Consider the following 111,408-nt stretch of genomic DNA (forward strand, 5'->3'; position numbering starts at 1 on the left):
AGCCACCCAAGCAATCATCGACGCCGAACCTAGCGGCAACCAGCCGAACCGATCACCACGTACATAGAAGCGTCTTGCAGTTTTGGTCCCCGGAATGTGGGATTCTGCGGGTTCTGTCGCGACAGAAACTGCAAGATCGCCGGGCCGGGCCCCGGTCGGCCGTGACGTGCCCTGGCCCACACTTCCCCAAATTCTGACCAAACGGAGGATGGTCTGCCGTATGGTTGGACCCGGCAGTGCTGGCCGCTCGGTTCGAGCGAGCCTCCACCGCCTGGTGACCGCGACCGGTTCGGATGCGGTTCACCGCCTGGGCAGGCTTGCGTGGCGCCCTGGGTCGCGGTTCGTGACCAGGGGCGCCCGCCTGTCCCGGGCTCTTCGGTCGGCCCCGCCCCGTGTCGCGCTCCGGGGGACTGCGTGGCCTGAAGCGTAGATAGCCTTCACCGGGCCAGACCCGCCAGCAGGTTCACGGTCACGGCGATGATGAACGCGCCGAACAGGTACGACACCATCGAGTGGCGCAGCACCGTACGACGCATCTCGTTGCTGGTCAGGTTGGTGTCGGAGACCTGGAACGTCGTCCCGATAGTGAACGCGACGTACGCGAAGTCGGAGTAGCGCGGCGGTTCGGGCTGATTGAAGTTCACCCCGCCGTCCGGGCCGGTGTAGTAGATCCGGGCGTACCGGGCGGCGAACACGGTGTGCACCACGAACCAGGAGAGCACCACGCTGAGCACGCCCACGCCGCTGTGCAGTTCCCGGGCAACCCCGGGGGGCGCACTCTGCGCGCTGGCCACGACCAACCCGACAGCCAGCAGGCTGGCCAGGCAGGCGACGAGCAGCAGGGCGTCCCGGATCGCCCGGTTCGGGTCCTCGTGGACGGCCAGCTGGGCGGTCCGCAGGGCGTCCATCGGCCAAATTTTGTGCCAGACCAGCACGAGCCAGCTCAGCGCGCCCACGTCCCAGCCAGCCAGTGCGGCGAGCGGCAGGGGAAGCAGCAGCGCGAAGACGCAGCCGGCGACGACGCCGACCACCGCCACGACGGCGAGCTGCTTCGCAGCCGGGAAACGCACGTCCGCTGGCCGGTCGGGGCCGGTCTGGGTCATTCGGGACGCTCCCGGGTCGGGGTGGTGGGCGTCACTGCCGGGTCAGATGCCGCGCAGGTGCTGCGAGACCCGGTTGTGCTTCTTGTCCCGGGCCTGCTCGGCCCGCTGGGCGGGGCCGACCTCGGGCGCAGCCTCGATCCCGGCCGACCGGGCCACCTCGGTCCCGTTGGCGTAGTCGACCGGCGGCAGGGCGCGCAGCGCCTTCAGCACGTCCGGCGGGGCACCCTCCCGTTCGGCCTCGCGGACCACGTCGTTCTTCTCGGCCGGGTAGTCCAGGCTCGACAGGTACTGCAGGACGTCGGCGTAGCTCGCCATGGCGTGGGCTCCCTCTGGCATCGATGTGGTGACGACCGGCGGCGGTTACCCGCCCGCTGGCCGGTCACGCCCGCCCGACGCAGGAAACCCGGTGCCGTTTCTCCTCGGCCGCCGCGGGTACCCGCAGGCGTCGACGCGAGCCAAGGGAGTACGCGATGAACTACGACACCTTCATCGACCAGGTTTCCCAGCGCACCGCGACGTCGTCCGAGCGGGCGGTCGAGCTGACCCGGGCCGTGTTGGAGACGTTCGCTGAGCGGTTGACCGGCGGTGAGAATCTGGACCTTGCCGCTCAGCTGCCACAGCCGTTGCAACTGGTGCTCAAGCCGAGCCCGAGCACCGAGCAGGCGGACCGGTTCGGTGCGGCCGAGTTCGTCGCCCGGGTCGCTCTGCGCGCCGGGGTGGACGAGCCGGCCGCCCGGGACGCCAGTCGGGCGGTCTTCACCACACTGCGGGAGGCGATCACCGGCGGTGAGTTCGACGACGTGGCGACGCAACTCCCGCGTGACTATCGGGGCCTGGTCGAGCAGGCGATGGCTCCGGGGGCGACGCTTCGCCGCGGTTGACAGTGCTCGTACCGGGCGTACACAGCGGTTTACCAGGGCAACCACCGATGTCCCGCATGGCGTCGTGATTCCACCTGGCCTAACCTTGTCGTGCGAGGGGAGTACTTCCCACGAACCATTCCGGTCAGTACGGCGCGCCCGGCGCGCCTCGGGTGGTTGTCCACCAGGTGGTGGGTGAAGGAGACCTCGAACATGACGGTGTTCGAGGAGACCCACCATGAATCATGTGTCATATCTGTCCGCCGCCAGTGACCTGTCGTCGGTGGGCACTCCCACGCTGTGGGCGGTCACCATCATCGGGGTCCTCCTGCTGTTGGTGCTGGACTTCCTGGTCACCCGTCGCCCGCACGAGGTGTCCATGCGGGAGGCCATCGGCTGGTCGGCGTTCTACATAGCGCTGCCGCTGGCGTTCGGCGCCTGGGTCTGGGCCCGCTTCGGCTCCCAGCAGGGCGTCGAATACCTGACCGGTTACCTGGTGGAGAAGTCGCTCTCGGTCGACAACCTCTTCGTCTTCATGTTGCTGCTGGCGGCGTTCGCGGTGCCGGCGGTGCTCGCCCAGCGGGTGCTGCTCTACGGCATCGCCGGTGCGCTGGTGCTGCGGGCCGTCTTCATCGCCCTCGGCGCGGCGGCGTTGCAGACCCTCGACTTCGCCTTCCTGCTCTTCGCGATCATCCTGATCGCCACCGCGGTGAAGCTGCTGCGCGATGCCCTGTCCGGGCATCAGCAGGAGGTCGACATCAACAAGATGCGTTCGGTGAAGCTGCTGCGCAAGGTCATGCCGGTGGTCGACGACTACCACGGCACCAAGATGACCGTCCGGCAGGGCGCGAAGCGCGCACTCACGCCGTTCGCCCTTGTGGTGGTCGCGGTCCTGGCCACCGACATCGTCTTCGCTGTCGACTCGGTGCCGGCCGTCTACGGCATCACCGAGGACCCGTACCTGGTGTTCGCCACCAACGCGTTCGCCCTGCTCGGCCTGCGGGCGCTCTACTTCGTCCTGCACGCGGCACTGAGCCGGCTGGTGCACCTCAGCTACGGCCTGGCCATCATCCTGGCGTTCATCGGCCTCAAGCTGGGTCTGCACTGGGCGCACGGCATCTGGGACAGCGTGCCGCAGATCCCCACCCTGGCCTCGCTCGGCGTGATCATCGGTGTGCTGGTGGTGGTCACGGTGACCAGCCTGCGCGCCACCCGCGGCGGCGACCTGCCCAAGGACCGCACTGTCGTCGCGGAGCGGCACTGACCGCGCCGCGCCGGCTCACGACGGGGTACGCGGGAAAGCTCCCGCCCTCACCGGCGCGAGTGGTACGACTGTGCAATGGGAATCGTGTCACCGGGCTTTCAGGGTCGGCCCCGAACGCAGGAGCCGGCCCTGCCACCCGGTCAGTATCTGACCGAGGACTTTCCGGTGCTCTCGGCCGGTCCGACGCCCCGGGTGTCACTGGACACCTGGGAGTTCGTCATCTCCGCCGAGAACGGCAGCGACCACCGGTGGTCGTGGCAGGAGTTGATGGCCCTGCCGCAGGAGACGCCGACTGTAGACATCCACTGCGTCACCCGCTGGTCCAAGCTCGGCACCAACTGGAAGGGTGTCTCACTGGACACGCTGCTCGCCGACGTGGACACGGGGGCGCACTTCGCGCTGGCGCACTCCTACGGCGGGTACACCACCAACCTGCCGCTCGACGACCTGCGCGGCGGTCAGGCCTGGGTGGTGCACACCTTCGACGGCGCCCCGCTGCCCGCTGAGCACGGCGGGCCGGCGCGACTGCTGGTGCCGCACCTGTACTTCTGGAAGTCCGCCAAGTGGGTGCGCGGCCTCCGACTCAAGACGATGGACGAGCCAGGGTTCTGGGAGACCGCCGGGTACCACGACTACGGCGACCCGTGGCGCGAACAGCGGTACCAGGGTGACTGAGCGCGCGGTGGCGACGAGCACCCAGCGCCGGACGCCCAACCGTTGGCAGGTCGGCCGGCTGGTGGAGCGCCGGGTGGAGACACCGTCCGCGCAGACCCTGGTGCTGGAGGTGCCGGACTGGCCGGGGCACCTGCCGGGGCAGCACGTCGACCTGCGACTCACCGCTCCGGACGGTTACCAGGCGGCACGGTCGTACTCGATCGCCGGGCCGGCCGTGGACGGGCCGGGAGGACCGCGCATCGAGGTGACAGTGCAGCGGGTGCACGACGGCGAGGTGTCGCCGTACCTCATTGATGTCTTTGGGGACGGCGACCCGATCGAGGTCCGCGGACCGCTCGGCGGCTGGTTCATCTGGCGACCCGAGGAGACCGCGCCGGTGCAACTGGTCGCCGGCGGCTCCGGCGTCGTGCCGTTGATGGCGATGATCCGGGCGCGGCGGGCGGTGGGCAGCAAGGCACCGTTCCGGCTGATCTACTCGGTGCGCACCCCGGGTGACGTGATCTACGCCGACGAGCTGCGCCGCCGGGTCCGCGACGACTTCGGCCTCGACGTCGCGTACGTCTACACCCGGGAGGCGCCCGAGGGTTGGCGCGGCGAGCCGCACCGGATCGGGCTGGCCGACGTCAACACGCACGGGTGGCCACCGGACCTGGAACCACTCACCTACGTCTGCGGCCCGACCGCGTTCGTGGAGACCGTGGCCGACCTGCTGGTGGGGCTGGGTCACCCGTCGCGTCGGGTCAAGACCGAACGGTTCGGCCCCACCGGCTGACCACCGCTCACTCACGCAGTGTCGAGGAGATTCGATGACCGAGATGTCGTACCTGGACGGGAACATGCTCGACGGACCGATGCGTGAGCTGTTCACCGTCGACCTGAGCAGCGCGATGGGCCGCTGTGAGAACTGCGGGACGACCGGTTCGATGGCCAGCCTGCACGTCTACTCGAACGCCCCGGGCCTCGTCGCCCGCTGCCCCTCCTGCGAGGAGGTGATGGTGCGACTGGTGCGCGGGCCGGACCGGGCCTGGCTGGACATGCGCGGCACCACCTTCCTTCAGGTGCCGATGCCGATGGAGCAGACGTTCCCCGGCCCGCTCTGACTGTGCTCCAGCGGACCGGCATCATCGGTGCAGAGCCCACACCCAGACGGTTCCGAAGGCCACCGAGAGGACCGCACCGAGCGCCAGGAAGGCGAGTCCGGTACGAAGGAGCGCGATCCTGCGTGACTGCCGCTCCGGCCGAAAGACGTCGAAGTCGCTCCTCGGAGCCATCAGGTCGTAGAGGAAGACCCCGGCGCCGATCAGCAGGGGTAGGACCGCCACCACCGCGAGGCTCCACACCACCACGTCGTCGTTCGCCAGCGCGGTCAGGGTCGTCGCGTTCGTCGCGAGGATGCGTACGACCTGGAACGCGCCGTTGATCACCGAGAGCACAATGCCCGTCCGAGCCAGCCACAACCACGGCCACGTCTGCTCCTGCTGGGCCTTGAGCCCGCCAGAGGTCTTCATCGTCGACCCCGTGGTTCGATGGGGAACCTGCCGATCCGCATGCGGGTCTCGGTGACCCGCAGTTCCAGCCACTGTTCGTTCTTGGCGATCAGCGGAAGGAGTTCGCGGAGGATGTTCACCATCCCCGCCATGACTTTCTCGTCCCGGTAGATCTCGGCGTTCAGTGGCGCCCGCACGCCTTTCCGCAGGGAGTTCACCAGGACCGTGGGCAGTGCGATGAATGCCGCTACCGTGGCCGCCGCGCCGACGTAGTGCGGCAGTACGGCAATCAGCGCGCAGACACCGGTGGCGAGGATGGCGGCCACGGCGATCCGCTCGACGAGCAGGTAACGCCGGTAGCGGTCACGGGCCCCATCCACGGTGGCCAGCAGTGCCTCGGCCTCCCGGAGGGAACGTTCGAAGTCGTCGCCCGACGCGTACTGCGGTCTCACCTCAGATCTGTAGCCCACAGAACTCCAGCATGGCGTTCCACTTGTCGATGTCGCCGTCCGCGAACTCCTCGCCGACCTGCTGGCCTGGCGTGACCGCGACAAGAGCGTTCACCTGTGCCTTCCGGCCCCGGATGACGACTTTGTGCGTGGTGTGGTCGTCGGTTCGGCGTTGCAGATACCCGCTGCTGTTCGAGATTCGGTGAAACAGCGCGCTCTTTCCGGCGAATCGATCACCGACCACCATGATGGGTGTGACCTCCGCGAGCCGCGGATGTTTCTTCACTTCGGTGATCTCGATCATTCGGCGCGACGTGTCGCTGGTCGCGGAGTCGACGATTCGCACGGTGCGGTCCCAGCGTTGCGCGACGTCCGTCCAGTATGGTTCGAGATCATCCAAGATCATCGGCCGGTCCCCGGGTGTCATTCGCGAAGGTGATCGACAGAAGTTAACAGCGCCGACGGCGGTCACGAGGATTTGTCGCGATGTCGACAGACTCGCCTGGGCGGTGCCGCTCACCCGGCTGAGGCAGGATGGCCGGGTGGGCACTGGTCGGTGGCGTGGTGTGCCGCTCGCGGTCCGGTGTGTGGTGGCTGTCGCCGTGCTGGTCTTCGCCTACGGCACCGCTGTGCACGTGGTGCAGTTGCTCCTGCCCCGGTTCGGGCCGCAGCTCGCACTGCCCGGGTGGCTGAGTTTCTACTTCACGTCCCTGACGCTGTGGGATCCGTTGGCGGCACTGCTGTTGGCCGCTCGCCGGGTGCAGGGGCTCGTGCTGGGCTGCGCGGTGCTGGCGACGGACGCGGCCGCGAACGGGTACGCCAACTACGTGCTGGACCCGGCGAGCGGTGTCACCCCGGGCCGGATCGGGCAGGCCGTCATCACCGCCCTCGCCGTCGGTCTCGTCGCGCTCAGTCCCTGGCTGGCGCCGTGGTTCGCGCGACGAGGGGCCCTTCAGTAGCGGAGGAGGTCGTAGGCCCGGGCGAGGTCGTCGGCCCACGGCGAGTCGTTGTCACGTACGCCGGCCAGGGCCGTCGTCAGCTCGTTCTCCACCGGCCGATTCTCTCATCGACGACTCACTGGGCGGTGCCCGCGAGCAGCCACCGCCGGACGGGGATCTCCAGCAGCGCCCGCTCACCGTCCGGTCTGACCTGCCGGCCGACGTCCCAGCCGTCGTACTTGCGCGCGAACGCCTCGACGACAGTGCCCGGGAATCCACTTCGGTGCACGTGGGCGGCGCCCTCCGCCACCACCGGAGCGTTGCCATTCTCCAGAGCCAGGGACACCCGTGGGTCGGCCAGGATATTGCGGGCCTTGACGCTGCGGCTCTCGCAACCGACCCAGAACGTCGCGGAGAGGTAGACGAACCAGACCGGCGTGAGGTGCGGGGACCCGTCGCGTCGCACCGTGCACAGCCAGACGTTCAGCTCCCGTGACAGTCGCTCCTCGACGTCGGTCGAAGGGGGCGAGGGGGTTCGGTTCATCAGGCAAGTGGATCACAAGCCTGCCCGTGCCGGCGGTGGCCGTCGAATACTCGGGTGCGGCAGGCCCGGCTCGTCCCTAGGCTTTGCGCCCCAAGGACCGTACGGCATCCGGTCGGATCGGAGATGACCAGCGCGATGACGGCTCACCTGTTCGCGATCACCTGTGACGCAACCCAGCCCGTACGCCTCGGTCGGTTCTGGTCCGGGCTTCTTGGTCGGGACATGGTGGAGGATCCGCGCGACGGCGTCCTGGTCCTGCCGGGGGCCGACCCCGAGCTCCGGCTGCGCTTCGTGCCGTCTGACCAGCCGAAGGTCGTCCAGAACCGGATGCACTTCGATCTGACCAGCAGTTCGCTGGAGGACCAGCGGCAGACGGTGGCCCGTGCGTTGGAGCTGGGCGCGCGGCACGCCGACATCGGGCAGGGCCCGGAGATCGATCATGTGGTGCTCGCCGATCCCGAGGGCAACGAGTTCTGCGTGATCGAGCCGGGCAACAACTTCCTCGCCGGCTGCGGCTTCGTCGGTGCGTTGGCCTGCGACGGTTCGCAGGCGGTCGGCTACTTCTGGAGTGCCGCGCTGGGCTGGCCGCTGGTCTGGGACCAGGACGAGGAAACGGCGATCCAGTCGCCGCACGGTGGCACGAAGATCACCTGGGGTGGTCCGCCGCACATGCCGAACGGCGGTCGGGACCGGGTGCGTTTCGACCTCGCGCCGGGTGGTGGCGTCGACTGGCAGGTCGAGGTCGACCGTCTGCTCTCGCTCGGGGCGACCCGGGTCGACGCCGACCAGGATGGGACAGGCCGGCTGGTGCTGGCGGACCCCGATGGTCAGGAGTTCAGCCTGCGGACGTCCCGCTAGCCCCGGTAAGCGCCGCGATCATTGGACAACAGCGGCGCCGGTCGGTCAGAGTGGTCCGCCGTGAGATACCTGCGTACCGGTGGTCCCGCCGCGATCCGGCGACCCCGGCCCACCGACTCGGACGAGTTCGTCGCCGCCGTGCTGCGCAGTCGGGACCTGCACCATCCCTGGTTGGTCGCGCCGGCCAGCCCGGAGGAGTACGAGCTCTATCTGCGCCGGATCCGTCGCCGCGACAGCGCCGGCTACCTGATCTGCGACCGGGCCAGCGGCGAGATCGCCGGCTACGTGAACATCAGCGGAATCGTGCTCGGCGCGCTGCGCGGTGGCTACCTGGGATACGCGGCGTTCCTCCCGTACAGCGGGACCGGTCACGCCTCGGCGGGCGTCGCCCTGGTGATCGACCACGCGTTCACCTCGGCCGGGTTGCACCGGCTGGAGGCGAACATCCAACCGGGCAACGAGCCGTCGCGGCGGGTGGCCCGCAAGCTGGGTTTCCGGTTGGAGGGTTTCTCTCCGGACTACCTGTTCATCGACGGCGCCTGGCGCGACCACGAGCGCTGGGCGATCACCGCACCAACCCCCGCCTGACTCGTCGGCCCGGCCGCGCCTGAGCGACGGGTCAGGGGGCATTGGGGCAGCGGTCCGGTCTCCGGCGGCGTGGTGGGAGGGTGAATCTCGGTCACGCACCGGGAAGCTCCGAAGGTCGGGCTGACCTGGTGCGTGACGTCAAAAGCCCTGGTCCCACCGGCGAGTTGCCGAAGCCCGGTTGCCAGCTTGCTCATTCGTTCCTCCGGGGCCTCGGGCCTTTCACCCAGACCGGGTGATGACGCTCCGTGCCCTGCTTCCTACGGTGGGTGTCATGGCTGCCGTTCGTGCGACCCCTGCCGACCCCATGCCCGGTCTGTCGATCGCCAATTCGGACAGTGGCGATCAGCGGGCGATCCCGCCGGAACTGGGACCCGACTCTCTTGCGGTGCTCAGCGGGCCCACCTTCCTGTACTCCAACGCCCAGGGGGACGTCCCGCCGGGCAGCATCGGTGGGCTCGTGCACCTGGACACCCGGCTGCTCAGCGGTTGGACATTGACCATCGACGGCAGTGAGTTGCTGGTGTTGCGCTCCGAGACCATCGAGCACTACTCCGCGCAGTACACGCTCACCAACCCCGACCTGCCGGGGCTGCCGCCGAACAGCCTGGCCATCCGGCGGCTGCGCTACGTCGGCGACGGCCTGCACGAACGCCTGGAACTGGTCTCGTTCCGGTTGGAGCCGGTCCGGTTCGAGCTGCGGCTGGCCGTCGACGCCGACTTCGCCGACCTGTTCGAGGTCAAGTCCAGGGTCCGGGACCGCTTCGCGGAGATCAGCCGGGACCATGCCGCCGACGGTTCCGAACTGTGCTTCTCCTACCAGAGCGGTGACTTCTGCGCCCAGACCCGGGTGTGCTGCGCGACGCCAGCCGACCGCATCGAGGGCGACGACCTGGTCTGGGAGCTTGACCTGGGCCCCCGCGAGTCCTGGAAGGTGGACCTGCACGTGCCGCTGCCGGACGGCATGGGGGTGGTCGAGCCGGTCCGGGGTGACATCGCCGACGTCTTCCACGGTCGCGCCGACGATCCGCTGCGCCGGTGGACCGAGAACCGCGCGGTGTTGCGCAGCGACAGCACGTCGCTGGAGCGCACCGTACGCCAGTCCCGTGACGACCTGTCGGCGCTGCGGCTCGACCTGGAGGTCAAGGGCCAGCGCATCATGTTGCCCGGTGCCGGACTGCCCTGGTTCCTCACCGTCTTCGGACGGGACACCCTGATCAGCGCCTACCAGACGTTGGTCGCCGGACCCACCCTGGCGAAGGGCGCGCTGCTCGCGCTGGCCCGGCTCCAGGGCCAAGCCTGCGACGACTTCACCGACGAGGAGCCCGGCAAGATCCTGCACGAGGTACGCAGCGGCGAGCTGACCCGCTCCGGCGAGAAGCCGTACGGGCCCTACTACGGCACCGCCGACGCCACCCAGCTCTGGCTGATCCTGCTCTCCGAGTACTGGCGGTGGACCGGCGACGACTCGACCGTCCAGCAACTGCGCGACAACGCGCTGGCCGCGTGGCGCTGGATCGACGAGTACGGCGACCGGGACGGCGACGGCTACGTCGAGTACGCCACCCGCTCGTACGAGGGGCTGGGCAACCAGTGCTGGCGGGACTCCCCGGACGGGGTGTGCTTCGCCGACGGTCGAATCCCCGTGCTCCCGCTGGCCACCAGCGACCTCCAGGGCTACACCTACGACGCCAAGCTGCGGCTGGCTGAGTTGTTCGACGGGCCGTTGGACGACCCCGAGTCGGCGCACCGGCTGCGCGAGCAGGCCAACACCCTGTACGAGAGGTTCAACCAGGACTTCTGGATCGAGGAACGGGGCGGCTATTACGCGGTCGCCCTGGACGGCGACAAGAACCGCGTCGACTCCAAGACCTCGAACATGGGTCACCTGCTGTGGAGCGGAATCGTGCCACCGGAGCGCGCCGACGCGGTGGTGCGACAACTCATGTCACCGGACATGTTCTCCGGTTGGGGCATCCGCACCCTGTCCCGGGAGGAACGGCCCTACAACGCCCTCGGCTACCACCTCGGCACGGTCTGGCCGCACGACAACTCGATCGCCGCGCTCGGCCTGGCCCGGTACGGCTACCGGGCCGAGTCGAACCGGATCAGCCTGGCGATGATCGAGGCCGCCGAGCAGTTCGGTTACCGGTTACCGGAGGCGCTCAGCGGTTTCGACCGGGAGCGGCTGCTGTTCGCCGTGCCGTACCCGACCGCGTGCAGCCCGCAGGCGTGGGCGGCCGGCACGCCGCTGGCCCTGATCCGCGCCATGCTCGGCATCAATCCGGTCGAGGGCCGGCTGGTCCTCGATCCGGACGTCCCGGAGGAACTGGGCCGGATCGTCGCCGAGCGGGTCCGGGTGTTCGGCCAACAGTGGGAGGTCGAGGCGATCGGTCGCAGCGGCCACATCCGGCTCCAGCCGAGCTGAGCGCGGCTGGCTGAGCGCGGCTGGCGAGGGAGGACGGCTGAACGCGGCTGGCAGGCCGGACGTTTGTCGCGGGCTTCGACGGGAAACGGCCCGCAATGACGAAACCTCGTGTGGTGATCGTGGGGGCCGGGTTCGCCGGTTACCACGCGGCGAAGACGTTGAGCCGGATCGCCCGGGACCGGGCCGAGATCGTGGTGCTGAACTCCACCGACTACTTCCTCTACCTGCCGCTGCTGCCCGAGGTGGCGGCCGGGGTGGTCGAACCCAGACGGATCGCCGTGCCGCTGACCGGGACGCTCAAGGGCGTACGGGTGGTGATCGGCGAGGCGGACCACGTGGACCTGCAGAACCGCTGGGTCGGCTTCACCCAGGCCGAGGGGGAGAAGAACCGGCTGGCGTACGACCGGCTGGTGCTCGCCGTGGGCAGCGTCAACAAGCTGCTGCCCATCCCCGGGGTGACCGAGTACGCGCACGGTTTCCGTGGCCTGCCCGAGGCCGTCTACCTGCATGATCACATCGTCCGGCAGGTCGAACTGGCCGAGCAGGCCGAGGACCCTGCCGAGCAGCAGGCCCGCTCCACGTTCGTGGTGGTCGGAGCGGGTTACACCGGCACCGAGGTCGCGGCGCACGGGCAGCTGTTCACCGACGCGTTGCACGCGCAACGGCCCCGGCTCACCGTCCGGCCCCGCTGGATGCTGCTCGACGTGGCGTCCCGGGTGCTGCCGGAGTTGGACAAGCGGATGTCGGACACCTCGCACAAGGTGCTCAACCGGCGTGGGGTGGACGTGCGGATGGGCACCTCGGTCGCCGAGGCGACGTGCGACGGGGTGAAGCTCACCGACGGTGAGTACGTGCCGACCTGCACCCTGGTGTGGTGTGTGGGGGTGCGCCCCGACCCGTTCGTCAACGAGCTGGGCCTGCGGACCGACCGGGGTCGGCTGGTCACCGACGAGTTCCTCAACGTCCCCGGCTATCCGGAGGTGTACGCCATCGGCGACGCCGCCGCGGTGCCCGACCTGGTCAACCCGGGCAAGGTCTGCGGGATGACCGCCCAGCACGCGCAGCGGCAGGGCAAGCGCGCGGCGCACAACATCGCCGCGTCGTACGGTTTCGGCCGCCGCAAGCCGTACAAGCACCACGACCTGGGCTGGGTCGTCGACCTGGGTGGCAAGGACGCGGCGGCGAACCCGTTGCAGGTCAACCTGGCCGGTCTGCCGGCCAAGGCGGTCACCCGGGCGTACCACCTGATGGCGATGCCGGGAAACCGCACGCGGGTCAGCGCGGACTGGGCGTTGGACGCCGCGTTGACCCGGTCCGCGGTCCAGTTGGGGCTGGTGCCGGCGAACGCGGTGCCGCTGGAGAGCACGTCTCCCGAGGTGGCGTCCCGGTCCCGCTGAGCGGGCAGGTGGCGGCGCCGGCCGGACCCGGAATGGTCAGTCGGTGGAGCCGGCCGGTCGCGTGGACCGCGCGGCCGGACCGGCGGGCGGGGCGGGCCGCAGCCGGCGCGGGCCGTACTCGCGCAGCAGGGTCTGGACGATGCCGGCGGCGGGGATGGCCAGCAGCGCGCCGAGCAGACCGGCCAGCTCCGCCGCGAGCAGCAGACTGACGAGCACCGTCAACGGGTTCAGCCGGACCGCGCGGGACAGGATGAGTGGCTGGAGCAGGTGGTTCTCCACCTGCTGGTAGACCACGAAGAAGACCAGCACCACCACCCCGGCGGTGGGGGAGTGCAGGAAACCGGCACCGGCCGCGATCACCGCGCCGAGGGTCGCCCCGACCAGCGGTATCAGGTCGGCCACCGCCACCAGGAGGGCGATCACGGCCGCGAAGGGCACCCCGGTGAGGGCCAGCACCGCGTAGGTCAACGCCCCGCAGATCACGCTGATCAGCAGATTCCCGGTGAGATAGCCGGTCACTGTGCGCGACACCTCCCGGCCCACCCGGCGCAGCCGCTCGCCCTGACCGTCCCCGGCCGCCGCGAGCAGGCCGCTGGTGATCCGCGGCGCCTCCAACACCATGAGGTACGCCAGCACGATGACCGTGACCAGCCCGGCGACCGACTCGACGACGCCGCGCAGCACACCGACAGCGGGTTGGCGCAGGCGACCGCCGAGGTCGTGCAGCTGCCCCGAGTGGTCGCTGACGTAGCGCCGCGCCCCGGTGCGCTCCAGTAGCTGCCCCACCGGGCCCCGCCCGGCGCGGGCCTCCCGCAGCAGCTCGGGTGCCCGGTCGGCGAAGCGGCCCAACTCCCCGAACAGCGGCACCAGGATGAGCGCGGCCAGGATCGCCAGCAGGACGAACGCGGCGAGGAACACCAGCAGTGTGGCCAGCGCCCGACGCCGGACGAAGCGGCGTTGCAGCCGGTCGACGAGGGGCTTGAGCGCGACGGCGAAGAACGCGGCGACCACCGCCCAGACCAGCACCCGCCGGGTCGCGTACACGAACCCCAGCGCGAGCGCGGTCGCCAGCACCAGACCGATCACGATCAGAGTGCGGCGGCCGGTCACCCGATCGTCGACGTTGCTCATCCGGCGGGCCTTCCCCGCGCACGCCGTCGGAAACCCGGCAATGGGGGCATAACGGCGATCAGTGGTGCGAGTTGTCGTCCGCGTCGGTGACGGGGTGGGCGCCGGCGGCGAACGTGTCGAGCGCGCCGGCGTGCAGCAGCCCACCGGGCACCGGGTCGTGCAGGGCGGCCACCGCCAGCCGGGCCACCGGCAGCCCGCCGGGGCGGGAGGTCGCGGCCAGCACCAGGTTGCCGTACCTGCGGCCGCGTAACATCCGCCGGTCGCCGACCACGCACACGTCGGCGAAGACCGCCCGCAAGGTGGCCACCTGCACCCGGGTGCCGACCAGCGGAGGCAGATCGGTGACGTTGACCAGGTACGACCCGTCGGGGCGCAGGACGCGGGCCACCTCGGCGGCGAACTCGACGGTGCGCACGTGCCGGGGCATCCGGGCCGCGCGGTAGATGTCGGCGATCACCAGGTCGTAGCGGCCGTCCGGGGTGTCGGTCAGAGCGTCCCGGGCGTCGGCGACCTCGACCCGCACCTCCGGCGGCAGCGGCGGCAACTCCCGGGCCACCAGCTCGACCACCGCCGCGTCCCGCTCGACGACCCGTTGCCGGGAGCCGGGCCGGGTGGCGGCCAGCCAGCGGGGCAACGTCAACGCGCCGCCGCCCAGGTGCAGGACGTTCAATGGCGCGCCGGCCGGGGCCGCCACCTCCACGGCCGAGGCGATCCGCCGGACGTACTCGAAGTGCAGGTGCCGGGGATCCTCGACATCCACGTACGACTGCTCGACCCCGGCGGACAGCAGTGTCCGCCCGGTCCGGCGGACCGGATCGGCGACGAGTTCCAGCCGGTCTGCGGCGCGGTTCATGCCCGGCACGCTAGCCGAGCCCACCGTGCACCTGGCACGGCGGACGGGCCGGCGGAGCGGGGTCGCCCCCGCTCCGCCGGCCCGACGGTGTCGTGGTGGCCGGTCAGCCGCCGGCCATCCCGGCCCCCACCTCGTCGATCGCGTCGTCGATCTGGCGGGCGAGGTCCACGTCGAGCGCGGTGACCCCGTTGGCCTGGTTGGTTCGCACTGTCAACACGGCGGCGGTGTCGCCCGGACGTCCGATGCTCGGGCCGCGGCCGTTGTCCTGGCGAAGCCGGTCGAGCCGGGCGAGCACCCGGTCCAGGTTGTCGGGCGGCAGCGCGACCACCCGGTAGAGGCCCTGGCTGTCGCCGGACCAGTAGGGCAGGTCGTCCAGCGCCGCGCTGATCTCGTCGGCGTCCAGGGTGGGTGTGGTGGTGGAGGCGCCCACCAGGCCGCCGCCGGCCTCCGGCGGGTTCAGCAGGTCGCGCAACCCGTCGGGTACGTGCAACGACTCGACCAGGTCGCCGTCCTGCTCGGCGAGCGCGGCGATCGTCGCCTCCGCCTGGTAACGGGCCTGCTCCGGGGTGTTGCCGCTGATCCGGCCCACCTCGGCCAGGAAGCCGGGCAGGTCCCGGTGCCGCTCGATGCCGTCGACCGGCAGCACGTCGTGCAGCGACGCCGGCACCGCGGCGAGCAGCCGCTGCCGCTCGGCGGCCTCCAGGGCGAACGCGAGGACCAGAACTGTCGCCTCGGTGCCCACCTTGGCGGTCTTGAAGTCGACCCCGGCGCGACGCCGAACCTCGTCGACCAGGTCGTGGTAGCCCATGCTGTTCACACCGGCCGCGCCGCTCGGCGGGGACGGCTGCGGTCGCGGGTTGTCGGCGCTACCGACCTGCGGCGGTGCCGGCCCCCCGCGCGTGGTGTCCGACTTGTGCGGTCCGGCCGCTGGTGGGCCCGTCCGCTTACCCGCGTCGAGGCTCGTGAGCTGCTTGGACGCGCTCAGGCTGGCGCCGATCTCGCTGGGCTGGCGATTCTGTTCCCGGGCCTGCCGGGCCAGGGCCCGACGCCTCTGGTTGTCGCCCTCCATCTGCTTGCGCATGGTGGCATCCCTTCCGCTGGGGATCGTGGCTGCGCCAGTCGCCTTCCCGCCGTCCCGGAGAAGGAAACGGAGGCCGCCGGCCGGGTCGGACCAACCTGCGCCACGCTTCATCCGGCGGGGGTGAGGGGTGCTCACCCGCACGGCCCGCACGATCGGCTCAGGACCGGAGTTCTTCCGAGGTACGCGGAAGGAAGGTCGTCATGAAGGAAGTTGTCGAGATCGTCCCCGCTCGACCCGGCTGGTACGCCCGCTGGCAACTCACACCCGAGGTCACCAGGTGTTACCCGGTGAGCCTGTGGGCGCTGGTGGAGGAGGCCGACGGAACGGGCCGCGAGGTGATCGGGATGGACTGCATCGGTCAGTGGCCCGGTGCGGACGACAACGAGGCGGGTGGGCAGTTCGTCCGCTACCTGTACCAGACGCCCGATTCGGGGGAGCCCGAGGACGTCGACCCGGCCCCGATCGGCGAGCTGCGTGAGGACGGCCCCCGGCTCCAGCCGATGACGGCACCCTAGACATTCCGCCGGCCCCCGACCCCAGGTCCCAGGGTCGGGGGCCACCCCGTCCGGTGCGGGGCGGCCGGTGGGTCAGCCGGTGGTGGCGCGCACGTCGTCGGCGGCGTACGCCTCGGCGAGCAATTCGGTCAGGCCCGTGCGGTCCAGCATCCGCTGAAGCTGAGGGCTGACCCCGGTCAGTCGGATCGCCCCGGCGGCGCGGTGCACCACCAGCAACGCGCTGAGCCCGGAGGAGTCGCAGAGGGTCACCGCGGTCAGGTCGACCAGAACCGGGGCGTCGTCGCCGCGCAGCCCGGCCGCCGCGGCGATCAGCTCCGGTGCGCTGTCGTAGTCGAGTTCGCCGGTCAGCCGGAGTCGGACGTTTCCGGCGGCGAGCCGGATTGTCTCGATGGTCAACAGCTGGTCGGGCATCCCACCATTCTCCTTGTCGAGCCACAAAACGCAAAGCGGGGGCGGTCACGCGCCCCCGTGTCCCTCGTCCGACGCCCCGCCGTGGCGGTGCCGGCCACCTGCCGTGAGATGCCGCTTTCCGGGTTCCGGCGTAGGGTGACGGGAGAGTTTTGACCATGGACGCCGGTTCCGGCACGGGTTCGGTGAACGACAAAGGAGTGAGGCTCAGCTGGTGACTGCTTCCGACGTCAGGGACTGGGACCCGGGCGACGGACGGCTCTCCACGCCGAGCACGACACGACCCTCGGCGTGGTCCGCCGACGTTCGCCGCCCCACCGCGGCCCTGCCGCCGCTGGCACCCGACCGGGGGCAGGCCACGCCCGACTGGTTGGAAGTCGTCGAGCACGTCCGGGAGGGTCTGGTGGTCTGCGACGCCGATGGCGTCGTGCGGCACGTCAGCCCGGTGGCTGAGCGGTTGCTGCCCGAGGTGACTCCCGGCGAGCTGCTCGGCGCGGCCGGTGTGCCCGGGTTGAGCGACGGTGTCCCCGGGAGCTTCACCCATCGCGGGCGCCGGCTCACCGCGCGCCAGGTGCCGCTCTCCGGTGACCGCTGCTGCTGGTACGTCGAGGACGTCACCGACAGCGTCAGCCGGGCCGACGCGCTGCTCGCCGAACGGGCTCGCTCGGCGTTCCTGGCCGTGGTCGGCGACAAGCTGGGCAACCCACTGCACCCGGACCGGGCTGCCGCCGCTGTCGTCCGACTCGCCGTGCCGACCCTGGCCGAGGTGGCGGTGCTGGTGCTCGCCCCGAAGGCCGGGCGCGCCCGCTGGTGGCGGGCCTCACGCACCGACGACGAGGTGCCGACTGTGGACAGCGGCGTACTGGTTGGCGGCGAGCTGCCGACCGCCATCGCCGACGGGCTGACCGGGGCCGAGCCGCACGCGGTGGACTGGTTGGTCGAGCAGGCGGTCGACGCCGGTTGGCTGCCGGGGCTGGCCGGCACCGACAGCGCCGCCCGGGTCGTTCCGCTGCCGGGTCGCGACGCGCCGGTCGGTGTGCTGCTGGTGGCCCGTCGCGCCACCCGCTGGTACGACGAGGACGACGTGGAGCTGGTCCGCGCGTTCGCGGCCCGCGCGGGCGCGGCGTTGACCACCGCGCTGCTCTACCGCGACCAGGCCGAGGTGGCCGACACCCTCCAGGCCAGCCTCCTGCCGGTCGAGCCGGTCGAGGCCACCGGTGTGCAGTGGGGCACCGCGTACCGGCCCGCGCAGTCGGGGCTGCGCATCGGCGGCGACTTCTACGGCTCGCACCGGCTCCCCGACGGGGGTTCGGTGTTCTTCCTCGGCGACGTGTCGGGCAAGGGCGTCGAAGCCGCCGTCTTCACCGGCCAGCTGCGCCAGTGTCTGCAGGCGCTGCACCGGTTGGAGTCGCACCCGGCGCGGCTGCTGCGGCTGCTCAACGACGCGTTGCTGGAGACGACCCAGGCGCACGGTGAGGGCCGCTTCGCCACCATCGTGCTCGGCGTGGCCCGCCCGGAGCGCGACGGCGGCCTCACCCTCACCATGGCCGGCGGCGGGCATCTGCCACCACTGGTGCTGCGCGCCTCCGGTGAGGTGGAGACGGTGCCGTTGCGCGGCATGCTGATCGGGGTGGTGCCCGACCCCCGCGTCGGCGAGGTGACGGTGCGGCTGGCGCCGGGCGAGACCTGCCTGCTCTACAGCGACGGGGTGACCGAGGCCCGGGGCGGCCGGCGCGGGGACGAGCAGTTCGGCCCGGAGCGGCTGATCAGCGCGCTGACCGGCTGCCATCGGATGCCCGCCCCGGCCCTGGCCGAACGGGTCGAGCAGATCACCTGCGACTGGCTGGCACAGGGCGACCACGACGACATCGCCGTGCTGGCGCTGCGGGCGGCCGGCCTGGGCGGGCGCGGGGCACGGCACCTGCACTCGGTGCCCGCCGGCGTCGACCACGTGAGGGAACCTGACGCGTGACCGCCGCCACGGCCGCCAATGACCTCGGCGAGGCGTACTCCGGATATCTGGAGCATCTCGCGGACGCCGACGAGTACGCCGCGACCGACCTGGCGATCGGTCTGCTCGACGCGGGCGTCCCAGCGGAGCGGGTGCTGCTCGACCTGGTCGCGCCCGCGCAGGCCGAGGTGGGTGAGCGGTGGGCCCGCAACGAGTGGAGCGTCGCCCAGGAGCACGCGGCCACCCACATCAGCGAGCAGGTGGTGGCGGCGGTTTCCGCGCACGCGAGACCGCAGCCGATCAACGGCCGGGTCGTGGTCGCCTGCATGGACGGCGAGTGGCACGCGCTGCCGCCCCGGCTGGTGGCCGAGGTGCTGCGGTTACGCGGGTGGCAGGTGACCTTCCTGGGCGCCAGCGTCCCCGCGGCGCACCTCGTGTCGTACCTGCACCGCTACGACGCGCACGCGGTCGCGTTGGCGTGTGCGCTGCCGATGCGCCTGCCGTACGCCCACCGCATGATCGAGGCCTGCCGCCGCTCGGACGTCCCGGTGGTGGTGGGCGGGCGTGGGTTCGGCACGGACGGCCGGTGGGCGCGCCGGCTCGGGGTGACCTGGGCACCGGACGCGCCCTCGGCGGCCGAGCTGATCGCCGACGAGCGGGCGCTGCGCGCGGCGCCGCCGGCGCGGCTGGCCCACCTGGCCGACGACGAGTACGCCAGCCTGGTGCGCCGTCGCGGTGAGCTGATCGACAGCGCGTTGGCGGAGCTGCGGGAGCGGGTGCCGGCGGCACGGGCGTACACCGCCGCGCAGCTCGACTCGACGGTGAGCGACCTGGGCCACATGGTGGATTTCCTGGCCGCGGCGGTCTACGTCGACGACTCCTCCCTGTTCACGGAGTTCGTGGAGTGGCTGTCGGGGATTCTGGAAAGTCGTGGGGTGCCCGCCGGGGCGGTTGTCCTGCCGCTGGAGCACTACGCCGTCGCGTTGCGGGACTTTCCCCGGGCGGCGCGGGCGCTGGCGCTGGGATGCGCGGCGCTGCCCGGCGCCGCCCGCTGACCGACCCGTCGGGGGCATCCGGATCGATCACCGCGCTCGGCGGCGGACGGGTCAGCTCTGCGTATACTTGCCGGACTGCAAACGTCCCACCCTCGTGGTGGAGCGAGGGGGGGAACGGTGACGTTCAGCGTCAACTACGTCGAGCGCGACGGGGGTGGCGCCTGCCTGCGGCTCGTGGGCGAGCTGGACCTGAGCACCGCCCCCGAGCTGACCGCCGCGATCGAGCGGCTCACGGCGGCGGGCGAGACCCGGGTGCTGCTCGACCTGACCGACCTCACGTTCTGCGACTCCACCGGGATGGCCGTGTTCGTCCGGGGCGACAACCAGGCGGCGGCCGACGGGGGGTGGCTGCGGCTCACCGGTGCCCACGGGCGGGTCGAGCGGGTGCTGCGGGTGACCGGCCTCGCCGACGTGTTGCGGTACGAACCGGAGTCGGTCGACCCCGCGTCCCGCAGTGCTTCCTGATGGGCTAGATTTCCCCGCCAGCATTTCCCCCGCCAACGCGGTGACCGTCAGGGTCCCGTCCCCGTTGACTCCGAGGCAGGTAGTGATGGGCGCAGACAGCCCGCAGCCGGTACGCATCCTGGTGGTCGACGACGACCCGGGTGATGTGCTGATGATCGAGGAGGCGCTGGCGGACTCCGACGTCGACAAGATCATCGACGTGGTGAGTGACGGCGAGGAGGCGATGGAGTTTCTCCGCGCCGAGGGCCGCCACGAAGATGCCCGCCGACCCGACGTGATCCTGCTGGATCTGAACATGCCGCGCATGGACGGTCGCCAGGTGCTCGGGGCGGTCAAGCAGGACGAGGATCTGCGGACCATCCCGATCGTCGTGCTGACCACCTCCAACGCCGACACCGACATCGTCGGCAGCTACACGTTGCAGGCCAACGCGTACGTCACCAAGCCGATCGACCTGGACGACTTCAACGACGTGGTGCGCCGCATCGATGAGTTCTTCGGCCGGGTCGTCGTGCTGCCCAAGCGGGTCTGAGCCTCGCGCCACCTGCGCGCATGCTGAACATTTTCCTCGAACCCCCTCGGCGCGAGCGGTCGCGGCCGAGGATCCAGGTGGGGAAGTAACAGCAGCTGCCTGGGGGCGACAGTATGAGGTTCTCCGTCGTTGAGACCGGTTACGACCAGCGACAGGTGGATTACTGCCTGGACGAGTTGGGGGTTCGGTTGTCCCGGCTCGCGGCGCGCGCCGAGGGCGCAGCCGGGGCGGCCGGGGAATGGGACGAGATTCGTCAGGAGGCAGCCGCGCTCGGCGGCCTCCTGCGACGACTCGACCTGGGCGACGCCACCGCCACCCGGCCCGCCGGTGACGCGGTGCGGCACGAGGCAGCCGAGTTGCTGGCCCAGGCCCGCGCCGAGCTGGACGAGGCCCGCGACGAGGCACGGCGGGTGCGGGAGCGGGCGTACGCGGAGGCCGTGCAGGCCCGACGCGACTTCGAGGCGGCGCTGGACGCTCGCCGACGGCGCGAGGTTCGGGTGGACGAGATCCTCAGCCAGGTGACCGTCGAGCAGGTGCCCGCCGACACCCCCACCGCAGCCGCCGGGGTGCCGGGCAGCCGGGTCGGGGTCGGCGGCCTGGACGAGGGTGCGCAGCCTCCGCCGGGCCGTCGCTGAGACGCGCGGCGTGGGAGCCCGGCTCAGGCGGTGAGCGCCGCCGCGACGGTGGTCGCCCGATCCTCGTGCTGGGCGTACGCGTCCGGGTAGGCGGAGATCTGCACGGACTGGGCGGCGGCCGTGACGCTCATGTCCTGCCAGCCGGGGATCTCGTTGAGCGCGCTGTAGAAGGCCCGCGCGGCGTACGACGGGCGCATCAGCTGGGCCACCGTGCCCCAACCGCTGCTGGGCCGCTGCTGGAACAGCCCGACCGAGTCGTGGTCGGAGCCGCTGCCCTGGTTCGGGTACTCCGCCGACTCCGGCAGGACGTCGCTGGCCAGGTTGTAGAGGTTGCTCTCCTGCATGGCGGTGGACAGTGCCACCACCAGGGCGCGGCGCGGCATCTTCATCTCCAGGCCGACGTCCACGATGATCTTCGCGTTGTCCATCTGCGCCTGGTCGAGGCCGGCGACCGGCCGGGGGCGGCGGGGTTTGACCGGCTTCTTGGGCGCCTTGCGGACGACGGTGGGGGTGGGTGTGGGCTTCGCCGTCGGGCTGGGCGGCAGGATCCGGGCGGGGGCGGCGTCGCGGTCCAGCGACCGGGAGGCGCGTTCGTCGGCGATGGCGGCGCGGTCGGCCACCGCCTCGGCGAGCGGCTCGACCGTACGGGGGGTGTCGTCGTTGCCTCGCGCCGTGGCGACCGCGACGAGGCTGAGGCAGCAGGTGACGCCCGTGGCCAGCGCCACCCGCACCGGGGTCGAGCCCAGCAGGGCCCGCCGCGGCGCTTCGGCAGCGCGGTGACGGCCGATCGTCCGTTCGGTTGAGGCGGCGTCGTCCGACGGGGTGGTCGGGCGCGCGTCGGTCAGCTTCTGGGCGGAGGGGTCGTCGGGGTGCACCTGACGAGGCTAAAGAGCTGAATGCCCGATGCCACCAGCCCGTACGGTGGCATGCGCCACAATTTGCCCTGATCATGCCGACTTCAATGGGCAAAGCGGGAGCAGGCTCGACCAACCTCGCGACTCACGCCAGACGGTTATTCCCGACTTGCCGGCTGAATCCGCTAGCCCCGCCCCTCTGCCGGCCGCATCTCCGGCCGCCGTCAGGGGTCAGCCGAACAGCCGAGGCGCTCCTCCACCAACCGGCCCCCGCCGACCCGCCGCCCGCACCGCCCCAGGATCCCCACCCAGCTCGCCGATCTTGCACTTGCTGTCGCCGCATAAGGGGCACGTCCCTCATTTCGACGACCGAAAGTGCAAGATCGGCGCGATGAGGCGCGCGTGCGCGAGATCGGCGCGGTGGGGCGACCGAAGGTGCAAGGTCGGCGCGGTGGGCGTGCGGGGTGCGGGCAGCCTGGGGCCTGGGTCAGTGGCGGCCGTTCTCGGCTGGGGTGACGGTCAGGCGGTGACGACTGGCGTCGCCGCTGGAGAACGGCCAGAGCCGGTCCGCGTACTCGACCAGGTCGGCCAGTTGATCCCGGCTCAGCCCGGCTGAGGAGATCTCCGCGTGGACGTCGGCTCGGTACCGGCCGTCGTTGTCCCGCCCCAGCTTCGCCTCCGCCCGGACCTGCACGGTGTGCGCCTCGTCGGTGATCTCCCCGGCCACCTCCACCGCCGCGTGATGCAGGCAGGAGGCGAAGGCCGCGGCCAGCAACTGTTCCGGGGTCAGCCCGGTGCAGTGCGGCGCCAGCGGTGAGGCCAGCGCGGTGGAGAGCCCGCCATCGTCGGTGCGTACGTGACCGCCCTCGGCGGTCGCTGTGGCCTCACGCAGCCAGGAACTCTGATCCGGCATCGCGTTTCTCCCGTCGCTCACCAGGCCGGCTACCCCTTCGCCGCCCGGCGAAACGCCACGGGGTCGCGCCGTCGAACGCCACGGGGTCGCGCCGTCAGCGCCCGGCGGGCAGGTTCGGCTCGTCCACCAGCACCACCGCCTCGGTGGCCTCCGCGGCGGCTCGTTCGGTCCACGGCGACGTCGGGGCCGGCCGACGGGTCGTCGGGATCGTCATCGGCACGTACACCCGGGCGTCCACGGCCTCGGCCAGCAGCAGCGCGGCGACCAGGCTCGTCGGACGCTGCCCGGGGTCCTCCGCGAGGCAGGAGTGGCACAGCTCGGCGACCTCCGGTGGGAGCCCGGCGATGTCGGGCAGCGGCTCCGGTGGCTGACGGCGGCGTGCGAGAAGCAACTCGCTGGAGGTCGTCGCGCGGTAGGGCAGGCGGGCCGTCAGGCTGTAGTAGAGCAGCACGCCGAGGGCGTACATGTCGGCGGCGGGGGTGGCGGGCGCCTCGTCCAGTTGTTCGGGCGCCAGGTACGCCGGGGTGCCGAGCACCATGCCGGTCGGCATCGGGTCGGGTTCTCCGGCGGCGATGGCGATGCCGAAGTCGAGCACCTTCACCCCGGCCGGGGTGAGGATGACGTTGGCGGGTTTGACGTCCCGGTGCACGATGCCCTCGGCGTGCGCGGCGGCCAGCGCGGCGGCGACCTCCGCGCAGACCCGCACCGCGATCTGCCAGTCCAGCGGGCCGGCGCGCAGGTGCACGGCGAGCGTCTCACCCTCGGCCAGCTCCATGACGATGTAGGGCACCGTTCGGCCCGGCCACGTCGAGGAGATGCCGAAGTCGTGCACGCTGGCCACGTTGGGGTGCTCCAGGCGGGCCGCCGACCGGGCCTCCGCCCGGATCCGGTCCACGGTGCCGTTCCGATCGTCGGGACCGGGGGAGATGAGCTTCACCGCGACCGGCCGGTCCAGCACCTGGTCGTAGGCCCGCCACACCTCGGACATCCCGCCCACACCGATGCGCTGTTCGAGCCGGTACCGCCCGTCCAGCATCCGCATCGACCACTCCTCGTCCTCGCCCCGCCGACGGCCGGGTTGCTCCGGTCGCGGTACCCGCCCTCCGAACTGGGCAAACCGAGCCCGGTTCGGGACGCGTGCGCCCCGCGCACCTCGCTGCGCCGGAGCGGTGGGTGCGGTAGCTTGCGAGCCAGAGCCGGTGTCACCGATTGTGCCGGCACGGTCACCCGAGGGGGACGCCGCGATGAGCGAGGTCACCGTACGCTTCGTCGGCGGGCCCGCGGACGGCCTGGTCCGGCTGCTGCCGGCCGGGTCGGACGGCGCCCCACCCCAACGTTGGATCATGCGGCACCCGGACGGCACGGGGCCGGTGCAGCCCGGCCCCGACCACCTCTACGAACGCGACCGAGCCGACGAGGCCGGCGGCTGGAGCATGCGGTTCGTGCGCACCGACGCGTACGGGGTGTCCGAGTGACCACGAGGCGGGGCTGACCGATGGTGTCGCCGGCGTCGCGTCGGCCCGCCCGCACAGCCCGTGCACAGCTTCCGCAGGGCCGCGGCACAGGCGTGGCGGCCACCATGGGGCCCATGGTCATGAACGGGCAGGCCGCGCCCAGCCGGATCGAGCTGCGTCGCCCCGACGGGGAACCCGTCCGGGTGCTGGTGGTCGACGACGAACCCACGCTCACCGACCTGCTGTCGATGGCCCTGCGCTACGAGGGCTGGCAGGTCCGCACCGCCGGCAACGGCATGGCGGCGTTGAGCACCGCCCGACAGTTCCAGCCGGATGCCGTGGTGCTCGACGTGATGCTGCCCGACCTGGACGGCTTCCAGGTGCTGCGCCGGCTGCGCGAACACGCCCCCACCGTGCCGGTGCTCTTCCTGACCGCCCGCGACGCGGTCGAGGAACGCATCGCCGGGTTGACAGTCGGCGGCGACGACTACGTCACCAAACCGTTCAGCCTGGAGGAGGTCATCGCCCGGCTGCGAGCATTGCTGCGCCGCTCCGGGCTGGCGATCGCCGCTCAGGAGGAGGCGGTGCTGACCGTGGGTGACCTCAGCCTCGACGAGGACAGCCACGAGGTACGCCGGGCCGGACAGCTGGTCACTCTCACCGCTACCGAGTTCGAGCTGTTGCGTTTCCTGATGCGGAATCCGCGCCGGGTGCTCAGCAAGGCGCAGATCCTCGACCGGGTGTGGAACTACGACTTCGGGGGCCAGGCCAACGTGGTGGAGCTCTACATCTCGTACCTGCGCAAGAAGATCGACGCCGGCCGGGCACCGATGATCCACACGCTGCGCGGTGCGGGTTATGTCCTCCGACCCGCCGAGTAGGCGCCGCCCACTGCGCGCCGCCCGTGGGTGGCTGGCCGGGCGCTCCCTGCGTACCCGACTGGTGTTTGCCCTGCTCGCGCTTCTCGCGTTGGTGAGCGTCGCGATCGGGGGCCTGACCACTGTGGCGCTGCGGCACTTCCTGATCGACCGGCTGGACGCCCAGTTGGCCCCCGCGACGGCCATGCGGGGCGACCGTCCGGGACGTCCGGCCTTCCCCGGCAACGGACCGGCAATCCCGCCCGGGTTGCCGTCCGGCGTGGTGGTCGCCGAGATCACCGACGGTCGCGTGACCAGCGCTCGGACCCTGACCAAGAGCGTCTCCAGCGCCGACCCGTTCCCCGACGAGCAGCCCGTCCAGGTGGGGGAGGTCGCCGCGCTGGCGGACCTGCCTGTCGACGCCAGACCGCGCACCGTCGACCTCGGCGATCGCGGTGACTACCGGGCCGTGGCCCGGCAGTACTGGGACGGCCGGGTACGCGTCGTCGCGATCCCCCTCTCCGGCGTCCAGGAGACCATCTGGGCACTTGTCGCCGCGCAGGCCGGGGTGGCCGCAATCGGGCTGCTCCTCGCCGGTGTGGCGGGCGCGCTCATCGTGCGGGCAACCCTGCGACCGCTCCACCGGGTGGCCGCCACCGCCACCCGCGTCACCGAACTGCCCCTGGACCGTGGGGAGGTGGCGCTCGCCGTCCGGGTCCCGGCCGCCGACACCGACCCGCGCACCGAGGTCGGTCAGGTCGGGGCGGCGCTGAACCGGATGCTGGGCCACGTCGCCGACGCGCTCTCCGCCCGGCAGGCCAGCGAGACCCGGGTACGCCAGTTCGTCGCCGACGCCAGCCACGAACTGCGGACGCCTCTCGCGGCGATCCGCGGCTACGCCGAGGTGGCCCGCCGTGGCCGCGACGAGGTTCCCCCCGACGTGGCGCACGCGCTGCGCCGCGTGGAGTCGGAGAGCACCCGGATGACCAGCCTCGTCGACGATCTGCTGCTGCTGGCCCGCCTCGACACCGGCCGGCCGCTCGCTGTCGAACCGGTGGACCTGACCGCCCTGCTGGTGGACGCGGTCAGTGACGCGCACGTCGCCGGCCCCGAACACCGCTGGCAGCTCGAACTGCCCGACGTGGCGATCCGGGTGCCCGGCGACGCCGCCCGGCTGCACCAGGTGGTGGCGAACCTGCTCACCAACGCCCGCGTGCACACCCCGCCCGGCAGCACTGTCACCACCACCCTTGCTGTCGACGCCGCCAGTGCCGTGCTCACCGTCGCCGACGACGGGCCGGGCGTGCCGGTGGAGCTGCAACCGGAGATGTTCGAGCGCTTCGCCCGGGGCGACAGCTCCCGGTCCCGCGCGCACGGCAGCACCGGCCTCGGCCTGGCCATCGTCGCGGCGGTGGTGGAGGCCCACCACGGCGCGGTCGGGGTGCAGAGCCGTCCAGGTCGGACAGTGTTCACCGTCCGGCTGCCGAATCCCACAGCTGACGCATAGTCTGCGCACGGGGTCGCGCCAGCCTGGCCGCCGAGGCTGGCCGCATGGACAGAACAGAGACCCTGCCGACGGCACCCGCCGCACCCGAGCCGTCGACGGCCGCCCGCCCCGACGAGCACTCGCCGCCGACGCGCCGCCCGCCGGCCTGGGCCCGGCCCGCGCTGGTGATCCTGCTGCTCGCCACCGGCCTGCTCTACCTGTGGGGGCTGGGCGCGTCGGGCTGGGCGAACTCGTTCTACGCGGCGGCCGTGCAGGCCGGATCGGTGAGCTGGAAGGCGTTCCTCTACGGCTCGTCGGACGCCGCCAACTCCATCACCGTCGACAAGACACCCGCGTCGCTGTGGCTGATGGCCCTGTCCGTACGGGTCTTCGGGCTGAACAGCTGGGCGATGCTCGTACCGCAGGCGCTCTGCGGGGTCGCCTCGGTGGGCGTGCTCCACGCGACAGTGAAGCGCTGGTACGGGCCGGCCGCCGGTCTGATCGCGGGCGCGGTCCTCGCGGTCACCCCGGTGGCGACGCTGATGTTCCGGTTCAACAACCCCGACGCGCTGCTGGTCCTGCTGCTGGTCGCCGGGGCGTACGCCACAGTGCGCGCGCTGGAGACGGCAAGCACCCGGTGGATCGTGCTCGTCGGTGTGCTCGTCGGCTTCGGCTTCCTCACCAAGATGTTGCAGGCGTTCCTTGTGGTGCCGGTCTTCGCCGGCGTCTACCTGCTGGCCGCGCCGACCGGGCTGTGGCGGCGGGTCCGGCAGCTGCTGCTGGCGGGGCTGGCGGTGGTGGTCGCCGCCGGCTGGTGGGTGGCGCTCGTCGAGTTGGTGCCGGCGAGCGCCCGCCCGTACATCGGCGGCTCGCAGGGCAACAGCATCCTCGAGTTGACCCTCGGCTACAACGGCCTCGGCCGGATCACCGGCGAAGAGGTCGGCAGCGTCGGCGGTGGTGGCGCCCGCCCGGGCGGCGGGGGTGGCCCGTTCTCCGGGCAGAACGGCGTGCTGCGGATGTTCGGTGGCGAGATCGGCGGTCAGGTCTCCTGGCTGCTGCCGGCCGCGCTGATCCTGCTGGTCGCCGGTCTGCTGCTAGCCGGGCGGGCGGCCCGCACCGACCGCACCCGGGCCGGGCTGCTGCTGTGGGGCGGTTGGCTGCTGGTCACCGGCCTGATGTTCAGCTTCATGTCCGGGATCTTCCACGCCTACTACACGGTGGCGCTCGCACCGGCGATCGGCGCGCTCGTCGGCATCGGTGTGACGCTGCTCTGGCGGCACCGCCGACTGCAGCCCGCGCCCGGCGACGCTGGCGGCACGCGCTGGCAGCGGTGGAGTCCGCCGGCCGCCGCGGCAACCCTCGCCGGCACGCTCGCGGTCACCGTGTGGTGGGCGTGGGTGCTGCTCGGGCGCAGCCCCGACTGGTACCCGTGGCTGCGGACGACTGTGCTCGTCGCCGGTCTGGTCGGTGCGCTGCTGCTTCTGCTCGTCGGCCGCTTGCCCCGCCGCCTGGTCCCGGTGGTGCTGGGCCTGGGCGCGGCGGCGGCCCTCGCCGGCCCGGTGGCGTACGCGGTGCAGACCACCGCGACCCCCCACACCGGGTCGATTCCGAGCGCCGGCCCGTTCGTGGCGGGCGGATTCGGCCGAGGCGGCTTCCCCGGCGGGCGACCGCCCGGCGGCATGGAACTGCCGGCCGGCGGCCAACTCCCCGGCGGCGGCCAGTTCCCGGGCGGCGGTCAGTTCCCCGGCGGCGGTCAGTTCCCCGGCGGTGGCCAGAACGGTGGCGGCCAGAGCGGTGGCGGGCAAAACGGCGGCCGCAATGGCGGTCAGGGTCCCGTCTTCCCGGGCGGTGGTCGTAACGGCGCACCCGGCTTCCCGGGCGGCGGCCAAGGCCCCGGCGGGCAAGGGCGCTCGGCCGGTGGGGGCATGGGCGGGCTGCTCGACGCCCGTGAGCCGAGCGCCGCACTGCGCGAGATGCTGGAGCGCGACAGCGCGGACTACACGTGGGTGGCCGCGACCATCGGCTCGAACAACGCGTCCGGTTACCAGCTCGCCACCGGTGAACCGGTGATGGCGATCGGCGGGTTCAACGGCAGTGACCCGTCACCGACGCTGGCGCAGTTTCAGCGCTACGTGGCCGACGGGAAGGTCCACTACTTCGTCGGTGGCGGTGGCTTCCGGGCCAACGGCGGCAGCGCGGCCTCCCAGGAGATCGCCGCCTGGGTCGCGGAGACGTTCACGGCGCAGACCGTCGACGGGGTCACCCTCTACGACCTCAGCGCCGCTGCGGGGGCGTCGTGACGATGCTTGGCGGACCACGGCCCGCCATCCAGTCCCGACCCACCGCCGCCGTGCTGGACGTGGTCATCCCGGTCCACAACGAGGAGGTCGACCTCGGGCCGTGCGTACGGCGGCTGCACGCCCACCTGAGCGCACACTTCCCGTACCCGTTCCAGATCACTGTCGCCGACAACGCAAGCGTCGACGACACCCTGAAGGTGGCCGACGGCCTGGCCGGTGAACTGCCCGGCGTCGAGGTGCTGCACCTGGACGCCAAGGGGCGGGGGCGGGCGCTGTCGGCCGCCTGGTCGGCGTCGTCAGCACCGGTGCTGGCGTACATGGACGTGGACCTCTCGACCGACCTGGCGGCGCTGTTGCCACTTGTCGCGCCGCTCATCTCCGGCCACTCGGACCTGGCGATCGGCACCCGGCTGGCGCGTACCTCCCGGGTGGTGCGTGGCACCAAACGGGAGGTGATCTCCCGGGCTTACAACCTGCTGCTGCGCGGTGCGTTGGCGGCGCGGTTCTCCGACGCGCAGTGCGGGTTCAAGGCGATCCGGGCCGACGTGGCCGCGGAACTGCTGCCGGTGGTGCGCGACACCGGCTGGTTCTTCGACACGGAGCTGTTGGTGCTGGCCCAGCGGGCGGGGCTGCGCATCCACGAGGTGCCGGTGGACTGGGTCGACGACCCGGACAGCCGCGTGGACATCGTCGCCACCGCCCTGGCCGACCTGCGCGGCGTGGGTCGGCTGGGCCGGGCGCTGCTGACCGGGACGCTGCCTCTGGCCGACCTGCGCGCGCAGCTCGGCCGGGCGCCGCTGACCGCGCCACGTGCCCAGCCGCTGGCCGGGCCGGGTGGGACGCCGCTGACCGGGCCGGGTGCCCGGCCAGGAACGGCGCTGCCGGGACAGGTGCCGGTCGGGCTGCCCCGGCAGTTGGTCCGGTTCGCGGCGGTCGGGGCGGCGAGCACGCTCGCGTACCTGCTGCTGTTCCTGGCCACCCGGAGCGTGCTCGGCGCGCAACCGGCGAACCTCCTGGCGTTGTTGCTGACCGCTGTGGCGAACACGGCAGCGAACCGGCGGCTGACGTTCGGCATCAGCGGACGCCGGCACGCGGCCCGGCATCACGCGCAGGGGTTGCTCGCCTTCGCGCTCGGTCTGGCGTTGACAAGCGGTGCGCTGGCGGTGTTGCACCTCGTCTCTGCCGTACCGGCCCGGCCGGTGGAACTGGCCGTGCTGGTGGCCGCGAACCTGGCCGCCACCGTGCTGCGCTTCGTGCTGCTGCGCCTCGGCATGCACCACCGCCGTACCTGAGTCACCGGCCGGTCAGTCGACCAGCATCTCGGTGAGGGCCTCGACGACGCGTCGGGTGTGCCGCCCGTCGGGGTCCTCATCGGTGTTCAGGTCGGTCACGCTCATCCCGAGCAGCCGGTCGGCGCGGGCCAACGGCGTGACCAGCGCGATCAGATCCGCCCAGCGCGGGCCGTCCGGTTCGGGGTAGGTCACCGCGGGCAGGTCGCGCGGGTCCACCACGTCCAGGTCGAGGTGCAGCCAGGCCGGTCCGTCGCCGTCGGCGGCCAGGCTCGCGCCGACCGTCGCCGCGCCCCGGCGCAGCAGCTCGGCGGCGTTGACCTGGTGGATCGCCGGGTCGATCCGGGCCGCCTCGACCCGGCTGCTCTCGTCGGTGGCGGGGCGGTGCCCGAGCAGGTGGACGCGGCCGGGCTCGATCAGCGCGCCGCCGGGGCCGACGGCGACCGGTCCGTGACCGGTGACCACCGAGAGGTCCATGTCGGCGGCCTCACCGGTCGGTGAGGTCGTGCCGTCGAGGAAGTCCGGGTGTGCGTCGACGAACCACAGGTCGGTCGCCGGGGGTAGGGCCCGGCAGATGCCGGGCAGGATCGCGCAGTCGCCGCCGAGCACCAGTGGTCGGTGGCCGTCCGCGATCAGCGCGCCGATCCGCGCGGCGATGGCGCCGCCGGCCCGGACCAGGCCCGCCGCGCCGATCACCCCGCTGACCGGGTCGCGGTTCGGGTCGCGCAACCGCGCCTCGTCGATCTGCCCGTCGTCGTCGGCGGCCAGGGCCTCGCGCAGGCCGGCTCGGCGCAGCGCGGCCGGGGCCCGCTCCTCGCCGCGCCCGCCTCCGGAGGAGTCCAGCGGCGCGTCCACGATCATCCACGGCACGTCCGCAGCGTACCGGCGCGGTCGGCCGTCCCGGCCGCATTCTGTGGTGCGGCTGGGAGTCCGCCGATGTGCCCGCGACGGCGACGACGAGCGGCGTACGGTGAGGGATAAGTCCGGCTTTCTGGGTCAAAAGCCTCATCGGTGTACGCCCTGGACGCCGGTGTCGAGGCGGCGAGGGCAAGGAGCGATCGGTGGAACATCTGGCCTACCTGGACGCGGGGTCCGGCAGCCTGATCGTGCAGGCGGTCGTCGGTGGGGTGGCGGGCGCCGCGGTCGCCGCGAAACTCTACTGGCGACGGCTGGTCGACCGGTTCCGCCGGCAACCCACCGACCAGCGCTGAGCGGACCTGCTCCGACGATGGCGATCTCACCCACCGAGGTACGGCCCGAGCCGGCCTCCTTCCGCGACCCCGCCAACCGGGTCTTCCACGTCGGCGACGAGGTGCTGCGCGGGCTGGATCCCCAGGCCGCCGAGCACTGGCGGGCACTGACCGGCAGCACGTTCTTCCCGGCGCTCGTCGCCGCGCGCAAGGTCTGCGCCACCGAGGACGCACCGCCCACCCTGGTGCAGGCCGCTGGCGGAACACCGTGGGCGGCTGTGCTGCGCCACGAGCGCATCCCGTTCGTCTCCCACCCGTACGAGTGGTCGTTCAGCATGCTGCGCGACGCCGCCCTGCTGCACCTGGAGATCCTGACCGCCGCGCTCGGCGAGGGTTTCACCACCAAGGACGGCTCGGCCTACAACCTCCAGTGGCGCGGCGCCGAACCCGTCTTCATCGACATCGGCTCCTTCGAACCGGTCCGCGACGGCGAACCGTGGGCCGGCTACCGGCAGTTCTGCCAGACAGTGCTCTACCCGCTGCTGCTCACCGCCCACCTGGGCGTCGACTTCCAACCGTGGCTGCGCGCCCGGGTCGACGGCATCGAGGCCGACGAGCTGCGGCCGCTGTTCAACGGGACCCGCCGGCTGCGCCCCGGCGTGCTGACCCACCTGCACCTGCACGGGGCCATGCAGCAACGCAACGCCGCCGCCAGCACCACCGAGGTACGCGACCAACTGCGGGCCGCCGGCTTCTCCCGGGAGCTGCTGCTCGCCACCGTCCGCGGCATCGAGAAGCTGGTCCGCAAGCTGGACCGCCGCCCGCCTGAGAGCCACTGGTCGGACTACCAACGCACCTGCGGCTACTCGGCCTGCGACCGGGTGGCGAAGGAGCAGTTCGTGGCCGTCGCGGTGGCCGCCGGCGCCCGCCCCCGGCTGGTGCTCGACCTCGGCGCCAACGACGGCCGGTACTCCCGGCTGGCGGCCGGGCACGCCGACTACGTGGTCGCCGTCGAGCAGGACCCCACTGTCGTCGACGAGCTGTACCGACAGCTGCGCTCCGAGGGGCAGCGCCGCATCCTGCCGCTGGTGCTGGATCTGGCCGACCCCTCGCCCGGTGGCGGCTGGCGGGGCGTCGAGCGGGCCGGCTTCGCCGAGCGGGCGTCCGCCGAGGTGGTGCTCGCCCTGGCCGTGGTGCACCACCTGGCGATCGGGCGCAACGTGCCGCTGCCGGAGGTCATCGACTGGCTGGCCGGGCTGACCGCGCCGGGCGGCGCGGTGGTGGTGGAGTTCGTCCACCCGGAGGACCCGATGGCGACCCGGCTGCTGGCCAACAAGCCCGCTGGTCTCTTCCCGGACTACCGACGCGACACCTTCGAGGCGCTGCTCGCCGCCCGGGGACGGATCACCGACCGGCTGGAACTGCCCTCGGGCACCCGCACGCTCTACCGAACGGTGATCGGTGGCTGAACCGGTCGCCGCCGCCCTGTCGACGTCCGACGACCCGCCGCCGGCCGCCGTGCGGTGGGACCGGGGCTGGCGCGCTGAACTGGGCCGGCTGCTGGAGATCGTCGCGCTGGTCGGTCTCGTGGTCACCCAACCGCTGCTGGACGTGCTCGGCCGCAGCCCCGACTTCTTCCTCTTCCACCGCGCCGACCCGGCCCAGATCCTGCTGCTGCTCGCCCTGGTGACGGTGCTGCCCACGGCCGCTGTGGCGCTGCTCGGCGCGCTCAGCCGACTGGCCGGCCGGACCGCCCGCGCCGTCACCCACACCGGGCTGGTCGGGGTGCTGGTCGCCGCCCTCGCCGTGCAGGTGGGCCGACACGTCACGCCACTTCGGGGCGTACCCCTGCTGGTGGTGGCCGTGCTGGCCGGAGCCGCCGGCGCGGCCGCGCACCGACGGTGGCGGGCGCCGGGCCGGGTGATGCGAGTGGCCGCCGCCGGCCCGGTGGCCTTCGTGGCGCTCTTCCTGCTCGCCTCGCCGACCTCGGCGGTGGTCCTGCCGCGCGGCGACGGCGGCGCGGCCGGCACCGCGCTGGGCTCGGCCGTGCACCCGCCGGTGGTCATGCTGATCCTCGACGAGCTGCCACTGGTCAGCCTGCTCGGCGCGGACGGGAAGATCGACGCCGGGCGGTACCCGCACTTCGCCGAGCTGGCCGGCGGCTCCACCTGGTACCGCAACTCGACAGGGGTCAGCGGGTGGACGCCCAACGCGCTGCCGGCGATGCTCACCGGCCGCTACCCGGCCAAGCCGGTCGCCCCGCACTACTCGCAGTACCCGGACAACATCTTCACCGCCTTCGGCGGCCTGTACGACATCCGCGCCGAGGAGAGCATCACCAGGCTCTGCCCACCCAGTCGCTGCGAGCAGCCGGTAACCCCGGAGCAGGGGCTCGGGGTGCTGGTCCGGGAGACCGGCAAGCTGCTCGGCAGAATCGCCGGGCCCACGGAGAGCGCTGTCGACCCGGAAGACTCCTACCGCGAGCAGACCCGCGCCGAGGCCGGCCTGGACGCCGCCGAACCGGTGCCGGCCGACCCGAAGTTCCGCTGGGACAGCCTGGACGACAACCAACCGGCCCGGTTCACCAGCTTCCTGGCCGGGTTGAAGCCGACCACCCGGCCCACCCTGCACTTCCTGCACCTGCTGATGCCCCACTCACCATGGGCGTACCTGCCGTCCGGGGCGCGCTACGACGCCCCCGAGGACCTGCCCAACGACGGCGCCGGCTGGGTCGACCTGGCCCGGGCGCGGCACCTCGCCCAGCTCGGCTACACCGACCGGCTGATCGGCGAGACGCTGCGGACGCTGCGCGCCAACGGCCTCTACGACCAGGCCCTCGTCGTGGTGACCGCCGACCACGGGGTCAGCTTCCGCCCCGGCGCGCAGGGCCGCGGCATGGACGCCATCAAGGCCGCCGCCGGCGAGGTCGCCTGGGTGCCGACGTTCGTCAAGGAACCCCGGCAACAGACCGGCCGGGTGGACGACCGCAACTGGGAACACGTCGACCTGCTGCCGACCGTGGCCGACGAGGCCGGCATCCGGCTGCCCTGGGCTGTCGACGGCCGCTCCGCCCGGCAGGCCCCCCGCACCGACGGTACGAAGCACTTCTACGACCGCCCCGGCGAACCGGTCACCTTCCCCGGTGGCGTGCCCGCCCCACCGCCCCTGCCGACACCCCACCCCCTGGTCGGCACCGAGGTACGCGCCGGCCCCGCCGCCGGCAGCGCCCGGGTCGCCGACCTGGCGGCGTTCACCGCCACCGACCCGGACACCGGCACCCTCCCGGCACTGGTCTGGGGCGACGTCCCGGACCGGATCCCGGACGGCACCCTCCTCGCCGTCGCCGTCAACGGCCGCATCGGGGCCGTCGTCCCGGTGGTGCCGGCCGACCCCGGCGGACGCCGGTTCGCCGCGCTGCTCGCCGACGACAAGCTGTTCCACGCCGGCACCAACCAGCTCGACGTCTTCCAGGTCGCGACGGACGGTACGCTGCGACGCCTCACCCTCTCCTGACCTGGCTTCCGGGCCCGGTCCGGCCTGGTCTCCGGGGTTGGTCCGGCCCGTGCTTCCGGGTTCGGGCCGGTCCGGTCCCGTCTGGCGGGATACCGGGTTTCCCGGCCGCCCGGTCGGGAATCGGGTGACGCATACCTCACCGCCGAACCACGGCGAGCGTTGTCCCCCGAGCCGCAATTACGGTAGAAGCGAAGGCAATTCAACGTAGATCTGCCGGCGAAGCGAGGAACCACATGACGGAAGTCAAGCTCGATCACCCCGGTGGGCAGCTGTCGATGCCGGTGCATCCTGCGGTCGAGGGCCCCGCCGGTGTCGGGGTGAGCAAGCTGCTGAAGGAAACCGGGATGACGACGTACGACCCCGGTTTCGTCAACACCGCCGCTGCCTCATCCGCGATCACCTACATCGACGGCGACGCGGGCATCCTGCGTTACCGGGGATACCCGATCGAGCAGTTGGCCGAGAAGTCCTCCTTCCTGGAGGTCTCCTATCTGCTCATCTACGGTGAGCTGCCGACCGAGCAGCAGCTGACCGAGTTCACCGAGTGGATTCGGCGGCACTCGCTGCTGCACGAGGAGATGCGCCGCTTCTTCGACGGCTTCCCCCGGGACGCCCACCCGATGGCGGTGCTCTCGTCCGCGGTGAGCGCCCTGTCCACCTTCTACCAGGACAGCCTGGACCCGTTCGACTCCGAGCACGTGGAGATCTCCACGGTCCGGCTGATGGCGAAGGTCCCCACCATCGCCTCGTACGCGTACAAGAAGTCCATCGGTCAGCCGCTGCTGTACCCGGACAACTCGCTGGGGTACGTGGACAACCTGCTGCGGATGACGTTCGGCGTGCCGGCGGAGCCGTACGAGGTCGACCCGGTGATGTCGAAGGTGCTGGACATGCTCTTCGTCCTGCACGCCGACCACGAGCAGAACTGCTCCACGTCGACCGTCCGCCTGGTCGGTTCCAGCAACGCCAACCTGTTCGCCTCGGTCTCGGCCGGCGTGAACGCGCTCTTCGGCCCCCTGCACGGTGGCGCCAACCAGGCGGTGCTGGAGATGCTCCAGCAGATCCACGCCGGCGACGGCGACGTCCGGTCCTTCGTCCGCAAGGTCAAGGACAAGCAGGACGGCGTCAAGCTGATGGGCTTCGGCCACCGGGTCTACAAGAACTACGACCCGCGGGCGGCGATCGTCAAGAAGGCCGCGCAGGACGTGCTGGGCCGGATGGCCAAGCCCGACCCGCTGCTGGACATCGCCATGGAGCTGGAGGAGATCGCCCTCGCCGACGACTTCTTCGTCTCCCGTCGGCTCTACCCGAACGTGGACTTCTACACCGGCCTGATCTACAAGGCCATGGGTTTCCCGACCAAGATGTTCACGGTTCTCTTCGCGCTCGGCCGGCTCCCCGGCTGGATCGCCCAGTGGCGCGAGATGATCAACGACCCGGAGACCAAGATCGGCCGTCCGCGGCAGGTCTACGTCGGCTCCGCCGAGCGGGACTACGTCCCCTTCAACGAGCGCTGACCCGCTCCTCGCTTCACCAGCAGGCCGTCGACCCCACCGGGTCGGCGGCCTGCCGCGTTTCCGCGCTGCGCTGCCCCGTCCCGGCATGATCGACTCGGGTTCCTTGAAGGCGCGGTGTTCCCCGTGCTTGACACCCTGACTTTCAGGAAGCCGAGTCGATCAACAGGAAGTCGGGGTGTCCCCGGCACCGGGACACCCCGACTTCAAGAAAGCCGAGTCGATCAACCGCAGACGGGCCGGGCCAGCAGGGTCAGCGCAGGCCGGCGGCGGCGAGCAGGTTGCCCTCGGGGAGTACCGGGAGGGCGCGACCCTGCGACATCCGCTGCTCGGCGCGCTCGGCGGTGAACGCGGCGTCGTGGTGGATGGCGGCGGCGTAGCTGGCGGCGGTGCGCTGGGCGATCGCGGCCCAGCCGTACTGGTCGCGGACCGTCCGGCGGGCGTTGCGGGCCATGACGCGGGCGCGGTCGGGGTCCGACAGGAGCGCGTCCACGGCGTCGGTGAGGCTGTCCGGATCGTGCGGGCGGAAGGTCATCCCGGTGACGCCCGGCTCGACGATCTCGCCGAGGCCACCGGTGGCGGCGACGGCCAGGGGAGCGCCGGCCGCGGCGCCTTCCAGGGCCACCATGCCGAACGGCTCGTAGATGCTCGGAACGGCGAAGCAGTCGGACGCGGCCATCAGCGCCGGCAGGTCGGTGCCGCCCAGGAAGCCCGGCATGGTGACCATGCCGCCCAGGCCTCGGCGGTGCACCTCGGCCTCCAACTCGGCGCGGTACGGGCCGTCGCCGGCGATCACTGCACGCAGGCCGGGGTGCCGCTCGCGCAGTCGGGGGAGCGCCGCGATCAGGTGCTGGACGCCCTTCTCGTACACGAGGCGGCCGGCGAAGGTGACGAGCGGGCCGTCCCCGGCGAAGCGGGCGCGGGCGGCGGCCACGGCACGGGCGGGCACCTGCCAGCGGTGCGGCTCCACGCCGTTGGCGACCACGTCGGCCCGTCCGGCCGGTACGCCGAACAGCGCGTTGACCTCGTCACGCATGTACCCGGAGCAGACGATCACCCGGTTGGACTCGCTGCTGAGCCACTGCTCGACGCCGTGGATGGTGCGGTTCATCTCCTCCGGGAGCCAGCCCTGGTGCCGGCCCGCCTCGGTGGCGTGGATGGTGCTGACCAGCGGGATGTCCAGGTGATCGCGCAACGTCATCGCGGTGTGCGCGACGAGCCAGTCGTGGGCGTGGATGACGTCGTAGGCGCCGGCCTGGGTGGCGCGTAGCGCGGTGCGGGTGAGGGTGTGGTTGAAGGCCATGGTCCAGGCCAGGAGGGAGCCGGTGGCGAGGGGGAAGGTGACGGGGTCTTCGGGGGCGCGCAGGATGCGGACGCCGTCGGCGTATTCCTCCAGGGGTGCGCCTTCGCTGTGGCGGGTGACGACGGTGACTTCGTGGCCGGCGGCGGCGAGGGCGACGGAGAGGGCGTGCACGTGTCGGCCGAGGCCGCCGACGAGCACCGGCGGGTACTCCCAGGACAGCATGAGGATGCGACGGGTCTGCGGGGGCACCCCGGGGCCGGGCTGCGCTGGCACGACCGCGCCGGGCTGCGCGGACAGGCCGGACGGCGCGGGAAGACCGGGCTGGGTCGGGAGCTGGGGCCGGGAGGTCAGGGTGGGCCGGTGGGCCCGGTCCTTGGTGGCAGCGAGCTGCTCGTCGACCCGCAGGGTCGTCACATCAATCTCCGTCCGTGCATGGTGGTGCGCGCCGGCGTCGATGGCGGCGGAGCGAGAGGTGTAAGGGGTGGCCGAGGGCCTGGCGGGCACGCGCGAACGCTTGTCCCCGATCAAGGAAAGTCCATCCGGCCCGAGAACGCACCTCGAAAAGGGTCATCGTGACGGAGGACACCTGAGTGGTGTTGCACGCTCAGACGGGTGGTTTCCGGGCAGCGCCTGGAAGGATGGATTGGCGCGCCCGGGCCGGGGGCACTACCTGCTTGCGTGCGGGCGGTCTCGGCCGGTGCGCACATCACCATGGGTTGAAGGAGCGACATGCAGGTCTGGCCGGGCGAGCGGTATCCCCTGGGCGCCACCTACGACGGGATGGGCACCAACTTCGCCATCTTCTCCGAGGTGGCCGAGCGGATCGAGCTGTGCCTCTTCGACGAGTGGGACACCGGCGCGGAGCGCCGCGTCGAGCTGCGCGAGGTGGACGCGTACGTGTGGCACGCGTACCTGCCGGGCATCGAGCCGGGGCAGCGCTACGGCTACCGGGTGCACGGCCCGTACGACCCGGCGAACGGGCTGCGCTGCAACCCGCACAAGCTCCTGATCGACCCGTACGCCAAGGCCATCGACGGTGACGTCCAGTGGGACCCGGCGGTCTACGACTACGACATGGACGAGCCGGAGCGGATGTCGGAGACCGACTCGGCCCCGTTCATGCCGAAGTCGGTGGTGGTCAACCCGTACTTCGACTGGGGCAACGACAAGCCGCCGCGCACCCCTTACCACCACTCGGTGATCTACGAGGCGCACGTTCGCGGGCTGACCATGCGGCACCCGGACATCCCGGAGGAGCTGCGTGGCACGTACGCGGGCATCGCCTCCCCGCCGATGATCGACTACCTGACCCGGCTCGGGGTGACGGCGATCGAGCTGATGCCGGTGCACCAGTTCATCCACGACAACCGCCTCGACGACCTGGGGCTGCGCAACTACTGGGGTTACAACACCATCGGCTTCTTCGCCCCGCACCACGGCTACTCGGCGCTGGGCCGCCTCGGCCAGCAGGTGCAGGAGTTCCGGGGCATGGTCAAGGCGTTGCACGCGGCCGGCATCGAGGTCATCCTCGACGTGGTCTACAACCACACCGCCGAGGGCAACCACCTCGGGCCGACGTTGAGCTTCAAGGGCGTGGACGCGCCGAGCTACTACCGGCTCAGCGAGGAGGACCGGCGCTACTTCGTCGACTACACCGGCACCGGCAACAGCCTCAACGTACGCAGCCCGCACTCCCTGCAACTGATCATGGATTCGCTGCGCTACTGGGTGACCGAGATGCACGTCGACGGCTTCCGGTTCGACCTTGCCGCCACCCTGGCCCGCGAGTTCTACGAGGTGGACCGGCTCTCCACCTTCTTCGAGGTGGTGCAGCAGGACCCGGTGGTCAGCCAGGTGAAGCTGATCGCCGAACCGTGGGACGTCGGCCCCGGCGGCTACCAGGTGGGCAACTTCCCGCCACTGTGGACGGAGTGGAACGGCAAGTACCGCGACACTGTCCGGGATTTCTGGCGCGGTGAGCCGGCCACCCTCGCCGAGTTCGCGTCCCGCATCTCCGGCTCCGCCGACCTCTACCAGGACGACGGCCGCCGACCGTTCCACAGCATCAACTTCGTCACAGTGCACGACGGGTTCACCCTCAACGACCTGGTGTCGTACAACGACAAGCACAACGAGGCCAACGGCGAGGACAACCGGGACGGCGAGAGCCACAACCGCTCCTGGAACTGCGGGGTCGAGGGCGACACCGACGACGAGGCGGTCCTCGCCCTGCGGGCCAAGCAGCGGCGCAACTTCCTGGCCACACTGATGCTGTCGCAGGGCGTGCCGATGATCGGCCACGGCGACGAGCTGGGTCGCACCCAGCACGGCAACAACAACGTCTACTGCCAGGACAGCGAGCTGGCCTGGGTCGACTGGGACAACGTCGACGAGCAGTTGCTGGAGTTCGTGCAGACGCTCACCGCGTTCCGCAAACGTCACCAGGTGTTCCGGCGTCGCCGCTTCTTCACCGGCCTGCCGGTGAACGGGCGCGGCATTGACGAGCCGCTGCCCGACCTGGCCTGGCACACCCCGGACGGGCGGGAAATGACCGGCGAGGACTGGGGCAACGACTTCGGCCGTTCGGTGGCGCTCTTCGTCAACGGCGAGGGCATCCGCGAGCGCGGCCAGTACGGCCAGAAACACCACGACGCGTCGTTCCTGCTGTGCTTCAACGCCCACGACGCGCCACTGGACTTCACCATGCCCGGCAGTGAGTACGGCCAGAAGTGGGAACGGGTGATCAGCACCGCCGAACCCCAGCCGGACGACGCCACGGTGATCAGCGCGGGCGGCACCATCCGGGTGCCGGACCGGTCCCTCGTCGTGCTGGAGAGGATGATCTGACATGCCGGCCACCCCTCCCAAGGCCACCTACCGGATCCAGGTCCGCCCCGGCTTCGACCTCGACGCCACCGCCGCGATCGTCGACTACCTGGACGACCTCGGCGTCAGCCACCTCTACAGCGCCCCGCTGCTGACCGCGACCCCCGGTTCGCAGCACGGCTACGACGTGGTCGACCACCGGGCGGTCAGCCCGGAACTGGGCGGGGAGGCCGCCCGGCAGCGGCTGCTGGCCGCCCTGCGTGACAGGGGGCTCGGCCTGGTCGTCGACATCGTGCCCAACCACGCCGGGGTCGCCGTCCCGGCCGCCAACCCGGCCTGGTGGGACGTGCTGCGCCGGGGGCGCGACTCGTCGTACGCCGACTGGTTCGACATCGACTGGGACCGGGGCCGGCTGCTGCTGCCGGTGCTCGCCGACGACCCGGCCGCCCTGGACGACCTCACGCTTGTCGACGGGGAGCTGCGCTACCACGAGCACCGCTTCCCGGTCGCCGACGGCACCGGCGACGGCACCGCCCGGGAGGTCCACGACCGGCAGCACTACGAGCTGATCTCCTGGCGGCGCGGTGACGCCGAGCTGACGTACCGCCGGTTCTTCGCCATCGCGGGCCTGGCGGGCCTGCGCGTGGAGGACCCGGCGGTCTTCGCCGCCACCCACGAGCTGGTCCTGCGGTGGGCCGCCGCCGGGGAGGTCGACGGCATCCGCGTCGACCACCCCGACGGCCTGCGCGACCCGGCCGGCTACCTGGCCCGCCTGCGGGAGGCCGCACCGGACGCCTGGCTCGTGGTGGAGAAGATCCTGGAGTACGGCGAGGAGCTGCCGGACTGGCCGGTGGACGGCACCACCGGCTACGACGCCCTGGCCATGGCCGGTGGGCTCTTCATCGACATCGACGCCGAGGGCGACTTCACAGTGCTGGACACTCACGTGACCGGCCGGCACACCTCCTGGGAGGACCTGACCCACGCCACCAAACTGGCCGCCGCCACCCGGCTGCTCGCCGCCGAGCTGACCCGGCTGGCCGCCCTCGCCCCCGAGGTGCCGACCGAGCAGGCCCGCGCGGCGCTCGCCGAGCTGGCCGCCGCGTTCGCCGTCTACCGCGGCTACCCGCCGCACGGCGCCCGGCTGCTCGCCGCCGCCCGCTCCGAGGCCGGCCGCCGCCGCCCCGACCTGGCCGGCGCCCTCGACGCGGTCACCCGCCGGCTGCGCAACCCCGACGACGAGCTGGGCATGCGGTTCCCACAGCTCACCGGCGCGGTGATGGCCAAGGGCGTGGAGGACACCGCGTTCTACCGGTGGACCCGGTTCGTGGCGCTCAACGAGGTCGGTGACAGCCCGGTCCGCTTCGGCGTGCCACCCGCGGAGTTCCACCGCTTCGCCACCGCCCAACAGGTCCGCTGGCCGGCCAGCATGACCACCCTCTCCACCCACGACACCAAACGTGGTGAGGACGTCCGCGCCCGCCTCGCCGTGCTCAGCGAACTGCCGGGCCGCTGGGCGGAGCAGGTCAAGAGCTGGATGGAGTACGCGCCGCTGCCCGACCCGGCGTTCGCCCACCTGCTCTGGCAGACCGCCGTGGGCGCGTGGCCGATCGAACGCGAGCGGCTGCACGCGTACGTCGAGAAGGCCGCCCGGGAGGCCGGGGCCTCGACCAGTTGGGCGGACCCGGACCCGGCCTTCGAGCGGGCGCTGCACGACGTGGTCGACAGGATGTACGACGACCCGAGCCTGCACGACGAGCTGACCGAACTCGCCGCCGCGATCACCCCGGCCGGCTGGTCCAACTCGCTGGGGCAGAAGCTCGTGCAGCTCACCATGCCCGGCGTGCCGGACACCTACCAGGGCACCGAGCTGTGGGACAACTCCCTGGTCGACCCCGACAACCGCCGCCCGGTCGACTTCGACGTACGCCGAGAAATGCTGGCACGCATCGACGGCGGCTGGCGTCCCCCGGTCGACACCGACGGAGCGGCGAAGCTGCTCGTCGTGTCGCGGACCCTGCGGTTGCGCCGCGCGCACCCGGAGCTGTTCACCACCTACCGGCCGCTCCCCGCGCAGGGGCCGGTGAGCCGGCACGCGGTGGCCTTCGACCGGGGCGGCGTGATCGCCGTGGCGACCCGACTGCCGCTCCGGTTGGCACGTGTCGGCGGGTGGTGTGACACAGCCCTGTCACTTCCCGTTCACGAGATGAAGGACCTGTTCACCGGGCGGGTCTACAGTGGCGGAGAGACGCCGCTGGACACCCTCCTGGCCGATTACCCCGTCGCTCTGCTGGCTCCTCCCACCGCTGCCGAGGAGGCCGTTTCATGACCGAATTCTCCGTCTGGGCACCGGACGCCACCCGGGTGCGGCTGCGCCTGGCCGGCGACACCGACCACGAGATGCACACCGCCGCCGACGGGTGGTGGCAGGTCGACGTGCCCGACGCCGGTCCCGACTACTCCTTTCTGCTGAACGACGACGAAACCCCCCTGCCCGACCCCCGGTCCCCGTGGCAACCTGCGGGAGTGCACGGGCCGAGCCGCCGCTACGACCACGCTGCCTACGCGTGGTCCGACAGCGCGTGGACGGGCCGGCAGCTGCCCGGCAGCATCCTCTACGAGATGCACATCGGCACCTTCACCCCGGACGGCACCTTCGACGCGGCCATCGACCGCCTCGACCACCTCGTCTCCCTGGGCGTCGACCTGATCGAGCTGCTCCCGATCAACGCCTTCAACGGCGAACACAACTGGGGGTACGACGGCGTCTGCTGGTACGCCCCCCACGAGCCCTACGGCGGCCCCGACGGCTTGAAACGGTTCGTCGACGCCGCACACGCTCGCGGGTTGGGGGTGATCCTCGACGTTGTCTACAACCATTTCGGGCCCTCCGGGGCCTACGCGCCGCAGTTCGGTCCGTACCTCGCCGAGCAGAGCAACAGTTGGGGCCGCTCGGTCAACCTGGACGGCCCGCACTCCGACGAGGTACGCCGCTACATCATCGACAGCGTGCTCATGTGGCTGCGCGACTACCACGTCGACGGCCTACGCCTCGACGCCGTGCACGCGCTGCCGGACACCCGGGCGATCCCGCTGCTCGAAGAGCTGGCCATCGAGGTCGAGTCGCTGTCGACGCACCTGGGTCGGCCGTTGTCGCTGATCGCCGAGTCGGACCTCAACGACCCGCGGCTGATCACGCCTCGGGAGGCGGGTGGGTTCGGGCTGCACGCCCAGTGGAATGACGACGCCCACCACGCGCTGCACACGTTGCTGACGGGGGAGCGGCAGGGCTACTACGGGGACTTCGGCTCTCTGGAGACGCTGTCGGACGTGCTGACGGGTGGGTTCTTCCACGCGGGGACCTGGTCGAGCTTCCGGAACCGGCACCACGGGCGACCGCTGGATTCGCGGGTGCCTGGGCATCGGCTTGTCGCGTACCTGCAGAACCACGACCAGATCGGCAACCGGGCTACCGGGGATCGGATCTCGGCTTCTCTGTCGCCTTCGCTGTTGCGGGTTGGCGCTGTGCTGCTGTTGACGGCGCCGTTCACACCGATGCTGTTCATGGGGGAGGAGTGGGCTGCCTCTACGCCGTGGCAGTTCTTCACCTCGCACCCGGAGCCGGAGTTGGCCACTGCGGTGCGCAACGGGCGGCGGCGGGAGTTCGCGTCGCACGGGTGGCCGGAGGGGGACGTGCCGGACCCGCAGGACCCGGAGACGTTCGTACGGTCCCGGTTGGACTGGGCTGAGCTGGACAAGCCCGAGCATGCTTCGATGCTGTCGTTCTACCAGCGGTTGATCGCCCTGCGTCGGTCGTCTTCTGACCTGTCGGATCCTCGGATGCACGAGGTGTCTGTGCAGCACGGGGACCAGTTCCTGGTGATGCGGCGGGGGGACACGCTTGTCGTGGCGAACTTCGCTGGGCGGGGGCAGGGGGTGTCGCTGCCCGGGGTGGCTCGGCGGGTGCTCCTGGCTACGGGGGAGGGCGTCACCGTGATGCGGGACCGCATCCAGTTGCCAGCGGAGACTGCGGCGATCGTGGCGCTGTAAGGGCATGTTTCGTTTGTACCCAATGTGACGCAACTGGGCGGAACTGGACGAGGCGGCGGGCCTCTGCCTACTCAGCAAGTTGAGGGTCGCCGGTGCGTGATGATAATTCTCGTCCGCAGAAACGGGTGCAGGCCGCGTCGGGTACGAACCCTCGAGGGCGAATCGCTTAGGCTAATCGGGCGTGGCGCTGTTGGTTGGTCCATAAGGTACCCGCTGGTAGTACCTGCCGCCCTGATGGGCGGTGCGGGAGCCTCGCAGCTCGAGAACCTCAGCAGGCGCATTGATCAGCCAAAGCTCCTTGAGTGTCGCCCTCAAGCAGTACTAGGCCGGGGGTGTCCGCGCCTCTGGCCTACCAACCGATGATCCTCTCCGCCAGGAGGCATGATGCGTCGAGAGCCCGCCCTGACGTTCGCAGGTGCGCTTCGCGTACTTGGTCGTCACGAACCCCTCATGATTCAGAGAATCAGTGATTGCACTGGCGGGATAATCCTTGCGGCTGGCCTTGGTGCGGGTCTAACAGTCGCAGGTGTTCCGGCGATGGCTGCTGCAGCCAGTCTGGCACCGATTTGGGGGTGGATCGATCAAAAAAATGAAGCGATTTTGATTCTTCGAAAAATTGCCAAGGGGTTCGTCGGAAGACTCGATAACGAGCGAGGGCAAGAGCGTCGACCGCTCATTGCTGCAGCGCATACAACGATTGTTGTGGCCGCCTTCTTCGAAGTATTTGAGCGGTATGTCGGTAAGGAGATACTGGCAAGCCTTGAACTGACCGAAAAAGAAAAGCAAATGCTTGTAGTGGGTCGTGGGCGGCCGTTTCGAGAGACGTTCACCGAACGGCTTTATGACGCGGAGATTCCGGCACCCTCGCCATCTCGGGGCTACGAAGAGAATATTCCAGAAGTCGAAAAATGGTTAGCGCTGCTTGCGGACCGCGCGCAGCAGTTCTTCGAGGGTCTCGAGGCTTGGCAAAAGTTAGTCGGACAGTCATTGCAGCCGATAATTCCTCAAGCAATTGAGCGTTACCGGTCCCACTACATGGAACTGGCCGCCTCGGTGCCGGAGTTTTTCATCTGGGCCACGCTCGGCGAGCACGCGGCGACTAGGACGGTCATTGGCACCCTAAATTCTGGATTGGTGGCATCCCTAGATGAACAGCGTGATGCGCTGGGGCGACTAGGGTCGTTGTTGAAGCTAGTTTCGTCTTCTGCGGCCTGCGTAGATCTGCGTGCTGCGATGGAACGGGCTAATGTTGGAGTACTGGCGCAACCCATCGTTCCGGCAGACGCTGAGCGTTATGAGACCGATGTAACGTTTCCATCGATCGGTAAGATATTCATCCTACCGGATTACCGTGTATGCCGGGTTGGTGCGGAGGCCCGGCCAGCCGACGAGAGTTGGTGGGCAAATCAACCGAGCCATGACGACTTGGACGTAGTACTCGCGGCACATCTACTGGCGCCCGAGGCGACGCGCATCCCTCTTCTGATATTGGGCCATCCTGGCGCAGGCAAGTCTATGCTTACAAAGGTATTCGCCGCTCAAATGCCTGCCAGTGACTATACAGTCGTGAGAGTCCCTCTGCGTACTGTTGGAGCAAATTCGCCCATTCTGGACCAGATTCAGCAAGCTTTAGATCAAAGCACCAACAGGCGGGTTGAGTGGGCACGCCTTTCGGATCAAAGCGGGGACAGCGTGCGGGTCATCCTTTTGGACGGTCTCGATGAATTGCTGCAGGCATCAAAGTCGGATCGCAGTGGATACCTGCAAGAGGTCACAAGTTTTCAGCAGGTTGAGGCTGATCAAGGACGTCCCGTCATAGTCATCGTTACCTCCCGCACTGTTGTCGTGGAGCGCGTAGACATGCCGCCCGGCACGACTGTTGTGAAGCTTGACGACTTCAACGAAGCGCAAATCGCGGTATGGCTGAATGCTTGGCGCGAGGCGAATCTGACCGCGATCGAGGACGGTAGGGTGAGGGAACTGGCGCTAGGAACGGCTTTGCGACAGCCTGAACTCGCAAGGCAGCCTCTCCTGCTTCTGATGCTGGCTCTGTACGCTGCTGATCCACTCGCTCCGGAGGTAGATGAGGGATTATCAACAACTCTTCTCTATCAGCGTTTACTCGACAACTTTGCTCGGCGCGAGGTTGCCAAGAAGTCGGTTCGGCTTCATCCGAGAGACTTCGAAATTGCCGTTGAGCAACAGTTGAGGCGTCTCGCTATTGCTGCTCTGGGAATGTTCAATCGTGGTACGCAGCGAATTACCGAGGTTCAACTCGGCTCAGACTTGGCCGCGTTAGGCGAGCACACCGAACAGCTCGTACGTCCTGACGAGGTCGGTCAACGTCTACTGGGCGAGTTCTTCTTTGTTCATGCAGCTGAGGCAACGATCCTTGGGGCAGGAGACCGAACTTCCGCCGATGATAGATCGGTTGCCGTCTCGGCCGGTCGGTACCGAGCGGAGCGCTCTTACGAATTTTTGCATGCAACATTTGGTGAGTATCTTGTGGCGCGCCAAGTGATCGATCTGCTCATGGATGTTGCTGAAGCGGCGCTAGGCGGTAAGCGTGGCAGGCGCGAACCGGAGGATGACCTATTGTTTGCCCTATTGTCTCATCAGGTATTGTCCGTCCGTCGTTCTACCTTGGCGTTCGCGGCTGACTTATTCGAGACGCTTGAGGGCGAAGACAGAGATGACGTGCTGCAACTGCTGCAACTACTTTTCGGTGCGTTTCGCCAGCGCCGTGACTCCGTCAAGTACGTCAACTATCGTCCCGTACAGCCAGACTCTGTGAGGAGGTTGGCTGCCTACTCTGCTAACCTAGTCCTTCTTCGTGTAGCTCTGCCAAAAGACTCAATCACTTTGCCGATTACTGATCTATTTGATGGTGAAGGACGAACGGCATCCTGGCGCTCAACGGTCAATCTCTGGCGGTCCGGGCTTGATGCTGACGGCTGGCATTCAGTACTTGGGACGCTAAAATTTGGAAGTGGGCGAGTGGGAGTCCGAGAATATTCGGATGAAAATGTGCTCGCGGGCTCGCCGGACTTGGGATACGCCGACCTGCTTGGCGATCGTCGACTAATGCGCACGACTCGGTATGGTGTGGCCTTGCGGGAGGGGCGAGCCTTCTTTGATGGCCGCGACTGGGCAGACGCCATGCTGAGCTGGATCTTCCCTGTTTGCGCCGGAGTCGTCACCGTAAATTACTTCTGGGATCCTCCACCGCCGAAGGTTGGCGAGGAGGATTTGCGGGAGGTTGCAGAAGCACTAATGCGGCTGTTTCGCGTCTCTGCCCGCTCGGCAAATCCTGAAGCTCTTGTGAATCTCTTGAACCTATTTTTCAGCCTTCCGCTACCCAGTTCAATTGATGGATTTGCCTTCACTGTATTGGTATGCGAAAAGCCCGAGCTGATTACTGAGGTGCCTGAATTAAGTGATCCGTCACTTTATGATGATGTTGAATTTGTCGAGCTTATGATTAGGTCGGCTGCTGCGGCTAAGGAGGGTCGAGCCGTAGCCGCGCTTGCGAGGCTTGCTGATGCTATTAATGCGCGCCGAATCTCGGAGAATGTCGCTGCGGTTGAGTTTCCGGAGAATGTTCTGCCTTTGGTCCATCAGCTTACTCGGGAGATCAGCTTTGACTGGGAGCGGTCATTTGCAAGTTTTGGTCGACGTTTCAATCATCGTGTCGAGTTCGAGTTAGAAGACTGAGCGGGCTGCTTTGCCTCGATTTCGCCTCGGAAGGCAAGCTTCCGTTGGCGCTCTTCCGTGTAGGTGGCGTGGGTATCGGGTGGCGTCTGTCGAGGCTGGAGATGATCCTTTGGCGGCACTTTGCGACCGAACTTTTGCGAACTCCATGCTGAGAGAAGACCCTAATGCGCTTCAGAGCGTGGGATATTCCGGAGTTGACATAGGACGGATTCATCCAACCCGGCATCGAATTGTGTCTACTTGGCCCTTGAGGTCGGCCGGCTACGTAACCCTCCGTATCTCAAGAGCGCCGCAGGATGGCCGAGCCGGCAGCAAGGTATGCCGGAGAGCGTTGTTTACGGGCTTGGATTGCTGCATGAACTCGAGGGGCGACGTTGTGGGGAAGGCGCTGCTCGGCCTCTTGACGCGAGAAAAAGGCGATGTCCTCCAACTCCTGTTCGGTCAAGCTGAAGCCGTCGAGGCTGGCGCTGGATCCGCAGTCGAACGTGAAGCTAATAATTGCGCGTGGCCGCTGCCGGGTGGGCGGAGCCCAATCGACTACGAGAAGATCGCCCACCCCCATCGCGGTCCCCAACTCCTCGCGGAGTTCGCGGGCGCAGGCATCATGCGGGTATTCTCCCTGGTCTACATATCCACCTGGGAAGGCCCAGTGATCGCGGTACGTGGGCTTGACGAGCAGCACGTTGCCGGTCGGGTCGGTGATGAAGGCCGCGGCGGCGGCGTAGAAGGATGCCAGGTTGGCGTACCAGGTGTTGGGCTCCGTCCAGGTCACCTCGGTGACGGTAGCGGACATGTCGACGTGGGCTCTCGCTCTACGAGGCTGCTGACATGGCTGCGAGGGTTTGCAGGACCTCGTTGACCCGAGGTGATGCCTGCTGCGGGCGGAGAGTAGTACTGAGTTCACGGACGCGTTGTTGGACACGTGCCGATCGGATGCGCGCAGCGTGCTGCGCTACCTGCCAGCTCCAGTTGCAAGCGGCCTCAGTGTCTCCAGCGCGTGCGTGCGTCATGGCGACTAGGGCGGTGTGCAGGGCACGGGTTCGTGCGTTCTGGCTGTCGAGGTTCAGCGCGTCTGGGGCGTGTCGAAGGGCTTGCATGTGCATGTGCAGGTCGCCCAGGCACCGCAGCGCGGCCCCGGCCAGGTGTGCCGGGCTGAAGTAGCCAGCCCAGCGCGGACCGGGGTCCGTTCCCGTCCGGTCGAGAGCACGCTCAGCCCTTGTCAGTGCAAGTTGGCAGGCACGTCGCTCGCCTGACTGGCCATAAGCGGTAGCGGCGGTGGCATACAGCCGAGCGAGGACGGCGGCGGGCGCGCGGCCGGCCCCATCAATAGCCGCTTCGATGAGCCGGGCCGCCTCCCGACCGTGACCCAGGAATACCGCTTGGGTGGCGAGGTTGGCAAGCAGGTGAGCGCCGTAGAGGCGGTCGTCGGCGGCCCTGGCGAGTCGCAGACCGAGCGTCACATGATGTTGCGCCATCGCGTGTTCGCCCGCGTCGTAGGACATGAAGGCGAGTTGGCCGGAGAGCGTTGCCACTGCGCGCATGAGGTCGCGTCCCACGGCGTCGGTGTAGGTGCCGTGCAGCATCGGGGCGACCTGACGCACCAGAAATTCGGCCATGACGGCCCGAGTACGCGGAGATCCGCCGCCATGACGGCGGTCGAGGTCGGTGAAGTGGTTCGCCAGCGCGTACAGAGAATGAACATCGGTGGACGTGACCTGTTGCCGGCCGTTCCAGCTGACCGTCTGGTCAGGCAGATCATATCGCCAGCCAAGTGCCGCCTCTACCGCTTTGCCGCTGTCGAACGTCCCGCTGGCTTGTTGGCTGAGGCGCTTGGCCAGCTTTGTCCAGATCTGCTCGGCGGTATTGATCGCCTCATCGACGGTCGCGGGGTAAGCGCACAATCCGATGCCGCCGCCCGCGCCGAAGCCCAGTTCGGTAATGGCAACTGAGCGACCGATCTTGCGGGCCAGTGTTTCCGCCATGGCGGCCTGGACGTGCTCGCCGGGACGGCGACCGCGTAACCACCAGTAGATGCTGGCGGCGTCGTATCGCCAGATGCCCTGGTCGCGGCCTGCGTGGTTGAGCTGACGAGCGAAGGCGGCGTGGGCGTTGTCGTAGCCGGCCGCACGCAGTAGCTCCTCGAACGTCGAGTTCGTCACCGGTCGCGCCATGGTTCCGCCTCCAGGCATCAACTAACTACCAACAGTGACGAGCCTATGGCTTGGACCGGTCCTTTGGAGACCCACGCAACCGTGCGCAACCCATGTTCTGAGTAGCGCAACCGAGCGCATCGCTTGCCATCTGGTCCGTTGACCGGCAGTCCGCTTCGCTAACTACAGGTGTCCCGAGTGACGGCAAAGTCTGAGCGTCACACCCCGGCTAGGGAGGTGTCGATGCAGAGCGACGAGTCAGCGAGCAGAGGCGAGCAGTTTGAGGCGGCCGAGCGGGAGGCTGCCAAGCAGCGCCTCCTGGCTCAGGCCGAAGCGGAGCGCGTACCCGTGGACGACACGACCCGCGCGGTCCCGGACCGGCGGTGGCGGCGTGACCAACGATGACCTCCCGATCGGCCGTCGGGTGGCCCGGTGGCGGGTGCGGCGGTCGATGACGCAGCAGATGCTTGCCGACCGGTTGCGCAGATCGAAGAGTTGGGTGGACAAGATCGAGCGGGGTGCCCGCACACTGGACCGGTACTCGGTCATCCAGGAGTTGGCCCACGTCCTGCGGGTCGACCCGGCGGTGCTGCTCGGCCAACCGCGAAGCACCCCGGCGGGCACGCCGGACGGGGTTGACGACATTCGGGCGGCGCTCGCCCGCTACGACATCCCGCAGGCTCCACCGCTGACGGACGAGCTGAGAAGGCAGGTCGGGCATGCCTGGTTGACCTACCAGCACGCGCACTACGGGCAGTTGGTGCGGGTGGTGCCGGGTCTGCTCGATGCCGCCCAGGCCGCGCAGTCACGGGAGCTGCTGGTGCAGGCGTACCGCATCACCTCGGCGCTGCTGGTGAAGCTCGGCGAGGCCGACCTGGCCTGGCTGGCCGCCGACCGTGCGATGACCGCCGCCGGCGACGACAGGTTCCTCGCGGCGGCAGCGGCCATCTCGGTGGGCCAGGCGCTCCGCGCCTCCAACCGCGACCCCCTGGCCCTGGCCGCACTGCTCCCCGCCGCCAACCACGTCCTTCCACCCTCGACCTCCTACGGTGATCAAGAGGTTTGCGGCACTTTTGGAGATCAAACCGGCCCCAAACCTCTTGATCACGGGGGCCACGAAAGCCTTCGAGGTCAGGGCGAGCACCGGGGGAGCGCGGTGGGTGGGACGTTGCTGGTCCAAGGGGCATTGGCCGCCGCTGGGTGCGGTGAGCACCGCCGCGCCGATGAGCTGATCGGCCAGGCGGCAGGGATCGCCGCCAGCCTGAGGGGGTACGACGACACGCACCGCACCAGCTTCGGTCCGGTCGCCGTCGAGTTGGCCCGGGTTCTCGTGTCGGCGCAACGAGGGGACGCTGCCGAGGCGTTACGACGGCACTCGGCCGTGGTGCGGCGGGAAGGGTGGCGGCGGTTGCCGGCCGAGTATCGGGGCGCGTACCTGGTCGACGTCGCGCGGGCGTACCTGCAACTGGGTGACGTTCGCGGGGCGGCGAGGGCGCTTGTCGACGCGGACAGTGTCGCGCCGGCTGAGGTTCGGTGCCGGCCGTTGGCGCGTACCGTGATCGCCGATGTCGCCCGCGCTCAGCCGGCGCCGGCCGGCGTGGCGCGACTGGCGACGCTTGTCGGCCTCACCCGCTGACGGCCGCCAGCACCGGCCCTCGCGCCCTCGCGCCGACGAGCTGGCAGTTAGGCATCGTGACGCACCTCGCCAGGGGCGTGGGACTACCGGGCTTTGCGCTGACGACGCGCGCGCTCGAACTCGGCGGCATCCGACATCCAGGGACTGTGCTGGTCGAGCGCAGCGTAGCCGCCGCGGACGAACAGGCTCACCAGGTGCCGGTAGCCACTGATCCCGTCGACCAGGCTGTACTCGACCCGATACTCCGGGTCCGACCCGGCTTCACCCTGTCGCACCGTCGTGATCCGGGCGATGCAGTCCGCGTAGAACTGCAGCTGGATCCCCTCGCCCATCTCCTCGTCCTCGATGGTGAACACCTCGTTGTCCCCGGCCGAGCGATCGGCGACGAACTCCCAGAACTCGGCGGACGCGCTGCGAGGCCCGTCCCGTAGCCACTTCTTCTCGCCGCCCTTGTCGTCGGTGAAGGTCAGGGCCGCCTTCGTCACACTCGCGCCGGAGTCGTCGTCCTCCGGTGGCGTGCTCTTGGCGCGGTCCGCGACCTCCGAGCACATCAGGAAAGTCACCGTCCGCACCGCGTCATCGACGAGCCCGGGGTACGCGCGGCGCACGGCCGCGTCGACGGTCGCCTCCATCCGCTTCCAGTCGCGCTTGTCAGTGGCCCGGTGTCCCCGCCGTGGGTCGAGACCGATCCGCATCCCGGCGCACGCCTGCTCGGCGGTGGCGATCACCCGCATGACCTGGGGCAGCAGCGCGGGGTCGACGGCATCGGGGTTCCGCCGCGGGATTGTCGCGCCGTGGAGGTACTGGCCCGTGTAACGCAGGACCTGCGCGTCGAGTGGCCCGAGGACCACTCCCCGCTCGGTGCGGCGGCGGTCCGCGTGATGTTCCTGGGCGCGCTTCTCGTTCGCCGCCTCCGTCGTCGTGCGCATCGCCTCGCAGACCTGACCGTGCTCCAGGAGACGGATGGTGGCGCCGTGGGCGACGAGCCTGCTCCGGTCCCACGGGATGCGCCGAAACAGCGCGTCGACGTCTGCGGGCGGGGAGAGCAGGATCGGGTCCAGGAGTGCGACGGCAGCATTCTCGTCGAGCTGGCCCCGGGTCCCGGCGGCCTCGCACAGCGGTAGGACCGCACTCCACAGCAGCAGGTGTCGGGCCAGGTCTTCCCGGATCACCGCGAAGTGAGCTTCGGAGATCGGGAACGTGAACGTGCGGGGCTCGTGGTTGGCGTCGGCCCCGGCGCCGAGCATCAGCTTCAGCTCGCCGTCCTCGCGGATGACGGTCGGGATCCAGCCGCTGCTCCGCGTGAAAACGATGTCTCTCATCTCGTCACGACCACTGTTCAGATTGGGCGTCGAGGCGTGGGTCGGAGCGCACCCAGACTTCGCCCCCGGCAGCCCCGGCCGGGGCGTCGACCCGTTGAAGACCGAGGAACTCGATCAACTGGAGCAGTTCGGCTCGGTCGGCCCGATCATCGTCGATGTCCTTCGAGTCGAAGAAGATGTAGTAGCTGTCGGTCGGGTCGACGTAGCCGGAATCCGCCCAGATCCGGCCCACTTCGTCGATCGCCGCTGCCTCCGTCGTGATCGTGGCGGCGCGTGCGGCACCGCGCGCCTCCGGTGACGCGTCGAGGTCGGAGAGGTCGGCAAGCCACTGGCCGAAGTGGTCGAGGCCGGCATATCCGTTCTCGAAGAACAGCATCGCGCTCGGCAGGTAGCGGTTGGGCCTGTCGACCCGGAGGTGTTCCGAGCGAGGATGGTCCGCCTCCGTGATCCGGGAGATCACCCCCAGGCTGGGCATGAGCACCAGGCGCTGCTTCGCCGGCTCGTCGGTGATGGTGTACGTGTCGGACTCTCGGCCTCGGAAGAACGCGGAGAACGCGACGTACGCCTCCTGCGGGTCGCTCACCGAGACATGTTGATCGCTGCCGTCACCGCCAGCGAAGACGAACTGCTTCGGGCCGGGCTTGTAGGGGCGGGCCATGAGCTTCCTTCGTTCAGGGGTGAAAGCTCGGCCAGAGTAGTGGGTCAGGGTGACATGCTCGCGGCCCTGATCGGGGCGGGGTTTCCGGGAACGTGAGATCCGGGCATGTATCTCGGCACTGCTGGAGGGGAGAAACAGCAATGCTGGTATTCGGTTATCTCGGCGCGGTGCTCATCGGCGCCCTCGTCGGCCTGCTCGGACGACTCATCCTGCCGGGGAGGCAGCGGATCGGCGTCTTCGCCACGTTCGTCATCGGCGTCGGCTCGGCGGTGCTGGGCACGGTGGTCGCCCGGGCGCTCAACATCGACGACGGGGCCAACGTGCAGGTGTGGGTGCTGCGCTGGGACTGGGTCGTGCTCGCGATCCAGGTTGGGCTGGCGATCATCGCCGTGGCGTTGGCGAACATGCTCACCTTCACCCGGCTGGCCGGCGGCGACGACACGCCTCGTCGGCGGACCCGTCGCGCCAAGGCCAAGCGCGAATCCTGATCGGCGGCAGCGTGAGCCGGGCGTATGGCGGTTAGCGGCAGCGTGCCGAGGGGTGTGGACAGCGGCGAGTAGTGACGCTCAGCGGTTGCGCCGCGCGATTGCCGCCTCGACGCCGTCGAGGATCAGGTTGAGGCCGAAGACGAAGTCCTGCTCCTCTGGATCCTCGCCTGGTTCGCTCTCGAACGCGCCCGCCGCGAACAGTGGCGCGGCCTCGGGGAAGCGCTCCGGGTGGACGAGCGCAGCGAGGGCGAGGCCGTAGTTCTGCTCGACGTCCGACTGGCTGAGCCCGGTGCCGCTGCGGCCCGCCGCCATCTGCCGGCTCTGCAGGATCGCGTTGCGCACATAACCGCTGACGACGACGAGGATGCCTGCCTTCGTCCTCGGATCCAGACCAGTGTTGCGCAGGACCCGCAGGAACGCGTCCATCCAGCCGATGGCGTTGGGCCCTCGGGGCGGGCCCGCGATCGGAACCTCCACGAGCCACGGGTGCTCGGCGTACCGGGTCCGGATCGCCGCTGCCCAGCGATGCACGCCGTCACGCCAGCCGTCCACGTCCAACCTGGGGGCGGACCCGGTGGCGTGGTCGGTCATCAGTTCGACGAGTTCCTCCTTCGAGCCCACGTGCCGATACAGCGACATCTTGGTGAAGCCGAGAGTCTGCGCGACCTTCTGCAGGGTCACCCCGTCCAGGCCCTCGTGGTCCGCCAGGTCCACCGCAGCGCCGACGACCCGCTCGACGTCGAGTTCGGCGGGCCGGCCCCGGCGTGCGGACGTCGGCAGTCGCCAGAGCCGCGCCAGGTCGGCAGGCACGTCGTCGGCCATTGACGGCGCATTGTGTCCCATGGATAGTATCTCCTGTATATTAAATGCTGTCGTCGGGCCGGACGGAAGAAGAAGCATATGGACGTGTCAGCGGGCACGATCGGCGCCACGGCGAGCCGGTCGAGCGCCGGACAGCGCCTCCACGACCTCGACGCGCTGCGGGGCTTCGCGCTGCTCGGGATCTTCGTCGTGAACATCACCTTCATGGCCTCCGGTTACCCGGGCAACCTGATCACGGACCCGGCGTTCTCGTCGGTCCTCGACGACGCGACGCGGTTCCTGTCCGCGGTGCTCGTCGACATGAAGTTCTACATCCTCTTCTCGTTCCTGTTCGGCTACAGCTTCACGCTGCAGATGGAGGCGGCTGGGCGCGCGGGGGCCGCGTTCGGGCCGCGGATGCTGCGCCGGATCGCCGGCCTCTTCATCCTCGGCGCCCTGCACACCGCGCTCCTGTACGGCGGCGACATCCTGATGACCTACGCGGTGGTCTGCCTGATCCTGCTCGGGATGCGCCGGGTCCGCGACCGGACGGCGGTGCGCGTCGCAAGCGTGCTCTACGGGATCGTGCTGCTGAGCCTCCTGGCCAGCGGCCTCCTCGCGAACTCCTCCGCGTTCCTACCGACCCGAGCCGAGGCACTGGCCAACGCCGAGAAGGCGACGGCCGCGATGCTCGGCGGGTGGGGTGACGTCATTGGCCACCACCTCTCCGGGCTTCCCTTCCTGGTGCTCCAGTCCGCGACGTTCCAGGGGCCGACGGCGCTGGCGATGTTCCTGCTCGGCATGGTCGCCGGCCGACGGCGACTCCTCGCCGGCGTCACCGGTCACGAGCCGGTGCTGCGGCGGATCCAGTGGGTCGGCTTCCCCGTGGGGATCGCGGGCGGTCTGGTGTACGCGCTCGGCGGCGGCAACGGCCAGCCGCTGGCCGTGGGCGTGAGCGCGGCGACCGCGCCGCTGCTGACGGCTGCGTACGTGGCCACGCTGCTGCGGATGATGCACAGCCCGCGGTTCGGGTTCGTGCGGTCGGCCCTGGCACCGGCGGGGCGGATCGCACTCACCAACTACCTGGGGCAATCGCTGCTCGGGCTGCTCATCTTCAGCGGGATCGGGCTTGGCCTGGCCGGGAGCGTGTCGCCGGTGGGGACGACCGGGCTCGCACTCCTGATCTACGCGGTGCAGCTCGCGGTGAGCGCGTGGTGGCTGCGCCATTACCGGTACGGGCCGGCCGAGTGGGCGCTACGACGGGTCACGAACGGAAAGACGGCAGAGACCGATGTGATCTCGGGCCGCGATTGTGACTCGGCGGCCTCAGCGGGCCGCCACTGAAATGCGGCGATGGGCAGGCTCCTCGCGCCGACACCCGCGCGCCGCCCACGATCCACTCGCCTTCACGGAAGTCGGGGTGTCCCGACTGCGGGGACACCCCGACTTCACGGAAACCGAGTCGATCTTTCGGCACACCGGCCGGAAACGCGGAACCGCGGCGGGACCCGGACAGGTCCCGCCGCGGCTGAAGAGCGTTGCTTACCAGAGGCCCCAGGTGAAGGCCTGGTTCTCCGACGTCGTGTAGCAGGTGAACTGCATCATGTCGGCACCGTTCAACCTCGAGTTGGCCTCCACCGCCATGCACTTGCCGGTGCCCCGGTTCTTGAGCTGGTAGTAGTCGGCGCTCCCGGAGGTGAAGAGCTTGATCGGCAGCCACTGGTCGTTGAGGCGGGCGTCGCCGCACACCTGCGTGGCGATCTTCGCCCGTTCGGTGGTCACCGCGCCGCGGACGGCCATGCACCTGCCGCCGTTGTTGAAGGAGATGCGGTAGTAGCCCGAGCTGGTCGTGGTGAAGGTCCAGTTGCGGTTCGGCCCGCCCTCGCACAGGTGCTGGTCGACCACGACGTTGAGCGCCGACGAGAAGGCCTCCGGCGACAGGCAGTAGTCGTTCGTGAAGGGCTGGATCACCCAAGGGCCGGAGGAGGCGGCCGCCGCCGGGCTGCCGGTGCCGACCAGCATCGCCGTGATCATGGTGAGCACCGCCATGAGGCCGGTCATCGTCTTGCGCTTCATCTAAAGCCCTTCGTCGTCCACAGTGGAGGGACCCAAGGCTAGACGGTCACCATCGATGCACGCCAATCGGGACGGGGCGGTCGGCGAAGGGCCGGGTCGTACGTCCGGATCACTCGAAGAACTTGATGCTGAACCCGGTGTCGGCCGTTGGGCCGGGCACGTTGGCGCGGCGGTAGGTGGTGTTGCCCCACCAGCAGAAGGTGCCCGTGTACCAGTAGCGGTTCGCCCAGGAGTACGCGGTGCCCTTGGGAACCCCGTGGTACATCAGCGGGAACCGCGGCCCGGCGGGCGGGCTCGTCGCGATGTCGCCGTTGAGCAGCACGAAGCTGTGGTGGCCAGGCCCGTTCACGTGCAGGGTGGGGTCCCAGCCGGCCATCATGGTGGCCCGGTTCGAGCCGAACAGGCAGCCGTTCGACTTGTACCAGTCCCACACGTACGTCGGGTCGCCGCCGGCGCGCAGCCGCAGGTCGGCGAGGCAGTACTGGTCACTCCAACTGCCATTGGCCGAGTAGACGATGTGCAGCTGCCCGTTGGGGTCCCGGATCGCCTCGGGGGACTCGTTGATGAACGGGTTGCCGACGACGCGCTCCCAGCTCTCGCGTGGCTGGGAGATGACGTACCGGCCGCCGGTCGGGGTGAGCGGGTCGCTCATCCGGCTGAGGTAGATGTTCTGCTCGACGTTGGTGTCCCCGGCCCAACCGGACCAGACGAACCACCGCTGCCCGTTGAAGGTGAACAGGCTGCCGTCGATGGCCCACCTGCCGTCGGGCAGTGCGAGCTGCCGTTCGGCCGTGTAGCCGCTGGCCGGTGACGCCGAGTGGATCGCGTACATCCGGTGGGCGGCGCCGCGCCCGGCCGAGAAGTAGATGTAGTAGCGCCCGCCATCGGTGACGATCTCCGGGGCCCAGACCTCGCCGAGGTTGCGGCTGTCCGTCCAGACCTGCCGCGCGGACGCGGCGGCCAGCGCGTCGGGGGAGGCTGCCTGCCGCACGGCGATCCCGCCGTTGACCGACTGGACGGAGATGTAGGTGCCACCGACGCGGATCACGCTCGGGTCGGCAGCGCGCAGGCCGGTCTGCCCGGCCGCCGCCGGCGCGACGCCGACCAGGGACAGGCCGGCGGCCAGCACAACGGCCAGCGGGATGGAGAGAAAACGCGGAAGGGTTCGGCTATCGACGTTCACCATCGGGACACCTCTCCTCGAACGGAGCTGGCGGTAACAATCGACAGCCCTAGATTAGGGCAAAGGGTGCCGCGCCACAGGTTTTCGCCAGCCGGCCTCGACCCTCGCGGGCATGGGTGCGCTAGCGTCTGGCCTCATGGAACCCGTGGACGTGGTCCTGGCCGTCGTGTGCGCTGCGGCCAACCTGGCCATGACCGCCGTGCTGCTCGTCCGAAGCCGCGGGGGCGTGGCCGCGCCCCGGATCTTCGGTCGCCCGCAGCCCCTGCCACGCCTGCGGGCCGCGATGCATGCCTGTCTCGGGCTGGGACTGGGCGTCGGCATGCTCGTCAAGGACGCCTTCCCGCCGGATTCCACCGGCGACGCGGTGGTGTTCCACATGGTGAGGATCTTGCTGGTGGCTGGCTTGGTCACTGCCCTGCTGAGCGCCTTCCGGTACCCGCGGACCGCGCGCTGAGCGCCGCGATCCGGGACGGAAGTCCGACGTTGTGTGTTCGCTCGTTCACTCAGGGTCCAATCTGGAAGCCGGCTCGCCGTGGGGGCAGCCGGTACACAGTGGACAGTGGAGGTTCGGATGCTGATCATCGCGGAGGAGAAGGACGCCTACCCACCGAACGGTCAGATCCCCAACCTGGAGACCGACGAGAAGGCGTGCGTCGACATCCTGACCAGGATCCAACCGCTCATGCCCGCCGACCTGCGCGGTGAGGTGGTCGGTGCGTTGATCAACTGGTCGGAGAGTGCGCTGAAGCCCGATCAGAGCTTCGGTACGTGGGCCGAAGCCGTCACCGCCGCGACCGGCTACGCGCAGCGCGATGCCGCGCGTGCCACCGAGAGCAGTCAGCGGCGTCGTGACCAGCCCACTGACGGTGTCGACCTGGTGAAGCTCAACGCGGCGGTGGGGAGTACGGGCAAGACCGGCGACCCGCAGATCGCGTTGCGCGACGAGAGCCGCAGGTGGGCCAACTGCGGACTGGCGGCGTTCCAGATTCGCGAGCGGTTGCGCACCGCGGGCGGCAAGCCGGCCCGACTGTCGCACGATACCTATGGGGCTGGCGGCGGCGAGGCGCTCAAGAAGGCGCTCCTCGCCACGCCGGCCAGCGACGCTACCGTCCTGCTGCTCGACTGCCAGTTTCCGCAGGTGCACAACTTCATCATCGAGGTGCACCGCGACGGGTCGCGCTACCTGGCCCAGGGCTACCAGGGCGCCTACTTCGCCCACTGGTGGCTCGGAATCAACAACAGCTACTCCGCCGAGGAGGTCCCGGCCGAGATTCTCGCCCTGCGCGAGCGGTACGGGTTGGGTCGGGCGATCAGCCCGAAGGACTACGCGACCCTGCTCGACGGCCTGGTCGCGACCATCTCAACCGACTGGCAGGAGACCGCGAAACAGTGGCCGGCGTTGCCGTTCAACCCTGACCGGCAGGAGATCGACGGGATCCGCCGCCGGTCCGGATCGCCGACCCTCCTCGTCGAGGTGTTCGAGCTGAGCGAGCCCGCCGTGGCTCGCAAGGCGCTCGGCGACACTGGCGTCGCGTCGCTCAGCGAGCTGGCCGTCCGAGGAATGGCGACTGCCTGACGAGGGTGGTCCCGGCCGGCGTGCAGCCAGGCGGGAACGCGACACCGCGGCGGGACCCCGGCACGGTCCCGCCGCGGCCGAAGGGCGTTGCCTTCGAGCGAAGCGAGTGGTCACCCAGGCCGTTCTCCGGCCGCGCAGATGCGAAAGACTTGTTGCGAAAGTCGACTGCCAGGAGGTATAACCGAAAGGAGCCTTTCGTTAAGGGGTGCTGATGGAGCCGAACGAGCCGGAGCGCCGGGTGCGCGTCCAGGACGCGACCAAGCTGCGCGCGCTCGCGCATCCGCTGCGCCTGCGGCTGCTGCGCTACCTGCTGGCCGCCGGCCCGAGAACCGCCGCGCAGTGCGCCGAGGCCCTGGACGACACCGGCGCGAACTGCAGCTACCACCTGCGTCAACTGGCCCGGCACGGCCTCATCGAGCGGGCCAACGCCGACGGGGCCAATCAGCGTGACCGACCGTGGCGCGCCGCCGCGACCGGGTTCGAATTTCTGCCGGATCCCGATGACGCCGAGGGCCGGCAGATCAACGACGCGCTCACCGCCCTGGGGGTCGACGAGGTGTTCCGGTCGTTGCAGCGCTACCAGCAGCAACAGCACAGGCTGACCGACGAGTGGCAGGAGAGCGCCACCTTCCACAACTACACGCTCGCGCTCACCCCGGAGGAGCTGCGGCACCTCACGCTCACCCTGGACGCCGTCATCCGGCCGTACCTGCGCCCGTTGCGCACCGTGCCCCCCAGCGGCGCCCGGCCGGTCAGTCTCAACCTGCAGGCGTACCCCACGCCCGAGTTGATCTGAGATGGTGGCGCTGCTGCGACACCGCAGCTTCGCCCTCGTCTGGGTTGCCGGGCTCTTCTCCAGCGTGGCGAGCTGGCTGCTGCTCACCGGGCTGCCGATCTACGTGTTCGGGGTGACCGGCTCGGCGCTCACCACCTCCGCCGTCTTCCTCGTCGAGCTGCTGTGCGGGATCACGGTCGGATCGTTCGCCGGTGCTCTCGCCGATCGTTTCGACAAGTTCCGGTTGATGAGCTGCGTCGCCGTGCTGCAGGCAGCGGTGGTGATCCCGCTGCTCGGTCAATCCGACCACCATCTGTGGATCATCTCGCTGGTAGCCGGCGCGCAGGCGGTGCTGACCCTGACGTTCGACTCCGCCCGCAACGCCGCGCTGCCACGCCTCGTCGAGCCCGCGCACCTGGTGCGCGCCAACAGCGTGGTGGCGCTCAACATCAGCGTCGGACGTCTCGTCGGAGGTTCGCTGGGTGGGTTCGCCATCACGCGCGACGGCACCCGCTACCTGGCCGTCGGCGCAGCCGTGGCCTTCGTGATCACGGCAGCACTGATCGCCGCCGCCCGCTGGGCCGCCCACCACACCACCGCGGATCCGGCGACCCCGGACCGCACGTCATCGTTCCTCACCGCGTGGCGACACGGCCTCACGGCGATGCTGCGCAACCGCGCCGTGCGGGTGACGATCGTGAGTGTGGCGTTGGGCGGCATCGCGCAGGGCCTGTTCGTGGTGCTCTTCGTGGTCTTCGTCAGCCGCGCCCTGCACGCCGACGGCACCCTGACCGGTGTGCTGCGCGGCGTCCAGGCGATCGGTGGGGTCGCGGGTGGGCTCATCGTCGGCATGCTTGGCGCCCGGTTCAGCCCTCGTCTGCTGATGAGCCTCGGGGCGACCACCTTCGCACTGATCAGCCTTGTCATCTGGAACGGGCCGGCGCTCACCCGTCAACCGGAGTGGTACATCGGGTTGTTCATCCTGGTCGGCGCGCCGGGCATCGCGTACGCCAGCGGGGCTTTCGCGCAGATCCAACAGAGCGTGCCCGACACCGAGTTGGGCCGGGCCTTCGGCGTCTACTACGCGATCTACACCGCGTCGCAGGGGCTGGGCATGGCCGCCGCCGGCCTGCTTGGCGACGTGCTCAGCGTCGTACTCATGCTCAACGTGCAGGCTCTGCTGTACCTGGCCTCCGGTGCGGTCGCCTACGTGGGCCTACGGTCCGTACGGCAGCAACGGGCGGCCGTACGGCGGCGCGCGACAGTGGACGTTGGTTAGCCGTCTGTCGCCGGCTTCGATGACACGGCAGACAGTTCGGTTTCACCCACGAACGTGGGGCTCGGGTCGACCCGAGCCCCACGGTTCGCGCGAACGGCAGCCGCGCCTATGCGCCGGCGATGGCCTTGAGCGCGGTGTCGAGTGCCTGGTCAGCCGGGACGGGAACGTCGGGGATCACTCCGACGCCCTCCCAGTTGGTGCCGGTGACGCTGTTGATGGTGCGGGCGGTCGGCACGGTCACGAGGATGTGTTCGGTGACCGGGTGGCGGGCGGTGGGATGCGCGCCGCCGCGTGTCGTCTCACCGACGACGACGCCCCGGCCGTGCGCCTGAAGGGTGTACGCCACGTCCTCGCCCCCGGAGAACGTCGTCGCGCTGGTCAGCACGTACACCGGGCGGTCGGCGTAGCGCGGCGCGGGAAGGTGCGCGGTCGTCCAGAACTGGCGGGTCGCGCCGGTGGACCGCTCGTAGAAGTCGTTGAGGTGCACCTGGTCGTCGCGGAAGAAGTAGCTGCACCACATCGCGGCTCCCTCCGGTGTTCCGCCGGAACAGGCGCGCAGGTCCAGGATGAGCGCGGAGCTGAGGGCGACCAGTTGCATGGCCGCGCCGATCGCGGCAGCGCCCTCGTCGGCGTACGCGATGCGCCGCACGTCGATGAACCCGACGTTGCCGTCCAGGTGCTCGACCCTGCGGATGCCCTGGTTCTCCGCCCTGAGCAGCGCGAGGAACGCCGCCCGCCCGCCGTCCTCGTCCGCTGGATCAAGCGACTGCGGCTGGTCCGACCACAACAGCCGCAGATGCTTGTCCGGGCACACCTGCTGAAGATGAGCGGTGACCGTCTCGCAGAGCGCCGGCCCGTCCAGGCCGTCGTACTCGCCCGCGGCGAGACGACGTCGGATCGCGGCGTCGATGTCAGCGACCTTCTCGGGAAAGACGTAGCCCGCCCCGATCCGATCCAGGGCCTGTCCGATTATCTGTTCGTGTGAGAGCACGACGGGCCACGTTAGACCGCGAACAGCGTCAAGACCAGCGAATTGCGCGCAGCGACTCAGGAGCGCGGCAGCATGCCCACGAGCGACGTGATGATGGCGACCCGCAGGGCTGTCCGTAGGTCGACGTGGTGGACCGCGAGCGCCGGCTCGGACTCGTAGACGGCGAGCAGGCTCGGCGGCGGCGAGGTGTAGGCGGACAGCGCGCCGGCCATGATCAAGGCGTTCAGGCAGAACAGCTCGGCGTTGTCGCCGGCCTCGGGCAGGTGCCGCCGGACGAGGCCGGCCATCACCGCCAGCTTGCCCAGTGCGGCCCGCTTGTGCCGGCGGGCCACCTCGACCGAGACGTTGTGTTCGAGCACCCCGCCCTGCGCGCCGAACAGATCGCAGAGCACCGTCTGGGCGGCGAGCGAGCGGCTGAGCACGTCGGCAGTCTGCTCCACCCGTTCCATCGCCGGCCGGCTCACGTCGACACCGTCGGCCAGCTCCTGCTCCAGCTCGGCCAGCCAGGTCGCCGTCCGGTCGTCCAGCAGGTCGAGCAGGATCGCCTCGCGGGACTCGAAATAGCGCAGCACCGCTGTCTTGGCCAGGCCGACCCGCCGGCTCAGCTCGTTCAGGGTCACCTCGGCCACCGGCATCTCGTCGAGCATCGCCGAGGTCGTCTCCAGGATGGCCCGGCGTCGGACCTCACGCTGCTCCTCGCTGCGTGCCCGCTGGAACGTCATGACACCAACCCTATCTTAGGTACCGGCGGTCCCTTGACAGCGTACCGGCGGTACATTACCGTTGAGGCATAAGTTACCGGCGGTACTTTAAGGGGTTTGACATGAAGTGGACCGAGCAGCAGATTCCGCGCCAGGACGGCCGGGTGGCCGTGGTCACCGGCGCCAACACCGGGCTGGGCTTCGAGACCGCCCGGCGGCTCGCCGAGCGCGGGGCGTCGGTCGTGCTGGCCGTACGCGACACAGGCAAGGGCAAACTGGCCGCCGCCCGCATCGACGGCGACGTCTCCGTACGGGAACTGGACCTGACCTCGCTGGAATCGGTGCGCGATGCCGCGGCGGGCCTGCGCGCCACCCACCCGCGGATCGACCTGCTGATCAACAACGCCGGCGTGATGTACACCCCGAAGCAGAGCACCCGCGACGGCTTCGAGATGCAGTTCGGCACCAACCACCTGGGCCACTTCGCGTTCACCGGCCTGGTGCTCGACCTGCTGCTGCCCGTGCCCGGCTCGCGAGTGGTCACGGTCAGCAGCGTCGGCCACCGCATCCGCGCCGCCATCCACTTCGACGACCTTCAGTTCGAGCGTTCCTACAGCCGGGTCGGCGCCTACGGCCAGTCGAAGCTCGCCAACCTGATGTTCACCTACGAGTTGCAGCGCCGGCTCGCCGCGCACGGCACCACCGTCGCGGTGGCCGCACACCCCGGCGTCTCCAACACCGAGTTGATGCGCAACTCCCCGGCGCTCGTCCGCGGACCGATCACCTGGCTCGCCCCGGCGATCACCCAGTCCCCGTCGGCCGGCGCGCTGCCCATCCTGCGGGCCGCCACCGACCCGTCAGTCCTCGGCGGGCAGTACTACGGCCCCGACGGCCTGGGTGAGACGCGCGGCTACCCGAGGCTTGTCACGTCCAGCCCCGACTCCTACGACGTGAGCGTGCAGCAACGCCTCTGGGCTGTCTCGGAAGACCTCACCGGCGTGCGGTTCCCGCTGGGCCGGGCAGCCGTCGCGGCGTGACAGCGCCAAAGGGTGGGCGCGTGGCCCGGGCGACTGCCCGCGCGTAGTTCGGGTCCTGTTAGTCGCGGCCGACCCAGGTGGCGACGCAGGCCTCGTTGCCCTCGGCGTCGGCCAGGACCCACCACATGGGCGCGTGCGCGTCGGACACCAGGCGGCCGCCGGCGGCCAGGGCGGCGGCGATGCGAGCCTCTGCCTGATCGTGCGGGACAGCTATGTCGAGGTGCATGCGGTTGCGATGTGGACGCGCCTCGGCCATGTGCTGCAACCCGAAGCCCGGGCCGCGACGTAACGGATCGAACAGGTAGTCGTCGCCGATCTGGCGGTAGCCGAGCAGCGCCCGCCAGAACGGCAGAACGTCCGTGCTGGCGAGTGCGTCGAGGGTGATGTTGACGAGTTGGACGGCGGTCGGATCGGCGTGAATGTCCAGCTCCTTGGCGGCGGCCGAGATCCGCCGCGCCAACGCGATGTCGCGCCGAGTCAGGCTCACTGTCACGCCGGTGCCGCGCAGGTCGACGCTGAGGTACTGCTGCTGGGTCTCGTCGGTGAGCCGGCCGATCTCGTCGACGAGCGCGATGCCCTCGGCCAGTGAGCCGGTCGGGAAGTGGGCCGAGACCAGGTGGTAGAGGGAGCGCCAGTCCTCGACCCCGTCGGCGGCGTGGAAATGCGCGGCAGTGATCTGCGCAGTCATGTCGGCGAACCTAACATCGGCGGTGTTGCCTCCTGGCGTTCACAGCTGGGCGACGACCACCCGGGTGGCCTGGGCGATGAGCGCGTCGTCGGGGGTGGCGTCCTTCGTGTCGCGACTGGACAGCACCGCCAGCACGATCGGGGGCCGGTCGGGCGGCCAGATCACCGCTATGTCGTTGCGGGTGCCGTACCCGCCGGTCCCGGTCTTGTCCCCGACCACCCAGCCGGCCGGCACCCCGGCGCGGACCAGCGCCGTGCCTGTGGTGTTGCCCCGCAGCCAGCCGCGCAGCACGTCGCGGTCCGCCGGTTCCAGAGCAACCCCCACTGTGTACGCCCGCAGGTCGCCGGCCAGGGCCCGCGCGGTGCTGGTGTCCCGCTTGTCGCCAGGTGTTCCTTCGTTCAGCGCGGTCTCGTAGCGGGCCGCCTCGGTGACCGTGTCGCCGAGCGCGCGCAGCTTCGCCTCGAACCCCGCCGGCCCGCCGAGGTGGCGCAGCAGCAGGTTGCCGGCCGTGTTGTCGCTGTAGCGCACGGCGGCGTCGGCGAGGGCGCGCAGGCTCATGCCCTCGCCGACGTGCTTCTCGGTGACGGGGGAGTGCGCCACCAGGTCCCGCGCCGGGTACCGCACCACCCGGTCCAACTGGGCGTCGGTGGTGCCGTCGAGCACCTGGGCGGCAGCGAGGGCCTTCCACGTCGAGGCGTACGCGAACCGCTCGTCGGCGCGGTACTCCATGGTGCGACCGGTGCCCGTGTCGACGGCGTAGATCCCCAGCCGCGCCCCGAACTGCTCCTCCAGCCCACGGAACTCCTGATCGGCGGCCGGCGACGGTGCGAGCGTCACCTCCGGGCTCGGCGTCGTCCGCGCCTCGGTGGAGTCGCGGTTGCCGCCGCCGCCGCACCCCGCCAGCGACACCACTGTCACCGCCGTGGCCACCACTGTCGCCAGACGCCGGACCGGGAACGCCATGTCACTCCTCCTGCGGGTGCCGTCGGTCAGGGCAGGATCTCGACGTACCCGTCACTGCCGTGCACGCGGATCCGCTGCCCGTCGCGAATCAGCCGGGTGGCGTCGAGCACGCTGACGACAGCCGGCAGGCCATACTCCCTCGCGATCACCGCGCCGTGCGTCATCAACCCGCCCACCTCCGTGACCAGGCCGGCGATGCCGACGAACAGCGGCGTCCAGCTCGGGTCCGTGTGGGCCGTGACGAGGATGTCACCCGCTTCGAGGTCGGCCTGCGCCATGTCCAGGATGACGCGGGCACGTCCCTCGACAGTCCCGGCGGACACCGGCACACCGGCCAGGGCACCGGCCGGCAGGTCGTCGCGTCGGTACGCCCCGGTGATGACCTCGCCGTCGGAGGTCAGCACCCGGGGCGGGGTGAGCGCCTGCTGCGCCCGGAACTCGTCGCGACGCTGCCGGATCAGCGCGGCGTCCACCCGGTGTGTGCGGACCACCTCGTGGAACTCCTGGAACGTGAGGTAGAAGACGTCCTCCGGCTCGGCGAGCACCCCGGCGTGCACCAGCCGCTCGGCCTCCGCCAGCAGTGCCTGCTTGTACAGGAAGTAGCGGCTGACGATGTCGTACTTCGGGTACTCCCGATAGCCGATGAAGGCCCGCACCCGGTCGATCATCCGCGCGGTCTCGTCGGCCTTCTGCTGCCCGTCCGGCAGCGCCCGCAGGCGCGTCAACACCTCGTGCGCCTGCTGCCGCGCCCGCTGCTGGCCCTGCTCGAAGCGCCGCCGGGCCGCGCCCGGCTCGAAGAGCTTGACGTTGTCGAGGAGTACGGGCACGAGCGTGGCGGGGCGTTCGCTCCACCGTGGCCTGGTGATGTCGATCTCGCCGACGCAGCGCATTCCGTACCGATCGAGGTACGCCTCGATGGCGGCGCGCGCCTCGGCCCCGCCCGTGATCTTCGGCAGCTCGTCGAGGAAGTCGTCATGCGCGACGTCCTGAAGGAACGCCACCACCTCCGGATACGGACGGATCACGTCGGCGACGTCGAGCAGCGCCAGCCCCATCTCCGACGTGACGTTGCCGGGGGCGGAGAGGGTGAGGGTGTCCGCGGCGTTCTTCTCGCCCAGCCACTCGTGCAGCCGGTCGTTGAGCCACCAGGTGGCCTCCATGCCCGCCATGATCGCCTGCATGTTCAACGGATCACTGAGGACCCGCTTGTGCTCCAGGAACGCCTCATGCAGGAAGTCGAACAGCGCCGTACCGGTCACCGTCGCGATGTCGCGTCGCAGGGCGGCGATGGACGCCTCGCTGCGCTCGATCAGCCCGGTCACGATCGCCGGGTCGGCCTCGCCCGAGGTGGACGGGCCGCCGGTCGTCGGCCCACCCGGACCGGCCTGGTCCGGCAGCGTCGGAACGAAGTTCCGGCCGTCGAGCAGGGTCTCCAACGCGTCGCGCATCAGCGGGTCGTCGCGCCCCGCCATCTTGAGGAAGCCCGCGCGGCTGGCGGGGGAGGCCAACAAACGGGTGGCGTCGACGAACAACCTCCCCCCGGCCGCCACCATCCGGGCCATGGCGGTCAGCTGCCACATGGAGAGCCCCAACGGCCGCATGGCGTCGGTCATCATCTGCTGGTGACCGACCGAGAGGTAGACGTGGTTCTCCTGGTCGTCGACCGCCGGGACGGGGAACAGCGTCGTGATCGGCCGGCTCTGCACGATCTGGAAGTCGTCGTCGACCAGGCACCATTCGATGTCCTGCGGGCGGCCGAAGTGCGCCTCGATCCGTCGCCCGAGCCGCACCAGCCGCAGCGCCTGAGCCTGCGTCAGCGCCGGCTGCTCCTGCCGCTGGGGGTCGATCGCCACCTCCCGCGTCCCGCCGCCGGGCAGCGCGGTGACGGCACGTTCCTTCGCGGCGACCGTGCTGGCGACCACCTCACCGTCGCGCACAGTGAAGACATCCGGGTTCACCAGACCGGACACCAGGGCCTCGCCGAGGCCGAAGCTGGCGTCGACTGTCGCGACCTTCCGGTTGCCCGTCACCGGGTCCGCCGTGAACAGGATGCCGGAGGCATCCGGAAGAACCATCCGCTGTACGACGACAGCCATCTGAACGGTGCGGTGGTCGATGCCGTTGCGCAGGCGGTAGATGACGGCCCGCTCGGTGAACAGTGACGCCCAGCACCGGCTGACGTGCCGCAGGACCGCCTCCGGCCCCACCACGTTCAGGTAGGTGTCCTGCTGGCCGGCGAAGGACGCGGTGGGCGTGTCCTCCGCCGTCGCGCTGGACCGTACGGCGTAGGCGGCCTGCTCGCCGAACCGGGCGAGCGCGCCGGTGATCGCGGCGGCCAGGTCGCCCGGAACCGGTGTCTCCTCGACGCTGCGGCGGATCTCCGCGCTGAGCGTGCCGATCGCCTCCCGGTCGTCCGGGCTCAACCGCGACAGCTGATCGAGCCGATCGTCGATCGACGGTGTCTGCGCCATGACCTTCCGGAAGGCCGCCGTCGTCACACAGAACCCCGCCGGCACCCGGATGCCGTCGATCCGGGTCAGCGCGCCCAGGTGCGCGGCCTTGCCGCCGACCACCGACACCTGCGCCTCGTCGACCTCTCGAAGATCCAACAGTTGTGCCCGGTCGCTGCGGTCCCCGTCCATCGACAACACACCCACGTCGCGCCCCCGTTACCTCGTTTGTGCTGGTCCGGCCGCCGATTCTGCGCCACGACCGGGGTCTTGCCGCAAGCCCCCAGGTGCGGTATACGTTAGAAGTGGCAGGGAGAGTGGTCTCCTTGCCGTTTGTTTTTGGCGGGGTGGCCGATCAGGCGATCGGGCCCCCGCTTACTCGTCCGGATTGGCGGTTCGGGCGTTCCCGGCCCTTGCGCTGGAGCGGTGCTGGCCCCGTCTGCTGCGGTCAGTCGCGCTCCAGGCCGGCGAAGACGACCGTGAGCGTTCGGGCCTGCAACTGCTGGTCCCACCCACCATGCAGAGCGCCCTGGCACAGGCTGGTAAGGAGGGCCATCGTCTCGGGCAGCCGTACCGAGTCGGCGACGGCTCCGGCGGCTCGCGCCTGCTCCAGCAGCCTGCCCACCGCCTCCTCCAGGTGACTCACCGCGTCGGGAAGCCGGATGTCCACCCCGGACCCGGCGAGCAGGTCGACGACGGTCTTCTTCGCGGCGGCCTGCGCCACCAGGTGGGTGAAGAACGTGAAGAGGTCATGTCTTCCGGCCTCCTCGACGAGTTGCGCGAGCAGTCGCTTCATGATCGCGGCGAGCAGGTCGTCCTTGGTGGGGAAGTGCCGAAAGACCGTACCGATGGCAACGCCGGCCCTGCGGGCCACCTCCTCGGTGGACGCGCGGGTACCGAACTCGGCGAAGATCGCCTCGGCGGCGTCGAGGATGCGCGCCCGGTTGCGCTGCGCGTCGGCACGCAGCGGCGACCCCTCTATCAAAGTGAGTCTCCACTCATTATTCTCGGACGGATAAGTCGAGTCATGACTCATTATCCAGGAGGACGACGTGACACCAAGCGAGATCTTCGACAGCATGCGCGCCCGGTGGCTCGCGAACCTGCCCACCTACGAGGCCGACTCGCTCGCCGACGACGTGGTGCTCGAGACGCCGTTTGCCGCACCCGGCCGCCCTACCCGTATCGAAGGGAAGCAGCGGGTCCTTGAACACACGCAGGCCGGCAGGGCGATGTTCCCGGTCCGGTTCGACGACTGTCGCAACGTGGTCCTGCACGAGACCGCTGATCCCGAGGTGATCGTGGTCGAATACGAACTGGTCGGCACCCACACGGCGACCGGGCTGACCGCCTCGGCGCCGTTCATCGGGGTGCTGCGGACCCGGGGCGGCAAACTGGCCCACTGGCGCGAGTACCAGCACACCCTCGCCATCGCTCAGGCCGTCGGTCAGGGATAGAAGAGGCATCTCCGCGCTGGCACACTCCCGGTCATGGTCGACTGGTACACGCGGGTCGAGGTGGACGGCGACGTCGTCCGGGTCTCGGAACCACACGTCAACGAACTGCTGTCGGCGAACTTCTGGTGGTTGCGGGGCAACGATCGGGGCAGCGGGCGTACCGGCGAGCCTGTACGGGGTGGAACTCTTCGACAAGCTGGGCATCGACGGTGCCGGAGGAGACATCCCGGATCTCATGATCGATGTTCTGCCCGATCCCGATTACGACCCGGCTGCCTACCGCGTCGCACCGATGACCCTGCACCGTCTACTCGACGACGGCGACCGGATCGACCTGGGCGGGCGGGTGCTGACAGTGCTGCACCTTCCCGGCCACACGCCCGGGAGCATCGCCCTGCTGGAGGAACACACCGGGACGCTGTACTCGGGCGACATCATCTACGAGGGCGCCCTGATCGACAATCTGCCGAACTCCGACGTGGCCGCGTACCGGCGGAGCATGCAGGTCCTCGTCGACCTCGACGTGTCCCTCGTCCACCCCGGCCACGGGGACAGCTTCGACCGCACGCGCCTTCGCCAGTTGGCCGAGACCTACCTGCGCAGAACGGCGTACGGCGTGACCTGCCGATCTTGACGGCGGGTCACGCGGGTTAAGGTGCTCGCCATGATCGAGGACGTCGTATGCCGTTGACGAATCCCTGGCTGTCGGAGCCCACACCAGCCAAGCGGCTCGATCGTGAACGGCTTGAGGAGCGCCTGCTCAACCTGTTGTCGTCGCAGAACATGTGCGTGCTCGCGACCACAGGGCCGGACGGGCCGTTGGCCACCCCGGTGCGGTACTACCCGCTCGGCTTCGCGGTGCTCTTCACCGCCGCGCCACGGTCTCCGAAGATCCGCAACATCGCCGCCGACCCGCGCGTGTCCATCGGCATCTTCGCGCCGCTGGTCGGGTTGGCCAGCAGTCGCGGCGCCCAACTGTTCGGGACGGCCAGAGTGCTTGCGCCGCAGCATCCGGACCGCGCGCACTACTGGGAAGCGGTTCGGTGGGAGAACGAGCACGCCGAGCAGGGGCGGGCGCTGTCCGAGCCACCCGAGAACACACTCGTGGTCGTCGAGGCGGAGCGGATCGTCTACACCGAGCACTGGCTGCGACGTGAAGGTTTTGCGCCACGCCAGTTCTGGCGTCGCTCCGTCAATGACGGAAGCTGATTTATTGCATAATTCGCTACGTGCCTCCCAAAAGGGAAACTTTACGGCTCACCCGTAGTCCGGGCCGGTTGTTGGCCTTCAGCGACGGTGTCTTCGCGATCGCCGTGACGCTCCTCGTGCTGGAGATCCAACCGCCCGACGACTTCGAGCGCCTCGTTCAGGGGCTCGGTGCGCTGTGGCCGTCGTACCTGGCCTACGCATTGAGCTTCCTGCTCATCGGGCAGGTGTGGGTGAATCACCACGTCATGTTCGACCGCGTCCGGCACGTCGACCGAGGGGTCCTGTTCCTCAACACGTTGCTACTGATGGTCATCGCGTTCCTGCCGTTCTCCACGTCGCTGCTCGCCGACGCGTTGCGCGCGGAGCAGGGGCTGCGCGCGTCGGTCGTCGTCTACGGCGGCACACTGTGGACGGCGGCGGCTCTCTTCAACATCGTGTGGGCGCACCTTCGGCGGGCCAGACTGCTGGACCCCGGCCTCGGTCCCATCGGTGCGCGGGCCATCGGTCGCCGGTTCGCGCTCGCGCTGGTCTGGATCGGCTCCGGCATCCTCGTCGGCGCGTTCGTGCCGATCGCCGGCGTCGCCATCATCGCCGGGTTCCTGCCCGCCTACTACCTGCCCATCCGCGGCGAGTACGGCGAGGACGACACTGCTGGGCAACCGGCCGACTAACTAGAGTCGGTGCCATGCGGATCCGGATCGACGGCAGCGATCTCCCAGGTCAGCGTCCCGGTGCGGAGGCCGACGCGCTGCGGCGGGGCAACGTACACGTCGGGGTTCAGCGCAAGGCCGAGGTGGTCGACCAGGTGCCGGCCGACGCGGCCAGCGCCACCTGGTCCTTCGAGGTGTCCAGCCGTGAGATCGACGGTGCGCTCGACGTCGGTGGCCCCTGGGTGCACGGCCGCCCCGGGGCGCGGTTTCTCTATCTGAGCTGGGGCGCGGTGACCCCTGACGGCTTCGCCATGTTCCGACGAGCGAAGTTGATGTTCACCGACGTGCCGACCGAGCTGCTGCGCGCTGCCCACGAGGGCAACGGGACGCTGGTCGGCCGGGTCGGGTTGACCGACGCCGCCGGTGAGCCCGTCTGCGCTCGGGTGCACTCGCCCGCCATCGCGTGGACGGTGGAGCGAGTAGCCGACTAGCTGCCGAAGTCGACGCCGCTGAGGGAGACGGAGCGGTACGCGGCGAGGCGTTCGGCCTGCACGGTGATGGCCTTACGCGTGGCGTCCGACAACCGCTGCCACGGCTGGACGGCGACGGTGAACGTCCTGCCGGACTTGCGGGGCCGCCAGGTGCCCACCAGCTCGCCGTCGACCAGGACGGCGCCGGGGCGACCCAACACCGGCCACAGCTCCTTGGCGTGGATGGCGTCCGGCACCAGCGTTGCCCGGTCCTTGGCCTGGAGGAACAGATCGAACGGGCCGAGCAGCCGGGTGACAGTGCCGTCGGCGGACTCCAGCGCCTCCTCGTCGGCGGCCAGCAGTGAGCGCACCTCGCGGTCGACCGTCACCTCGATCACATCGTCGGGCCAGTGCGCCTTCACGTCCTTCACGGGGGAGTCGAGGTAGTCGGCGACCTGTTTCGGGGTGGCCGGACCGAGCAGGCGAAGATAGGCGCGGATGAGGTCGAAGCGGTCACCCGCCGTGGCTGCCTTCCTGAACCCGGTGATGCGCCGCAGGACCGGGGGTGAGGTGTCGAGCTGCAGCTCCACTCCGGCCCGCACGGCGGCGAGCCGGAACGGCATCTCGTAGAGGTGCGTGGCGTCGCACGGCCGGCAGAACCGCAGATAGGGCTCGGGCAGCATGGTGGCCAGGCGGCCGGAGACGTCCCCCTTGACCGTGGGCGTGCTGACGATGGCACGCATCCGGTCGGCGATCTCGTCCAGGGCCGCGAGGGTGTCGATGCCGGCGGCCCTCAACGGTTTCGCGGCGTCGTAGATGCGCTTGCCCGCGTCGGCCTCGGAGAAGGGTTCGACCGCCGCCGCCACCTTCGCAACGTCGGCCCGGCGGTAGAGGTGGGGAGCGCCCCGCACCGTCCACAGCAGGACCAGGTCGGTGTCGGACAACGCGGTCACGTCGACCCCGCGTACCGCCAGCGCCCACCGCGCGCCGTCCGGACCGGTGTTCTGCACCCCGAGGTCCAGGACGGCGGTGTCGGCGATTGTGCCCTCGTCGCGGTCGAGCTGCTGGGCCCGAACCCGGAAGTTCATCACCTGGTGCCGATCGACCATGTCAGCACCCTAGTTGGGGCGGCGCGCCCGGTGGGTCCAGGCGCGCAGCGCCCATTCGACGGGGCCGTACCGGAACCGCCGTAGCCACCACGCGCTGACCACCAGCTGCCCCGCGAAGATCACTAGTGCGATCAGCAGTGTCTGTGCCGGCGAGGTTCGGCCGACCAGGCCCCACCCGAGGCCGGTGAAGACGAGCACGCAGACCAGCGACTGGGCCAGGTAGTTGGTCAGGGCCATCCGCCCGGCGGGCGCGAACGCGTCCGCGAGGCGCGGCCGCCGCGTGAACAGGCGCAGCAGGGTCGCGGCGTAGGCGGCGGCCAGGAACGGCGCGGTGACGATGCTGACCATCAGTCCGGTCAGGTTCGCGGTGGAACCACCGACCGCGAACACGACCGCGCCGGCCAGACCGATCGGGTACCCCACCTTCTCGCACCGGCGCAGCAGGTCGTGATGGGCGGGCAGGGTGGCGAGGAGCCGCTGCTTGCCGGCGGCGAGGCCGACGAGGAACGCCGCGAACGCCAGCGGCCCCTGCACGGCGAGGCCGCCGATCATCGCCGGCATCGACCGAAGATGCTCCAGGACGACATCGTCGAAGCCGCCGCCCAGAGCCAGCGTGGAACGCGCACCGGCGCCGAGCGCGGCGGCCTCGTCCGGAACCAGTGTCGCGCCGAGGACCGCGGCGACCCCGACCACCACGGCGATGCCGCCGATGATGGTCGCCGCCGCGATCAGCGCGGTGCGGGGCTCGATCCGCCGGACCGCGAGCAGCACGAGACCGAGCAGCGCGTACGTGGTGAGGATGTCGCCGTGGAACAGCAGCACCGCGTGCAGCACGCCGAGAACGAACAACCCGGAGAGCCGGCGCAGGAACGCCGGGCGGAACGCCGTTCCGCGTCGAGCCGCGGAGTCGAGTTGCAGGGTGAAGCTGTAACCGAACAGGAAGGCGAACAGCAGGTAGGCCTTCATCGCGAAGAACAGCTCCACCGCGCCGGCGATCAGCACGTCCACCGCGCCGCGCGTCGGGTCGTCGACCAGGTGGAAGTCGTAGCCGGAGCTGAAGAACGCGATGTTCACCAGCAGGATGAGCAGCAGCGCGCATCCGCGCAGTGCGTCCACGACGGTGATGCGGGCGCGGGTGTCGCCGGGCGAGGGCTGTGGGTGGCCGTCGCCCGGTGGGTCGAGCCGGGTCACATTCATGGTGTCCAGCGTCCGGAGCGCGGCCCGCTGCCGGGAAGTGCTTTCGTCACACGCACCGTTGTGACGAAAGGGCGCCACCCCGACCGGCGTCCTGATCGGTCTCCCGCTCCTGTTGGCCTGGACGATCGCGTTGCCACTGGCCGGATGGTCCTACTACCGCCGCACCCGTCGGCCGCGACGCGACCGGCGGCGCTGGTCGGCGGCAGTGGATGACCGACCAGCGTCGCCGTCCGGGTGGCCCAGGATCGGGTGACGGCTTCAGGCGACCAGGGAAACCCGCCCGTTGTCCAGGTCGTAGCGGGCGCCAACCACCCGCAGCGCGCCCTCGTGCACCTTCTCGGCGATGATGGTGCTGCGTGCGCTGAGCGCCTCCACCTGGGCGGCGATGTTGGCGCGCACCCCGTTCTCCACGGGGTCGCCGGGCTGGTTCAGCACCGGCTCGACGATCGGGCGCAGGGCGTCCACGATGGTGCCGATGTGCCCGGGCGCCGTACCGCCGGTGTGGATGGCGCCGATGGTGGCGGTGATCGCGCCGCAGCGTTCGTGGCCGAGGACGACGATCAGCAGGCTGCCGAACTCCTCCACTGCGAACTCGACGCTGCCGAGCAGCAGGTCGTCGACGATGTTGCCGGCCACCCGGTTGTCGAACAGGTCACCCAGCCCCTGGTCGAAGAGCACCTCGGGGGCCACCCGGGAGTCCGCGCAGCCGACCGTGATGGCGAACGGGTGCTGGCCGGCGGCGAGCCGGTGCAGGTCGGACAGGCCCTGGTGCGGGTGCCGGCCGTGACCGGAGGTGAACCGCCGGTTGCCGGCCTGTAGCCGACGCAGCGCCTCCGTCGGCGTGTCGATCGGGCTTTCGGCTGGCGCGGCGGAGGCGGCGGACGGGCTGGCTGCGGCCGCGCCGAGGGCCACGGCGGCGGCGCCACCGGCGGTCAGCAGCGAACGACGGGACAGGTGGGAACGTGCCACGATCATCTCCCTGAGGTGAGGCAACTCGCCTCTTCCTACCAGCCTCCGTCCACATTGGTGGTTACCGTTCGATGACCGGTGGGCGACGGTGAATCGCCCTGCTCCTTCGCCACCGCGAGTAACAAGACGGGTTGACCTTGACACAGTGACAAGGCCTTCACTGGGGTCGAAGAGGTGATCTGATGACCAGGCCGGAACAGGACATGTACGCGATGAGGGTCTCCCGCGGGCTGGAGAGCAGCGAAGCTTCGGTGCGACTGCGCGCGGCGCTGGCTGTCGGCACGAACCCGGACCCGCAGCTCGTCGACACGCTCATCGAGCGATGCGCGGTCGAGCCAGAGTTCTCCGTACGCGAGATGCTCACCTGGGCGCTGTTGCGCCACCCACCCGCACTGACCGTCGCGAAGCTCACCGACGAGCTCCACTCGGAGCGCGCGCAGGCCCGAAGTCAGGCTTTGCACACGCTGTCCAAAATCGGGGACCGGCGGGCCTGGCCGGCGATCAACCGGGCGCTGCTGACCGACGCCGACGGCGAGGTGGCACGCAGCGCCTGGCGCGCCGCGGTCGCGCTCGTACCCTTCGGTGCGGAGCCCGAGTTGGCCGCTGTGTTGTCGACGCAGCTCGGGCGGGGAGGGCGTGAGATGCAGTTGAGTCTCAGCCGGGCGCTGATCGCGCTCGGCGAGGTGGTCATGCCGATCCTGCGTGCCGCGATGGCGGATCTCGACCCGCGCGTACGCACGCACGCGGTCGCCACCCAACGTCTCCTGCAGGATCCGGATGCCGGGTTCGAGTTCGCGATCGAGGCGGCGAAGCGCGTCGTCGCCCTCGGCCCGACAGGCACGAAGGGATGACACCAGGTGTTGATCGGTGAGGTGGCGCGACGGTCCGGGGTCAGCGCCCGCATGCTCAGGCATTACGACGCGCTCGGGCTGATCCGGCCCACCGGCCGCACCGGTTCCGGCTATCGCGAGTACACCAGCGAGGACGTCCGGCTGATCTTCCACGTCGAGAGCCTGCGGTCGCTGGGCCTGTCGCTACGTGACGTCCGCCGCGCGCTCGACGATCCCGGCTTCACCCCCGCCGAACTCGTCAAGGACCTCATCCGGCGGACGCGACTGCGCATCGCGGACGAGATGGAGTTGCTCACCCGACTCGGTCGGATCGGTGATGCGAACCCCTCCGACTGGAAGGACGTCCTCCAGGTGGTGACACTCCTGCGGGCACTGGGGTCGGACAGCGCGGGTACTCGCCAACGCGCCGCCCTGTCCTCGGTCGTTGAGGGGCCGGCGCCGGTGGAGGCACTTGTCGAAGCGGTGCTGAATGAGTCGGACCCGAACGTCGCCGGAGCCCTGCACTGGGCGCTGGCGCAGTCCGCCGACAGCAGCTTGGCGCTGCTGACCGACGGCCTCGGCTCACCGGAGGCCGAGGTACGCAGGCGCGCCGTCCAGTCCGTGGCCGAGATCCCGCACCCCGCGGCGACCGACGTGCTGCGGGACGCCCTCGCGCACTCCGACATCGTGGTCCGCGGGTACGCGGCTCTGGCGCTCGGCGCGCGCGGTGTGGCGGACGCGCTTCCCACGTTGATCGACATGGTTGTCGAGGAGACCAAGGATGTCGACGCCGCCGACGCGTTGAGCCTGCTGGCGGCCGATCCCGCGCTGGCCGACCAGATTGCGACCCGGCTGGTTGCCTGCCTCGGGAAGAGCGGCGTCGCACCGTCCGCACGGCGACGGCTGACCGAGGCGATGGCGGACATCCCGGGAAGCACCGCCGTACGCGCCCTCACGGACCTGTCGCATGATCAGGACCGCGCCGTCGCGCTGACGGCGACCTCCATCCTCGCGCTCCGCGACGTGGCCTCACCGTGACCAGACACTGTGGAGGCGCCGAGGGGGGCGGAACGCCGAGCGAATTGATCATCGTTTGGACTTCGGATATCGTCCGCGTCCGTGAAATCTTCCCGTCTTGCCTCCGCCATGTTGATCCTTGCCGTTTCGACGACCCTCGCCGCCTGTGGCGACGCCGACAAGGCGACGACCGCCGGATCCACCACGCCCGCTGCCACCTCCGCAGCCCCGTCCGCGGTGGCCACCTCCGCTGCCGCCACGCCGGCCTCGTCGCCCGCGGCGGGTGCCGCGAGCGACAAGGAACTCTGCGAGTCGGCGAAGAAGGTCAGCGACGAGATGAAGGCCGAGCTGCTGAAGGTCGCCACGACCGGCGAGGCGTCGGCGGCGGACTACCAGAAGATCCTGAACGACCTGGACAAGAAGATCGCCGTGGTCGCCTCGACCGGCGACGGCAAGGTGGCCACGGCCCTGCGGGCGTTCGGCGCGGAGGCGGCCAAGGCCGCGGCTGCGGCGGACCCGGCGACCGCCGCCGACAACCCGGCCTTCGAGAAGGCCGGCAAGGACATCTCCGCCGCGTGCAAGGCGGCGGGATTCACGCTGGTCATCTGACCCGGTCGCACCGGATGCGGTGACGGACGGCCCCCACGCCTGAGCGTGGGGGCCGTCGCATCGCAGGCGGTGGTCAGCCGCCGGCGAACGTCGTGTCGACGCCGCACTTGGCGTTCTGGTTGAGGCAGGACTTCACCAGGTCGCCGAGACGCTCCGGTTCCCAGGCGTTCATGAAGTCGCCGTGCATGGATGACGGCTTGCCGGAGGAGAGGCTGAGGCCGTCACCGCCCAGCGACTCGTAGTTGACCATGAAGGAGAGATCCGGAACGGCCACCGGGTACGTGCCGGTGCAGACGCCGTTCACCGGGTCGCCCATGTGCGACTTGTGATCGGGTGAGTCGATGTTCTTGCCGTCCCAGCAGTCCTTGAACACGAGCTGGAAGATCAGGTTGCCGCCGGGGGCACACTTCGGCCAGTTGCCGTCGGCGCTGCGGCCGATCTCGGCGCTACCCGCGCACCAGAACTGGTTACTACCGGCGTTCTTCGGGGTGTCCACCTGCCGCTTGGCGTCACCTTCGACCACCCTCAGGCCCGGCGGGAAGGGCTTGACGGTCGACGGGTCCTTGACCCGCGAGCCGTAGTAGATGCGCATGCTCTTGATCGGCACGGCCTTGCCGTCCTTGCGTAGCTCCGGGGTCCAGTAGGCGCTCTTGTCACCGGGGGCGTTGCAGGTGTTCGCCGCGTCGAACAATTTGTCCGTCGTGGTGAAGGCGTCGATCTTCGGGCCGAAGAAGGTGTGCATGTGCGAGGCGCCAGCGAGACCAGGCAGGACGATCGGATCGTCCGGGGCCGAGTTCGCGACGCCGCAGTCGGTGTGGAATTCCGGCACCCGGGTGGTGCCCGGCGGCACCGCCTTCGGCTTCATGGCGTTGAAGGCGGCCAGTTCCTTGCTCCACTGTGCCTGGTCGACGGGCACCCAGCCGCCAGCCGGCGGGCTCGGCGGGACGGACGTCGACGCGGACGCGGACGCGGTGGAACTCGGCGTGGCCGAAGGAGCGGCCGATGTGCTCGGCGTGGCCGACGCGCTGGGCGACGTGCCCTTCGCGGGGCCGAACGTGAACCAGTTCAGGTTCACGAAGTCCGACTTCGAGGCGCTCTTCATGACCGCGAAGACGGTCTGCGCACCGGACGGCACAGCTGACGCCTTCGCGGTGACTGTCGTCCACTTCTGCCAACCGCCGGTCTGCGCGATCGGGAAGCCGGCCAGCAGTGGACCGTCCTGCGCGCCGAGGCGCAACTCGACGGTGCCGCCGGCGGCGTTGTGCGAGGCGACCCGGGCCGTCAGGTCGACGCCCGTCACGGACACGCCGTCGAAGCGCAGCCAGTCGCCGCTGGCCAGCCAGCCAACGTTACGGCCGCCGTCGGCGTCGCCGGTGCCCTCGGTCTGCGCCCCGGACTGTGCCGCGAAGTCTTCTGCCTGCACCCGGCCGGGCACGGCGACCTCTTCGGCCTGGGCGCCGGCGATGTAGATGCCGCTGCCGGCCAGCGCGGCGGCCACCGCGGAGGCGAGCGTGATGCGAGTGAGGCGACGACGCTTTCGCGCCCGATCCGGCGGTGCGACGTGCGCGGGGGGAGTCCGCATTACCAGTGGTTTCCTTCGAATCGACGGTGAAGCTCTGTCGGAAGGAGTATGTGCACGTCAGAGGCCTGCATCAACTCGCGGGAAAAGAATTAAGGAGGCCGGTTGACAAGCGCCCTGGCAGCCGGCGCGACGGCTCCGGATGACAATTTTTCGCTCGTTCAGCCTTAATTTTCCTTTAAGTCCTGCCGCCGGGTTATGGTGCGATGATTACGAATTTTGAGTAACGAATTGTGGGCGAATTCTCGGTCTCAGCCGCTGATGGGTTCGACGCGGATGGCCGGCGACAGTGCGCGCAGGAAGTCGGGCGCGTCGAACATCTCGCCGGCGGAGGCGACGCCGCTGGTCCTCGTCCGACCATCGAGGACGCGCCCGACCGCATCCACGGCCAGAGGTGCGCTGACGGCGGCCCCGTCCGTCGACCGCGACCGGTGCCGCCGCGGCGCTCAGGTCGCTGGCGGGCTACAGCCTCGAGTACGTCAGCTGACCGTGTCGCTGCCGCTGTCCGGGCGTTGGCGGGCGAACGCGTCGCGCTTGCCCCAACGACCGGGGACGTCCAGCAGCGCGATCCGCCCGAACGTGGACGGCAGCGCCGGGTCCACGGCCAGGTGGTCGTCGTGCGGGTTGATCCCGAGCATGGTGCGGATCAGCAGCATGCAGGCTCCACTGGACCACGCCTGCGGGCTGCCCGCGGTTGGATACCGGATTGGGAACCGGGTGGTGTCCCGGTCGAACCCGCCGAACGCCTCGGGCAGACGACCCTCGAAGTAGGTGGCGGCGGAGAGGATGCCCTCGGCGATGCGGGCCGCCTCGTTGCCGAACCCGTAACGGCGCAGTCCCCAGGCGATGAACGAGTTGTCGAACGGCCAGACCGTGCCGTTGTGGTAGCCGAGCGGGTTGTAGCGGCGTTGCCCCTCGGCGAACGTCCGCACCCCCCAACCGGAGAAGAGCGCCGGACCCATCAGGTGCTCGACCACCCGGGCAGCCCGCTCCGGTGGCACGATGCCGCTCCACAACAGGTGCCCGATGTTGGACGACAGGCTGTCCACGGGAGTGCCGTCGTGGTCGAGCGCGAGGGCGTAGAAGCCGCGGTCCTCAAACCAGAAGTCCCGGTTGAACCGGTCGTACAGGGCCGCCGCCTCGCTTTCCAGCCGCTCGGCGTAGGCGGTGTCGCCCCAGAAGGTGCGGGCCAGTCGTGCCCCCCGGATCTTCGCGTCGTAGGCGTACCCCTGGGTTTCGCAGGTGGCCCTCGGGAAGCTCGGCAGTCGACCGTCGGCATAGGAGATGCTGTCCCAGGAGTCCTTCCAGCACTGGTTGTCCAGGCCGGTGACGCGGTTGCGTCGCTGGTACCAGACGTAGCCGGTGGAGGTGAGGTCCGCATACAGGTCGATCCAGGCCAGGGCCGCGCGGGCTTCCTGCTCCAGCTCCATCACCAGCGCGGTGTCGCCGCTCCACCGCTCGTACTCGTCGAGCAGCACCACGAACAGCGGTGTGGCGTCCACAGTGCCGTAGTAGGGCGAGTGCGGCTGTTCCTCGAACGCGGCCGACTCCCCGTAGCGCAGCTCGTGCAGGATCCGGCCCGGGTCCTCCTCCAGGACATCGTCGGTCCGGACGCCCTGCAGCGACGCGAGGATGCGCAGCGTCGGTGGGGTCAGCGACGGGGTGACGGGCAGGGTCTGCAGGCAGGTCAACAGGCTGTCGCGGCCGAACAGGGTCATGAACCAGGGCAACCCGGCCGCGGGTACGCTCGCGCCGCCGAGCGAGAGCGGGGCGAAGCGCACCGCCGCCAGGTCCACCAGGCTGCGGTGGTAGACCTGCTGGAGGCCGACGCTTTCGGTGTCCAGGGTCGGGGCCGCCGCGACCCAGGCCCGCATGCTGGCAGGCAGTGTGGATTCGTCCGGCCGTTGGGCGCGCAGGGCGGCGCGCAGGTCGACGCCGTCCGGACGCAACGCCAGCATGACGGCCTGCAACCGGGTCGACCACTGCTGCTCGGGGCGCAGCCGGACCGTGAACCGGAGGCCGCCCGGATCGAACTCCGCGGGCTCACTCGCCGACACGACGACCTCACGGCGGTAGGTGCCGCGCCGGTAGCCCAGGCGCAACTCGTTCGGGCCGACGTGCGTGTAGTACGCGCCGCTCTTGGCGCCGGAGTCGAACTTGATCTCGAAGATGTCGGCGAAGTCGGCGGCCACCTCCAGACGCACGTCGAGCGTCATGTCCCGCTCGCCGTAATTGAAGATCGTCAGCGACTCGGTGAGGTCCGGGCCGATGCGCCTGCGACGAATGGCCGACACGTCAGCCTCCACGTAGTCCACCGCCGCGCCCGGCACCGCGAAGAACGTGACCTCGAAGTACTGGCTGTCGTCGACCGACAGCGCTGTCAAGCACTCGCCGTTGACGGTGAGCCTCCAGCGGGACAGGAAGCGTGTGTCGGCGGCGAAGAGGCCGACCGGGGTGCTCGGGGACGACTGCACGTCGCCGCTGGCGTCGGACACCATGAAGGTGTTCCCGTCGATGCACGCCACGGTGCCCGCGATGTCCCTCATCGGTCACGTCCCACTGTCGGGATCCTCGCGCTGAAGCCGCCCGGGCTCTCGCGGAAACAGTCGCCCGAGGCGCAACGCCAGGGCGAGATCGCCGTCGACCATGATCTCGCCCCGGGTGATCGCCGCCAGCCCGTTCACCTCGCCCCGCGCCATCGCGTCCGCGAGCTGCGCGGACACCCGGATCACAGTGGTGGCGGGGGCACCGCTTCGGGTCACCCGCATCCGGCCATGATCGATGTTCAGCATCCACTGCTCCAGGTTGCCGTCGTCGCCGATGTCGAATCGCACGCTGCCAGAGACCTTGCTGAACCGTGGATCCTGGCCAGCGACCGTCAACCGCTCGAAGAAGGCGCTGGTCTCCGACATCCCACCTCCCCGGACGCTGTCAGAGCGAATGCCGGCTACCCGCTGCCACGCACTCCTAACGCCGGAGGTGCCCCTTGTTCAGGGTGCGAGCGAGAAGCGGGTCCAGGTGGTCGCGTCGGTGGTGACGAGGACGTGGTCCGGCTCGCCCGTCGACCCGTCGTCACGCCCGAAGAGCCAGGCGTAGCCAGGCGCGACACTGACCGAACCGACGACCCGGCCGTACTCCCGGGCGACAGTGAAGTTTCGTCCATCGTCCCGGCTGACCAGCAGCTGCGCGCGGCGGTCGGGTTCGAGGCCTTCCCCGGGAGTGATGGCCAGCAGGGAGCCGTCCGACCCCACAGTGAGGTCGTAGTGCAGCTGCGCCGGCAACTCGGTGCCGGTGTCCGTCCAGGTCTTCGCACCGTCGGTGGTACGCAGCAGCCGCACCCCGCCAGCCGGCTTCGTCGACTGGGTCAGCGCGTACCCTTCCCGATCGTCGAGCCCGACCGCCGTGATGATCACCGCGTCGGCGCCCACCTCCCAGGTGGTCCAGGTCGCCCCTCGGTCGGCGCTGCGGGCGACTGTCGCCCCCTGGGAGCCGCCTGTCTGGTACGTGGCCCAGATGCTGCCGTCCGCTGCCGGGTAGAGGCTGAACAGCGAAAGCACCGTGGGCGCCGGGGTGGTGAGGCGGTACACCGTTCCGCTCGACGGGTCCACCGCCAGCGGCTCCGACACCGCATCACAGCCGAATCCGCAGGAGACCGGTCGGGCCGTCGCCGGGAAGGTGGGCACGGCGACGATCGCGGAATCCGCGTCCCGCCAGGTGCGGCCGTAGTCGGTGGAGAGGTGGGCCAGGCCGTAGTCGGTGACCAGGTACGACCGCTCACCGAGCACGGAGAAGTCCATGCTGCTGCTCGGCGCCGCCGCGCCGGTGTCGGCCGCACACCGGGTGCCCTCGAAGCGCGCCGCGTCCCAGTCCGACCAACTGCGGCCGTCGTCGCCGGTGTACGAGAAGCGCACGACACAGCCGTCCTGCCGCACGTCGACCCCGGAGTCGGGCCCGGTCAGCGTGAATTCGCTGAACTGCGCACCTGACGGTGTCGGCGGGTCGGCCGGCGTGCCCCGGTCCGGCTCGACCACCAGCGGTACGACCGTCAGCCCGGCCAGGACGACCAGTGCGGTGGTCACCGTCGCGACCGACCGGCGCCGACGGGATCGGGCAGTGGTGCGCAGCTCGTCGAGGGGTGGCTGCGACACGGCCTCGGTGACGGTGTCGACGTCGAACCCGGAGAACTCACGACCGGACATCGATCCTCCCGGTTTCCGTGGCGTCAGTGTCGGCGAGCAACGCCGCCAGAGCGACCCGGCCCCGCGACAGCCGGGACTTCACCGTCCCCGACGACACGCCCAGCGTCGCGGCGACCTCGTCCACCGGCAGGTCGACGAGGTAGTGCAGGGCCAGCGCATGTCGCTGCCCCTCGGGCAGCACGCGCAGCGCGGAGAGCAGGGCGAGGTGCTCCGGGGAGTGGTCGGCGACGGCCGGCGGTGGACCGATGCGGCGCAGCAGCCCGTCGAGCACCCGACGGCGGCGGTACCGGCTGCGGGCCCAGTTCACCGCGACGCGACGCAACCAGGCCTCCGGGTTCTCCAGCTCGGCGAACCGTCCTGGCGCCATCAGTGCTCGCGTGAACGCCTCCTGGACCGCCTCCTGCGCCTCGGTCAGGTCACCGGTCACCGCGTACAGCTGAACGACGAGGCGTCGGAAACAGCTGGCGTAGAGCTCGGAGATCGGATCGCCGTCGGACACCGTCACCCCCCTTCTCCACCACTCCCACCCACGGGCCCGGGAGAAGGTTCCGGCAGCCGGCCAGAATCCGGGTCAGTCGAGGTTGAAGTCCACCACGACCGGCGCCCGGCGGACCCGCACGGGGGTCGCGGCGTCGAAGCCGGCGGCGTCGCGGTGCCACACCGGCGGGGCGTACGCGCAGTCGCCGCGTCGAACGCGATCACCTGGGCGTAGGTGGCCAGCTCGTCGACCACTACCGCTCCGCCCAGCGCTATGCCGGCGGGCAGCGCCTGGTTCAGGTTCGCCGTCTGGTGCGCGCGGACCCGCACCGGCCGTGCCTGCTGCCGACCGCCCACCCCACCGGACCACACTGTCGCCAGCCCGGCGGCGGCGAACTGCACGGGCCAGTGGTACGGCCCGAGGCCGATGATCGTGTAGCGGCCGTCCTCGTCGGTGGTCGGGCCGTGGTCGTCGTACTTGGGATGCGGCACGTACGGCACGACCATGACCAGTGCGCGGTTGACCGGTGCGCCGGTCGCCGCGTTGGTCACCACTCGTGTCGTAGGGGCGCACCAGCAGCCGGTACCTCCCCGGGGCGACGTCCCCGGTCACCAGCACGCCCTGCTCGTCGGCGATCCATTTCGGTCAATGTCGTGATGCTGACTGAGCGAGGCGCGCAACTCGCCCGTGCGCCGCGAATGCCGCGATGTGCCCGAAATGTGGCGCAGAGGTCACGGGTACCGCATAGCGTCACGGGGGGCGGGACCCCCGCCGCTCCCGCCAGCGGACCGGCGGCGACGCCCACCGGAAGGAACCGGACATGAGTCGTGTCGACACTGTGCTCCTGCCGGAGTTGGACGGGCCGGTGCCGGCGACGCTGCCGAGCGCGCTCGGCCTGCTGAGCCTGGCCCTGGGGGTAGGCGCGCTCGTCGCCCCCGGACCCGTCGCGCGACTGACCGGGGTGGACGACTCCCCGGCCGCGCGGTCCGTGCTCCCGGCCATCGGTCTGCGGGAGTTGGGCAGCGCCGCCGGCCTGCTCAGCGGTCGCCGGCCGGCCGGCTGGGCCTGGAGCCGGGTGGCCGGCGACGCCATGGACCTCACCCTGCTCGGGCGGGCCCTCGCCGACCGTGGCGGTGAACGCCGCCGCCGGGTCGCGCTGACCACCCTCGCCATCGCCGGCATCACCACCGTCGATGCGCTCGCCGCCATCCGCATCGGCCAGGCGCGACGGGCCCGCGCGCGGGTGATCCGGATGGAGATCGCGGTGACGGTGAACCGGTCGCCCGCCGAGGCGTACCGGTTCTGGCGGGACATGGAGAACCTGCCCCGGTTCATGGCACACCTGGAGGCCGTCCGCGCCGACGACCTGCGCCGTTCGCACTGGATCGCCCGTGGTCCGGCCGGGCACCGCGTCGAGTGGGACGCCGAGATCATCGACGACCAGCCGAACAAGTCGATCACCTGGCGGTCGCTGCCAGGAACCCGGGTGCCCAACGCCGGCCGGGTCAGGTTCGTGCCCGCGCCCGGCGACCGGGGGACCGAGGTGCGGGTGGAGCTGCGCTACGCGCCACCGGCCGGCGCGCTCGGCCGAGCGGTGGCGAAGCTCTTCGGCGAGGAACCCGAGCAGCAGGTCCGCGACGACCTGCGCCGGTTCAAGCAGGTGCTGGAGACCGGCGAGGTCGTCCGCTCCGAGGGCAGCCCCAACGGCATCTCCGTACGCCAACAGGCCATGCAGCGACCCGCCCAGCCGCTGCCCGCGTCCCGCCGCTGACCGCCCGAGATCTCCGAAAGGGACCGCTGATGAAGGCCACCGCCTGGATGGGCACCGACAGCGTCAAGGTCATCGACGTACCCGACCCGAAGATCATGAACGCCCGGGACGCGATCGTCCGGATCAGCACCACCGCGATCTGCGGCTCCGACCTGCACCTCTACCACGGCTACATCCCCGCGATGCGCAAGGGCGACATCCTCGGCCACGAGTTCATGGGCGAGGTGGTGGAGGTGGGCCCCCAGGTCCGCAACCTCGCCCCCGGCGACCGGGTGGTGGTGCCCTTCCCGATCGCCTGCGGGCACTGCTCGTCCTGCCAGCGCGGCCTCTACTCGGTCTGCGAGAACTCCAACCCGAACGCCGGCATCGCCGAGAAGATCATGGGGCACTCGCCGGCCGGCATCTTCGGCTACTCGCACCTGCTCGGCGGCTACGCCGGTGGCCAGGCCGAGTACGCCCGGGTGCCGTTCGCCGACGTCGGCCCGGTCAAGGTGCCCGACGAGATCAGCGACGACCAGGCGGTCATGCTGGCCGACGTGTTCCCGACCGGCTACATGGGCGCCGAGATGTGCGACATCAAACCCGGGCAGGTCATCGCCGTCTGGGGCGCCGGACCGGTCGGGCTGCTCGCCGCGGCCAGCGCCCGACTGCTCGGCGCGGAGCGGGTGATCGTCATCGACCGGTTCCCGTACCGGCTGCGGCTGGCCGAGGAGCACATCGACGCGGAGACGATCAACTACGAGGAAGTCGACGTCCTGGACACCCTCAACGAGATGACCGCCGGCCGGGGCCCCGACGCGTGCATCGACGCGGTGGGCCTGGAGGGCCACCACGGCAACGCCGCCATGTACGCGTACGACCGGGCCAAACAGGCCGCGCGTGTCGAGACGGAACGACCGTTCGCGCTCCGGCAGGCGATCCTCGCCTGCCGCTCCGGCGGGGTGGTCTCGGTCGTCGGCGCGTACGGCGGTTTCGTCGACAAGTTCCCGATGGGCGCGTTCATGAACCGCTCGCTGATCATGCGGACCGGTCAGTGCCACGTCCAGCGCTACACCCGGCCTCTACTGGAGCGCATCCAGCGCGGCCAGATCGACCCGAGCTTCATCGTCAGCCACCGGATGCCGCTGCGTGACGCACCGAAGGGCTACAAGATCTTCCAGAAGAAACAGGACGACTGCACGAAGGTGCTGCTCAAGGTCTGACCCGGCGGCCAGGTCCGCCGGGCGGGGGAGTTCCTCGCGCGCTGTCCTTTGGAGCTGATGTCGCAAACGATTCAGGCCGGCTGGCGTGGCTGCCTCTGCCAGGGAGTCCGGCGGCTGGCCCGAGGTGGGCTTGCCGGGGCGGGCCGAGGGTGATGTCGTCAACGATTCAGCTCCAAAGGAGCCGACCAGAGCCTCGGTTATCAACGCCGGTCGCTCTGCGCGCGCCCGGCGCAGAACCCGCGATCGGCTCTGCGTGAGCTAGCGTGTCGCCATGGGAAGTGGCGATATGTCGATGTCTGTCTCGGCCGATCTCACTGTCCGGCTACGGCCGGTTGCCGAGCCCGACCTGGCGATCTTCCGCCGGCTCCGCACCGAGCCGGGCCTGATCGGTCTGGACTGGGCCGGCTTCAGCGACGCCGGGGCACCGGCACGGCGGTTCGCCGTCGACGGCTACCTCGGCGAGGACGACGGACGGCTCGTCGTGGAGGTCGAGCAGGAGCAGGAGCAGGAGCAGGCCGCCGCCGGCATCGTCAGCTACACCGCCGGGCGTTACGCCGGACGGGCGTCGTACTGGGAGATCGGCGTCGTCCTGCTGCCGCAGTGGCGGGGGAGAGGCATCGGCTGGCGCGCCCAGGCGTTGCTATGCGACTACCTCTTCCACCACAGCCCGGCCCAGCGCATCCAGGCCGGTACGCACCCGGAGAACGTCGCCGAGCAACGAGCGTTGGAGAAGGCCGGCTTCCAGCTCGAGGGCGTCGTGCGGGCCAGCGAGTTTCGGGCCGGCCAGTGGCGCGACGGCTACCTGTACAGCCGGTTGCGCGACGACCCGTCACCCTGGGACCAGACGCCGCAGGTCTGAGCCCTAGGCCTGGCGCGGGCGGACCCCCGGCTCCACCGTCAGGGTCCCTGCCGCGGCGTCGATCGTGCCGCGCGAGCCCAGCGGAACGGTGAGCTGCCCGTTGCCGTGCCCCAGCCGTAGCCCGCCCAGGACCGGCACGCCGAGGTCGTACAGGCGGTCCTTGAGCACCGCTGCCGCATCCCACTCGCCCGGTTCGGCGACACTGTTGGTGATCTGGCCGATGACCACGCCGGCGACCCTGCGCAGCACGCCCACCCGGCGCAGCTCGGTCAGCATGCTGTCGATGCTGTACGGAGCCTCGTCCACGTCCTCGAAGAAGAGGATCGCGCCGTCGAACTTCGGAGAGTCCTCCGCGCCGAGCGAGGTGGAGATCAGCGTCAGGCAACCGCCGAGCAGCGGCCCCGATGCCCGCCCCGGCACCACGACGGAAGCGGCTGTCTCGGCCGGGTCCCGGGAGATGGTGACCGGTGCGGTGGTCATCACCGCCCTGCGGAGCGCCTCGGCCGATTCGGGGCCGGTGCGGGCGTCACTCCAGTTGACCATGGGGCCGTAGAAGGTGACCAGGCCGGTCTCGCGCCAGAGCTTGCCGTGGATGCTGGTGATGTCGCTGAAGCCGACGACCACCCGAGGGTCGCGGCGCAGAACGGACACGTCGATCTGGTCGACGATCCGCTGCGTGCCGTAACCACCGCGCGCGGCGAACACGGCCCGGATGCCCGGGTCGGTGAGCGCGGCGTTCAGGTCGGCCAGCCGCTGCGCGTCGGTGCCGGCCAGATAGCCGTACTTGGTGAAGACGTGCTTGCCCAGCTCGACCTCAAGGCCCCAGCTCCGCAGGATCTCGATGCCGCGAGCCATGTTCGTGGGGTCGGGCGTGCTGCCGGGCGAGACCACTCGGACCCGGTCACCGGGCGCCAGCGCCGGTGCCCGCACGACGCGCTTCGGACCGACCGGCGCGGCCTGCGCGGGCGCGGCCTCCGCCGAGCCGACGAGCACCGCGCCACCGGCCGCCGCCGCTCCCATCCGCAGCATGTTCCGACGGGACAGGGGCACTCGCGCGGGCCCCTCGATCGTGGCTGGGTCTGTTCCAGAAGTGGCCACCGGCGTCCCCTCATCGTGATCAGACGATGTGTGCGAGCTGCCACAGCCTACGACAGCCATCGATCGGCGTCGGGGTCCACAAGGGGCGATGAGCGCTCAGGCGAACGCCCGTGTCCCCGCACCACCGGGCGGGTCTCCGACGCGGCCCGGCCCTGGCACAACTGCAACGCGGAGTGGTGTGACTGGCATGTTTTGTGAGGCCCAGCCCGCCGATGGCGGGGAGTCCGGATCCGCCCGTGACCCCGTTTGTCGCCGGGGAGCCTGGGAACTCGCCCCGTTCGTCAACAGGCACGCCTGACGGCATGCCGACGAGACCGAAGGAGCGGGGCATGGAGTACGAGCAGATGATCGCCACGGTACGACAGCGCGCGGGCCTCGGTGAGAACGAGGCCGTGCGGTCCATACAGGCCGTCCTGTCGGTGCTCGGTGAACGGCTCGCCGGACAGGAGGCGGACAACCTGGCGGCACAGCTACCGGACCGGCTGAACGGGTCCGTCACCCGCAACCCGCAGGGCCGCCGGTGGGACGTCGGCGAGTTCCTCAAGAACGTCGGGGATCGCGAGCAGGTCGCGAACGCGGACCAGGTGCGTCAACACGCCCAGGCGGTGCTGCGTACCGTCGCCGAGGCGCTCAACGACGACGAGCGACACGACCTGCTCGCCCAGCTTCCCGGCGGCATCATCGACCTCTTCGGTGTGCCCACCCCGCGAGGCTGAGCCCCGCGCTGATCGGGCCACCCGTCCGATGTGCTCACGGGATCGGCCACTCGTGCACCGGCCGGTTGCTGTGCATCAGGTCGACGTAGTGTCTGACCACCTCGCGCAGCGCCTCCGGCCGGTCCAGGTGGTCGGTCGACTCCAACCGGTGCAGCGTCTCCACCTGCCAGGTCGCGCCGTTGCGGCCAGTCAGGCAGCGCTGCTCGATGATGCCGAGCAACCGGTCACGCTCGGCCGGGTCGAGGCCCCACCGGTCCAGACCGTGATGCGCCATCGGCAGCAACCGGCGCAACACCAACTCGCTGACGGGCAGGTAACCGAGACCGGGCCAGAAGACCTGCGCGTCGATGCCGTGCCGGGCGCAGCTGGTGAAGTTCTCCTCGGCGGCGCTGAACGACATCTGCGACCACAGTGGCCGGTCCGACTCGGCGAGGGCGCGCACCAACCCGAAGTAGAAGGCGCCGTTGGCGATGGTGTCCAGCACGGTCGGGCCGGCGGGAAGCACCCGATTCTCCACCCGCAGGTGCGGCCGGCCCCGCGACACGTCGTACACCGGGCGGTTCCACCGGTACACGGTGCCGTTGTGCAGGCGCAGCTCGGCCAGCTTGGGCACCTCACCGGCCGCGAGGGCCTGCGCCGGGTCCTCCGGGTCGCAGACCGGCAGTAGCGCCGGGAAGTAGCGCACGTTCTCCTCGAACAGGTCGAACACGCTGGTGATCCAGCGTTCGCCGAACCAGACCCGGGGGCGTACCCCCTGGGCTTTGATCTCCTCCGACCGGGTGTCGGTGGCCTGCTGGAACAGCGGGATGCGGGTCTCGCGCCACAGCTCCCGGCCGAAGAACAGCGGCGAGTTCGCGCCGACCGCGACCTGGATGCCAGCCACCGCCTGGGCGGCGTTCCAGTAGTCGGCGAACTGGGCCGGGCTGACCTGGAGATGGAACTGGGTGCTGGTGCAGGCCGCCTCCGGGGTGATCGTGTCGGCGGTGACCGCCAACCGTTCCACCCCGCTGATGGCGATCGGCAGATCCTCACCGCGAGCCGCGAAGATCTGCTCGTTGAGCAACTTGTAGCGGGGGTTGGCCGACAGCGTCTCGGCGGTCAGGTGCTCGGGGCGCAGCGTCGGCAGGATGCCGATCATGACCATGTGCGCGCCGATCGCCCGGGCCTTCACCTCGGCGGCGTTGAGGCTGGCCCGTACGTACTCCTCGAAGTCGGCGGTGCCGGTGCCGGTCAGCCGGCGCGGCGGCACGTTGATCTCGACGTTGAACTGGCCCAGCTCGGTCTGGAAGCTCTCGTCGGCGATGGCCGCCAGCACGTCGGCGTTGCGCATCGTCGGATTCGACGTCTCGTCGACCAGGTTCAGCTCGATCTCCACGCCGGTCATCGGCCGGTCGAGGTCGAAGCGCGACTCGCGCAGCATCTCGGCGAAGACATCCAGGCAGCGGCGGACCTTGTCGCGGTATCGGGCTCGGTCCTCTCGACTGAAGGTTCGTACGCCGACGTCCTCGCCCATGGTCACCACCCTGTCACCGCTGGTCCCCCTAACCTCGCACGTTGTCGGCGGGCGGGGGAAGACCCGAGGACCCTTTCCTACCCAACTGCCAGCCCTGTTAGCCCAGCCAGAGAGGACCGATAGCATTGCGCCCCGAGAGGTGGTGGCGTGCGGATGCGCGAGAAGGTGACCCGGCTGTTCGTCGCGGCGGCGATCGCCGAGGCCTGCTCCTGGCTGGCCCTGCTGGTCGGCATGCTGGTCAAGTACGGTCCGCCGGACAACGAGCTGGGCGTCAAGATCTTTGGTCCGATCCACGGCGGCCTGTTCGTCGCGTACGTCCTGCTGGTGCTGGCAGTGGCCCGGCTGCACCGGTGGAGCCTGCTGGCCACGGCGGTGGCCCTGGCCAGCGCGGTGCCGCCGTTCGCCACCCTGGTCTTCGAGCGCTGGGCCCGCCGCCGGGGCATGCTCGGCGTCGACCGGCAACCGGCCCGCGAGCCCGCCCCGGTCGGCTGAGCCGCCGAACCGCCCGCGCACCCCGCTGAACTGACCCGCCGACCCGCCGACCCGCCGACCCGCCGACCCGCCGACCCGCCGGGGGCCGGTCAGGTCAGCGCGGAGCAGGCCGCTATGCCGGCCAGCAGCAGTGTGCCCAGGAACGCCTGCAACAGCAGTGGCGGCCCGAGATGCGACCAGAGCGTCGCCGTACGCGGGGTCAGCAACTGCCCGGTGGTGAGGTTGACGATCCGCTCGATCCGGGGCGGCAACTCCGGGTCGCGTTGCGGGCGCAGGGTGAGCTGCACCTGGTCGGCCGGGTGCAGGGCGCTCTGCGGCAGGTGCCCGTGCAGCTCCACCTCGCAGAGCTGGCCGGCGGTGTTGCGGAGCCGCACCGGCGTGACCAGATATTCCGGGCCCTGCTTCAGCTCCTTCCAGCGACGGCGGGTGCCACCACCGCCGAACGAGAAGAGCGAGCGCAGCAGCAGCGCGGGCAGCCGGGCGAAGGCCGCCGCGGCGAGCACCGCCACCAGCACCGGCTGGCCGACGCGTACCTCACGGGTGTAGCCGTCGAGTAGGCGGATCAGCCGCCCGGTGACGATTCGTTCCGTCGGGTGCACGATCCGTCGCGTGTCGAGTCCGCTGTCCATTTCCACCACCGAGAGTCCGCATGTGTTCACAGATCGTATCGACGTCCTCGGTTGAACGACGTGAATGAAACCTGGTCACGGGCTCACGGCCGCGAGGTGACATCCCCCGCGACCCGGGTAAGCGGGGGGCCGAGCTGGAAAGGGGTCGAGCATGCAGCTGTCCTTCCTGCGCCCGCTCTACGACCGTCCCGGGCCGTGGTGCTCGGTGTATCTGGACGCCTCCGCGGACACGGAGGACGCCAAACCCGCACTGGATCTGCGCTGGCGTGCCCTGGAACGCAGCCTGGCCGAACAGGGGGCGGACGAGGCGAACATCGCCGCGCTGGACCGGGTGGTCCGAGGTCACGATCCGATGGTCGGGGACTACGGGCTGGCGGTCTTCGCCAGTCACGGCCAGGTGGTGCTCTCCGAGTACCTGTCCGCGCCGCCACTGCGGGACCTGGCCCACGTCGGCCCGTTGCCGCACGTGATGCCGCTGCTCGCGCAACGCGGCGAGCAGGTGGCCTGGGTACGTGTGGTCGCCGACCGGCTCGGCGCCGACGCGATGGCGGTCAGCGCCGGCGGGGTACCCCGACGAGCGCACGTCGCCGGCCGGGACGAGTATCCGCTGCGACGGGCGAAGCCCGGCGGCTGGTCCCAGTCGCGCTACCAGCGGGCGGCCATGGAGGCGTGGCACCAGAACGCCGGCGACGTCACCGCGGCCACCGTGCAGCTGGCCGACCGGGTCGGCGCGGACGTGGTGGTGGTCGCCGGTGACGTCCGGGCCACCGGAATGATCGCCGCCCAGATGCCGGAACGCTGGCAGGACCTGGTGGTCCGCACCGATGCCGGTTCGCGGGCCGGCGGCGCCGACCAGACGATGCTGGACGACCTCACGGTGCAGACCATCGCGGAGATCGCCGACCAGCGGATCAGCGCCGCGCTGGACAAGTTCGGCGTGCAGGAGGACGTGGGCGGCGGGCTCGACGCGGTCGTCTCGGCCCTGCAACGCAACCAGGTCGACATGATGATCATCGTGGACGACCCGTCGGCCAACGGTGAGTTGTGGATCGGCGCGGAACCCACCGAGATCGCCGTCGACCCGGGGCAGCTGGCAGCCATGTCGGTGGCCGACCCGCAGCGGGTACGCGCCGACGCGGCGCTGGTCCGGGCGCTCGTCGGCACCGACGCGGCACTGACAGTGCTCGGCGCCGACGAGGCGCCCGACCTCACCGACGGCGTCGGAGCGGTACTGCGCTACGTCGACCCCGGCACACCGGGGCGCGGCAATGGTTGACCGAACGGTCGCGTACGTCCTGGTGGAGCGGCTGCTGGCCTGGCGGGTACCCCGCGCCTTCGGGTACCCGGGCGAGGCGATCGCTCCACTGGTCGACGCGCTGGACCGCACCGGCGGCGAGCCGGCGTTCATCCCGGCCCGGCACGAGGAGACCGCCTCGTTCATGGCCACCGGGCACGCCAAGTTCACCGGCGGCATCGGGGTCTGCCTCGCCACTCAGGGCCCCAGCGCCGTCCAGCTGCTCAACGGCCTCTACGACGCCAAGCTGGACAGCAAACCGGTGGTGGCCATCGTCGGGGAGGACATCTCCGGGCCGCTCGGCGGCGCGCACCAGGAGATCGGGCTGAGCCGGCTTTTCGGGGACGTGTGCAACCAGTTCGTCCGGTACGGCCGCAGCCCCGACGAGGTGGGGGCGCTGCTGGACCAGGCGTTCCGGACGGCGGCGGCGACCCGCAGCCCGACGTGCGTGGTGCTGCCCCGACAGTTGCAGGAGGCGCTGGTACCCGACCTCCAGTCGTACAGCGCCGGGGTGATCACGGCGACCCCTGGCGAGCCGCTGGCCCGGGTCCTGCCGCACGAGGCGGACCTGGACGCCGCCGCGCAGCTGCTCGGCGGCGGCCAGCGGACCGCGATCCTGGTGGGCCAGGGTGGTCGGGACGCCGCCGCCGAGATCATCGAGATCGCCGACCGGCTGGGCGCCGGGGTGGCCACCTCGCTGCTCGGCAAGCCGGTGCTCGACGAGCGGTTGCCGTTCCACACCGGGGTGCTCGGCGAGGTCGGCACCCCGGCGGCGGCCGAGCTGATGGGTGGTTGCGACACGCTGCTGATGGTCGGCACCAACGACCCGTGGACCGACTACTTCCCGATGCCCGAGCAGGCGCGTACGGTGCAGATCGACATCGACGGCCGCCGGATCGGCACCCGGTACCCGGCCGACGTTCCGCTGGTCGGCGATGCCGCCGAGACGCTGCGGGCGCTGCTGAGCCGGTTGCGCGGCCGCTCCGAACAGCAGTGGCGCGCCACAGTGGAAAGTTCGGTGGACCGCTGGCGGGAGGTCGCGGCCGAACGGGCCGCCGCCGCCGCGAACCCGGTCAATCCGCAGCTCGTCCTGCAGGAGCTGTCCGCCCGGATGCCCGGCACCGGCGCGGTCGCCGTCGACATCGGCTCGGTCCTCTACTGGTACGCCCGCCACCTCACCCTGCCACCGGGGGTCAACGCGCAGCTGTGCGGAACCCTCGGCTCGATGGGCTGCGCGCTGCCGTACGCGGTGGCGGCCAAGCTCGCCGCGCCCGACCAACCGGTGGTCGCGCTGGTGGGTGACGGGGCGATGCAGCTCAACGGGCTCGCCGAACTGATCACCGTCTCGCACCTCTGGCAGCAGTGGCGCGACCCGCGACTGGTGGTGCTGGTGCTCAACAACCGGGACCAGAACGGCATGGGTGGCGGGCGACAACCGTCGTCCGACCCCACCCACCGCCGCCCCGACGTGCCGTACGCCGGGTGGGCCCGGTTGCTGGGGCTGCACGGGGTGCGGGTGGACCGCCCGGAGCTGGTCGGCGCGGCCTGGGACGAGGCCCTCGCCGCGGACCGTCCCTGCGTACTGGAGGCGGTCGTCGACCCGGCGGTGTCGCTGGCACCGCCGGAGCCCGCCTTCGCCGACCTGCGCGGCCTGTACGCCGAGGGCGCTCCGGCCCGGAAGGTCCGTGAGCAGGTGGAGGTCACCGCGAGCGCGGACGATCTCGTTTAGCCACCCCGGACCAGGGCATGAGTAGCGGCCCGAGTGACGCTGGAGGTCCCATGTCCGAGCCCGCCGACCGCCGCTACGGTCCCGCGACAGTGCCGAGGGCACGTGGCCCGCTCTCGGCAGCGGTAGTGGAGGCTCTGCGGCACCCGCCGCACGACCTGCCGGCCGATCTCGGCGTCGACCTCCACCCGGCGGACCCGATCACCGACGAGGACCTGCAGCTGACGCTGTTCCTCTGCTACGAGCTGCACTACCGGGGCTGGCTCGGGGTGGACGAGTCGTGGGAGTGGCAGCCGACGCTGCTGGCGCTGCGTGGCCGCTGCGAACGGGTCTTCGAGGCGGCGCTGCGTCGGCTTGTCGGCACGCCGTCGGTGCCCGCCGCCGGGGTGGCGGCCGGCCTGGCCGAGGTGGTCGCCGCCGACGACGGTCCGGCGTTGGCCGCGACGCTGCAACGCCGCGCCGACCTCGCCCAGTTCCGCGAGTTCGTCGCCCACCGCTCTGTCTACCACCTGCGGGAGGCGGACCCGCACAGCTGGGCGCTGCCCCGCCTCGGTGGCCCGGCCAAGGCCGCGCTCGTGGAGATCCAGACCGACGAGTACGGCAACGGGCGGCTGGACCGGATGCACGCCGAGCTGTTCCGGAGCACCCTCGACCGGCTGGGCCTGGACACGGCCTACGGCGCGCACATCGACGTGGCACCGGCGGTGACGTTGGCGACCAACAACCTGATGTCGCTGTTCGGGCTGCACCGGCGGTTGCGCGGCGCGCTGCTCGGGCACCTGGCCGCGTTCGAGATGACGTCCTCGCTGCCCAACCGTCGTTACGGCAACGGGCTGCGCCGGCTCGGCTTCGACGAGGTGGCCACCCGCTTCTACGACGAGCACGTCGAGGCCGACGCGGTGCACGAGCAGATCGCCGCGCACGACATGTGCGGCGGACTGGTCCGCGTCGAGCCAGCCCTCGCCCGCGACGTGCTGTTCGGCGCGGCGGCCGGGCTCGCTGTGGACCGGCTGTTCGCCGGGCACCTGCTGGACAGCTGGGCCGCGGGCCGCAGCTCGCTGCGCACACCCGCCCCGCCGCCCCTGCCGCCCACGGTCTCGCTCGTCGCGTCGCCCGAGGTGGCCCCGCCCGCGTTCGTCTGATCCGAGGGGCTTGTCGCCGGGTGGGGGCGTGCCGCCCCGGGTGGGGGCGTGCCGCCGGGTGGGGGACGTGCCGCCCCGGGTCCGCCCTTTGCTCTGCACCCGTCCATGCACCGCACACGGTCCGTAACTGGCGCGTGGGCGGGTGCAGAGCAAAGGGGACGTGCCTCTGGTGCGGTCCCTCCGCGCCCTGTCGCGGCCCCGTGACTCGGGGATGTGGCGGTCAGCCCTCGCGGGTGGTGCCGGCGCGGAAGTTGATCGCCTTGTGGGTGCCGTCGCAGAACGGCTTGAGCGCCGACTTGCCGCACCGGCACAACGCCACAGTGCCCCGCCGCGCGTCGATGCGCTCGCCGTTCGGGGTGACCAACGCGAAGTCGCCGCGGACCAGCAGCGGTCCGTCCTCGTACGGGGTGATCGTGGCGGCGGCTGGCTCGCTGGTGTCGTCGGTGCGCATGGCCCCGGAAGTGCCCGTCCTGGCCCTGGCGAAACCCGAGCCGCCGAACGCCGGTGATGACCGGGGCACCCCGCTGACCAGCGGAATGTGCCGCCGGGTGGGTGATGCCCCGTTTGAACCCCATCGGGACGGGAAGCCGGGCCGCGTGGTGAGCGAACGAGGCAAGGTGGGGCCGGTGCACAAGGTGCACAAGGGGCTCACGGCTGATGGCGCCGGTCTCGCCGGCGACCGGGTCGTGGCCGCGGGCAGCTCCGCCCGGGTGCTGGTCGCCGCCACCGCCCGTGCACTGCGCGGGGTCGACTGCGCCGACCTCGGGCACACCGGGCCGACATCGAGGTTCCCCGGCGCCCCCGAACCGGTACGCCGTGCCGCGGTCACCCGCGCCGCCGGCCGGGTCGCGCTCACCGTGGCCCAGATCGACGAGGTGGACGCCGCGAGGGTGGCCCGCTGGTTCGTCGACCAGTACCCCCGCCGCCGCTACCCGGGAGTGCTCATCGGCTCTCCGCACGGCGCTGCCGCGCACCTCGCGGTGGCCCTCGGGGTGCCGTGGCTGCCGGCGGGCTTCGAGATGACCGTGCACTGGTCCGACGGCGCGGTGGACCGCCCGGGGGACGCCGCGGAGCATGGCGCGGCACTCTCCGCCCGGTTGCTCGTCGGCAACGCCGACCTGCACCTGCGCCAGGTGCACTGCCCGGCCAGCCGTGGCGCGCTGACCGGGGCGACCGTGTCGCTGACCGCCACGTGGAGGGCCCTACCGGCCGCGTACGCGCGGTTCCTGGCCGACCGGCTGGTGCCGGGCGCCCCCGTGCTGCTGGTCCGCGACGCACGCACCTGGCCGGTGCTGGAGCGCGGACCGGGGCACAGCTTCCAGGTCGGCTGCCCGGGCAGTGGGCTGGACCCGGTGGACTTCCACCCGGACAGCCACGCGTTGCGGCAGGTGCTGCGCTCCGTCGGCGGGGACGCGACCCGCTGGGAGCCGCCGGAAGTGTCCGTGCCGTCGGCGTACGCCGAGCACGGCGTCGACTCGGGCTTCGAGCTGGCCGCGCGGGACTGGTCCACCCGGCACCAGCATCCGCTGCACCGGGTGTTGGTGCCCCGGCCGGCGGCACTGAGCGCGGGCGTGGCCGACCTCTACCGGCGGTGGCTGCGGCGCGCCGGCAAGACCGGTGACCGGTTGGTGGTGGAGTGCGGTCGACTGCTCGACCCGTGGCAGGTGGTGCGGGCGGGGCTGGTGCCGTACTGGTGTGAGAACGCCACCCGCCGCAGCGTCGACGAGGCCGAGTGGTGGCTGGCCGGCAGCGAGCCCTTCAGCTCGGTGGACGTGTTGCCGGAGCCGCCCGGGGTGCGTTCACCCGCGCTGGCAGGGCTGCCGCAGTGGCTGGCCGTCGCCGGGTTCGGCCGGCGGCGTCGGGCGCTGGACCGCACCACCGCCCGCGGGTACCCGGTCACCTCGGTGCCCACCCGCCGGGCCACCGAGGTGCTGCGCGCCCAGCCGTACGACCTGCCGGCGCCGCCCCCGCTGGGGGTCGCCGAGGCGCTGGCCGTGCTCCGCGACAGCGGCGGCCACCAGGGGTTGTTGGTCTCCTGAGACGGAGGACGCCGAAACTTCCTCGCGAACCCGGGGTCCCGTGATTGAGTACCTACGGAGCGGGAACATCGCTGGCTGCGACGGTCTGATTGCGCTGCGTAGAGATGTTGTCGCCCGCTGGCATCCCAGTCACTGACCCACTTTCCGGCCCGGTGCGTGGCTCGACCACGCGCACGACCGGTTTCCCGATCCGGGCGGGGGACCTTCCTGAGGGAGGCGCGGATGTTCGGACAGACGAGCACGACCACGACCACGACCCCACCACCACCCAACGATCGGGGTCTGGAGGATCTCGACGCGGCGGCGATGGCGTACGCGGCCCGGATCGCCGGGCTGCCGCCGGAGCGGCGGGGGGAGGCCCGGGACGACCTGGTGCGCTTCGCGCTGCCGTTCGCCGGCCGGCTGGCCCGCCGGTACCGGGGGCGGGGGGAGCCGCTGGAGGACCTGGAGCAGGTGGCCCGGCTGGGCCTGGTCAACGCCGTCGACCGCTATGACCCCGAACGGGGCTCCTTCACCGCGTACGCCGCCATCACCATCGTGGGCGAGATCAAACGGCACTTCCGGGACCGTACCTGGGGCGTGCACGTGCCCCGCCGACTGCGGGACCTGATCCTCGAAGTGGGGCAGGCCACCGCCGCGCTCACCAGCGAGCTGTCCCGGGCCCCGTCCGTGGCCGAGCTGTCGGCCCGGTTGGAGACCCCGGAAGAGGAGATCCTCGCCGCCCTGGAGTCGGCCGCCGGCTACAGCCCGGCCTCGCTGAACGCCCCGGTGGGCGGGGAGAGCTCCGCCGAGTTCGGAGACCTGGTCGGCGAGTCCGACAACGCGTTGGAGTCGGTCGACGACCGGGTGACGGTGAGCGGTCTGCTGCACCGACTGCCCTGGCGTGAGCGACGGATCCTCGCGATGCGCTTCTACGGCAACCAGACCCAGGCCGAGATCGCCGCCCGGTTCGGCATCTCGCAGATGCACGTGTCCCGGTTGCTGTCGCGGGCGCTCACCTGGCTGCGTCAGGCGATGCTCGCCGACGCGCCGCCGCCATGGCAGAACGGCGCCGCCGAACCCGACCCGGGCAAGACCCGGATCTCGGTCAAGCAGAACGGCGACTCGGTGGTGGTCGAGGTCGGCGGCGAGATCGACCGCGACGGCGCGGACCAGCTGCGCCGGGCCATGCTGGAGGCGGTCACCGGCCAGCCCAGCGAGGTGGTCGTCGACCTCGTCGGCGCGGGTGGCTTCGACGCCGGTGGGATCGCCGCGCTGATGGCCGGTCGGGACGCGGCGGAGCGGACCGGAGTGCCGCTGCGGCTGACCCGGGTCCAGCCCGCGGTACGCCGTTCACTCACCGCCGCCGGCCTGGCGCCGGCCCGGGACTGACGCACACGGACAGGCGAAGGGCCGACACCCCGCTGGGTGTCGGCCCTTTCGCGCGTACCCCTGGTCAGCGCTCTTCGGTGTTGCCGTCGCTGTGCGGGTGGCGCCAGCGCTCGTGCGGCTTCGGCGCGTCCTCGGCGTCCTGCGGCGGGTCGCTCTGCTCGAAGCTCGGCCGGCGGACGCCCTCGGGCTCCGGCACGTCCACCGGCCGGGCGCCGGAGCGCGGCGCCGGCTGGTAGTCGACAGCGTCGCGTGCGCCGTGCGCGCCCTCGGCGGACGGCGACTCCGGGGCGTGGTGCTCCATCCGGAACTCCTCGGCGAGGTGCTGTGGCGGCTTGGTGGCGCGCTGCGGCAGGTCGCGGCCCAGATCGGCGACGAGCGGGCCGTACTTCAGGTCGAACGCCGGACGTTCGGAGCGGATCCGGGGCATCCGGTCGAAGTTACGCAGGGGCGGCGGGCAGCTGGTGGCCCATTCGAGGGAGTTGCCGAAGCCCCAGGGGTCGTCCACCGTCACCATCGCCCCGTACCGCCAGGACTTCCAGGCGTTGTAGATGAAGAACAGGGTGGACAGGCCGAGGATGAACGAGAAGATCGTGGAGATGGTGTTCAGAGTGGTGAAGCCGTCGGTGGGCAGGTAGTCGGCGTACCGGCGTGGCATGCCCTCGTTGCCCAGCCAGTGGTGCACGAGGAAGGTGCCGTGGAAGCCGATGAACATGGTCCAGAAGTGCGCCTTGCCGAGCCGCTCGTCGAGCAGCCGCCCGGTCATCTTCGGCCACCAGAAGTAGTAGCCGCCGAACAGGGCGAAGACCACGGTGCCGAACACCACGTAGTGGAAGTGCGCCACCACGAAGTAGCTGTCGTGGGTGTGCCAGTCGACCGGTGGGCTGGCCAGCAGGACGCCGGTGAGGCCACCGAGCAGGAAGGTGACCAGGAAGCCGATGGCGAACAGCATCGGCGTCTCGAAGGTGAGCTGACCCTTCCACATGGTGCCGATCCAGTTGAAGAACTTCACACCGGTGGGCACCGCGATCAGGTAGCTCAGGATGCTGAAGAACGGCAGCAGCACCTGGCCGGTGGCGAACATGTGGTGCGCCCAGACCGTCATCGACAGCACGGTGATGGCGATGGTGGCCAGCACGATCCCCGTGTAGCCGAAGAGCGGCTTGCGGGAGAAGACCGGGATGATCTCGGTGATGATGCCGAAGAACGGCAACGCGATGATGTAGACCTCGGGGTGGCCGAAGAACCAGAACAGGTGCTGCCAGAGCATGGGGCCGCCGGTGGCCGCGTCGTACACGTGCGCGTTGAGCAATCGGTCGGCCGAGAGCGCCAGCAGCGCGGCGGCCAGCAGCGGGAAGACGAGGATCACCAGCACGCTGGTGAACAGCATGTTCCAGGTGAAGATCGGCATTCGGAACATGGTCATGCCGGGGGCGCGCAGGGTCAGGATCGTGGTGATCAGGTTGACCGCGCCGAGGATGGTGCCGAGCCCGGAGACGACCAGGCCGAGCACCCACATGTTCGCGCCCACTCCGGGGCTGTTCTCGACACTGCTCAGTGGGGTGTACGCGGTCCAGCCGAAGTCCGCCGACCCCTGCGGGGTGAGGAAGCCGCCGACCACCATCAGCCCGCCGAAGAGGTAGAGCCAGTAGGCGAGCGCGTTGAGGCGGGGGAACGACACGTCCGGCGCGCCGATCTGGATCGGCACGATGTAGTTGGCGAACCCGAACGCCGCGGGAGTGGCGAAGAGCAGCAGCATCACCGCGCCGTGCGAGGTGAAGAGCTGATTGTACTGCTCCGGGGACAGGATCTGCATCCCCGGGCGGGCCAGTTCGGCCCGCATCACCATCGCCTCCAGGCCGGCCAACAGGAAGAAGCCGAAGGAGGTCAGCAGATACAACAGGCCGATCTGCTTGTGGTCGGTAGTGGCCAGGAACTTGATCAACGAGCTGCCGGGAACCGGTGCGCGTACCGGTCCGGGGAAGCCCCCGAAGCGGGCCGGTGCCAGGATCGCCGGGCCCCGATCTCGACCGGGTTCTGTGGTTACCCGCTTGGGCATGGCTGCTCACCCCGTCGTGACGGCAGAAAGGACGGGCGTGCTCTACCCACCCTCACACCATGTAACCAGCCAATGACGGTAATTTCGGGCAGATCGCCAGGACCGATGCAAGCACCTCGAACGCTCAGGTTGCCGGCAGCATCGCCCAGACGGCCTTGCCCTGACCGGCCGGCACGCTGCCCCACCGCTGGGTCAGCTCCCGGACCAGCATCAACCCTCGCCCACCCTCGGCGTGCAGGTCCGTCCCACCCGCACGGGCCTCGGCGCTGCTGCCGTCCACCACGGCCAGGTGCAGATACGGCCGGCGCAGGGTCACCGTCACCTGCATCGGCGTGCCGGCGTGGCGGACCACGTTACCGACCAGCTCGCTGAGCACCAACGCGGCCGGGCCGGACGCGTCGGGCAGATTCCACCGCGCGCACGCCTCGGTGACCAGCTCCCGGGCCCGCCGGCAGGCACCGGCCACCGGCTCCAGCCGGGCCCGCATCCGCAACGTGGACGTCGTGCCGGCCAACCGGGTCGCCTCCGCGCAGTCCGCGGAGACCGGAAGCACCCGGCAGGTGGTCGACTCGGCCAGCCATCGGGCGGCGATCGGCGACGGGGAGCAGAGCAGCACCGGCACCGCCGGCCACTCCTCGGCCCGGCGGGCTGTCGCGGCGAACACCGACAGCGCCAACCGGTCCTCCACGCGCACCCCAGCCATGTCGACCACCAGCGCCTCCGGCTGGTCGACCAACGCGTCGCTGAGCGCCTGGTGCACCGAGCGCATCGTGCCCAGGTGCAGGGGGCCGGTGAGCCGGACGACCGCCACCGGTGCGGTGGTACGCACCTCGCAGGTGATCCCGCTCGACATTGGCGCCTCAATTCGCTGCTCTGGGTCGGGATCTGCCAACTACCCGAGGCCGCTCCCGATCAAACCGGACCGACGGCGGGGCGAGGCAGGTCACGTCGCCGCGACCCCAGGTCAGCGACGAGGCCGGCCGGTCAGGACGCCCAGGGCGATCATGCCGACGCCGAGCCCCAGATGCAGCCAGCCGTCGGCGTCGTTCACCGGCAGCACGTTCGCCCCGGTGTCGTGGTCCACCGCCAGCCCGTAGAGCCAGAGCACCAGGTAGACCGCGCCGCCGCCGATCAGGAACGCCCGAGCGCCGGTGACCGTCCGGGCCAGCAGCAGACCCACCACCCCGTACGCCAGGTGCACCAGGTTGTGCAGCACCGACACCTGGAAGACGCCGAACAGGTACGCGCCCGAGTCGTGGCCGGCGAAGCGCAGCGCGTCCATGCCGGTGGTGATCCCCGGCACGAAGCCGAGCACGCCGACCAGCAGGAACAGCACGCCCACCGTCGCCGCCGCGCGACGGACCGGCGGTTTGCCGTCGGCCGGGTTGGGTCGGGCCCGGGAGTGCGCCATCGGTCCGACCATTCCCGGCTCCTCGTCGCGCGGCGGGCATGAGCGCTGCCGGCTACCCGCCCGTGCGACCGGCAAACCGGTTGGCACCGCCACCGGTCAGGCCGGCAGCAACCTCGGGGCGCTCGCCGACTGCCGGACCTGCTCGTACAGCTCGACGTAACGCTGTGCCATCACCGCAGGCGTGAAGCGCTGCGCGGCCACCCGCCGGCACTCGTCGGGGTCGAGCAGCTCGGCGGCGAGGACGAGGTCACCCAACTCCTCCTCGTCGGCGGTGAGCAGCCCGGTACGGCCGTGCTCGATCAGCTCCGGCAGGCAACCCCGGGAGGTGGCCACCACCGGCGTACCCAGGGCGAGCGACTCGACGACAGCAGTGCCGCCCGGCTCCTCCCACCGCAGCGGGAACAGCGACGCGCGGGCGCTGGCGAGCAGGTCGTCGCGCTCCTGGCCGGCCACCGTGCCGATCCAGCGGACCAGGTCACCGTCGACGTGCGGTGCCACCTCGTCGAGGAAGAACCGCACGTCCGGGTTCTGCCGGGCCTCGTCGCCGGCAGCGGCCAGGTCGGCTGGCCGGTGGTACGGGCCGACGGGGCCGGCCAGCACCAGCGGAATACCGACCCGGTGCGCGAGGCGGGCACCCACGTCCTGCCCCTTGCCCGGGTTGATCCGGCCGAGGATGAGCAGGTGCTCGCCCTTGTCCGGTCGCGATCGCCGGTCGGCGTCGACGGCGAGCGGCGTGGACAGGTGCACGTGCCCCACCGAGTGCTCCCGCAGTGCCAGCGGGGCGCGGGCCAGCTGCGACGCGGAGACGCCGTTGACCCGGACCCGGTCGCCGCCGTCCAGGCTGCCGTAGAGCGCCGGGTGCTTGGCCAGGTCCCAGTGCAGGGTGTGCAGGGTCGGCGGCCCGGACGGCCCCATCGCGGCGAGGGTGGCCAGCCCGACCGCCTCGACGTGATCGTGCACCAGGTCGATGTCGTCGCGGGAGTGCAGCTCCCGGACCACCCCGGCCAGGTGCGCCTGGGCGATTCCGCAGACCTGGTTGTACGGCCGCTGCAATGCGGCGAACTGCCCGTCGGCGAAGACCGAGACCTGCTCGTCCACCGGCAGGGTGCTGCTGCCCACCGAGGCGAGCACCACCCGTACGCCCAGTCGCCGCAGCTCGGGCACCAGCGTGGCGATGACGTTCTCGATGCCGCCGTAACCGGGCGGCGGCACCGACAGCCACGGGCCGGCGTTCATCAGCACGGTGAGGCTCCTGGCGCTCACGCGGCGGCCACCCGGCGGCGGGGCACCCGGTGGCGCAGTTCGGCCAACGGCGGGCGTTCCTCGATGGACACGTCGCTGACCACGATCTCGCGGTCCAGGTTCGGCAGGGTGTCGGAACCACCGCGACGGAACTGGGTCAGCAACGACTCCGGCGCGAACCCGGGGGTCGCCCAGCCGCGCCGTTGCAGCCGGGTCCAGGCCGTCAGCATGATCTGCGCGGACATCCGGCCCAGGGCGGCGGTGTCCTGGTGGCGGTGCTTGCGCTCACCGAGGTCGACCTGCGCGAGCGCGTCCAGGCCGACCAGGTCGAGCAGGTCGATCATCATGGCCGTCTCCACCCCGTACCCGGAGACGAACGGCACCTGGGCCAGCACGTCCCGGCGGCCCGCGTACTCGCCGGCGAGCGGCTGCACGAAGCCGGCCAGCTCGGGCCAGAAGAGATTCAGCAGCGGTCGGGCCATCAACTCGGTCACTCGGCCCCCGCCGTCCTGCTCCACGCTGGCGGTGCCCACCAGAGGGCGGTGGTAGAAGCCCTTCACGAAGTCGACAGACGGGTCGGTCAACAGCGGCCCGAGCAGCCCGCTCACGAAGTGCGGCCGGAACTCCCGCAGGTCGGCGTCGATGAACGCCACCACGTCTCCCTCTGCGGCGGCCAGCCCTGCCCAGAGTGCGTCGCCCTTGCCGGTCAGCCGGGGCAACCCCCGGGTCATCGCGTCCTGGCTGACCACCTCCGCGCCGGCGGCACGGGCCACCTGCGCGGTCCGGTCCGTCGAGCGGGAATCCACCACGATCAGCTCGTCGACCAGTGCGACCCGATCCATCAGGTGCTCCCGGATCGTCGACACGATCGCGCCGACGGTGGCCTCCTCGTTGCGCGCCGGCAGCACCACGCTGACCCGGGTCTCACCCTTGGCGCGCATCAGCCGACGGGTCGGCCAGTCGGCCGCCGCCGTCGTCCGGTACGTAGCCCACGCCTCGACCACAGGCGACACAGTCGATGTCATATCCCGCACGGGCACCCCTCCGTTCGTGCGTGGAAAAACCGAATTTGGTTGTTCCCATTCCTCATCACCCGCTAACCGCATTCTCGGCAACAGCTTGATCACAGAGGTGACGACAATTCGTTCCCGGGTGATGAACGTTTGATTGCGCACAGCTCAGGGGACTGCTCCCATCGCAGATGAAAAGTCTTCGAAGGGGTGTGGGGATGCGGAACTGTCGGGTGGGGCTGGTTGGTGCCGGCGGCGTGGCACAGCGTCATGCGCGGGTGCTGGCCGAGTTCGACGACGTCGAGCTGGTTGGGGTCACCGACGTGGCGCCGGAGACGGCGTCCGCGCTGGCCGCCCAGCACGGCGGGCGGGCCTTCGCCGACGTCGCCGCGCTGCTGGACGCCGATCTGGACGCCGTGTACGTCTGCGTGCCACCGTTCGCGCACGGCCCCGCCGAGGAGGCGGTGATCGAGGCCGGGGTGCCGATGTTCGTGGAGAAGCCCGTCGCGGTCGACCTGAGCACCGCCGAGCGGATCGCCGACCTGGTCGCGCGGCGAGGGCTGCGCACCGCCGTCGGCCACCACTGGCGCTACCTGAGCGTGCTCGACCAGGCCCGCGACCTGCTCGCCGACCGTCCGGTGCGAATGGTCAGCGGCGCCTGGCTGGACAAGGTGCCCCCGGTGGCGTGGTGGTCGCGCCGGGACCGCTCCGGCGGGCCGGTGGTCGAGCAGGCCGCCCACGTGCTCGACCTGATCCGCGTGCTGGCCGGCGAGGTCACCGAGGTCACCGCGTACGGCAACGGCACCCCACCGCCGGTCGACGGCGCCGACATCGACTCGGTGACCACCGCCGCGCTGCGCTTCGCCGACGGCGCGGTCGGCACGCTCAGCGCCGCCTGCGTCCTCGGCTGGAAGCACCGCGCCGGCCTGGAGATCCTCGCCGACGGGCTGGCTATCGCGATCACCGAGGAAGGGCTGTCGATCCGCGACGCCGACGGCGAACGACACGTCCCCGCCGACCCGGAAGCCGCCCGGGTGGCGGTGGACCGCGCCTTCGTCGACGCCGTCCGTGGCATCGGCGACGACGTGCGCGTCCCGTACGCCGAGGCCCTCGCCACCCAGCGCCTGGCCCTCGCGGTGGCCGACTCGGCCCGAACCGGCACCACCGTGCGGATCGCCACCGCGACCGCGCCGGCAGTGCTCACCACCGGGGTGGCAGTCGATGCGTGACAAGGTCGTGGTGGTCACCGGCCCCGGTCGGGTCGACCTGGTCGAGCAGGACGCCGCCCCGCTGCGCCCCGGCACGTTCCGGGTCGAGACGCTGTTCAGCGGTGTCTCCGCCGGCACCGAGCTGAGCTACGTCAAGGGCACGAACCCCTACCTGAACGTCACCTGGAACCCCGACCTGGGCCTGTTCCAGCCGGGCGCGGCCAGCACCCCCTACCCGGTGACCCGACTCGGCTACATGCAGGTCGGCCGGGTGGTGGAGAGCGAGACGCCGGCCGTCGCGGTGGGCACTGTCGGCGCGATGACGTACGGGCACCGCACCGGCTGGCTGGCCGACCCGGTCGCCGAACGGTTCGTGGCGCTGCCCGACGACCTGGACCCTCTGCTCGGCGTCTACGTCGCGCACATGGGCCCGATCTGCGCCAACGGTCTGCTGCACGCCGCCGCCGACCTGCACGGCACCGACGTCCGCACGCTCGGCGACGGGGTACGCGGCCGACGGGTCGCCGTCGTCGGCGCCGGTGTCGTGGCGCTGCTGACGGCGTTGTTCGCCCGACGCAACGGCGCCGCGTCGGTGGTGGTGCTCGACCCCACCCCGCACCGCCGCCAGGTCGCCGAGGCGCTCGGTCTGGAAACCCTCGACCCCGACGCGGACGACCCGGCGGTGGTGCTCAAGACCCGTTGGGCGCACACCGCTGGCGACCGGGGTGCCGATGTGGTGTTCCAGTGCCGGGGGCAGGCGTGGGCGCTGCACCTCGCCCTGCGGCTGCTGCGGCCCCAGGGCACCGTCATCGACCTCGCCTTCTACCAGGGCGGCGCGGACGCGGTCCGCCTCGGTGAGGAGTTCCACCACAACGGGCTGTCGCTGCGCTGCGCCCAGATCGGCCGGGTGCCTCGCGGGCTCGCGCCCACCTGGGACCGCGAACGGCTCTCCGCCGAGACCGTCGACCTGCTCCGGACGTACGGCGACGCGATCCGTAAGCATCTCGTCTCGGCGGTGGTGCCGTTCGACGAGGCGCCCGCCCTCCTCACCGACCTGGCCGAGCGTCGTCGCCAGGAGCTTCAGGTGGTGCTCGCCACCTGAGCCGCCGTCGCCGCGTGCCGAGGGCGGCTACCGTTCGCGACATGAGCACCGTGCAGGAACGGCCGGTTCCCGGCGACACCTCGACCGACCGGCCGGCCGACGGCAGCCCCGGGGGCCGGTCGGTCGGCCTGGCCGCGTTGCTGCCGTACCTGCGGGAGCACCGCGGCACCCTGGTCGTGGTGGGCGCGCTGTCGCTGATCGGCTCGGCGGCGTCGCTGGCGCAGCCGCTGCTCACCCGGTCGGTGCTCGAGCGGATCGGCGCCGAGCAGGGCGTGTCCCGGCTGGTGGCGGTGCTGGTGGCCCTCGTGGTCTTCGGCGCGGCGATCGGTGGGCTGCGCGACTACCTGCTGCAACGCACCGCCGAAGGAGTGGTGCTGGGCACCCGGCGTCGGCTCGCCGGCCACCTGCTGCGGCTGCCCATCGCCGAGTACGACCGCCGCCGCACGGGCGACCTGCTCTCCCGGGTCGGCTCGGACACCACACTGCTGCGCGCCGTCGTCACCTCCGGGCTGTTCGAGACGGTCACCGGGGCGGTGACGGTGGTCGGCGCCGGCACGGCCATGGTGCTGCTCGACCCGCTGCTGTTCGGCGTCACCCTGCTCGGGGTGGCGCTGGGGCTGATCTTCGCCGCCACCTTCGCCCGCCGGGTCCGGGCGCTCGCCCGGGTCGCCCAGGAGCGGATCGGCGAGATGACCTCGGCGGTGGAGCGGGCCATCTCGGCGGCCCGGACCATCCGGGCCAGCCGCGCCGAGACCCGGGAGACGCAGACCGTCACCGGCAGCGCGCGCGAGGCGTACGCGGCGGGGCTGCGGGTGGCCCGGGTGCAGGCGTTGGTCGGCCCGATCGGCTCGGTCACCGTGCAGGGCGCGTTCCTGCTGGTGCTCGGCATCGGCGGGGCGCGGGTCGCGGCCGGGGCGATCTCGGTCGGTGACCTGGTCGCGTTCGTCATGTACCTGTTCCTGCTGGCGCTGCCGTTGGGGCAGGTGCTGCGGGCGTACACCCAGTTGCAGTCCGGCCTCGGCGCTCTCCAGCGGATCGAGGAGATCCTGGCCGTCCCCGCGGAGGGCGCGGACGACCGGCCGGCGCCCGGCAGCGCGACGGCGACCCCGCGCGGCCCGACCCCGATGATCGAGTTCGACCGGGTCAGTTTCGGCTACCCGGGCGGCGAGCCGGTGCTGCACGAGGTCAGCTTCGCGGTCGCCGCCGGCACCCGGACCGCCCTGGTCGGTCCGTCCGGCGCCGGCAAGTCCACACTGCTGGCCCTGGTCGAGCGCTTCTACGAGGTGAGCGCCGGCGCGGTCCGCCTCGACGGCACCGACGTACGGGACCTGCCCCGCGACGCGCTGCGGGCCCGACTCGGCTACGTCGAGCAGGAGGCTCCGGTGCTGGCCGGCACGCTGCGGGAGAACCTTCTGATCACCACACCGGACGCCAGCGACGACCGGTTGCGCGACGTCCTGGACGAGGTCAACCTGGGCCACCTGACGCAGCGCACCCCGCTCGGCCTCGACGTGCAGGTGGGCGAGGGCGGAGTGCTGCTCTCCGGAGGTGAGCGGCAGCGGCTGGCCATCGCCCGCGCGCTGCTCGCCGGCCCGCCGGTGCTGCTGCTCGACGAGCCGACCAGCAACCTCGACTCCCGCAACGAGGTCGCGCTGCGCCGCGCCATCGACGCCGTGGCCGTCCGCCGGACCCTGTTGATCGTGGCGCACCGGCTCGCCACCGTGGTCGACGCCGACCAGATCGTCGTCCTCGACGGCGGCCGGGTGGTGGCAGTGGGTACCCACGCCGAACTGACCGCCACCGACCCGCTGTACCGGGAACTCGCCAGTCACCAACTGCTGGTCGGGTGACCGACGCCCGGTCGCGGCGAACTTGCCGGGCGACCGGGCCGCGCACGCCGGCCAGAATCGCGTACCGTTGCCGCTCATGGGTGTGTCGCAACGGTTCAAGAGCAAGTTCCGGCGGTTCCTCCAGCGCCCCGGCTCGACCGTGGATCTTGCTCCGCTGGAGAAACTGCTCCCGGCGATCGAGGCGCGCGAGGCTGAGCTCACCGCGCTCGACGACGCCGAGCTGACCGCGGCCGCGGGTGCCGCCGCCGGTTACGAGGAGATCTGCGCCGTCGGCCGTGAGGCCGCCCGCCGCGGCCTCGACCAGCGGCCGTACGACGTGCAGCTGCTCGGCGCGATGTCGCTGCTCTCCGGCAAGGTCGCCGAGATGGCCACCGGTGAGGGCAAGACACTGACCGCGACGATCGCCGCGTACGGGCACGTCCGGCTCGGCAACGGCCCGGTGCACGTGCTGACCATCAACGACTATCTGGCCCGCCGCGACGCCCAGTGGATGGAGCCGGTCTACACCCTGCTCGGCCTCACCGTCGGCTGGGTCAACGAAGCCTCCACCCCGCAGGAGCGGCGCGACGCGTACGCCTGCGACGTCACCTACGTCTCGGTCAGCGAGGCGGGCTTCGACTACCTGCGCGACCAGCTGGTCACCGACGTGGAAG

General features: G+C 70.6%; 107 protein-coding genes (1 of these 107 only partly in view). 60 read left to right on the forward strand and 47 right to left on the reverse strand.

Annotated elements, in window-relative coordinates; translation table 11 throughout:
* Window positions 1–437 precede the first annotated feature (437 nt).
* Both ACLQ3F_RS04055 and ACLQ3F_RS04060 read right to left on the reverse strand, forming a co-directional pair.
* The gene (locus ACLQ3F_RS04055; RefSeq protein WP_425846203.1) at window positions 438–1,103 is read right to left on the reverse strand and encodes a DUF1345 domain-containing protein; all 666 of its coding nucleotides are present in this window, start codon (window positions 1,101–1,103) and stop codon (window positions 438–440) included.
* A 42-nt stretch (window positions 1,104–1,145) separates the two neighbouring features.
* Entirely contained in the window at window positions 1,146–1,418 is a 273-nt protein-coding gene (locus ACLQ3F_RS04060) for a DUF2795 domain-containing protein (protein WP_184186396.1), read from the reverse strand.
* 155 nt (window positions 1,419–1,573) lie between these two features.
* On the opposite strand from ACLQ3F_RS04060, the gene ACLQ3F_RS04065 reads away from it, so the two are divergent.
* From ACLQ3F_RS04065 to ACLQ3F_RS04085, 5 genes are all read left to right on the forward strand, one after another.
* Window positions 1,574–1,984, forward strand: coding sequence for a DUF2267 domain-containing protein (locus tag ACLQ3F_RS04065; RefSeq protein ID WP_179778796.1), 411 nt, complete (start codon window positions 1,574–1,576; stop codon window positions 1,982–1,984).
* Between the two features lie 217 nt (window positions 1,985–2,201).
* On the forward strand, window positions 2,202–3,227 hold the full coding sequence (locus ACLQ3F_RS04070) for a TerC/Alx family metal homeostasis membrane protein (RefSeq protein WP_425846205.1): 1,026 nt from the start codon (window positions 2,202–2,204) through the stop codon (window positions 3,225–3,227).
* 75 nt (window positions 3,228–3,302) lie between these two features.
* Complete coding sequence (locus tag ACLQ3F_RS04075) at window positions 3,303–3,902, forward strand: sulfite oxidase-like oxidoreductase (protein WP_357206186.1); 600 nt, start codon at window positions 3,303–3,305, stop codon at window positions 3,900–3,902.
* 7 nt (window positions 3,903–3,909) lie between these two features.
* Window positions 3,910–4,674, forward strand: coding sequence for a ferredoxin reductase (locus ACLQ3F_RS04080; RefSeq protein ID WP_366611314.1), 765 nt, complete (start codon window positions 3,910–3,912; stop codon window positions 4,672–4,674).
* A gap of 34 nt (window positions 4,675–4,708) precedes the next feature.
* The gene (locus tag ACLQ3F_RS04085) at window positions 4,709–5,002 is read left to right on the forward strand and encodes a DUF6510 family protein (protein WP_355009041.1); all 294 of its coding nucleotides are present in this window, start codon (window positions 4,709–4,711) and stop codon (window positions 5,000–5,002) included.
* A 21-nt stretch (window positions 5,003–5,023) separates the two neighbouring features.
* Here ACLQ3F_RS04085 and ACLQ3F_RS04090 read toward each other — a convergent pair whose 3' ends face one another.
* Genes ACLQ3F_RS04090 through ACLQ3F_RS04100 form a run of 3 tightly spaced genes read right to left on the reverse strand, consistent with a single transcriptional unit; the run spans window position 5,024 to window position 6,358 of the window.
* The gene (locus ACLQ3F_RS04090) at window positions 5,024–5,410 is read right to left on the reverse strand and encodes a hypothetical protein (protein ID WP_425846208.1); all 387 of its coding nucleotides are present in this window, start codon (window positions 5,408–5,410) and stop codon (window positions 5,024–5,026) included.
* Window positions 5,407–5,841, reverse strand: coding sequence for a hypothetical protein (locus tag ACLQ3F_RS04095; protein WP_425846210.1), 435 nt, complete (start codon window positions 5,839–5,841; stop codon window positions 5,407–5,409). Before ACLQ3F_RS04095 ends, ACLQ3F_RS04090 begins: the two co-directional genes overlap by 4 nt.
* Before the next feature lies 1 nt (window position 5,842).
* Entirely contained in the window at window positions 5,843–6,358 is a 516-nt protein-coding gene (locus ACLQ3F_RS04100; RefSeq protein WP_425846213.1) for a hypothetical protein, read from the reverse strand.
* Window positions 6,359–6,380: 22 nt separating this feature from the next.
* On the opposite strand from ACLQ3F_RS04100, the gene ACLQ3F_RS04105 reads away from it, so the two are divergent.
* Window positions 6,381–6,797, forward strand: coding sequence for a hypothetical protein (locus ACLQ3F_RS04105; RefSeq protein ID WP_425846216.1), 417 nt, complete (start codon window positions 6,381–6,383; stop codon window positions 6,795–6,797).
* A 115-nt stretch (window positions 6,798–6,912) separates the two neighbouring features.
* Here ACLQ3F_RS04105 and ACLQ3F_RS04110 read toward each other — a convergent pair whose 3' ends face one another.
* Window positions 6,913–7,320, reverse strand: coding sequence for a pyridoxamine 5'-phosphate oxidase family protein (locus ACLQ3F_RS04110; protein WP_425846218.1), 408 nt, complete (start codon window positions 7,318–7,320; stop codon window positions 6,913–6,915).
* Window positions 7,321–7,443: 123 nt separating this feature from the next.
* On the opposite strand from ACLQ3F_RS04110, the gene ACLQ3F_RS04115 reads away from it, so the two are divergent.
* The 4 genes from ACLQ3F_RS04115 to ACLQ3F_RS04130 all read left to right on the forward strand — a co-directional run bounded on the left by ACLQ3F_RS04115 (window position 7,444) and on the right by ACLQ3F_RS04130 (window position 12,588).
* The gene (locus ACLQ3F_RS04115; protein WP_425846220.1) at window positions 7,444–8,178 is read left to right on the forward strand and encodes a VOC family protein; all 735 of its coding nucleotides are present in this window, start codon (window positions 7,444–7,446) and stop codon (window positions 8,176–8,178) included.
* Window positions 8,179–8,238: 60 nt separating this feature from the next.
* On the forward strand, window positions 8,239–8,766 hold the full coding sequence (locus ACLQ3F_RS04120; RefSeq protein WP_357206193.1) for a GNAT family N-acetyltransferase: 528 nt from the start codon (window positions 8,239–8,241) through the stop codon (window positions 8,764–8,766).
* Between the two features lie 271 nt (window positions 8,767–9,037).
* Window positions 9,038–11,191: a glycogen debranching N-terminal domain-containing protein gene (locus tag ACLQ3F_RS04125; protein WP_425846223.1), complete on the forward strand. Its 2,154-nt coding sequence runs from the start codon at window positions 9,038–9,040 to the stop codon at window positions 11,189–11,191.
* A gap of 95 nt (window positions 11,192–11,286) precedes the next feature.
* A complete protein-coding gene (locus ACLQ3F_RS04130; protein WP_357264326.1) occupies window positions 11,287–12,588 on the forward strand; it encodes an NAD(P)/FAD-dependent oxidoreductase in 1,302 nt (433 codons plus the stop codon).
* Window positions 12,589–12,624: 36 nt separating this feature from the next.
* On the opposite strand, the gene ACLQ3F_RS04135 is transcribed toward ACLQ3F_RS04130, so the two are convergent.
* The 3 genes from ACLQ3F_RS04135 to ACLQ3F_RS04145 form a co-directional block, all read right to left on the reverse strand.
* Window positions 12,625–13,719, reverse strand: a complete 1,095-nt coding sequence (locus ACLQ3F_RS04135; protein ID WP_425846227.1) for an AI-2E family transporter — start codon at window positions 13,717–13,719, stop codon at window positions 12,625–12,627.
* Window positions 13,720–13,777: 58 nt separating this feature from the next.
* Entirely contained in the window at window positions 13,778–14,572 is a 795-nt protein-coding gene (locus tag ACLQ3F_RS04140; protein ID WP_425846230.1) for a spermidine synthase, read from the reverse strand.
* A 103-nt stretch (window positions 14,573–14,675) separates the two neighbouring features.
* Entirely contained in the window at window positions 14,676–15,653 is a 978-nt protein-coding gene (locus ACLQ3F_RS04145; protein ID WP_357264335.1) for a DUF2267 domain-containing protein, read from the reverse strand.
* A gap of 200 nt (window positions 15,654–15,853) precedes the next feature.
* Between ACLQ3F_RS04145 and ACLQ3F_RS04150 the strand changes: the two genes are divergently transcribed.
* The gene (locus tag ACLQ3F_RS04150) at window positions 15,854–16,168 is read left to right on the forward strand and encodes a hypothetical protein (protein WP_357233583.1); all 315 of its coding nucleotides are present in this window, start codon (window positions 15,854–15,856) and stop codon (window positions 16,166–16,168) included.
* Window positions 16,169–16,240: 72 nt separating this feature from the next.
* On the opposite strand, the gene ACLQ3F_RS04155 is transcribed toward ACLQ3F_RS04150, so the two are convergent.
* Window positions 16,241–16,579: an STAS domain-containing protein gene (locus ACLQ3F_RS04155; protein WP_425846234.1), complete on the reverse strand. Its 339-nt coding sequence runs from the start codon at window positions 16,577–16,579 to the stop codon at window positions 16,241–16,243.
* A gap of 211 nt (window positions 16,580–16,790) precedes the next feature.
* Between ACLQ3F_RS04155 and ACLQ3F_RS04160 the strand changes: the two genes are divergently transcribed.
* From ACLQ3F_RS04160 to ACLQ3F_RS04180, 5 genes are all read left to right on the forward strand, one after another.
* Window positions 16,791–18,548: a SpoIIE family protein phosphatase gene (locus ACLQ3F_RS04160; RefSeq protein ID WP_425846236.1), complete on the forward strand. Its 1,758-nt coding sequence runs from the start codon at window positions 16,791–16,793 to the stop codon at window positions 18,546–18,548.
* Entirely contained in the window at window positions 18,545–19,582 is a 1,038-nt protein-coding gene (locus ACLQ3F_RS04165; protein ID WP_425846239.1) for a cobalamin B12-binding domain-containing protein, read from the forward strand. The genes ACLQ3F_RS04160 and ACLQ3F_RS04165 overlap by 4 nt, the downstream gene beginning before the upstream one ends.
* Window positions 19,583–19,699: 117 nt before the next feature.
* Entirely contained in the window at window positions 19,700–20,047 is a 348-nt protein-coding gene (locus ACLQ3F_RS04170) for an STAS domain-containing protein (RefSeq protein ID WP_355009027.1), read from the forward strand.
* Between the two features lie 85 nt (window positions 20,048–20,132).
* A complete protein-coding gene (locus ACLQ3F_RS04175) occupies window positions 20,133–20,579 on the forward strand; it encodes a response regulator (RefSeq protein WP_355009026.1) in 447 nt (148 codons plus the stop codon).
* A gap of 113 nt (window positions 20,580–20,692) precedes the next feature.
* Window positions 20,693–21,214 carry an ATPase gene (locus ACLQ3F_RS04180; RefSeq protein ID WP_425846244.1) on the forward strand — a complete coding sequence of 174 codons (522 nt, stop codon included), beginning with the start codon at window positions 20,693–20,695 and terminating at the stop codon, window positions 21,212–21,214.
* Window positions 21,215–21,237: 23 nt separating this feature from the next.
* Here ACLQ3F_RS04180 and ACLQ3F_RS04185 read toward each other — a convergent pair whose 3' ends face one another.
* From ACLQ3F_RS04185 to ACLQ3F_RS04195, 3 genes are all read right to left on the reverse strand, one after another.
* The gene (locus ACLQ3F_RS04185) at window positions 21,238–22,089 is read right to left on the reverse strand and encodes a hypothetical protein (protein ID WP_425846246.1); all 852 of its coding nucleotides are present in this window, start codon (window positions 22,087–22,089) and stop codon (window positions 21,238–21,240) included.
* A gap of 466 nt (window positions 22,090–22,555) precedes the next feature.
* Window positions 22,556–22,981, reverse strand: coding sequence for an OsmC family protein (locus ACLQ3F_RS04190; RefSeq protein WP_030332593.1), 426 nt, complete (start codon window positions 22,979–22,981; stop codon window positions 22,556–22,558).
* Window positions 22,982–23,075: 94 nt separating this feature from the next.
* Window positions 23,076–24,023 (reverse strand): serine/threonine-protein kinase, encoded by a 948-nt coding sequence (locus ACLQ3F_RS04195; RefSeq protein WP_425846248.1) that lies wholly within the window; start codon window positions 24,021–24,023, stop codon window positions 23,076–23,078.
* A gap of 202 nt (window positions 24,024–24,225) precedes the next feature.
* On the opposite strand from ACLQ3F_RS04195, the gene ACLQ3F_RS04200 reads away from it, so the two are divergent.
* The 5 genes from ACLQ3F_RS04200 (at window position 24,226) to ACLQ3F_RS04220 (ending at window position 30,370) form a co-directional block, all read left to right on the forward strand.
* Window positions 24,226–24,456 carry a hypothetical protein gene (locus tag ACLQ3F_RS04200; protein ID WP_425846251.1) on the forward strand — a complete coding sequence of 77 codons (231 nt, stop codon included), beginning with the start codon at window positions 24,226–24,228 and terminating at the stop codon, window positions 24,454–24,456.
* A 119-nt stretch (window positions 24,457–24,575) separates the two neighbouring features.
* A complete protein-coding gene (locus ACLQ3F_RS04205) occupies window positions 24,576–25,316 on the forward strand; it encodes a response regulator transcription factor (protein ID WP_393227172.1) in 741 nt (246 codons plus the stop codon).
* A complete protein-coding gene (locus ACLQ3F_RS04210) occupies window positions 25,294–26,799 on the forward strand; it encodes a sensor histidine kinase (protein WP_425846253.1) in 1,506 nt (501 codons plus the stop codon). The genes ACLQ3F_RS04205 and ACLQ3F_RS04210 overlap by 23 nt, the downstream gene beginning before the upstream one ends.
* A gap of 44 nt (window positions 26,800–26,843) precedes the next feature.
* Window positions 26,844–29,078 carry an ArnT family glycosyltransferase gene (locus ACLQ3F_RS04215; protein WP_425846256.1) on the forward strand — a complete coding sequence of 745 codons (2,235 nt, stop codon included), beginning with the start codon at window positions 26,844–26,846 and terminating at the stop codon, window positions 29,076–29,078.
* 2 nt (window positions 29,079–29,080) lie between these two features.
* On the forward strand, window positions 29,081–30,370 hold the full coding sequence (locus tag ACLQ3F_RS04220) for a glycosyltransferase (protein WP_425847370.1): 1,290 nt from the start codon (window positions 29,081–29,083) through the stop codon (window positions 30,368–30,370).
* 12 nt (window positions 30,371–30,382) lie between these two features.
* Here the strand turns inward: ACLQ3F_RS04220 and ACLQ3F_RS04225 are convergent, their stop codons facing one another.
* Entirely contained in the window at window positions 30,383–31,228 is an 846-nt protein-coding gene (locus ACLQ3F_RS04225; RefSeq protein WP_425847371.1) for an arginase family protein, read from the reverse strand.
* 200 nt (window positions 31,229–31,428) lie between these two features.
* Between ACLQ3F_RS04225 and ACLQ3F_RS04230 the strand changes: the two genes are divergently transcribed.
* The 4 genes from ACLQ3F_RS04230 to ACLQ3F_RS04245 all read left to right on the forward strand — a co-directional run bounded on the left by ACLQ3F_RS04230 (window position 31,429) and on the right by ACLQ3F_RS04245 (window position 36,587).
* Window positions 31,429–31,578 carry a hypothetical protein gene (locus ACLQ3F_RS04230; RefSeq protein WP_165947858.1) on the forward strand — a complete coding sequence of 50 codons (150 nt, stop codon included), beginning with the start codon at window positions 31,429–31,431 and terminating at the stop codon, window positions 31,576–31,578.
* 17 nt (window positions 31,579–31,595) lie between these two features.
* Window positions 31,596–33,026 carry a methyltransferase gene (locus ACLQ3F_RS04235; protein ID WP_425846258.1) on the forward strand — a complete coding sequence of 477 codons (1,431 nt, stop codon included), beginning with the start codon at window positions 31,596–31,598 and terminating at the stop codon, window positions 33,024–33,026.
* Window positions 33,027–33,042: 16 nt separating this feature from the next.
* Window positions 33,043–35,070 (forward strand): sulfatase-like hydrolase/transferase, encoded by a 2,028-nt coding sequence (locus ACLQ3F_RS04240; protein WP_425847373.1) that lies wholly within the window; start codon window positions 33,043–33,045, stop codon window positions 35,068–35,070.
* A gap of 233 nt (window positions 35,071–35,303) precedes the next feature.
* Window positions 35,304–36,587, forward strand: a complete 1,284-nt coding sequence (locus ACLQ3F_RS04245; protein WP_355009019.1) for a citrate synthase — start codon at window positions 35,304–35,306, stop codon at window positions 36,585–36,587.
* 250 nt (window positions 36,588–36,837) lie between these two features.
* On the opposite strand, the gene ACLQ3F_RS04250 is transcribed toward ACLQ3F_RS04245, so the two are convergent.
* Window positions 36,838–38,301 (reverse strand): glycosyltransferase family 4 protein, encoded by a 1,464-nt coding sequence (locus ACLQ3F_RS04250; protein ID WP_425846262.1) that lies wholly within the window; start codon window positions 38,299–38,301, stop codon window positions 36,838–36,840.
* Window positions 38,302–38,616: 315 nt separating this feature from the next.
* Here ACLQ3F_RS04250 and glgX point away from each other — a divergent pair, with 315 nt between their 5' ends.
* The 4 genes from glgX to ACLQ3F_RS04270 all read left to right on the forward strand — a co-directional run bounded on the left by glgX (window position 38,617) and on the right by ACLQ3F_RS04270 (window position 48,477).
* Window positions 38,617–40,734, forward strand: coding sequence for a glycogen debranching protein GlgX (gene glgX / locus ACLQ3F_RS04255; protein WP_425846265.1), 2,118 nt, complete (start codon window positions 38,617–38,619; stop codon window positions 40,732–40,734).
* Window position 40,735: 1 nt separating this feature from the next.
* Window positions 40,736–43,042, forward strand: a complete 2,307-nt coding sequence (gene treY / locus ACLQ3F_RS04260) for a malto-oligosyltrehalose synthase (RefSeq protein WP_425846267.1) — start codon at window positions 40,736–40,738, stop codon at window positions 43,040–43,042.
* Window positions 43,039–44,763 (forward strand): malto-oligosyltrehalose trehalohydrolase, encoded by a 1,725-nt coding sequence (treZ, locus tag ACLQ3F_RS04265; RefSeq protein WP_425846269.1) that lies wholly within the window; start codon window positions 43,039–43,041, stop codon window positions 44,761–44,763. The genes treY and treZ overlap by 4 nt, the downstream gene beginning before the upstream one ends.
* Before the next feature lie 384 nt (window positions 44,764–45,147).
* On the forward strand, window positions 45,148–48,477 hold the full coding sequence (locus ACLQ3F_RS04270; protein WP_425846271.1) for an NACHT domain-containing protein: 3,330 nt from the start codon (window positions 45,148–45,150) through the stop codon (window positions 48,475–48,477).
* A gap of 280 nt (window positions 48,478–48,757) precedes the next feature.
* On the opposite strand, the gene ACLQ3F_RS04275 is transcribed toward ACLQ3F_RS04270, so the two are convergent.
* Together ACLQ3F_RS04275 and ACLQ3F_RS04280 are read right to left on the reverse strand one after the other, a co-directional pair.
* Window positions 48,758–49,249 (reverse strand): NUDIX domain-containing protein, encoded by a 492-nt coding sequence (locus tag ACLQ3F_RS04275; RefSeq protein ID WP_425846273.1) that lies wholly within the window; start codon window positions 49,247–49,249, stop codon window positions 48,758–48,760.
* A 40-nt stretch (window positions 49,250–49,289) separates the two neighbouring features.
* The gene (locus ACLQ3F_RS04280) at window positions 49,290–50,648 is read right to left on the reverse strand and encodes a hypothetical protein (protein WP_425846276.1); all 1,359 of its coding nucleotides are present in this window, start codon (window positions 50,646–50,648) and stop codon (window positions 49,290–49,292) included.
* Window positions 50,649–50,870: 222 nt separating this feature from the next.
* Here ACLQ3F_RS04280 and ACLQ3F_RS04285 point away from each other — a divergent pair, with 222 nt between their 5' ends.
* Window positions 50,871–51,032, forward strand: coding sequence for a hypothetical protein (locus tag ACLQ3F_RS04285; RefSeq protein WP_425846279.1), 162 nt, complete (start codon window positions 50,871–50,873; stop codon window positions 51,030–51,032).
* A complete protein-coding gene (locus ACLQ3F_RS04290; protein WP_425846282.1) occupies window positions 51,019–52,263 on the forward strand; it encodes a helix-turn-helix domain-containing protein in 1,245 nt (414 codons plus the stop codon). Before ACLQ3F_RS04285 ends, ACLQ3F_RS04290 begins: the two co-directional genes overlap by 14 nt.
* A gap of 83 nt (window positions 52,264–52,346) precedes the next feature.
* Here the strand turns inward: ACLQ3F_RS04290 and ACLQ3F_RS04295 are convergent, their stop codons facing one another.
* Both ACLQ3F_RS04295 and ACLQ3F_RS04300 read right to left on the reverse strand, forming a co-directional pair.
* Entirely contained in the window at window positions 52,347–53,585 is a 1,239-nt protein-coding gene (locus ACLQ3F_RS04295; RefSeq protein WP_425846285.1) for a DUF6357 family protein, read from the reverse strand.
* A gap of 4 nt (window positions 53,586–53,589) precedes the next feature.
* Complete coding sequence (locus tag ACLQ3F_RS04300; RefSeq protein ID WP_425846289.1) at window positions 53,590–54,243, reverse strand: hypothetical protein; 654 nt, start codon at window positions 54,241–54,243, stop codon at window positions 53,590–53,592.
* Between the two features lie 140 nt (window positions 54,244–54,383).
* On the opposite strand from ACLQ3F_RS04300, the gene ACLQ3F_RS04305 reads away from it, so the two are divergent.
* Entirely contained in the window at window positions 54,384–54,731 is a 348-nt protein-coding gene (locus ACLQ3F_RS04305; RefSeq protein WP_425846291.1) for a GlsB/YeaQ/YmgE family stress response membrane protein, read from the forward strand.
* A 78-nt stretch (window positions 54,732–54,809) separates the two neighbouring features.
* Here ACLQ3F_RS04305 and ACLQ3F_RS04310 read toward each other — a convergent pair whose 3' ends face one another.
* Entirely contained in the window at window positions 54,810–55,553 is a 744-nt protein-coding gene (locus tag ACLQ3F_RS04310; protein WP_425846293.1) for a TetR/AcrR family transcriptional regulator, read from the reverse strand.
* A gap of 78 nt (window positions 55,554–55,631) precedes the next feature.
* Between ACLQ3F_RS04310 and ACLQ3F_RS04315 the strand changes: the two genes are divergently transcribed.
* Window positions 55,632–56,876: a DUF418 domain-containing protein gene (locus ACLQ3F_RS04315; RefSeq protein WP_425846296.1), complete on the forward strand. Its 1,245-nt coding sequence runs from the start codon at window positions 55,632–55,634 to the stop codon at window positions 56,874–56,876.
* A gap of 198 nt (window positions 56,877–57,074) precedes the next feature.
* Here the strand turns inward: ACLQ3F_RS04315 and ACLQ3F_RS04320 are convergent, their stop codons facing one another.
* Together ACLQ3F_RS04320 and ACLQ3F_RS04325 are read right to left on the reverse strand one after the other, a co-directional pair.
* Window positions 57,075–57,608: an RICIN domain-containing protein gene (locus ACLQ3F_RS04320; RefSeq protein WP_357231242.1), complete on the reverse strand. Its 534-nt coding sequence runs from the start codon at window positions 57,606–57,608 to the stop codon at window positions 57,075–57,077.
* A gap of 109 nt (window positions 57,609–57,717) precedes the next feature.
* Window positions 57,718–58,794: a glycoside hydrolase family 43 protein gene (locus ACLQ3F_RS04325; protein WP_425846300.1), complete on the reverse strand. Its 1,077-nt coding sequence runs from the start codon at window positions 58,792–58,794 to the stop codon at window positions 57,718–57,720.
* 133 nt (window positions 58,795–58,927) lie between these two features.
* Between ACLQ3F_RS04325 and ACLQ3F_RS04330 the strand changes: the two genes are divergently transcribed.
* The 4 genes from ACLQ3F_RS04330 to ACLQ3F_RS04345 all read left to right on the forward strand — a co-directional run bounded on the left by ACLQ3F_RS04330 (window position 58,928) and on the right by ACLQ3F_RS04345 (window position 62,421).
* Window positions 58,928–59,245, forward strand: a complete 318-nt coding sequence (locus tag ACLQ3F_RS04330) for a hypothetical protein (protein ID WP_425846303.1) — start codon at window positions 58,928–58,930, stop codon at window positions 59,243–59,245.
* Between the two features lie 117 nt (window positions 59,246–59,362).
* Entirely contained in the window at window positions 59,363–60,367 is a 1,005-nt protein-coding gene (locus ACLQ3F_RS04335) for a hypothetical protein (RefSeq protein WP_425846306.1), read from the forward strand.
* Window positions 60,368–60,578: 211 nt separating this feature from the next.
* A complete protein-coding gene (locus ACLQ3F_RS04340; protein WP_425846309.1) occupies window positions 60,579–61,163 on the forward strand; it encodes a winged helix-turn-helix domain-containing protein in 585 nt (194 codons plus the stop codon).
* 1 nt (window position 61,164) lies between these two features.
* Window positions 61,165–62,421 (forward strand): MFS transporter, encoded by a 1,257-nt coding sequence (locus tag ACLQ3F_RS04345; protein ID WP_425846311.1) that lies wholly within the window; start codon window positions 61,165–61,167, stop codon window positions 62,419–62,421.
* 106 nt (window positions 62,422–62,527) lie between these two features.
* Here ACLQ3F_RS04345 and ACLQ3F_RS04350 read toward each other — a convergent pair whose 3' ends face one another.
* A complete protein-coding gene (locus tag ACLQ3F_RS04350; RefSeq protein ID WP_425846313.1) occupies window positions 62,528–63,412 on the reverse strand; it encodes a S41 family peptidase in 885 nt (294 codons plus the stop codon).
* Window positions 63,413–63,468: 56 nt separating this feature from the next.
* Window positions 63,469–64,134, reverse strand: a complete 666-nt coding sequence (locus ACLQ3F_RS04355; RefSeq protein ID WP_357207986.1) for a TetR/AcrR family transcriptional regulator — start codon at window positions 64,132–64,134, stop codon at window positions 63,469–63,471.
* A gap of 101 nt (window positions 64,135–64,235) precedes the next feature.
* Here ACLQ3F_RS04355 and ACLQ3F_RS04360 point away from each other — a divergent pair, with 101 nt between their 5' ends.
* Window positions 64,236–65,150, forward strand: a complete 915-nt coding sequence (locus tag ACLQ3F_RS04360) for an SDR family NAD(P)-dependent oxidoreductase (RefSeq protein WP_425846316.1) — start codon at window positions 64,236–64,238, stop codon at window positions 65,148–65,150.
* 58 nt (window positions 65,151–65,208) lie between these two features.
* On the opposite strand, the gene ACLQ3F_RS04365 is transcribed toward ACLQ3F_RS04360, so the two are convergent.
* The 4 genes from ACLQ3F_RS04365 to ACLQ3F_RS04380 form a co-directional block, all read right to left on the reverse strand.
* On the reverse strand, window positions 65,209–65,838 hold the full coding sequence (locus ACLQ3F_RS04365; RefSeq protein WP_425846318.1) for a VOC family protein: 630 nt from the start codon (window positions 65,836–65,838) through the stop codon (window positions 65,209–65,211).
* A 39-nt stretch (window positions 65,839–65,877) separates the two neighbouring features.
* Window positions 65,878–66,801: a class A beta-lactamase gene (gene bla, locus ACLQ3F_RS04370; protein ID WP_425846320.1), complete on the reverse strand. Its 924-nt coding sequence runs from the start codon at window positions 66,799–66,801 to the stop codon at window positions 65,878–65,880.
* A gap of 26 nt (window positions 66,802–66,827) precedes the next feature.
* Window positions 66,828–69,443: a rifamycin-inactivating phosphotransferase gene (gene rph / locus ACLQ3F_RS04375; RefSeq protein WP_425846322.1), complete on the reverse strand. Its 2,616-nt coding sequence runs from the start codon at window positions 69,441–69,443 to the stop codon at window positions 66,828–66,830.
* 256 nt (window positions 69,444–69,699) lie between these two features.
* Window positions 69,700–70,236: a TetR/AcrR family transcriptional regulator gene (locus ACLQ3F_RS04380; protein WP_425846324.1), complete on the reverse strand. Its 537-nt coding sequence runs from the start codon at window positions 70,234–70,236 to the stop codon at window positions 69,700–69,702.
* A gap of 67 nt (window positions 70,237–70,303) precedes the next feature.
* On the opposite strand from ACLQ3F_RS04380, the gene ACLQ3F_RS04385 reads away from it, so the two are divergent.
* The 5 genes from ACLQ3F_RS04385 to ACLQ3F_RS04405 all read left to right on the forward strand — a co-directional run bounded on the left by ACLQ3F_RS04385 (window position 70,304) and on the right by ACLQ3F_RS04405 (window position 73,058).
* Entirely contained in the window at window positions 70,304–70,708 is a 405-nt protein-coding gene (locus ACLQ3F_RS04385; RefSeq protein WP_425846326.1) for a nuclear transport factor 2 family protein, read from the forward strand.
* A 178-nt stretch (window positions 70,709–70,886) separates the two neighbouring features.
* Complete coding sequence (locus tag ACLQ3F_RS04390; protein ID WP_425846329.1) at window positions 70,887–71,342, forward strand: MBL fold metallo-hydrolase; 456 nt, start codon at window positions 70,887–70,889, stop codon at window positions 71,340–71,342.
* Between the two features lie 47 nt (window positions 71,343–71,389).
* The gene (locus tag ACLQ3F_RS04395; protein ID WP_425846332.1) at window positions 71,390–71,917 is read left to right on the forward strand and encodes a pyridoxamine 5'-phosphate oxidase family protein; all 528 of its coding nucleotides are present in this window, start codon (window positions 71,390–71,392) and stop codon (window positions 71,915–71,917) included.
* A gap of 20 nt (window positions 71,918–71,937) precedes the next feature.
* On the forward strand, window positions 71,938–72,588 hold the full coding sequence (locus ACLQ3F_RS04400) for a TMEM175 family protein (RefSeq protein WP_425846334.1): 651 nt from the start codon (window positions 71,938–71,940) through the stop codon (window positions 72,586–72,588).
* A gap of 14 nt (window positions 72,589–72,602) precedes the next feature.
* Window positions 72,603–73,058 (forward strand): DUF5990 family protein, encoded by a 456-nt coding sequence (locus tag ACLQ3F_RS04405; RefSeq protein ID WP_425846337.1) that lies wholly within the window; start codon window positions 72,603–72,605, stop codon window positions 73,056–73,058.
* Here the strand turns inward: ACLQ3F_RS04405 and ACLQ3F_RS04410 are convergent.
* The 3 genes from ACLQ3F_RS04410 to ACLQ3F_RS04420 form a co-directional block, all read right to left on the reverse strand.
* Complete coding sequence (locus tag ACLQ3F_RS04410; RefSeq protein ID WP_425846339.1) at window positions 73,055–74,146, reverse strand: winged helix DNA-binding domain-containing protein; 1,092 nt, start codon at window positions 74,144–74,146, stop codon at window positions 73,055–73,057. The two genes, ACLQ3F_RS04405 and ACLQ3F_RS04410, sit on opposite strands and share 4 nt — an antisense overlap.
* Before the next feature lie 9 nt (window positions 74,147–74,155).
* Window positions 74,156–75,343 (reverse strand): DUF418 domain-containing protein, encoded by a 1,188-nt coding sequence (locus tag ACLQ3F_RS04415; RefSeq protein WP_425846342.1) that lies wholly within the window; start codon window positions 75,341–75,343, stop codon window positions 74,156–74,158.
* Window positions 75,344–75,601: 258 nt separating this feature from the next.
* Window positions 75,602–76,312 carry a carbonic anhydrase gene (locus tag ACLQ3F_RS04420; protein ID WP_425846345.1) on the reverse strand — a complete coding sequence of 237 codons (711 nt, stop codon included), beginning with the start codon at window positions 76,310–76,312 and terminating at the stop codon, window positions 75,602–75,604.
* A 182-nt stretch (window positions 76,313–76,494) separates the two neighbouring features.
* Between ACLQ3F_RS04420 and ACLQ3F_RS04425 the strand changes: the two genes are divergently transcribed.
* From ACLQ3F_RS04425 to ACLQ3F_RS04435, 3 genes are all read left to right on the forward strand, one after another.
* Window positions 76,495–77,163, forward strand: a complete 669-nt coding sequence (locus tag ACLQ3F_RS04425) for a HEAT repeat domain-containing protein (RefSeq protein ID WP_425846348.1) — start codon at window positions 76,495–76,497, stop codon at window positions 77,161–77,163.
* A gap of 6 nt (window positions 77,164–77,169) precedes the next feature.
* Window positions 77,170–78,180 carry a HEAT repeat domain-containing protein gene (locus ACLQ3F_RS04430; protein WP_425846351.1) on the forward strand — a complete coding sequence of 337 codons (1,011 nt, stop codon included), beginning with the start codon at window positions 77,170–77,172 and terminating at the stop codon, window positions 78,178–78,180.
* Window positions 78,181–78,261: 81 nt separating this feature from the next.
* Window positions 78,262–78,768: a hypothetical protein gene (locus tag ACLQ3F_RS04435; RefSeq protein ID WP_425846354.1), complete on the forward strand. Its 507-nt coding sequence runs from the start codon at window positions 78,262–78,264 to the stop codon at window positions 78,766–78,768.
* A 73-nt stretch (window positions 78,769–78,841) separates the two neighbouring features.
* Here ACLQ3F_RS04435 and ACLQ3F_RS04440 read toward each other — a convergent pair whose 3' ends face one another.
* From ACLQ3F_RS04440 to ACLQ3F_RS04470, 7 genes are all read right to left on the reverse strand, one after another.
* Window positions 78,842–80,350: a DUF1996 domain-containing protein gene (locus ACLQ3F_RS04440; RefSeq protein WP_425846356.1), complete on the reverse strand. Its 1,509-nt coding sequence runs from the start codon at window positions 80,348–80,350 to the stop codon at window positions 78,842–78,844.
* A 248-nt stretch (window positions 80,351–80,598) separates the two neighbouring features.
* Window positions 80,599–80,733, reverse strand: coding sequence for a hypothetical protein (locus ACLQ3F_RS04445; protein ID WP_425846359.1), 135 nt, complete (start codon window positions 80,731–80,733; stop codon window positions 80,599–80,601).
* Window positions 80,734–80,826: 93 nt separating this feature from the next.
* On the reverse strand, window positions 80,827–82,893 hold the full coding sequence (locus ACLQ3F_RS04450) for a glycogen debranching N-terminal domain-containing protein (RefSeq protein ID WP_425846362.1): 2,067 nt from the start codon (window positions 82,891–82,893) through the stop codon (window positions 80,827–80,829).
* Between the two features lie 3 nt (window positions 82,894–82,896).
* Complete coding sequence (locus ACLQ3F_RS04455; protein ID WP_425846365.1) at window positions 82,897–83,259, reverse strand: SCP2 sterol-binding domain-containing protein; 363 nt, start codon at window positions 83,257–83,259, stop codon at window positions 82,897–82,899.
* A 78-nt stretch (window positions 83,260–83,337) separates the two neighbouring features.
* A complete protein-coding gene (locus tag ACLQ3F_RS04460) occupies window positions 83,338–84,546 on the reverse strand; it encodes a WD40/YVTN/BNR-like repeat-containing protein (protein WP_425846368.1) in 1,209 nt (402 codons plus the stop codon).
* Window positions 84,533–85,045 carry a sigma-70 family RNA polymerase sigma factor gene (locus ACLQ3F_RS04465; RefSeq protein ID WP_425846371.1) on the reverse strand — a complete coding sequence of 171 codons (513 nt, stop codon included), beginning with the start codon at window positions 85,043–85,045 and terminating at the stop codon, window positions 84,533–84,535. Before ACLQ3F_RS04465 ends, ACLQ3F_RS04460 begins: the two co-directional genes overlap by 14 nt.
* Before the next feature lie 2 nt (window positions 85,046–85,047).
* Window positions 85,048–85,575, reverse strand: coding sequence for a carboxypeptidase-like regulatory domain-containing protein (locus tag ACLQ3F_RS04470; protein ID WP_425846373.1), 528 nt, complete (start codon window positions 85,573–85,575; stop codon window positions 85,048–85,050).
* Window positions 85,576–85,844: 269 nt separating this feature from the next.
* On the opposite strand from ACLQ3F_RS04470, the gene ACLQ3F_RS04475 reads away from it, so the two are divergent.
* From ACLQ3F_RS04475 to ACLQ3F_RS04485, 3 genes are all read left to right on the forward strand, one after another.
* The gene (locus tag ACLQ3F_RS04475; RefSeq protein WP_425846376.1) at window positions 85,845–86,795 is read left to right on the forward strand and encodes an SRPBCC family protein; all 951 of its coding nucleotides are present in this window, start codon (window positions 85,845–85,847) and stop codon (window positions 86,793–86,795) included.
* A gap of 29 nt (window positions 86,796–86,824) precedes the next feature.
* A complete protein-coding gene (locus tag ACLQ3F_RS04480; protein ID WP_425846379.1) occupies window positions 86,825–87,997 on the forward strand; it encodes a zinc-dependent alcohol dehydrogenase in 1,173 nt (390 codons plus the stop codon).
* Window positions 87,998–88,268: 271 nt separating this feature from the next.
* Window positions 88,269–88,856 (forward strand): GNAT family N-acetyltransferase, encoded by a 588-nt coding sequence (locus ACLQ3F_RS04485; RefSeq protein ID WP_425846382.1) that lies wholly within the window; start codon window positions 88,269–88,271, stop codon window positions 88,854–88,856.
* Window positions 88,857–88,859: 3 nt separating this feature from the next.
* On the opposite strand, the gene ACLQ3F_RS04490 is transcribed toward ACLQ3F_RS04485, so the two are convergent.
* Window positions 88,860–89,885, reverse strand: coding sequence for a S66 peptidase family protein (locus ACLQ3F_RS04490; protein ID WP_425846384.1), 1,026 nt, complete (start codon window positions 89,883–89,885; stop codon window positions 88,860–88,862).
* Window positions 89,886–90,283: 398 nt separating this feature from the next.
* Between ACLQ3F_RS04490 and ACLQ3F_RS04495 the strand changes: the two genes are divergently transcribed.
* Window positions 90,284–90,670, forward strand: a complete 387-nt coding sequence (locus ACLQ3F_RS04495) for a DUF2267 domain-containing protein (RefSeq protein ID WP_357258125.1) — start codon at window positions 90,284–90,286, stop codon at window positions 90,668–90,670.
* Window positions 90,671–90,704: 34 nt separating this feature from the next.
* Here the strand turns inward: ACLQ3F_RS04495 and ACLQ3F_RS04500 are convergent, their stop codons facing one another.
* A complete protein-coding gene (locus ACLQ3F_RS04500; protein ID WP_425846387.1) occupies window positions 90,705–92,183 on the reverse strand; it encodes a glutamate--cysteine ligase in 1,479 nt (492 codons plus the stop codon).
* Window positions 92,184–92,336: 153 nt separating this feature from the next.
* On the opposite strand from ACLQ3F_RS04500, the gene ACLQ3F_RS04505 reads away from it, so the two are divergent.
* A complete protein-coding gene (locus ACLQ3F_RS04505) occupies window positions 92,337–92,675 on the forward strand; it encodes a DUF3817 domain-containing protein (protein ID WP_355008027.1) in 339 nt (112 codons plus the stop codon).
* Between the two features lie 89 nt (window positions 92,676–92,764).
* On the opposite strand, the gene ACLQ3F_RS04510 is transcribed toward ACLQ3F_RS04505, so the two are convergent.
* Window positions 92,765–93,313, reverse strand: a complete 549-nt coding sequence (locus tag ACLQ3F_RS04510; RefSeq protein ID WP_357206973.1) for a hypothetical protein — start codon at window positions 93,311–93,313, stop codon at window positions 92,765–92,767.
* A 142-nt stretch (window positions 93,314–93,455) separates the two neighbouring features.
* On the opposite strand from ACLQ3F_RS04510, the gene ACLQ3F_RS04515 reads away from it, so the two are divergent.
* Genes ACLQ3F_RS04515 through ACLQ3F_RS04525 form a run of 3 tightly spaced genes read left to right on the forward strand, consistent with a single transcriptional unit; the run spans window position 93,456 to window position 97,466 of the window.
* Entirely contained in the window at window positions 93,456–94,580 is a 1,125-nt protein-coding gene (locus tag ACLQ3F_RS04515) for a Vms1/Ankzf1 family peptidyl-tRNA hydrolase (protein WP_355007865.1), read from the forward strand.
* On the forward strand, window positions 94,573–96,327 hold the full coding sequence (locus ACLQ3F_RS04520; protein WP_425846392.1) for a thiamine pyrophosphate-binding protein: 1,755 nt from the start codon (window positions 94,573–94,575) through the stop codon (window positions 96,325–96,327). Before ACLQ3F_RS04515 ends, ACLQ3F_RS04520 begins: the two co-directional genes overlap by 8 nt.
* Before the next feature lie 50 nt (window positions 96,328–96,377).
* On the forward strand, window positions 96,378–97,466 hold the full coding sequence (locus ACLQ3F_RS04525) for an iron-containing redox enzyme family protein (protein ID WP_425846394.1): 1,089 nt from the start codon (window positions 96,378–96,380) through the stop codon (window positions 97,464–97,466).
* 220 nt (window positions 97,467–97,686) lie between these two features.
* Here the strand turns inward: ACLQ3F_RS04525 and ACLQ3F_RS04530 are convergent, their stop codons facing one another.
* Complete coding sequence (locus ACLQ3F_RS04530; protein ID WP_355007868.1) at window positions 97,687–97,917, reverse strand: CDGSH iron-sulfur domain-containing protein; 231 nt, start codon at window positions 97,915–97,917, stop codon at window positions 97,687–97,689.
* Window positions 97,918–98,062: 145 nt separating this feature from the next.
* Here ACLQ3F_RS04530 and ACLQ3F_RS04535 point away from each other — a divergent pair, with 145 nt between their 5' ends.
* Window positions 98,063–99,505: a hypothetical protein gene (locus ACLQ3F_RS04535; protein ID WP_357206965.1), complete on the forward strand. Its 1,443-nt coding sequence runs from the start codon at window positions 98,063–98,065 to the stop codon at window positions 99,503–99,505.
* 222 nt (window positions 99,506–99,727) lie between these two features.
* Window positions 99,728–100,876 carry a SigB/SigF/SigG family RNA polymerase sigma factor gene (locus ACLQ3F_RS04540; protein ID WP_091408326.1) on the forward strand — a complete coding sequence of 383 codons (1,149 nt, stop codon included), beginning with the start codon at window positions 99,728–99,730 and terminating at the stop codon, window positions 100,874–100,876.
* Window positions 100,877–100,940: 64 nt separating this feature from the next.
* Here ACLQ3F_RS04540 and ctaD read toward each other — a convergent pair whose 3' ends face one another.
* The 5 genes from ctaD to ACLQ3F_RS04565 all read right to left on the reverse strand — a co-directional run bounded on the left by ctaD (window position 100,941) and on the right by ACLQ3F_RS04565 (window position 106,610).
* Window positions 100,941–102,932, reverse strand: a complete 1,992-nt coding sequence (ctaD, locus tag ACLQ3F_RS04545) for a cytochrome c oxidase subunit I (RefSeq protein ID WP_425846398.1) — start codon at window positions 102,930–102,932, stop codon at window positions 100,941–100,943.
* A gap of 124 nt (window positions 102,933–103,056) precedes the next feature.
* The gene (locus tag ACLQ3F_RS04550; RefSeq protein ID WP_425846401.1) at window positions 103,057–103,785 is read right to left on the reverse strand and encodes an ATP-binding protein; all 729 of its coding nucleotides are present in this window, start codon (window positions 103,783–103,785) and stop codon (window positions 103,057–103,059) included.
* Window positions 103,786–103,896: 111 nt separating this feature from the next.
* A complete protein-coding gene (locus ACLQ3F_RS04555) occupies window positions 103,897–104,355 on the reverse strand; it encodes a DUF4383 domain-containing protein (protein ID WP_328654569.1) in 459 nt (152 codons plus the stop codon).
* An 84-nt stretch (window positions 104,356–104,439) separates the two neighbouring features.
* A complete protein-coding gene (locus ACLQ3F_RS04560) occupies window positions 104,440–105,579 on the reverse strand; it encodes a glycosyltransferase (protein WP_425847374.1) in 1,140 nt (379 codons plus the stop codon).
* A 23-nt stretch (window positions 105,580–105,602) separates the two neighbouring features.
* The gene (locus ACLQ3F_RS04565; RefSeq protein ID WP_387353932.1) at window positions 105,603–106,610 is read right to left on the reverse strand and encodes a glucosyl-3-phosphoglycerate synthase; all 1,008 of its coding nucleotides are present in this window, start codon (window positions 106,608–106,610) and stop codon (window positions 105,603–105,605) included.
* A gap of 203 nt (window positions 106,611–106,813) precedes the next feature.
* Here ACLQ3F_RS04565 and ACLQ3F_RS04570 point away from each other — a divergent pair, with 203 nt between their 5' ends.
* From ACLQ3F_RS04570 to secA2, 4 genes are all read left to right on the forward strand, one after another.
* A complete protein-coding gene (locus tag ACLQ3F_RS04570) occupies window positions 106,814–107,824 on the forward strand; it encodes a Gfo/Idh/MocA family protein (protein WP_425846404.1) in 1,011 nt (336 codons plus the stop codon).
* The gene (locus ACLQ3F_RS04575; protein WP_357204191.1) at window positions 107,817–108,905 is read left to right on the forward strand and encodes a zinc-dependent alcohol dehydrogenase; all 1,089 of its coding nucleotides are present in this window, start codon (window positions 107,817–107,819) and stop codon (window positions 108,903–108,905) included. The genes ACLQ3F_RS04570 and ACLQ3F_RS04575 overlap by 8 nt, the downstream gene beginning before the upstream one ends.
* A gap of 41 nt (window positions 108,906–108,946) precedes the next feature.
* Complete coding sequence (locus ACLQ3F_RS04580) at window positions 108,947–110,755, forward strand: ABC transporter ATP-binding protein (protein WP_425846408.1); 1,809 nt, start codon at window positions 108,947–108,949, stop codon at window positions 110,753–110,755.
* Between the two features lie 76 nt (window positions 110,756–110,831).
* A protein-coding gene (gene secA2 / locus ACLQ3F_RS04585) for an accessory Sec system translocase SecA2 (RefSeq protein ID WP_357204195.1) crosses the window boundary here: on the forward strand, window positions 110,832–111,408 show its 5' portion. It continues 1,715 nt past the right edge of the window; only the first 577 of its 2,292 coding nucleotides appear in the window; its start codon is at window positions 110,832–110,834; its stop codon lies off the right edge, out of view.

Origin of the sequence: Micromonospora sp. DT15, assembly GCF_049841475.1 — a bacterium.
Lineage (GTDB): Bacteria > Actinomycetota > Actinomycetes > Mycobacteriales > Micromonosporaceae > Micromonospora.

Excerpts from the sequence above, each read along its gene's own strand:
- ACLQ3F_RS04055 (WP_425846203.1), bottom strand. The coding sequence starts at position 1,103 with ATGACCCAGACCGGCCCCGACCGGCCAGCGGACGTGCGTTTCCCGGCT.
- ACLQ3F_RS04060 (WP_184186396.1), bottom strand. The coding sequence starts at position 1,418 with ATGGCGAGCTACGCCGACGTCCTGCAGTACCTGTCGAGCCTGGACTAC.
- ACLQ3F_RS04065 (WP_179778796.1), top strand. The coding sequence starts at position 1,574 with ATGAACTACGACACCTTCATCGACCAGGTTTCCCAGCGCACCGCGACG.
- ACLQ3F_RS04070 (WP_425846205.1), top strand. The coding sequence starts at position 2,202 with ATGAATCATGTGTCATATCTGTCCGCCGCCAGTGACCTGTCGTCGGTG.
- ACLQ3F_RS04075 (WP_357206186.1), top strand. The coding sequence starts at position 3,303 with ATGGGAATCGTGTCACCGGGCTTTCAGGGTCGGCCCCGAACGCAGGAG.
- ACLQ3F_RS04085 (WP_355009041.1), top strand. The coding sequence starts at position 4,709 with ATGACCGAGATGTCGTACCTGGACGGGAACATGCTCGACGGACCGATG.
- ACLQ3F_RS04090 (WP_425846208.1), bottom strand. The coding sequence starts at position 5,410 with ATGAAGACCTCTGGCGGGCTCAAGGCCCAGCAGGAGCAGACGTGGCCG.
- ACLQ3F_RS04110 (WP_425846218.1), bottom strand. The coding sequence starts at position 7,320 with ATGAACCGAACCCCCTCGCCCCCTTCGACCGACGTCGAGGAGCGACTG.
- ACLQ3F_RS04115 (WP_425846220.1), top strand. The coding sequence starts at position 7,444 with ATGACCAGCGCGATGACGGCTCACCTGTTCGCGATCACCTGTGACGCA.
- ACLQ3F_RS04125 (WP_425846223.1), top strand. The coding sequence starts at position 9,038 with ATGGCTGCCGTTCGTGCGACCCCTGCCGACCCCATGCCCGGTCTGTCG.
- ACLQ3F_RS04130 (WP_357264326.1), top strand. The coding sequence starts at position 11,287 with ATGACGAAACCTCGTGTGGTGATCGTGGGGGCCGGGTTCGCCGGTTAC.
- ACLQ3F_RS04135 (WP_425846227.1), bottom strand. The coding sequence starts at position 13,719 with ATGAGCAACGTCGACGATCGGGTGACCGGCCGCCGCACTCTGATCGTG.
- ACLQ3F_RS04140 (WP_425846230.1), bottom strand. The coding sequence starts at position 14,572 with ATGAACCGCGCCGCAGACCGGCTGGAACTCGTCGCCGATCCGGTCCGC.
- ACLQ3F_RS04145 (WP_357264335.1), bottom strand. The coding sequence starts at position 15,653 with ATGCGCAAGCAGATGGAGGGCGACAACCAGAGGCGTCGGGCCCTGGCC.
- ACLQ3F_RS04150 (WP_357233583.1), top strand. The coding sequence starts at position 15,854 with ATGAAGGAAGTTGTCGAGATCGTCCCCGCTCGACCCGGCTGGTACGCC.
- ACLQ3F_RS04155 (WP_425846234.1), bottom strand. The coding sequence starts at position 16,579 with ATGCCCGACCAGCTGTTGACCATCGAGACAATCCGGCTCGCCGCCGGA.
- ACLQ3F_RS04175 (WP_355009026.1), top strand. The coding sequence starts at position 20,133 with ATGGGCGCAGACAGCCCGCAGCCGGTACGCATCCTGGTGGTCGACGAC.
- ACLQ3F_RS04180 (WP_425846244.1), top strand. The coding sequence starts at position 20,693 with ATGAGGTTCTCCGTCGTTGAGACCGGTTACGACCAGCGACAGGTGGAT.
- ACLQ3F_RS04190 (WP_030332593.1), bottom strand. The coding sequence starts at position 22,981 with ATGCCGGATCAGAGTTCCTGGCTGCGTGAGGCCACAGCGACCGCCGAG.
- ACLQ3F_RS04195 (WP_425846248.1), bottom strand. The coding sequence starts at position 24,023 with ATGCGGATGCTGGACGGGCGGTACCGGCTCGAACAGCGCATCGGTGTG.
- ACLQ3F_RS04200 (WP_425846251.1), top strand. The coding sequence starts at position 24,226 with ATGAGCGAGGTCACCGTACGCTTCGTCGGCGGGCCCGCGGACGGCCTG.
- ACLQ3F_RS04205 (WP_393227172.1), top strand. The coding sequence starts at position 24,576 with ATGAACGGGCAGGCCGCGCCCAGCCGGATCGAGCTGCGTCGCCCCGAC.
- ACLQ3F_RS04210 (WP_425846253.1), top strand. The coding sequence starts at position 25,294 with ATGTCCTCCGACCCGCCGAGTAGGCGCCGCCCACTGCGCGCCGCCCGT.
- ACLQ3F_RS04215 (WP_425846256.1), top strand. The coding sequence starts at position 26,844 with ATGGACAGAACAGAGACCCTGCCGACGGCACCCGCCGCACCCGAGCCG.
- ACLQ3F_RS04220 (WP_425847370.1), top strand. The coding sequence starts at position 29,081 with ATGCTTGGCGGACCACGGCCCGCCATCCAGTCCCGACCCACCGCCGCC.
- ACLQ3F_RS04225 (WP_425847371.1), bottom strand. The coding sequence starts at position 31,228 with ATGATCGTGGACGCGCCGCTGGACTCCTCCGGAGGCGGGCGCGGCGAG.
- ACLQ3F_RS04235 (WP_425846258.1), top strand. The coding sequence starts at position 31,596 with ATGGCGATCTCACCCACCGAGGTACGGCCCGAGCCGGCCTCCTTCCGC.
- ACLQ3F_RS04245 (WP_355009019.1), top strand. The coding sequence starts at position 35,304 with ATGACGGAAGTCAAGCTCGATCACCCCGGTGGGCAGCTGTCGATGCCG.
- glgX (WP_425846265.1), top strand. The coding sequence starts at position 38,617 with ATGCAGGTCTGGCCGGGCGAGCGGTATCCCCTGGGCGCCACCTACGAC.
- treY (WP_425846267.1), top strand. The coding sequence starts at position 40,736 with ATGCCGGCCACCCCTCCCAAGGCCACCTACCGGATCCAGGTCCGCCCC.
- treZ (WP_425846269.1), top strand. The coding sequence starts at position 43,039 with ATGACCGAATTCTCCGTCTGGGCACCGGACGCCACCCGGGTGCGGCTG.
- ACLQ3F_RS04270 (WP_425846271.1), top strand. The coding sequence starts at position 45,148 with ATGCGTCGAGAGCCCGCCCTGACGTTCGCAGGTGCGCTTCGCGTACTT.
- ACLQ3F_RS04280 (WP_425846276.1), bottom strand. The coding sequence starts at position 50,648 with ATGGCGCGACCGGTGACGAACTCGACGTTCGAGGAGCTACTGCGTGCG.
- ACLQ3F_RS04285 (WP_425846279.1), top strand. The coding sequence starts at position 50,871 with ATGCAGAGCGACGAGTCAGCGAGCAGAGGCGAGCAGTTTGAGGCGGCC.
- ACLQ3F_RS04295 (WP_425846285.1), bottom strand. The coding sequence starts at position 53,585 with ATGAGAGACATCGTTTTCACGCGGAGCAGCGGCTGGATCCCGACCGTC.
- ACLQ3F_RS04300 (WP_425846289.1), bottom strand. The coding sequence starts at position 54,243 with ATGGCCCGCCCCTACAAGCCCGGCCCGAAGCAGTTCGTCTTCGCTGGC.
- ACLQ3F_RS04305 (WP_425846291.1), top strand. The coding sequence starts at position 54,384 with ATGCTGGTATTCGGTTATCTCGGCGCGGTGCTCATCGGCGCCCTCGTC.
- ACLQ3F_RS04310 (WP_425846293.1), bottom strand. The coding sequence starts at position 55,553 with ATGGCCGACGACGTGCCTGCCGACCTGGCGCGGCTCTGGCGACTGCCG.
- ACLQ3F_RS04315 (WP_425846296.1), top strand. The coding sequence starts at position 55,632 with ATGGACGTGTCAGCGGGCACGATCGGCGCCACGGCGAGCCGGTCGAGC.
- ACLQ3F_RS04320 (WP_357231242.1), bottom strand. The coding sequence starts at position 57,608 with ATGAAGCGCAAGACGATGACCGGCCTCATGGCGGTGCTCACCATGATC.
- ACLQ3F_RS04325 (WP_425846300.1), bottom strand. The coding sequence starts at position 58,794 with ATGGTGAACGTCGATAGCCGAACCCTTCCGCGTTTTCTCTCCATCCCG.
- ACLQ3F_RS04330 (WP_425846303.1), top strand. The coding sequence starts at position 58,928 with ATGGAACCCGTGGACGTGGTCCTGGCCGTCGTGTGCGCTGCGGCCAAC.
- ACLQ3F_RS04335 (WP_425846306.1), top strand. The coding sequence starts at position 59,363 with ATGCTGATCATCGCGGAGGAGAAGGACGCCTACCCACCGAACGGTCAG.
- ACLQ3F_RS04340 (WP_425846309.1), top strand. The coding sequence starts at position 60,579 with ATGGAGCCGAACGAGCCGGAGCGCCGGGTGCGCGTCCAGGACGCGACC.
- ACLQ3F_RS04345 (WP_425846311.1), top strand. The coding sequence starts at position 61,165 with ATGGTGGCGCTGCTGCGACACCGCAGCTTCGCCCTCGTCTGGGTTGCC.
- ACLQ3F_RS04355 (WP_357207986.1), bottom strand. The coding sequence starts at position 64,134 with ATGACGTTCCAGCGGGCACGCAGCGAGGAGCAGCGTGAGGTCCGACGC.
- ACLQ3F_RS04360 (WP_425846316.1), top strand. The coding sequence starts at position 64,236 with ATGAAGTGGACCGAGCAGCAGATTCCGCGCCAGGACGGCCGGGTGGCC.
- ACLQ3F_RS04365 (WP_425846318.1), bottom strand. The coding sequence starts at position 65,838 with ATGACTGCGCAGATCACTGCCGCGCATTTCCACGCCGCCGACGGGGTC.
- bla (WP_425846320.1), bottom strand. The coding sequence starts at position 66,801 with ATGGCGTTCCCGGTCCGGCGTCTGGCGACAGTGGTGGCCACGGCGGTG.
- rph (WP_425846322.1), bottom strand. The coding sequence starts at position 69,443 with ATGGACGGGGACCGCAGCGACCGGGCACAACTGTTGGATCTTCGAGAG.
- ACLQ3F_RS04395 (WP_425846332.1), top strand. The coding sequence starts at position 71,390 with ATGCCGTTGACGAATCCCTGGCTGTCGGAGCCCACACCAGCCAAGCGG.
- ACLQ3F_RS04405 (WP_425846337.1), top strand. The coding sequence starts at position 72,603 with ATGCGGATCCGGATCGACGGCAGCGATCTCCCAGGTCAGCGTCCCGGT.
- ACLQ3F_RS04410 (WP_425846339.1), bottom strand. The coding sequence starts at position 74,146 with ATGGTCGATCGGCACCAGGTGATGAACTTCCGGGTTCGGGCCCAGCAG.
- ACLQ3F_RS04415 (WP_425846342.1), bottom strand. The coding sequence starts at position 75,343 with ATGAATGTGACCCGGCTCGACCCACCGGGCGACGGCCACCCACAGCCC.
- ACLQ3F_RS04425 (WP_425846348.1), top strand. The coding sequence starts at position 76,495 with ATGACCAGGCCGGAACAGGACATGTACGCGATGAGGGTCTCCCGCGGG.
- ACLQ3F_RS04440 (WP_425846356.1), bottom strand. The coding sequence starts at position 80,350 with ATGCGGACTCCCCCCGCGCACGTCGCACCGCCGGATCGGGCGCGAAAG.
- ACLQ3F_RS04450 (WP_425846362.1), bottom strand. The coding sequence starts at position 82,893 with ATGAGGGACATCGCGGGCACCGTGGCGTGCATCGACGGGAACACCTTC.
- ACLQ3F_RS04455 (WP_425846365.1), bottom strand. The coding sequence starts at position 83,259 with ATGTCGGAGACCAGCGCCTTCTTCGAGCGGTTGACGGTCGCTGGCCAG.
- ACLQ3F_RS04460 (WP_425846368.1), bottom strand. The coding sequence starts at position 84,546 with ATGTCCGGTCGTGAGTTCTCCGGGTTCGACGTCGACACCGTCACCGAG.
- ACLQ3F_RS04475 (WP_425846376.1), top strand. The coding sequence starts at position 85,845 with ATGAGTCGTGTCGACACTGTGCTCCTGCCGGAGTTGGACGGGCCGGTG.
- ACLQ3F_RS04480 (WP_425846379.1), top strand. The coding sequence starts at position 86,825 with ATGAAGGCCACCGCCTGGATGGGCACCGACAGCGTCAAGGTCATCGAC.
- ACLQ3F_RS04485 (WP_425846382.1), top strand. The coding sequence starts at position 88,269 with ATGGGAAGTGGCGATATGTCGATGTCTGTCTCGGCCGATCTCACTGTC.
- ACLQ3F_RS04490 (WP_425846384.1), bottom strand. The coding sequence starts at position 89,885 with ATGCTGCGGATGGGAGCGGCGGCGGCCGGTGGCGCGGTGCTCGTCGGC.
- ACLQ3F_RS04495 (WP_357258125.1), top strand. The coding sequence starts at position 90,284 with ATGGAGTACGAGCAGATGATCGCCACGGTACGACAGCGCGCGGGCCTC.
- ACLQ3F_RS04500 (WP_425846387.1), bottom strand. The coding sequence starts at position 92,183 with ATGGGCGAGGACGTCGGCGTACGAACCTTCAGTCGAGAGGACCGAGCC.
- ACLQ3F_RS04505 (WP_355008027.1), top strand. The coding sequence starts at position 92,337 with ATGCGCGAGAAGGTGACCCGGCTGTTCGTCGCGGCGGCGATCGCCGAG.
- ACLQ3F_RS04515 (WP_355007865.1), top strand. The coding sequence starts at position 93,456 with ATGCAGCTGTCCTTCCTGCGCCCGCTCTACGACCGTCCCGGGCCGTGG.
- ACLQ3F_RS04520 (WP_425846392.1), top strand. The coding sequence starts at position 94,573 with ATGGTTGACCGAACGGTCGCGTACGTCCTGGTGGAGCGGCTGCTGGCC.
- ACLQ3F_RS04525 (WP_425846394.1), top strand. The coding sequence starts at position 96,378 with ATGTCCGAGCCCGCCGACCGCCGCTACGGTCCCGCGACAGTGCCGAGG.
- ACLQ3F_RS04530 (WP_355007868.1), bottom strand. The coding sequence starts at position 97,917 with ATGCGCACCGACGACACCAGCGAGCCAGCCGCCGCCACGATCACCCCG.
- ACLQ3F_RS04540 (WP_091408326.1), top strand. The coding sequence starts at position 99,728 with ATGTTCGGACAGACGAGCACGACCACGACCACGACCCCACCACCACCC.
- ctaD (WP_425846398.1), bottom strand. The coding sequence starts at position 102,932 with ATGCCCAAGCGGGTAACCACAGAACCCGGTCGAGATCGGGGCCCGGCG.
- ACLQ3F_RS04550 (WP_425846401.1), bottom strand. The coding sequence starts at position 103,785 with ATGTCGAGCGGGATCACCTGCGAGGTGCGTACCACCGCACCGGTGGCG.
- ACLQ3F_RS04555 (WP_328654569.1), bottom strand. The coding sequence starts at position 104,355 with ATGGTCGGACCGATGGCGCACTCCCGGGCCCGACCCAACCCGGCCGAC.
- ACLQ3F_RS04560 (WP_425847374.1), bottom strand. The coding sequence starts at position 105,579 with ATGAACGCCGGCCCGTGGCTGTCGGTGCCGCCGCCCGGTTACGGCGGC.
- ACLQ3F_RS04565 (WP_387353932.1), bottom strand. The coding sequence starts at position 106,610 with ATGACATCGACTGTGTCGCCTGTGGTCGAGGCGTGGGCTACGTACCGG.
- ACLQ3F_RS04570 (WP_425846404.1), top strand. The coding sequence starts at position 106,814 with ATGCGGAACTGTCGGGTGGGGCTGGTTGGTGCCGGCGGCGTGGCACAG.
- ACLQ3F_RS04575 (WP_357204191.1), top strand. The coding sequence starts at position 107,817 with ATGCGTGACAAGGTCGTGGTGGTCACCGGCCCCGGTCGGGTCGACCTG.
- ACLQ3F_RS04580 (WP_425846408.1), top strand. The coding sequence starts at position 108,947 with ATGAGCACCGTGCAGGAACGGCCGGTTCCCGGCGACACCTCGACCGAC.